Source organism: Kordia periserrulae (assembly GCF_003054265.1).
GTDB classification, from domain to species: domain Bacteria; phylum Bacteroidota; class Bacteroidia; order Flavobacteriales; family Flavobacteriaceae; genus Kordia; species Kordia periserrulae.
In genome coordinates, this window is record NZ_QBKT01000008.1 from 1 (window position 1) to 115,343 (window position 115,343).

A 115,343-nucleotide genomic window follows, 5' to 3' on the forward strand; every position below is an offset into this window, starting at 1 on the left:
CTGATTTTTGCGGGGTGCAAACATACAACCTTTTTTAATTCTTTGAAAAACTTTTATCTGATTTTTTTTAAAGTTTTTTTCTGTCTTGGAACGTATCGCTTAATCGATGATGTGTGTATCACACTTCCCGTTTTAGCGGCTGCAAATATAAAACCCTTTTTTATTATACCTAACCTTTTTTTGCCTTTTTTTATGCCTTTTTTATAACTCACTGATTGGGTGTTTGTTGCTGGGTGTTGGGTGTTGGGTGTTGGGTGTTGGGTGCTGGGTGTTGGGTGTTGGGTGTTGGGTGTTGGGTGTTGGGTGTTGGGTGTTGGGTGTTGGGTGTTGGGTGTTGGGTGTTGGGTGTTGGGTGTTGGTCGATTTGCTCATTGCTATTCGCTGTTCGCTCTTGGCTCAGTGAAATAGGTTTATGAGAAAAAATTCCATACTAATCCGAAACGGATGATGAAGTCTCGGTAGGGTTGATTTGGCAACTTTCACTTGAATAGACAATATTTAATTTTGCAATGAGAGATGCTTTTCGTAATCAAAAAATGAAGGATTTATAGTTGGATTTTGTGCACCTACAGCCATTTTCCACTCTTGAAGCATTTTGAAAAGTCGATTGGTTATTTCTTTGTTTTGAGAACTCAAATTATGGGTTTCTCCCATATCCTGACTCAAATCGTACAACTCTAATTCGTTGGTTTCAAGATTATGAATCAACTTATACTGATTGAAACGTATGGCACTGTGAGGAACCGCTCCTTCTGTGTGATAGTGTGGATAATGCCAAAATAACGGTCGTGATGCCATGTCCTTTTGATTTAGTAATATAGAAGCCAATGAAACGCCGTCTGTTTCTGGTAGATTCTTTTTAGGAATATTTGCTATATCTAATAGTGTGGGTAAAAAATCAACTGAAATTGTAGGTGTATGTTCTATGGAAGGTTTTATTTTTTCTGGATAATACACAATGGTTGGAACGCGAACGCCGCCTTCATACCTATCGCCTTTTCCAGATTTTAAAGGAATGTTGGAAGTCACTTTTTCTTTGAATCTTGGATGATTTCCTATAAGTCCACCATTGTCCGATGTGAAAACTATGATGGTATTCTTTTCTAAATCAAGCTCTTTTAAAGTGGTTAAAATCGTGCCAACGGCTTCATCCATATGTTCTATCATGGCAGCATACGTGGGATTTTTATGATGACTTGTACTATCTTGAAGTTGCTTGTATTTATGAACTTTTTCTGCTGTTGCTTGCAAAGGTGTATGCACAGCATACAGCCAATAATTTAGGAAGAATGGTTGGTTTTTATGCTGCTCAATAAACTGTTTGGCTTCTTGCGCCAATCGATTTGTCAAATACTCTTTTTGAGGTCCATCAGTAAGTCTTGGATTCCCGTAAGGAGCAAAATATCCATTTTTTCCTTTCTTTTTGTTTTTGAAAGGCTGTCCTCTTGACCATCCTGCAATGTTGACATCGAAACCTTGATTTTCCGGCCAATAAATAGAGTCTTTTCCTAAATGCCACTTTCCAATATGCGCTGTTTTATAGCCATTGGATTGAAAGATTTTTACCATGGTAACTTCTGAAGTATCCAAGTATTTTTTCCAGTCAGGAGGTAACAATTTTGTGTTTGGTGCATGTTTCCCTGGAATGAAATCCGTTAATTGGAGTCGAGCAGGATATTTTCCTGTGAGAATACTCGCCCTAGTAGGAGAACACACGGCACTTGCAGCGTACGCATTGGTGAATTTTACGCCTTCACTCGCTAATTTGTCAATATTGGGCGTTTGGTAGTAGTCTGAGCCGTATGAACTCAAATCCGTCCAACCTAAGTCATCTACCAAAATGAAAATCACGTTCGGTTTTTCTTTTTTTGAACTGCAAGAGGTGAAAATAAGCAATAAGAAGACAACAAAATACGCTGCGGATGAAAAGAATATGTTGCTTTTGGAATTAATTTTTCTCAGTTTTTTCAAAATCTGTGCTATTAATCCATCCTGATTTTACTTTTTCGCCTTTCATATAACGTTCATAAAAGTTGACGTTTCTGTCTGGAGCATAGTTATCGAATATATCACCGTTTCCAAACATTCGTGGGTCTTTTTGATTTTTTAATTCAGTTTCTAGAATTTTTTTCAACTCTTGTTTGATGCTTTGATATTCCTCTTTTGTGGCTAAATTGTGCATACAGTGCTCATCTACACTTACTTGAAATAATTCTTCTTCTGGATGCTTTCCAAAATTGAGCTCCCAATATGCTGTATTTTTCCCTTGACGATTTAATTGAAGAATTTCTGTTTTGGTAGGACTTCCATCAGTATTGGTATAACCTGTTTCAGGATTTCCCGCGGGCCAGCGATCGCTTTTATAGTTGATCAAATACATGAATCCGTCTTTTACAATTCCACGCACCGGATATCCAACATCATTCGGTCTTCCTACGTCATGACGCTCTTGTCCTAACAAGACATAATCTTTGTCTGGTGAAATGAAATCTTCCTTTTTAGCATCAAAAAAGGGCACAAAACTTTTTCCCTGAATGGGATTCATTCCTAATTCTTGAGCAGTATATCCTGCAACATCCGCAAAGGTAGCTGCGAAGTCTATAAAGCTAACATAGTCTTGAACAACTCTTCCCGGATTCTTGATGCCGTCTTTCCACATTACTGCCAATGGCAAGTGATTTGAATGTTCGTAACTCAATCCTTTTACCCTTGGAAACGGCATTCCGTTGTCGGAAGTTACTACAATAATGGTATTGTCTAACTCCCCTTTTTCCTCTAGAATTTGTAATATCTTCCCTAATTGCTGATCAAAATATTCCAGTTCAAATGCATAATCTAAGACATCATTTTTTACTACGTCTGACTGAGGCCAATACGGAAAAACGGAATCAAGATCAGAGAGTTTTTTATTTCCCACTCGAACACCTGTACCATACTCGTACTTTCGATGCGGCTCATGTCCACCATACCAAAAATAGAAAGGCGTATCATCGGTTTTGCTCTCTAGAAAGGTTTTGAAATTCGCTGCGTAATCTACCTTGTTGATTCCTTTGGTAGGAGGCGTTGTTTTGATTTTATTGTATTTCTTTACAATCAATTCTCGTTTGCTTCCGTCTTCGTTTAGTGCGGTTCCTGGACTCCATCCTTTTCCTGTATACCCTACATGATATCCTTTTTCTGATAAGGCTTCTGGAAGCGTTTTGAATTTGGTAGGAAAATATGCTAAATGATTGGCAGCTTCCTCTAGTTGCCACGTGTTTCTTCCCGTTAAAACGATGGATCGAGATGGTCCACATTTGGCATTGGGTGTGTACGCATTTTGAAAGAGTAAGCCTTCGTTTGCCACTCGGTCAAAAGCTGGCGTATTGACAAATGTTGATCCGTAAGCACTCATGTGATTCCAAGTGGCATCATCCGCAATGCAAAACAATATGTTTGGTGGTGCTTTTTTTTGATTCTCCTCAGTCGTTGCACAAAATGATAAGAGAATTATCGCACTGATTCCTATAAAGACTTTTTTCATACACGTTCTTTTTTATCGGTATTATTGTACTCCAGAGTATTTTTCTACACCCATTTTTACTTCCCACTTTTTCAATTCTTCCACCAATTGGTTGGCGATTTCTGATTCTTCATTGAAGACATCATTTTCTTCTTTGATATCTTTTTTTATGTTGAAGAGTTTTTGAGTACCGCTTCTGTAGGCTAACAATTTCCAATCGCATTTTCGAACAGAAACATACAAGTCTTCGTAAGCGCGGTAACCGTACACTGGCTCTCGTTCAAGTGTATTATTATTTCGAATGGTGGACAGTAAAGAGATTCCATCAACTTCTTTATAATCAGAAGGATTTCCTCCAGTCAACTCTACCAAAGTGGAAAAAATATCGGTAGATTGCACTACAGAATTGTTCTTTGTATTGGGTTTTGTAACTCCATGCCAATACACAAAGAAAGGAACTCTAGCACCGCCTTCAAAAAGGGTTTCTTTCATTTTTCCGCCTCTAAAGGGCGCATTTTCAAAATAACCTCCTTGATCTGAAACGAATAGAATCAACGTTTCTTTTTCAATTCCTTTGTCTTTTAATGCTTGTAAAACTCGCCCAACAGATTCGTCGGTGGCTGCTACCATGGCTGCGTAATGCGCATATTTATCTTCAAGTCCTTTTTTCTTGAAGTGTGCTACCAAATCTTTTCGCCCTTGATGTGGACTGTGAACAGAGTAGTATGAAAAGGTGAGCATAAACGGATTTTCTTGTTCGTACTTTTCAATAAAATCTACCGCTTCGTTGGTCAATTTATCAGTTAAGTACGTGTTATTTTCATCCGTATAATCACCTTTATAACCAAAGTAAGGTGGATAATACGATTTTGGATGTCCCGCATTGGATGTTCCTATTTGTTGATCAAACCCTTGGTGAATAGGATGATATTTTTCGTGTCCCAAATGCCATTTCCCAACAAACAAGTTGTAATAGCCTGCATCTTTTAGAGCTTCAGCGTATGTGGTGTGCTCCAATGGCAGCCAGTTTCTGGATGGGAATTGCGCAGGATCTCTCTCCAAGGTGTGAAATTCAATCTCCGTTTCGCCTTCTTTATTGAAGCCAAATTTTTTACCTCCCGGAATGTGACGAACCATTTGCAATCGGGCAGGATGTTTTCCGGTGAGCAGTGTTGCTCTACTTGGACTACAGGTGGGACTGGCAATGTAAGCTTGTTCAAAGCTCATCCCAGCTGCCGCTAGTTGATCAATATTGGGCGTTTCAAAAACAGGATTTCTGAATCCTAAATCTGACCATCCTAAATCGTCAACAAAGAATAGCACAATATTGGGTTTTGCCTCTTTTGTTGTTTGCGCTTGTTTTTTAGTTGCTTTTCCGCAATTCACACATACAGCAAGCAGTAGGATACTTAAAATCTTTAGAAGTTGTTTTTTCATTGTATGGAATGGAATCTCTTTTGTTATGTCAAATGACAGATAAGATTATTTTTCAAAGATCAAGTTTGTATTGTTATTTTCGTATAGAATTTCATGTTCTTTCGATTGATCTTTGGAGTTTCTCAAAAACTTGTTTCCTTTAATCACGGTATTTGTTGAAGATTCTACAGACAGTGCTCTTTTATTATAAGAAAAAATATTATTGGTGATTTGAATATTATTCAAGCCTTGCCAATCTGCCGTAGCTACACCATTCCACTTAGTATCAGCATCGGGATTCTTCAATTTGACTACGCGCATTTGAATGGTTGCAAAATCCTTATTTGTCAAATAGGTTTCATCGTAGCCACAATTATTGAAAATATTCTGATTGATGACAATATTATGCGCAATGAAACCTTCTCCCCAATCTACTCCATTGATTAAAGTGATGGCACTTTGAGATAAGTTTTCAAACACATTTTTTTCAATCAAACCATGAGAGGCTTGAATTAAGATTCCATATCGCCGCGCATTGCGAAAGGTGTTGTTTTTTATCACAAAGGATTCATTGGATTCATTGTCCATATAGGCAATATCCGCTTTTTTGGTATCTCCGACTTTTAAGTTTTCTGGGAGCGGTTTGTCTACCGTGATTTGCATTTTTGCATCTCCTAAAAACGTATTGCTTAACACCTTGTAAGTCCCAAGATACTTTCCTTCTCTCGGATTGTATATTCTCAGCACATCTCCTTTGACAACTTTCCACTTCACAATTAATTCCGTTGAAGAAATTTGTTTTAAGATGTACCGCTTGGTGTTTTTCATATTGATAGCGTCATCGCTGTAGCCTTCAAATAAGGAGTTTTCTATCCAAGGTCCAAATTTACCGCCATTTACATGCATACAATCTGCGTTGGCACTATGAAGTCTGCCTTCTTTTAGTTTTACTTCACATCCGATAATGTTCCATTCTTCCATATTTACCGCAGCGTAACTTCCAGCAGGACTGGTATAACTTGTATTGTTTAAATAGGTAATATTTTTACTTGCATTGGATTTGAAAATGGTACTTCCGTTGTTTCGAGCCACGTGTACATACAAATCGCCTACTTCCATAAATTTTAATAATCGAGCTCCTTTCATTTTGATTCGGAAAGTTCCTGGTTTTAGTTCTTCAAAATCTTTGGACGCGTAATAATTGGGCGCGCCATCTTTTAATTTTCCTGGAATTTTTGGATCCATCAACATTCCCCAAACTCGGTTGGCTTTTTGAAACATGTCGTGATTTAGGCTTGGAAAACCTTCCTCTATTTGAAAGTCGAATGTTTTTTTATTTACATCAACAGCGACAATTTTTCCTTGCGTAAAAGGTAACGGATCGTAATCAATTACTAAGTTTTTAACAATGATGTTTTCGCTTTTGAAGATTGAGAAAAAGCCTTTTAGTGGATTATGAACAATGATTTCAGAACCATTTCCGTCAATAATGATGTTGCTGGCGTTTTTGAGTTCAATTAAATGAAATCGGTTTTTCCCTGAAAAAAGATCATAGCGTCCTTTGAAGAATGACAATCGTACGCCTGTTCCTGTTTTCGAAACCTTTTTACAAAAATCCAAAGCTTTTCTAAACGCTGCTCCGTCGTCTTTTCCATCGTTTGGAATGGCACCAAAATCTGTTAATTTTACATCAATAGTTGTGGGAAAGTCAAGTAACGGAAGATTTCTTTGGGTTCTAAAGTGTTCTGGCAAACTAAACTCATATTGCGCATTCAGCTGACTGCAACATATCAGGGCTACGAGTAAGAATCTAACTGTATTTTTCATCTTTTAATTTTTAAAGAATTTGGTAGTTTGATGGTCATTGATCCTTATCAGATACAACCCTGACGAAAGACTAGAAATATCTAATTCTTTCAATCTGACCTTGTTTTTTGAGATTAAAGTCTTACCCAAAAGATTGACGATACGAATGGTATGTACTTCTTTGTCAAAATAAATGGTGTTGGAAGCCATGGTTGGATATACCTTAATTGTATTGTCCGCTGTAGAAAGTTCATCCTTAACAGATAATGTAATTTGTCGATCATTGTAGACACTTTCTATTTGCGATCCACATAATTTATAATCAAAATAACGAATATCACTCGCAACACCCGTATAGTTTGGGAAGAATCTTAGTGCACTACTACCCGTTTTTACAAAAACATCCTCTCCTTGATGATATTCTTCGGAAGCGACGCCATTTTTATACATTTGAGTTGTAAATAAGGTATTATTTTCGGGAATTGTAATGGCAATGTGATTCCATTGTCCAATGTCCAAAGGCAAATCGTCCATTCTGACAAAATTCCCTCTAGTATCCGTAACTCTTACTCTTCTGTTCGACTGCATTTGAATGGCTAATATTTCACCATCTTCAGATCCAGTACCACTAAACATGAATGTTTGAAAAATTTCTTGAGAGGGTTTTACCCAAAAGGAATAGGTTCTTGCAGCTCCTTGAAGAGGTCCCGGGAATGGTGAACTATTACTTGTATTTATAAAACTGATGTCACCATTATTATTTGTATTGATATTAAAACTATACCCTATGTCTCCGTCAACATGTCCTTGCGTAATGGTTCCACCTGAGGTATTGATTTGCAATCCCACATCTTGATTTGTTCCTGAATTCACTATTTGCATGGCGCTCGGTGGTTCATTTAAAATAAATTGAATATTGGCGTCAGGAGTTGCTATTTGAGAAGGAACGTTACTGACATTCGTACTATTTAAGATGACTTCATCTTCGGGCATTTGACCACTTTGTAGTGTAATATCTTCTTCTCTGTGACAAATGAAATTGTTGTCGAGCGTTAATCCTTCGATATTTTTAAGGTACATACCTCTTTTGTTGTACAAAATTGTATTGTCTATGATTCTGATATTGCTATGCGCTCTGTAATTTGTGGTTTCTGTTCCACAGAAGCCTCCATTGGGCGTACAAGGTGTAGCTACTTTTGCAAAGTCTACCGAAATAGCCGCAGAATTTCCTTCTTCTATGTAATTTTTGTCGTAGCCACAATTTTCAAATCTGTTGTTGCGAATTTCTATTTCATGCGCTCTAAACCCTTCCGTCCAGTCAACGCCATTCTCAATGCGTATTCCGGCACCACTTAAATTTTGAAATAGGTTATTTTCAATGAGCGCATACTTACTTTGAATCAAAATTCCGTATCGCCTAGAGTTTCGAACAATATTATTTCTAAAGATAAAAGATTCATTACTTCTACTTTCCAAATACGCTTTGTCTGCCAATTGATCGTCCTCTGGGTTTATGGTGGTTATATTGACAGCTTCAGAAAGTGTCAATCGAAATAGATTTCCGCCTTGTGCAACTACATTTGTGATGGTTGCCGTTCCTATCAATACACCATCTCTAGGGTTGTAGAATTCCATTTTTTCACCCACATTCACTGGACTTTGAACGGTGATTTCGGTAGAACTGTGAATTGTTTTGATGGCTCTTCTGGCATACTTAATGTTCATAAAATCATCCGAAAATCCTTCAAAAGAACAGTTTTCAACCCAAGGTCCAATAAAATTACCGTTGGTATGCATAGCGTCTGCATTGACACTATGTACTCTGCCTTCTTTCAGCTTTATATGACAATTGATGACATTCCATTCTTCACAATTTCTGGAGTTGAATCCTCCTGAAGCACTCGCATAGCCCGTAATATTCATGTAGGTTACATTTTTACCTTCATTGTTTCTAATCAATGTGGATCCGTTATACCGTCCGATGTGAACAAAATAATCTCCTACTGCTGCATTTTGTAATGTATTGGCGTTTTGGGCTCCATATCGGTACGTTCTAGTTCCTATTAATTCAAAAAACTGATTGTGTGGAATTAAATTCTTCGTTCCTTCTTTGATTCCTCCTTTAGAATTTTTAAACATTCCCCATCGTTGTGGAGCGTTCATAAAGGAAGCTGTGGTAGGCACCGGAGAAAAATCATCTAGCTGAAATTCAAAATAACCATCAACAAGGTTAATATTCGTTACGATTCCTTGCGAAAAAGGAAGCGTAGCATGATCTATAGAAAAATCTTGTAAAATGGTATTTTCACAACGTAGCAGCGCTAAAAAACCAACTGTTGGATTGTGTATAAGAAATTCTGCATTTTGTCCGTCCCAAAGCAATCCGTTTACATCTCTAAGTTCTATGGCATGGGTAAATGAACCACTATACATAATATCGTATGTACCGCTTTCAAATACCAAACGAACAGGGTTTTGTGCTGTTGCAATGTTTTTGGCAGCATCTAGCGCATTGTTAATTGCAATAAGATCATCATTACCATCATTGACAACAGCACCATAATCTGAGACATTGATTGTAGAAGTCGTATTTAAACTGACCAATGGCATAGCTCTCTGTGTTCTAAAAAAAGAAGGTACAGGTGCAAATTGAGCATATCCCTCAATGGTTACTAAGAATAGAAAAATAAATATACTCCTTTTCATTGTCTCTTATTTTAAATTATTGTTTGATAAACTTTTCTGTTTTCTTGTTGTCGAAAATGATAAGATACATTCCTCTTGCTAATGAATTCACATCAATCTGTACTTGATTCTCTGATTGGTTTTGTAAAATCATTCTACCATTCAAATCAAATACTTTTACATTTTCTTGCGGCTTGCTGAAAAAGATAGTATTGCTTGCCAAAGTTGGATATGCAATAGGTTTCGAATTTAACTCAAAATCTTCCGTAGATAAAGAACTCGCATTTATTAAAAAACCACTACTATCTAAAGCTATGGCTCCACCAGAACCATCAACCGTGATTTGAGCAAGTTGCGCTGGTGTAAGACCATTATTGTCTGTTCCAAAGCGGAATACTCCTTCTTGGTATCCTGTAATATTTACGGTTCCCGAACCCCAATCGGAAGCTGAGTTATCTGCAAAGGCAAGCGTGGTTACTGTACCAGGTACATCTATATTTAAGACTCCATCTGCCGCACCACCTGCAAACGTAATGGTACCCATCGCATTTTGATTTTTGGTTGGATTGAAAAGAAAAGAGTTTGATCCGTTGATAGAAATATTTCCTTGAAATACATTTTCGCCATTGACTTCAATAGAACCATTACTTCCATTGATTTGTACTTTTCTGTCAACTGGTAAAAAAACACCATTATCTGCTGTATTCACAACCATGGATGCATTTGTTCCTACCCAAACAAAATCTCCACCAAAACTAGAGTTATCAGAAGTACTTCCAAAATTACTGATAGTGTTTGCACTTACACGAAGTGCATTTGTACCTGCCAAGCTTCCGTTGAAATTGTATACATCACCTCCTGAACCTGCTCTTGCTTCTAGTGGTGTGTTTAGAGTTAAAACCGATCCGCTGTCAAAGATGATTCCATTCACATCGTTGGTGTTTCCGTTTTGATTTCTCATTAAGGTATTCTGAATTCCACTAGTGGTGGTATTATTAATGGTCACATTTCCTCTAAAGATGATGTTGATATCATTATCGGAAACATTTTCTATTCCGAATACTGCATTGGCTCCCGCATCAATGGTTAATGTGGCATTTCCTGCAACAGGAGCATCTCCAGAGGTAGCAAACGTAGTTTGAATTTTCTTGACGGTCACATCTACATCCACTAAGGATTCAACCGTAAGTGGTAAGCGAACTTGACCTGTGTTTGTGGTGTTTGGTATAACACTAAGCGACCAATTTGCTGTATTTGACCATAGAAAATCGCCTCCTCCATTGGTAAAGTCGTTGTTCTGAGCCATTGTGAATGTTGCACACAATAGCAATAGCAGTGAGAAGTAATTTTTTTTCATATTATATAAGTATTAAATTAATATCCTTGATTTTGAATTAGGTTTGCGTTTAAGTCTAGTTGTATGGTTGGAATTGGAAACCATACACGTTCGGATCTCCAGTTTGCTTGTAAAACAGGCACCATTCTTTCGTTGTAAAAGCCGTTTGTAGAGAGACTGTTTATGGTTTCGTCGTATTTATTAAATCGCGCTAAGTCGATTCTTCTCCAATTCTCAAAACACAATTCTCTGGAACGTTCTTCTAATAATTCTTGTACAAAATCTCCTCTTTGATAGGCATTGTTTAAATCAGCAACCGTAAATCCGTTTGCTACTGAACGTTCTCTTACCAGCGATAATGTAGTTCTAGCTCCAGGTTCATCTCCTAAGAAAAACTGAGCTTCAGCATGCAGTAAAAGGATGTCAGCATACCTCAACAAAGGCAAATTGATATTCGATGCCCAATTGGGTAAGGTTTTTAAGGAAGGATCAATCATTCGATATTTTCCAATGCATGTAAACCCTACATTTAAGTTGGGAAGATTTCTAGGCACGAAATATTTAATTCCTTCAATAAACTCAAAGTTGTTGACAGAATTTAAATTTCCAGTCACATTGTGATCTCTTCTAAAATCTGCTTCGATGTATTTATTATACAATTCGCTCAAAGGTCTGTACCAACCAAATCCACCTCCTGTAACATTTACATTTCCTTGTGGAATAAAAGCATTCACTACGATGTTCACTACATTGGTTGAAGGATCGTTGCTTCCCTCTACCGCAAATAAATTTTCATCGTATTGTTGTTGTTTTGTGGTTTCTCTAAACAAATAATCATAATTAGGTGTTAATTGATAACCGCTATTGTTGATGATGTCTTGCGTGTATGTAAAGGCTGCTGTGTAATGCTGGTTGCTATCTACCCAATCAAAGCTGTTGATATTTAAGTAACCATTCAATCCGGAGTTTTTTGCGCTTGCCAAATAGGTATGCGCTTTTGCCAGTAACCCTGCAGCTGTCCATTTGTTTACACGGCCTAAGATTACTGCTCTATTGCCTAAAATTTGATATCCATATTCATAATCGGCAATGATGGAAGTATATACTTCTTCAATAGTATTTCTAGCTTTTAAAGGATCTTCACTGGTAGATTCATAAATAGGAATTCCTCCATGCATCATGGATAGCATCATGTGATAAAAACCTCTCAATACGCGAGCTTCTGCAATGATTTCTTCTTTTCGATTGCCATCAAATCCTTCTACGCTTTCAATACGTTCAATGAGTGTATTGGCACGATTTACTCCAGCATACAAAAATGCCCACGATTCGTTTACAAAATTACTTTGAGCGGTAAAGCTTCCGTCTCCCCAATCTACATAATTGGGATTGATATTTACATCTCTCACGACTGCTTCATCCGTAGCTCCATTCAACATCACCATCATGTTTCTGGAAAACGTAGAATTGTTTCCAAAGCCTTGCACCTGATTCGCAGAAAGAATGTTATATACACCGTTGAGTGCAATTTCTATTTGATTTGGTGTCAAATAATACTGATCGGTGGTTAGAAACGAAAGTGGTTCGTTATCTAAAAAATCATCGTTACAAGAAGTAGTCAACGCTACAAATAGACCTAGTAGAATGTATTTTAGTTTTTTCATAATCTTAGAAATTTAGATTTAATCCCATAATAATTGTTCTTGCTCTTGGATAAGAGAATCGCTCAAATCCTCGTATGAGTGGGTTATTAGAGCTTACTTCTGGATCGAAACCAGTATATTTTGTAAAAGTCAGTAGATTGTTCGCAGAGATGAAAAGTCGCAATCCGCTTATCTGACTTCCTTGAAACATTTTTCTTGGAAAGTCGTATGAAAGGTTTACCGTTTTTAATCGTAAAAAGGAAGCGTCTTCTACATAGTAACTAGAAGCCACAGGTTCAATTTGACCAAATGCCGGCGCAACATTCGATTGATTCTCTGGAGTCCACGCATTCTCATAATAATCTCTAGTAATGTTCATAAAAGGCTGGAATCCGTTCGTTCTAAGCAATGCTGCATTGAATACATCGTTCCCATAACTCCATTGCCAGAAGAATGAGAAATTAAAATTCTTATACGTAAAACTATTATTGATTCCTCCTACATGTTTTGGATTTGAATCTCCAATGATAGTACGATCGTTTTCATCATCGATGACTCCGTCTCCGTTCAAGTCTTTGTACTTCATGGTTCCAGGAACAGCTCCTTCTGCATTTCCTTCTTGATGTATGCCTTCAAAAACATATCCGTACATGGTACCAATAGGTTCCCCAACAATTACTCTTCCAGGATTGGTAATCCAACCACTTGGAACCGTTGTTGGAATAAACTGTACGCTACCCAAATCTTTTACGGTGTTTACGTTGGTGCTGATGTTAAAATCTGTAGTCCATCTAAAATCAGGAGTATTAATATTTACTGAACTAACACTGAATTCCAATCCTTTGTTCTCAACAGAACCGATGTTTTGGAACTGTTGGTTGAATCCGGATTGAGCAGCTATTGGAACATTTAATAGCATGTCAGTAGTAAGCTTATTATAATAGTCAAACGTAACATTCAATCGATCATTAAACAATCCTAAATCAAAACCAATATTAAATTGGGTAGTGGTTTCCCACTGCAAATCAGGATTCCCCAAAGATCCTGGAGATGCTCCAAAGTTTAACGCATCGTTACTTGAATAAAAAGTATTGTCCACTCTTGCAAGGTATGTGAACGGTGGAATTCGTTCGTTTCCTGTTTGTCCATAGCTCACGCGGAATTTCAAATCATTAATTTCCTTGATATTTTTTAAAAACTTTTCTCTACTGGCTCTCCAAGCAAAAGCACCTCCTGGGAAATATCCCCATCTGTTATTGGCTCCGAATCTATCAGATCCGTCTGCTCTAAAATTGAACGTGAAGAGATATTTTCCTTTTAAGGTATAGTTGATTCGAGAGAAATAAGACATTCTTTTTGAAATAAGTCTATCAGATCCGTAATCTTTAAAGGTTTGACCGATGCTGATGTCATTGAATCCAAGTTCTTGATTTTCAAATCCAATAATATCATTAAAGAAGCTTTCTCTACTGTATCGATAGAATTCGACTCCTCCTAATACGTTAAACCAGTGTTTTTTATTAAATGTACGTGTGTATCGAATGGTGTTGGTAAAGTTATAAGAGGACGTTTCTGTTTGTCGAATAACGGCTCTTCCGCCCCATCGCCATCCAAATCGGCTATCTGAACTGTGAAATTCTTGCATTTTAGATCCGGTAAAGTTGGCGCCAATCTGAGAGCGTACTCTTAAGTGATTTGACAACTTGTATTCTGTATAAAATGACCCGATGGTTCTAGAAAAACGTACTATTTTTTCTCCTTCTTCAATCAACGATAATGGCGAAAGAAATTCTTGAGCAGCTTCTTCTTCTTGTGTTAAATCGAGAAGTTCCCACGGATTGGCAATTACTAAAAACTGAACCACACCATTAAATTCGTCACCTCCACTTCCACTATTGGCAACTCCGTTGGTTTCTGTAAAAGCTGTATTTAGGTTGAATCCAAATTTTAATCGATCACTTTGATTGTGTGTTGCGTTGATTCTAAAGTTGTATTTGCTGTAATCGTTTTCTATAATCAGTCCTTTTTGCTCCAAAAATCCTGCACTAGCAGAATATTGTGTGTTTTCTGTTCCTCCTGATGCCGAAATAAAATGATTGTGCACAGGAGCTGTTCGTAAGACTTCATCTTGCCAGTTACGACTTGGAATGTTTGAAAAATCTCTAGGAGCTCCGTTTACATTGGTAAATGAGTTTCCTGGGTCTCTCAATTCTCTATAAATAAGATATTCTTCTGGAGTAATTACATCAATGGTATTCGCAGCTTCTTGAAACCCTATAGAGCCTGTATAACTAAATGTCAACTCTCCTTTTTTTCCTCCTTTAGTGGTAATAATGACAACTCCATTCGCTCCGCGAGAACCGTAAATTGCGGTTGCCGAGGCATCCTTTAACACTTCTATAGATTCAATATCTAAAGGATTGATGGTTGCCAAAGGATCTAAGTTTGCTGTAGCTCCAACTCCAGCGTTGGCAACTTCATTCGGTTCTATGTCAATTTGAACTCCATCAATTACAAATAAGGGCGATCCTGAGCCAAAGACTGAATTTGATCCTCTGATATTAAAATTTACGCCCGCTCCTGGTTCTCCAGAAGTAGAAACAATATTTACGCCTGCTATTCTTCCTTGAATAGCATCAAACAGGTTGGGAGTTTTAGAAACTTTAATAAGACTATCTTTAACAGAACTAACGGATCCAGTAACATCTCTCTTTTTTACTGCTCCGTACCCAATGACCACAATTTCATTCAGTCTATTGAGTTCGTCTTCTAAAACTACGTTCAAAACGGTTTGTCCCGTATATAGTATCTCTTTGGTTTTCATTCCCAAATAACTAAAAACCAATACTGCGTCGTTACTAGGGATAGTGATGGCATATTCACCATCAAAGTTGGTTATCTGTCCTGTATCTGTTCCTTTAATTTGCACCGTTACTCCGGGAAGAACATCACCGTTAGAATCTGTCACTTTACCAGATATGCTGTTCTGAGCAATGATTGATTGACTAAATAGGATGATGGCAAAAAATAAAATTTTGAGTTGATTGTTCATTTGGTTGATTGTTTTACATTCAAGATGATTTTACCTTTTTATTTTTTCATAGTTTTAACTTCCTTGAAGTCGTCGCGTTTAGAAACCTCGATTGCCGTAGACTGATTATCTACAGACAGCGTTCCTTTGCTTCCGTCAAGTTTTTTGTAGGTATTTCCTTTGATTACTGCATTTTTACAATTTACAATACGAATGTTGGTTGTATTCGGGAAAATGGGTTTGTAGGTATTGGTTTGAATTACTTCGTTGTTTTCAAATACCAAACCGTCAACAGACATGGCTAGCATGATAGAGCTGTCGAACGTTTTGATGGTATTATTTCTGATGATGATGTTTCTGCTGTACATTCCTTCAAAATTGTCCTTATCGACGTACTGTGGGTCAATTAAAAAGATAGACTGAGGTCCGTTTCCTCCGTACACTGCATCTTCGATGATGTTGTTTTCAATCAACAACCCTTCGTTAGGTCCGGATTCGTTCCAAAGTCCTAAATCACCTGTAAGTCGAAAGCTTGCCATTTGAGAAGACAACCGATTGTTTCTCACCACAACTTTTCTAGGTGTAGAAATTAAGAAGCTACGCGCTCTGTTGTTTCTCACGATGTTGTTCTCCAATACCGCTGAAGCGTGCCAAGAAATATTCTCAACACCGTCATACACTTGTACTTTTCCTTTGATGGGTTTATTGAAGGTGATGTAGGATATTTTTTCGTTGACACGTTCTACCTTTTTAAGAACCAATGGCTCTGTCATAGGTTGTAGATTTTTCTGGTCAATCACTTGCACTTTGTCGCCTTCTTCTCCAAACAAATATCCATTTTGATGCGGATGATAGGTTTCAACCGCTAGTGTGTAATCGTCAATAATTTTGTTCACTCTCACATAAGTTCCGTGGATGTTGGTAGCATCATCAAGCATGTTCTCAAATGTAGAATTTTTGATGGTTACCGTTCCTTTTACATTACAAAAATGTGTAGCATCTGCCGTTGTTGTTACCATTCTTCCTGAACCTTCTCTCAAAACTACATTAAAACTATCTAAGGTAATATCTTCTGAGCGTTCTGCAATCAATCCCATAGCACCTGCATGATGCACATTCACATTTTTAAACTCTAAGTCTTTCGATTTAAACACTCTAAACGCAGGAGACGTTCTATTTTGAAGATATTCTCCTTTGGAAACCATGACTGAACCTAGAGGAGGAAGTTTTTTCATTTGAGTAGAAATTCGAATGAGTCCTTTTTTCAATTCTTCGGCGTGAATTCCTTTTTCTGGCATGTTGTACAATTTTGTATTGTATAGCGGCGCCATGGTTTTTGGATCCCAAAAAATGTTTTGTCCAACTTCCAAATTGTAGTGTTCCCAAAAAGCAAAGCGTTTTCCATACTTTCTTTCGTAAGGAGAGTCTTCTCTTTCTAAAGTTATATATAAATGACCATGCGCTACGACGTACGGTGTTTTTACTTCTATATCAAAAGTTTCTTCTGTAGGATTGTTTGCAACCACCAACCCTTCTATCATAAAGGGCACTTCCCAATCAACACTTAGGTTGGTTACTTTTACATTGGAACTTTCCTCAATAATGAAAGGAATCATTTTACCGTGAAAAATAAAATCAGAGCCACTTCCATCGACTACAAAGTCGTGGAAATCTATCAATGGAAAAGCAGTTCTTTTGAGTCCGTTGTCGTTGTTGGTAATTTCACAATAACGCTCTGGTGCAAACGTGGGATAAAAGTGATAAGTACCTTTTGGAAATAGTAAAGTGCTAGCGCCAATTTCTTTGGCATCTTTTAACGCTTTGACCACTACAGGTGTTACATCTTTTTCGTTTTGGATATCGTAATCTGCTAAATTAATTACTTTTTGTCCATATCCTGTAGACATTATAAGTAAGGTTAAAAGAAGAAAGAGTTTTTTCATTGTTATTTAGAGTGTCATGTTACAAATAATTATTTATCATCTTTTCAAAGCAATTCTTTTAGTTTATTTCGATTACAAACTTGCCATTGCTTCTGCTAGAATCCTTCTCTTGGATTGTCTGAAAAGGTATTTCCGATTATATCATTTCCAATTGAACTCTCATGAACATGTACTGTGAAACTATTCAATGAAAATCTAATACAAAAAATTATAAATAAAAGATATACCTTTTTCATAATGTTGGTTGGTTGATAGTTGAAACGTTTTTCTTTTAATGAAGTTTTTACTTGACGGTCAATACTTCTCAAGTTTTACATTAAAAAATTGCAATACCTTAACATTTCTCCTATTTTGCTATTCATAAAACAAATCTATAAAAAGCATCTACGGCGCATATTCTGTTATGTAACAATGTTTTTTGCTATTGTAACAAGGTGCTTTTTTTCACCTGCTTTTATAGTTTCAGTATTTTTTTATTGCCTATTTTGGTGGTGTTCGAATAAAGTTAATTTGTAAATCATGTATAAGAACGCACTTAGTTTTTGTATTTCTCTAATGGTGGTTTCGCTTCATTGGGGACAGCAAATGCAGTTTAATGCACTGACTGTTGAGGACGGATTGTCTCAGCATGATGTAAGCAGCATTTTGCAAGATTCTGAAGGTTTTATTTGGATAGGAACCTACGATGGCTTGAATCGATTTGATGGTTATGATATTAAAACCTTTATTCATGATAACAACAATCAAGAAAGTTTATCCAGCAACCGAATCCGTAGTTTGTTTGAAGATAACCAAAAAAGAATTTGGATTGGTACTGATGGATATGGACTGAATTATTATTCGTTATACAATGGAAATTTTACCAGAATTGAGACACCAGATAATTATCATATCATTAATGATATTGCCAAAAAATCAGATAGTGTCATTACTGTCGCTACAAGTCAAGGTCTTCTAAAAGTTACGGACACCAACAACAAACCCTTTGTAGAAATTGCACAAACTCCATTAACTGGTCTCAATGTAAAAAAGATCTGTGTATTACACGATAAAAGCGTTTTGTATGCTACTAATAGAGGCATTTGGCAGTATCGAGACAATAAATACAAACTCATTGAAAATTCCGTAGATATTTCCTTTAATTGGATCACGGAAACACAGCATGGCGATATTTGGGTTGGTGGCTCCTCCGGATTGTACGAACTTCTTGGAAAAACGCTCATCGCAAGAGATGATTTGCTAAATGCAACCATATTGTCTATGGTAGAAGCCAATGAAAATGACTTGTGGATTTCAACGTTCGATCAAGGTCTTTTTCATTTGAACCTCAACAATAGAACGATTTCAAAGATTAAAGCTTCCAATGCATTACATCAAAACACTTTAGAATCTAATTCGCTACAATACCTTTTTAAAGATGCTACAAACACACTTTGGGTTTCTAATAAAAAAGGAGTATTGTATTCTAATTTAGACAATAAAAGTTTTAAAAATTTACCTATTGCTAAAAAAGGACACGTTCGAACATTGTTTGCCACAAACGAGCATGTTTATTATGGTCTTCAATCCGATCAGTACTATTTATACTCGCTTAAAGATAAGACCAACAAACCTATTGTATTACCCAACAACGCAAAGTCCTTTCGAGTTGACACACTCAACGGAAATATTCATCTCGCAACCACAAAAGGTTTGTATAAAGAGAAAAAACCGGGTACTGGTACGTTTGAGTTGGTTCCTGTGTTTGGCGATCGAAAAAAAGATGAATCGATTATTTTTACAAGCTTTCGAGCCGATAAATATGGAAATCAATTCTTTGGAACATTCGTAGGATTGATTTACAAAAACCAAAACAATACAGGCTGGATTCACGAAAAATTCAAAAACCTCGAATCGCTAAGAAACATACGAATCTTCTCGCTAAAATCAGACGATCACCTCAACTGTCTTTGGGTAGGAACGATTTCTAAAGGATTGTTTAAAATCAATTTTGATACGTCTGGCAATATCATTTCCGCAGAGAATTATAGTGAACAGATGACAGGAGCCTATAAAATTCCCAACAATTCCATTTGGTGCTTTTTTCAAGATGCTAAAGGGGCACTTTACGTCGGAACGGATACAGGTTTGCTAGTAAGAAAACCCAATGAAAATCAATTTGAATCGATTCTTGTGGAAGATATTCAGAATAAAAAAATCATGGGAATTGTAGAAGATGAATATGGTAACCTGTGGTTGAACAATTCTAGAGGAATTATACGATTCAATCCGCAAAAGAATACAACACAAAAATACAATCATTTTGATGGTTTGGTTGCTAACACCTTCACCGAAGCCATTTCTAAAAACGAGAACCATCAGCTTTTTTTCGGAAGCATTAGCGGAATTAATTATTTGGAATCTGCCAAACTGCAAAACAATCTGTTTTCGTCAAGTGTTGCATTTACCAACTTGCTAGTAGATAATTCTGATATTCAAGTGGGCGAAGCGCTTTTAGGCTCTGTAATTTTAGATAAAACACTCAACAACACTAAAAAAATAAAGCTCAACCACAAACAGAATGATTTTACGATTGAATTTACAAGCACCAATTATTCCAACGTACGAACCAATAAATATAGATATAAGCTAATAGGTTACGAGAAGGATTGGAGAGTGGTTGACAATGACAAGCGTTATGCCAGTTATTCGAATCTTCCATCGGGTACGTATGAATTATTGGTAGCTGCCACAAATCCTGATGGAAAATGGTCTGAAGAATCCAAATCCATCATCATAACAATCAATCCAGCTCCTTGGAATACCTGGTGGGCATATCTCATCTATGTTTTATGCTTTTTAAGCATTTTGGCTGCTTTTATTTATTTCTGGTTTAACAAACAAAAATTACGCAGTCAGATTGAGCTTTCCAATCTCAAAAGTGAACAAGAAAAGGAAATCAACGAATTGAAATTGATCTTTTTTACAGACGTAGCACACGAGTTCAAAACACCCTTGTCGCTTGTCATAGGTCCTTTAAACGATTTGACCAAAGGAGAAGTTTCAAAAGAACATAAAGAATTTTGCTACAATATTATTTCTAGAAATACCAGTAGAATGATGCATCTGGTGAACCAGCTTTTGGATTTCCGAAAAGTGAATTCAGGAGTAAACATTCTAAAAGTATCTAGAAATGATATGATTAGTTTTGTAAAAGAAATTGCCAAGTCTTTTGAATGGCAAGCTAAAAACTCAAATATCAAATTCAACATCATCTCTCCAGAGAGCTATTTCTGTCATTTTGATAAAGACATTGTTGAAAAAGTCATCTATAACTTGCTTTCTAATGCCTTTAAATACACTCCTAAAGGCGGACAGATTGAAATTGAAATCAAACCCACATGGAAGCAAGAATTGGAATACTTTGTAATTCTCATTAAAGATAGCGGCAAAGGAATTTCACAACTAGACAAAAAGAAAATATTCCAGCGACATTTCCATGGAAAAGAACGATCTTCCTCCGGAATTGGTCTGCATCTTGCGGCAACGCTTATTGAAGCGCACAAAGGAGAAATCAATGTACTCAACAGTGCCTTAGGAGGAACTGAGTTCATGATTACCTTGCCTGTATCGTCCAAAGCTTTTGATGAAAATGAGTATTTGACAAAAGAAGACATTCCTAAATATTTACCACATGATTACGTGCCAGGAGAAATCGTTCAAGAAATTGATATTGAAAATGATACAAATAAAGAAAAAATCTTAATTGTTGAAGACGATTACGATTTGAGAAAATACCTGTTCAACACACTCAGCACCGAATACATCGTTCTTGAGGCTGCTAATGGTGCGGAAGGGTTGCAATGTGCAGAAAAAGAAATTCCAGACATCATTGTCTCTGACGTAATGATGCCAGAAATGGACGGAATTGAAATGTGTAAAAAAATTAAGAAAAATAAATCCATCTCTCATATTCCAGTATTGATGCTTACGGCAAAAACAGGAGATGAATTCTATAACAAAGGATTAAAAGTAGGTGCTTGGGATTACATTGCAAAACCCTTTGATAGTTCACATTTGGTTCAAAAAATCAAAAATATCATTGATACTCGAAATAATTTCCGTGATATTTTGGCAAATGGAAGTCCAACCAAAGCAAAAAGCCATTATGTGTCTTACGATCAAAAATTTGTGAAAAATGTACGCGAAATTGTACTCAATCGAATTTCGAATCCTGCTTTCAGTGTTGAAGATTTGTCGGCAGAATTAGGACTCAGTAGAATGCAATTGCATCGAAAATTAAAATCCTTAATCGGACTGAATACAACCGCATTCATCAATACCATAAAAATTGAAAAAGCCATTGAAATGTTTGATAACGGCTGTGATCGGGTTCAAGAAGCCATGGATTCTGTAGGAATTAATAGTTATGCTCATTTCAATTCTTTATTCAAAAAAGAAAAAGGAATCACGCCAAGTAAATACATCGAACAAACCAAAAAACCTGTTTAAAACGCGACAATCAACAATGAAAAATATTTATTCACTCTTCATTATACTCTTCTTGATTTCATGTCAAACGCAAAAGAAGCAAGAAAAAAATCTTGAAAAAAAAGAAAGCAAACCCAATATTGTCATCCTATATTTGGATGATTTGGGTTACGGCGATTTAAGTGCGTATGGAGCTACAGAACTCAACACTCCTAACATTGACAAACTAGCCGAAGGAGGTATCAAATTCACCAATGGATATGCTTCCTCTGCTACCTGTACTCCTAGCCGATATGCCTTATTAACAGGAATGTATCCTTGGAGAAATAAAAAAGCAAAAATTTTACCCGGAACCGCACCACTTTTAATTTCCACAGCGCAAAAAACCTTACCAAAGATTCTGAAAAAACAAGGCTACCAAACGGCTGTGGTCGGAAAATGGCATCTCGGTTTGGGAACTGGCGTTGTGGATTGGAATCAAAAAGTGAGTCCAGGACCTAATGAAGTAGGTTTTGATGAAAGCTATATCATGGCGGCTACTCAAGATAGAGTACCTACCGTTTATATTCAAAATGGCGATGTAGTCGGATTGGACAAAAATGATCCGATTCAAGTGGATTACAAAAATAATTTTGAAGGAGAACCGACCGCAATCACAAACCCTGAAATGTTAACTATGAAATGGCATCACGGTCATAACAGTAGCATCGTGAATGGAATTCCTAGAATTGGCTATATGAAAGGTGGCGAAAACGCTAAGTGGGTAGACACAAACATGGCAGATCATTTTCTTGAAAAAGCGCAAGACTATGTCAAATCTCACAAAAAAAATCCTTTCTTTTTGTACTACGCCATGCAGCAACCGCACGTTCCAAGAACACCACATCCAAGATTTGTGGGTACGTCGGGTATGGGACCAAGAGGCGATGTAATTCTGGAAGCCGATTGGGTAATTGGTGAATTCATAAAAACGCTAGAAGAAGAAGGAATTCTAGAAAATACTTTGATTGTATTCTCAAGCGACAACGGACCTGTGCTGAATGACGGGTATTACGATGATGCGGTTGAAAAAATTGGGAATCACGATCAAAATGGAGGTCTTAGAGGAGGAAAATACAGCATTTTTGAAGCGGGCTCAAGAGTTCCGTTCATTACCTATTGGAAAGGAAAAATCACTCCCAAAGTTTCTGATGCCATTGTATGCCAAATGGATTTATTATCCTCATTAGCCGATTTAACAGGAACATCAGCAACGGACACTGATAGTCAGAATTTGTTGTCTGCCTTTTTAGGCGAATCAGAAAAAGGAAGAGAAAACTTAATCATTGAAGCCACTGGAAAAACAGCATTAAGAAGAGGCGATTGGTTGTACATTCCAGCTTATGAAGGAAAGAACTTTAGAGAAGAAGTAGGCATCGAAGTGGGGAATTTTCCGTTTGAACAATTGTATAATTTGAAAGATGATAAATCTCAAAAAAACAATCTGGCAGATACACATCCTGAAAAATTAGACGAGTTAAAAGCAATTTTTCTAAAGCTCCGAGGAGAAGACTATACCAAAGGAGTGAAAGAAGTTGTATTTCAATAATAAATATAGAAAGCAGCGTGACAAGAACATACAAAAAATCCATTAACTTTTAGTCAAACACTAGTCAACCATGATTCAAATTTTAGCATTTATAGGCTTTACAGCTTTAGTAGCAATTATATCCTACTACAAAACAAGAAATACAAAAGAGTCTACTTCAGATGGATATTTTCTAGGCGGAAGAAGCCTAACCGCTGGGGTAATTGCGGGGTCACTTTTACTTACCAACTTATCTACGGAACAAATTGTGGGATTAAACGGTTCTGCCTATTCAAGTGGTTTATCAGTAATGGTCTGGGAAACATTGGCAGCTATTGCCATGGTCGCTACTGCCCTATTCTTATTACCCAGATATCTCAAAGATGGACTCACCACAGTTCCTGGTTTTTTAGCCAAACGATTTGATGTGACCACAAAAACCTTAACCTCAGGATTGTTCCTAACTGGCTATGTAGTGGTTTTATTGCCTATTATTTTATACTCGGGTTCCTTAGCAATCAGCGGTATGTTTGATGTGCCAAAATTGTTAGGTGTAACACACACGCAATCTATTTGGATTTGCGTTTGGGGTATTGGAATCATTGGTTCAATATACGCTGTTTTTGGTGGATTGAAAGCTGTAGCGGTTTCAGATTCTATCAACGCCATCGGATTGTTGATTGGGGGAATTTTAATTCCAATTTTCGGACTGATGCTCATCGGCGATGGTAGTATCTTGGACGGTCTTTCCACACTTACTTCTGAAAATCCTGAGAAATTCAAATCCATGGGAAGCGAAACGGATCCAGTTCCCTTTCATACCATCTTTACAGGAATGATGCTGGTGCAGCTCTTTTATTGGGGAACCAATCAACAAATCATTCAAAGAGCGTTGGGAGCTAAAAATTTAAAAGAAGGGCAAAAAGGGTTGTTGCTCGCTTCTTTTATAAAGATTTTGGGACCTATCATCGTCGTCTTACCCGGATTGATTGCATTTCATGTATTTCAAGATAATTTAGAAACGGCAGATAGCGCCTATCCGATGCTCGTAAAAAAAGTACTCCCAACTGCATGGGTAGGTTTCTTTGCCGCAGTTTTGTTTGGAGCTATTTTGAGTTCCTTCAACAGTGTGCTGAACAGTTCGGTAACCTTGTTCGGAATTGACATCTACAAACAGCACATCAACAAAAATGCTGACCAAAAAACAGTCGTTAAATATGGGAAACTATTCGGTATTGCGTTGGCAATCGCTTCTATGTTCGTCGCTCCTTTAATCGCGAATGCAGGAAGTTTATTTGACTATCTTCAAGAAATTAATGGAATTTACAGCATTCCCATATTAACCATTATTGTGGTTGGGTATCTTACTAAGAGAGTTCCTGCCATTGCCGCCAAAGTAGGTTTGGTTTCCGGATGTTTGTTGTACATCATTAGCCAGTTTATCATGCAACCGTATTTTATCAATAAAGCCTTAGCTGCTGCCAAAGCTTCAGGAATTACCGATGAAGCTGCGCTGAAATTAGTAAAAGTAGGTGCCTATCCTCATTTTCTAGATGTGATGGCAATTTTATTTGTATTGAATGCTGCCATTATGCTCATCATTGGAAAAATAAAACCCCGAAAAACGGACTATGTGCAGAAGTATACACAACAAGTAGATATTACACCTTGGAAATATGCTGTGCAAGCGGGTGTTATCATTTGTCTTATGGTCATCGGAGTTTACTACTATTTTGCCTAATCATGGATACTGCACTCATTAGCAAACTAAAGAATAGTTTTCAAGTCGAATTTCAATTGGAACCTTTATTGATTTTTTCTCCTGGCAGAATCAATCTCATTGGCGAACATGTAGATTATAACGACGGATTTGTATTTCCTGCCGCTGTGAATAAAGGAATTGTACTCGCCATTCAAAAAACAGACGACCTTTTGTGTACCGCAATTGCTTCTGATTTTGAAGAATCCTTTCAGTTTAATCTTAATGAGCTAGAAGCCATTCACGGTGGCGGCTGGAGAAACTATCTCATTGGAGTCATCAAAGAACTGCAAAAGTTGGGAAAAGACGTTCAACCTTTTCATGTCTTGTTTGGAGGAAATGTTCCTGCAGGAGCTGGAATGTCATCTTCAGCAGCGTTAGAAAATGCCATTGTTTTCGGACTGAATGAACTCTTTCAATTTGAATTGACCAAGAAAGAAATGGCACTCATCTCACAGCAAGCAGAACATAATTACGTAGGCGTAAAATGCGGCATTATGGATCAGTTTGCAAGCATGTTTGGAGAAGCCGATAAGTTTCTATTACTCGATTGCAGAAGCTTAACATACGAGCCCTACAAGATAGATTTGAATGATTACGACTTGGTTTTAATCAACACAAACGTACAGCACAACCTATCGGATAGCACCTATAACAAACGAAGAGCTTTGTGCGAAAGAGCGGCTTTGCATTTCGGAGAAAAAGCGTTACGAGATGTATCTAAAGAACATCTCTATCAAAAACAACACGATTTTACCAAAGAAGAATTCGACATGATTTTATATATCGTCGAAGAAATAGAACGAACCAAAAGTGCCGCAAAAGCCATCAACGAAAATAATATTGAACGTTTAGGACAATTGCTCTATGAATCACATCATGGCTTATCCAAACAATATCAAGTCAGTTGTGACGAACTTGATTTTCTCATAGACTTTGCAAAAGCTTCCAACGTGGTCATTGGAGCTCGAATGATGGGCGGAGGTTTTGGTGGCTGTACACTAAACTTAATTAAAAAAACAGCTGTGAGCAGTTTTATTGAATCTGTTTCAAATGCATACCAAGAGCAATTTGGCTATAACTGCACACCCATCAACATTAAACTATCAAAAGGAACCCATACGATTTAACTCAATTATGAATCTTCAAGAATACTCTCACAAACGATACAACATTTTAACCCAAGAATGGGTGTTGGTTTCTCCGCATCGATCCAAAAGACCTTGGCAAGGGCAGCAAGAAAAAGTAGTTCGAGAAAAAAGACCTACGCACGATTCTAATTGTTATTTATGTGCCGGAAATACCAGAGCAAATGGCGAAAAAAATCCCAATTACAAAGACGTGTTTGTTTTCAACAATGATTTTGCCGCTTTACAAAAAGAATCTCCAGACTTTTCTGAAGAAGACGGACTTCTTGTTGCACAATCTGAAAGAGGAATTTGTCGCGTGATTTGTTTTAGTCCAGATCATTCTAAGAGTTTGGCGGATATGAATCCTGATGACATCACCAAAGTTGTAAAAGCTTGGAAAACAGAATATCAAACTTTAGGAGAACATGACTTCATCAACTATGTTCAAATTTTTGAAAACAAAGGATCAGTTATGGGTTGTAGCAATCCACATCCACACGGACAAATATGGAGTCAATCTACACTACCCAACGAAGTAGCTAAAAAAGATAAATCTCAAAAACAGTACTTCGACAAAAACAAGCGTTCACTCTTACTCGATTACTTGAAGCAAGAGCAAGCTAAAAAGGAGAGAATTATTTTTGAGAATGATACATTTGTTGTATTGGTTCCCTTTTGGGCAGTTTGGCCTTATGAAACCATGATTGTCCCCAAACAGCATTTACAACACATCGGTTTATTAAATGAAACTCAAGAATACTTGTTTGCAGAGGCTATTTCAAAAATTACGAGTGCTTACGACCAAATTTTTGATACTTCATTTCCGTATTCAGCAGGAATTCACCAAGCACCTACCAACGGAAAAGAAAATACCCATTGGCATTTTCACATGAGTTTTTATCCTCCACTATTGCGAAGCGCCACTGTAAAAAAGTTTATGGTTGGCTACGAAATGTTTGGTTCACCACAAAGAGATATCACAGCTGAGCAGGCTGTACAACGAATAAAAGAAGTCATGTCATGAATAAAAAAGTGATTGTTACTGGAGGATGTGGTTATATTGGTTCACATACCGTTGTAGAGCTCATTGAAAATGGATTTGAAACGGTGGTTTTTGACAATCTTTCTAACTCTAAAGAATTCATTTTAGACCGTATTCAACAAATTACAGGAGTCAAACCTCAGTTTGAAAAGGTGGATTTGGCTAATGCAGAAGCATCAGACAAAGCCTATCAAAAACATGCGGATGCCATTGCCATCATTAATTTTGCAGCGTATAAAGCTGTTGGTGAATCGGTTCAAAAACCCATGATGTATTACAAAAACAATCTGTATGCATTGATCAATTCCATAGAAGCGCAGCAAAAATATGGTATATATCATTTCATTTTTTCCTCTTCAGCAACAGTTTATGGCGAACCTGATATATTGCCTATTACGGAAATGAATCAGATTAAAAGGCCCTTTTCACCCTATGGAAATACCAAAAAGATTGCCGAAGAAATTTTAGAAGATTTTAGCAAATCAAATGAAGCCTTTAAAGTAGTATCGCTCCGATATTTCAATCCCATTGGCGCACATAATAGTGGATTAATTGGAGAGCTTCCCAACGGCATTCCTAACAATCTCTTACCTTACATCACGCAATGTGCCGCTGGTGTTTTAAAGGAATTACAAGTGTTTGGTGACGATTACAACACCAAAGACGGAACCGCCATTCGAGATTATATTCATGTAGTTGACCTAGCAAAAGCTCATGTACAATCTTTAGAACGATTGCTTGCCAACAAAGAAGAAGCTAACTTTGAAGTATTCAATTTGGGTACAGGTAACGGATTTACAGTGTTGGATATTATCAAAACATTCGAGAAAGTTGCTAAGGTAAACTTAAACTATAAAATTGTAGACAGAAGAGCTGGAGATGTAGAAGCTTTATATGCCGAAACGCAACAAGCTGCAGAAAAACTAGCATGGAGCGCAACATTGAATTTGGAAGATATGATTCGGTCATCATGGAATTGGGAACAATCCATACGTGATATAACAGATAAAACTTCTGGAGAAGCTAAGAGATAAAAGCGTACAACACACCAGATTTTTATAATTCTTTTTGGATTAAATTCTATTTTTAAGACAAGTGATTTTGTCAGAAGCAAGATAAAAAACAACGTGAGCTTGGGTTTTCTAGTGTTCTCGACTGCGCTCAAACCGACAAAGAGTTATTTATCAGTAAATTACGAGCAACATGATGATTTCTTACGTCGAATTCACGTTAACTATTCACTCTCCTCTGACTAACTTTTATATGTTACATTTCTCAGCACATTTTTGTTAAATACGGGTTAACCGTTTTGAATTGGACAGTAAATAGTCGATTTTTGTTATAACTAAACCAATTTTAAAACCTATGTTTCGATTCTCTCACCTTGTGTTGTGCGCGTTTTTCGTTAGTTTTTTAACTGCAACTGCACAAGAAAACGTTTCCCTTTCCTATTACTTACCAGCCGATGTTACCTACAATAAAGATATTCCAACACCCGAAAGCGTGATTGGTCATGAAGTTGGAGAATGGCATGTAACGCATGATAAGTTAGTCATGTACATGAAAGTTTTAGCCGAAAAATCCAATCGAATTACGATTGAAGATAGAGGAAAAACATTTGAAAATCGTCCTATTTTATTACTCACGGTGACGTCGCCTGATAATCATCAAAATATCGAAACCATTCGCGAAGCACATGTAAACTTGACAACATCGGAAGGAGCCAATGCGCAAATTACGCAAATGCCAATCGTCGTGTATCAAGGATTCTCCATTCATGGAAACGAAGCTAGTGGTAGTAATGCTGCCTTGCTCCTCGCCTATTATTTGGCTGCTGCCGAAGGCGATCAAATTTATAATTTGCTAAATAATACGGTAATTCTTTTGGATCCATCGTTCAATCCTGATGGCTTACAGCGTTTTGCAGGTTGGGTTAACATGCACAAAAGCGAACATTTGATTACTGATCCGCAAGATAGAGAGTTTGACGAATCGTGGCCACGCGGACGTACAAATCATTATTGGTTTGATATGAATCGTGATTGGCTGCCAGTGCAATTACCAGAATCGAGAGCGCGTATCAAAACCTTTCATCATTGGATGCCAAATATTTTGACAGACCATCATGAAATGGGCTCCAATTCCACGTTTTTCTTTCAACCTGGAATTCCGTCACGTACACATCCGTTAACGCCGCAAATGAATCAGGATTTGACCAAAGAAATTGCTACGTATCACGCAAAAGCCTTTGATAAAATTGGTTCTTTATATTATACCGAAGAAAGTTTTGACGATTTTTATTATGGAAAAGGTTCTACATTTCCAGACATTAATGGAAGCATCGGAATTTTGTTTGAGCAAGGAAGTGCCCGCGGACACGTTCAGGAGAGTGAAAATGGTTTAATCACTTTTCCGTTTGCCATTCGAAATCAATTTACAGCGGCATTGTCTACGCTAGAAGCTGGTAAAAATATGCGCACGACTATTCTACGATACCAAAGACAATTTTATGAAAATGCTAGAAAAGAAGCCGCTAGAACGAGTGCAAAAGCTTATGTTTTTGGTGATGAAAAAGACGCCGCAAAAGCGTATCATTTGGCAGAAATCCTAAAACGTCATCAAATTACAGTACACGAAGTACAGAATGATTTTTCTACAAACGGCACAAAATACAAGAAAGGAGCCAGTTATATTGTGCCGAAAAATCAGCGTCAACATCGTTTGATTAATGCCATTTTTGAGAAACGCACGCAGTTTCAAGACAGTTTGTTTTATGATATTTCGGCGTGGACATTTCCGTTAGCGTTCAATGTGTCGTACGATGAATTGTCATCCTTAAACAATGCGGGAAATGAAATTACAGACTTGCAAGCGCCAACAGGAAACCTCAACGGAAACGGCAATTATGCGTTTTTGTTTGAGTGGAATGAATACTATGCGCCAAAAGCTTTGGCTAAAATCAAAGCGAAAGGATTGCGCGCCAAAGTCGCGATGCTACCGTTTACGTTAGAAGGCGTTCGCTATGATTATGGTACAATTATGATTCCTGTGCAAAATCAAACGTTGAATTTGCAGGAAATGCGCACGTTTTTACGAACTATTGCAAAAGAAAGTCATCTCAACATTACTGCTGTTTCTTCGGGCTTAACCGAAGGAATTGACTTGGGAAGCAACAATTTTGAAGCTATCAAACAACCAAAAATTGCGATGCTGATTGGCGACGAAATTACTTCGTACGATGCAGGTGAAATTTGGCATTTGTTTGATCAACGTTACGAAATTCCACTAACAAAGCTAGATACGCGTAATTTCAGCAGAAAAGATTTATCAAGGTATACACACATTATCTTGCCAAATACATATTCGCTTCCGAAAGACATCACGAATAACTTAAAAACGTGGGTAAAAAATGGTGGAACGTTGATTGGCTACCGAAATACGGTTCGTTATTTACACAATAACAACTTCATCAAACTAGATATTAAGAAAACTGGAATTGACGCCAAAAATGTTTCCTTTGCACAACGCAGAGATCACAACGGTGCGCAAGTGATTGGTGGTGCTATTTTTAATACGAAAATCGACCGTTCGCATCCAATTAACTTCGGATATTTAAAAGATGAATTGCCAATGTTTCGCAATACAACTATTTTTATAAATCCAGATGAAAAAAGTTACAACAATCCAATTCAGTACACAAATTCACCTTTGCTCAGTGGTTATATTTCAGAAGAAAATTTAGAACATTTAAAAAACAGTGTACCTTTCCAAACATCGAGAATGGGCAGCGGACGCGTGATTGCTTTTACCGATAATACCAACTTTAGAGCCTTCTGGTACGGAACAAATAAGTTGTTGATGAATGCTATTTTCTTTTCTAGAATGATGTAGTTTTTTTGGGTGTTGGGTTTTAGGTTTTAGGTTTTAGGTTTTAGGTTTTAGGTTTTAGGTTTTAGGTTTTAGGTGAAAATACTTTTAAATTTTACACTTAGAGTTTTACATTTTAAATTTCGTTATTCGTTATTCGTTATTCGTTATTCGTTATTTGTCACTCTTAACTATTCACTGATAACTTATAACTTAATACTAGTTGTTTGTTTCGCTGTTCTTTTTAGATGAACTATTTAGTCAGATTTCCAATGTATGCATTGAAAAATCGCACAATTATGAGTGAACGAAAAATTAAACAATCATCAATCAAAATGTGATTTCTTTGACAGATTTGAATAAATCTCATTAAAAACCTCTTTTTTTTGCGTTATTTACAATTTTTTAAGAGTCATCTGTATTGCAAAAGTGACTGTTTTTTTGTATTTTTGCGCGACTTCAATTTAAAGAACTATGCAAGCAAAACTTGAAAATACACAAGACATTTCCTTCGATCAATTCAAAGAAGAAATCATTCAAGACTATACCACAGCAGTAATCAGTCGTGAATGCAGCCTTCTAGGTCGTAGAGAAGTGTTGACGGGAAAAGCGAAGTTTGGAATTTTTGGAGATGGAAAAGAAGTACCGCAATTAGCCATGGCGAAAGCATTTCAAAATGGTGATTTTCGTTCGGGGTATTATCGCGATCAAACCTTTATGATGGCGATTGGCGAATTGAACATTCAACAGTTTTTTGCTGGATTGTATGCGCACACCGATATTGATGTTGAACCAATGTCTGCTGGAAGACAAATGGGCGGTCACTTTGCCACGCATAGTTTGGATAAAAATGGTGAGTGGAAAAACTTAACCCAACAAAAAAACTCTAGTGCTGATATCTCTCCTACTGCGGGACAAATGCCGCGATTGCTAGGATTGGCACAAGCATCCAAAATATACAGACACGTAGAAGGTATTGATGCTGAAAAATTCTCAAAAAACGGAAATGAAATCGCTTGGGGAACGATTGGAAATGCGAGTACCAGTGAAGGCTTGTTCTTTGAAACAATCAATGCTGCGGGCGTTTTGCAAGTTCCGATGGTAATGAGCGTTTGGGATGATGAATATGGAATTTCCGTGCATGCAAAGCATCAAACTACCAAAGAAAATATTTCTGAAATTTTAAAAGGATTTCAACGTACCGACACTGAAAACGGTTATGAAATTTTTACTGTAAATGGTTGGGATTATCCGTCGTTGGTGGCAACCTATCAAAAAGCTGCTGATATTTCTCGCGAGCAACATGTTCCTGTGTTGATTCACGTTCAACAAGTGACACAACCACAAGGACATTCTACTTCAGGTTCGCACGAGCGTTACAAAAGCAAAGAACGTTTGGCTTGGGAAGCGGAATACGATTGCAATGCGCAAATGCGCAAGTGGATGATTGAAAACGGTATTGAAACCGAAGAAAATTTAGACGCTTTAGAAAAAGACATTAAAAAGCGTGTCCGCGATGGAAAAAAAGCAGCGTGGAGAGATTTTGTTGCGCCAATGAAGCAAGAGCAACAAGAAGTTTTGCAATTGATAGGTAAACTTGCGGAGTCTAGTCCGAATAAAGTTTTTATCAATAAACTCAAAGAGGAATTAGGCGCTATTGCCGAACCAATTCGTAAAGAAATTGCTAGTTATGCTCGTAAAGCTCTGCGTTTGGTTGTTGGTGAGCATTCTTCTGAACGTACTGCATTAAGCAATTGGATTAAAGTTTATTTCGAAAAAATTCAACCGAAATACAGTTCCCATTTATATAGTGAATCTGCCAAAAGTGTCTTGAAAATTGACGCAAAAGCACCTGAGTATGCTACAGAAGCCGAAGAAGTCGATGCACGTATTGTATTGCGTGATAACTTTGATGCGCTTTTCGCGAAATATCCTGAAGTCTTGATTTTTGGAGAAGATGCTGGAGAAATTGGCGATGTCAATCAAGGATTGGAAGGTATGCAAGCCAAATATGGAAAATTGCGCGTTTCTGACACCGGAATTCGTGAAGCAACCATTTTAGGACAAGGCATCGGTATGGCAATGCGCGGATTGCGTCCTATTGCCGAAATTCAATATTTAGACTATTTATTGTACGCATTGCAAATAATGAGTGATGATTTGGCAACTGTGTTATACAGAACCAAAGGAACGCAAAAAGCACCTGTTATCATTCGTACGCGTGGCCATCGTTTGGAAGGAATTTGGCATTCTGGTTCGCCAATGGGCGCTATTATAAACGCGATTAAAGGAATTCATGTGTTGGTACCAAGAAACATGACCAAAGCGGCTGGATTTTACAATACCTTATTAGAAAGTGACGAACCTGCATTGGTGATAGAATGTTTGAATGGTTATCGTTTAAAAGAGCCATTACCAACCAACTTAGGTGAATTTAAAACGAAAATCGGTGTCGTAGAAACCATCAAAGAAGGAACGGATATGACGGTTGTTTCCTATGGTTCAACCTTACGAATTGTAGAGCAAGCGGCAAAAGAATTGCAAGCCGTCGGAATTGACATTGAAATCATTGATTGTCAGTCTTTAATTCCGTTCGACATTAATCACGATACGGTAAAAAGTGTACAAAAAACCAATCGTTTGCTTGTGGTTGATGAAGATGTTCCTGGTGGCGCGTCTGCGTTTATCTTACAACACATCGTTGACGAACAAAACGGATATCAATATTTAGACAGCAAACCGCAAACACTCACGGCAAAAGCACACCGACCAGCATACGGAACGGATGGCGATTATTTTTCGAAACCTTCGGCAGAAGATATTTTTGAAAAAGTATATGCCATGATGCATGAAGCGAATCCTGCCGAATTTCCTCAACTGTATTAAGCATTATTTTTAATAAGCATAAAAAACGCTAAACTTTTCTCAGTTTAGCGTTTTTTAGTTGTTATATTTAGAGAATGAATTTAACGTCACGAATAACTTCCGTTGTCAACGCAACACCTTTAGATACTGTCATTACGGGAATTTCGACGTTTTTTCTTTCCGAATTGAAATACAAACAACTTCCAGAAATTACATTGCCCGTAAATCGCAGATTGGGACATTTGATAGAGAAAGTCGTTTCTGAACTCATCAACGCTTCTGAAAATTACCAGCTTTTGCATGAAAACGTTCAAATTGTACAAAACAAACAAACCATTGGCGAACTTGATTTTATTATCCAACATACTGAAACCAAAGAAATCATTCATTTGGAATTGGCGTATAAGTTTTATCTCTACGATGCTTCCATTTCGGATGATGTTTCCAAAAACTGGATTGGTCCCAACCGACGTGATGCCTTGCATGAAAAAATAGCCAAACTACAGCAAAAGCAATTGCCACTACTCTATCACGAAGCCACAAAGACAGCTTTGCCTTATTTGAAGTTAGACAGCATCATACAAAAAGTATGTGTGTTGTCGTATTTATATCTTCCATACACACAAAAAATAGCTTTGGACGCTGATTATCAAAAGGCTGTTGCTGGTTATTACATGAACTTTGAAACGTTTCAACGTTTAGACAATCCCGCGAAAGCGTATCACATTCCATCAAAAAAAGCTTGGGGAATCCATCCTGCTAGTAATGAGAATTGGTCAAGTTTTGAGGATGTAAAAGAAAAAATCAAACACAACCTTACGGAAAAAAGAGCGTTGCTTTGCTGGCAAAAACATAAAGATACTTTTGAAACTTTTTTTATTGTTTGGTGGTAAATTTAGATGATTAAAATAATTGATATGCTATTTAGTAGAAAACATATAATAGTTTTAAAAAAACCAATAACAATTTTACGAGACGATTTAAAATCGCCAAATGATGTTATTCAGCTATTACAAATTAACGATTCAATATTAGAAGGTTGTATTGATTTTAGATATGGTTATGGAGGCAGTATTATTTCTACTGTAAATTTAGAAGAATTAAATCGTCATGAAACCACTGTGACTATTAAAAATAGAGTTGACATATTGATGTACATCTATATTTTAATATTATGTTCAGTTTTATGGGGTTTTGCTATTTATGAATTAATGAATGGAGCCAAAATCGGAAGTTTTGAAGTACTGATAAAAAGTATATTTCCATTAATCATTATTGTAATGATAAAATTTACACTACACTTTTACGACAAACGCATTATAAAAACTTATAAATCACTCGTAAAAAATAGAACTCCTAATTAAATATTTTATAAATCTTAATGAATAATCACAAGAAACTACGACTCAAATCGTATCATGAGTCTATTTCTGCTCCTAAAAACTAAAAAAGTTTAGTAGTTTTGGTTGTCATCAAAAATAAAGATTGCGCATGTTTCTTTTTCCTAATTTCAACATTCACAGCACGCCATTACTCATTCTCGTATTACAAGCGTTGGTTTTAGTTGGCTTATTGTTGAAGCGCTATGCAGCGAAAAAGAATGCTTCTGACGCAATTTTGGCGATTTTATTATTGACCGTTTCCTACACACAAATATGTTACACGGTTGGTTTTATGGGTTGGTACGATACCTTTCGCAACACAAAAATCAACTACTTTTTAATTCCCGCAGGAACTGCTATTGCGCCATTGATTTATTTATATGTGAAGTCTGTAACAAAATCAAATTTCAAGTTTTTAAAGAAACATTGGTGGCACTTTGCCATTCCGCTGAGTTTGGTGGCGTATCGCTTCTCAATTTTTACATACGACGCACTACAACCTGGTTTTAACGAAACCCAAAATGGTATTTTGAAAATCGAACTTGATGAGCCAATCATTCTACCAATTTTGAGTGTAGTAGGGTTTTCTGTGATGCTGTTGTATTTGGCATTTACGATTCAATTGTATGTAAATTATCGTCAAAAAATAAAGCAGTATTTCTCTAATATTTTTAAGCTGGAGCTGAATTGGATTCGCAACTTTCTTATTGTGTTTACGTTGCTATTCATCTACAGTTCTGTGCAGGATTTTGTGGGAAGTATTCTTGTAGATTTAGGCTATAAAGAACGTTGGTGGCTGAATTTACTAATGGCAGTTTGCGCGCTGTATATAGGTTTGAAAGGATATATTACCGATACCACAAAGTTGAATACATTGGACTTTAGCTTTTCGCCAAAGCAAATTTCGATTCCTGAATTAACGAAAGATGATAAAAAAGAAATTGACAAAGACGCAATTCAAGCAATTTCAGAGTTGATGGCACAGGAAAAACCCTACTTGAATCCTGATTTGAACCTTTCCGAACTCGCCAAACAAGCCAATTTGACGCGCGGACAACTTTCAGAAATCATCAACAGTGGATTTCAAATGAATTTCAATGATTTCGTGAATTCTTATCGCGTTAACGCCTTCAAAGGAATGCTAAAAGAAGGCAAGCACGAACAACTTTCTTTACTCGGAATTGCCTACGAATGTGGTTTCAACAGCAAAGCAACTTTTAACAGAGTTTTTAAAAAACTGACCAACTTCTCTCCTACGCAGTATTTACAATCGCAGTCTGGTTGATGTTTTTTGGTGTTATTAGTTTTTCGTTATTTGTTTTTTGTGTATGCTGAGCCTGTCGAAGCATTCTCTTTTTTGTTTATAAGTTTATAAAGTTTAGTAGTTTATGAATCAATTCAGTATTCAGTATTCAACATTTAAAATTTTAAGTTTCAAATCACTTCTCGATACAAAATTTCTGCGAAATTTCACTCGAAGTGACGCTTGGGTTTTCAAGTTCAATTTCGAGTTCAAATTAAAAAAGTCTTGACTCCTGACTCTCACAATCCTGATTCCCACAAAAAAACCGCTTTACAAGAGTTGCAAAGCGGCTGATTTTATATTGTTTTAATTTTATCTATTCATTCAAAAAGATACTGATAATGTACCAGAAAAGTAACATCAACGAAGCAAACAATCCTAACGATGCTGCTACGTACTGATCTTCTTCGTATCTGTGAATCATGTTTGACGTTTGGTATAAAATAGAACCACCTGCCAATACCACCATTCCTACACTAAACCACAATCCTAAGTGGAATCCGAAAATCATTCCTGCTACGATTAATCCAATCGCTAAGAAACCTCCAATAGTTAGTGCTGAACTTAAAAAAGAAAAGTCTTTTTTTGTCATAAAAACAATCGCAGACAACCCTGTAAATAACGCTAAAGTCATAATCGCAGCCTGTGTTAATACTGCTGTTCCATTAACTTCCGAAAATTGTAATGCAATAAAAATTAACGGTACAAATATGAACGCTTCTGCAACTACATATAAGAATAACGCTGCGTGATGCATGGTTTTGTCCTTACTTCTTAAAGCGAGTCGTTCTGCATAATTAGTTGCTAACATAAATAATCCTAGCACGACTAACCAAGTCCAGCCTTGAATCATTTGTAAGCCAATATTAACGATAAAATCAACTTGTAAAAAGAGATATTCAACAACTACAAATAGCAATACTGAAAATGCTAAATAGGTGTATGTTTTTTTATAAAAGGCAACTTTTTGGTCTTGCTCTAAAGCACTTACGGGCAGTGCTGGTCTGTATTCTTCCATTCTATACGGTTTTAGATATTTTATCAAATGTACTATTTTGTTTTCAACTCTGCAATGATAGCGGATGAAATACTTGTTAATTTGTTGTTAATGATAAAATTATAAAAATAAAGCCCGACAATAATTTATATCGGGCTTTTATAGTCTAGCAATCGTTTGATTTACTGTTTGATAAACTTTTTGGTGAATGTATTGTGTCCGTCAGAAACTTCCAAAATATAAATCCCAGATGCTAATTGATTGACACGTATTTGTTCGTCTGCTTTTCCAGAAGCTACCGTTTGTCCGTACACATTTTTTATGGCGAATGTTTTTGGAGTTCCGTTATCCAATCGGATGTGTAACATCGTTTCTTTAACTGGATTTGGAAAAATGGTCAAGTTATTTTCTGCGAGCGAAACAGTAGTTGCTTCTTCATTTGTTTCTTTGGTGTTTGACGTTTCTTGTCGTGCTGCCAAAGTTGTGTTTAGCGCGATGTTATCAATTGCAACATCTGCTTGCCAAGTGCCGCCTGTAACTCTGTTGAAGCGGAATTGCACGCTTTGTCCTACATATTCAGAAACATCAACCGCAACCGCATTCCACTGATTGCCTTTGTTGCCTGTTTCAGACCAAATAGTAGTCCATGAAGTGGCGTTGTCATTGCTAATATCCAACGAAATTGTTCCCATATCATTCGCACCATACATGTGATAACTAAAGCTAAAAGAAGCATTCGCTTCGCTTGTTAAATCGTAGCAAGGTGAGTTGATGATTGCTTGTTTGTTAGGATAACCTGTTCCATTTCCAGAAGCTTCCACGTAAATATAATAACTACCAGATACAGCACTTGACGGACCTGTACTTCCTGAAGGTGTTCCATTGGCATCTACTGTCCAATCAATATCATCTTGTGACGATTGTGTCCATGCGCCTAAGGTATTTTCATAACTTTCTGTATATGGAAAATTTGTGATTCCGTTGGCACAACCTTCAATTGCAATGACTTCATCAAGGATGCTGATGTTATCAATGGCAACATCTGCTCTCCATGTACTTCCAGTAACTCTATTGAAACGTACTTGCACGGTACTTCCCGCATACGCGGAAATATCAATACTAGCCGATTGCCAAGCATCTCCCTGATTTCCTGCTCTTGACCAAATAGACGTCCAAGTAACACCTTCGTCTTCGCTGATTTCTACATCCAATGTTCCTAAATCGGTTCCAAACATGTGATAGTCAAAACTAAAGGTTGCTTCCGTAAGTTGTGATAAATTGATACACGGAGAAGTCAAAATCGCTTGTTTATTAGGATAGCCTGTTCCGTTTCCAGAAGCTTCAACATATAGATAAAAACTTCCATCGCTAGCACTTGCAGGACCTGTTCCGTTAGAAGGTGTTGTGCCAGAACGAAGTGTCCAATCAATAGCATCTTCGGTAGATTGCGCCCACGCTCCTAGCGAATTTTCAAAACTTTCGCTGTATGGAAACGTTTCGATTCCGTTTACACAACCAATCGTGATTTCTTCCACAATTACTGTACGTGTTACTTCTGCAGCAGCGTTTCCAGCCGCATCATTTACATTATAGCGAATTGTATATGTTCCAGCAACTGCTGTATCAACCGTTCCTGTAATGCTAATATTTGCTGAAATATCACCATCAATATTGTCCGTTGCTGTAGCACCTAACTCAGTATAGCTATCGCCGATATTGAGATTGAGTATATCAGCTCCGTTCAGTGTAATACTTGGTGGCGTTTCATCAAGAGGCACAACAATATTGACCGTTCGCGTGACTTCCACCGCTACGTTTCCTGCCGCGTCTCGTACGTTGTAAAAAATTGTGTATGTTCCAGCAACTGCTGTATCAACCGTTCCTGTAACTTCTATAATGTCAGTAATATCACCATCCACATTGTCTATAGCAGTTGCGCCAGCATCTGTATACGTATCGTTTACAAATAACTGTACAGGATTGTCGCCAAGTAAGGTGATAATTGGTGCTACCGTGTCTTGAGTCGCAGAAACAATCGTTACTGTATAATCTTCTACTTCTCCATAATTGAATGTTTCGCAAGCAGTAGGCAACACATTGTATTTCATAGAAATACGCATTCGTGTCGTTCCGTTTGGTGCAGAAGTTGGTATGGTAATCACGGTACTTACAGGAGATGCTGTAGTACTTGCCTGCGTCCAAACTTGCTCTCCCGCATCGGTAAAATCGCCATCTTGATTGTAATCGATCCATGCGGCATACGCTTCTCCAAACGGCGTTCCTGGCCATGTTGGTGTTACAGTAAGCATATATTGTCCATTTTTGACCAATTCCGTAGATATATTGGTAAAATCTGAATAGACTTGAGCGCCAGAAGCGTTGTTAATATCGCCAAATTGTACGTTGCTGATGTATTCTTCAGTGACATTAGAACTTTGCGAAGTGCAATAATTTAGTGTCACATTATCCAAAGTAGTAATAGTAACTTCATTGCTTTCGGCAGATTCGTTTCCGGCAGAATCTAAAGCGGTTAGCTTGAATGCATAGCTTGTGTTTGGCGTTAAATTTTCGACCACATAGTTGGTTACTTGCGGAATGGTTTCCCGAAGCGTACCATTTTGATAGATATTGTAGCCTACTATATCTACATTATCTGTAGAAGTGGTCCACATTAAATCGGTAGTCGTTTCCGTTGTATTGAAAGCACTTAATCCTGAGGGTGCTGTTGGCGGTTCGGTATCTTGTGAAATATCTGTGACGATAGAAATGGTTTGCGACGAGGAAAAATAACCACAAGTTCCTGCGCTGTAGGTTACTACATAATCACCAGGTGTTGAGTTGGCAGTGTCAATTTCGCCAGTTGACGGATTGATTGCCAATCCCGCTGGAGCGGAAAATATTCCATTAGCAACTCCTGTGACGATTGGTGACGGATTCGGTCCGTTGACAGCATACATGCTTGCTAAATACCCAAAGTTTGCAAAATCATTGTAATGTGTATTGATGAAGTTTAACACCACTGCCGCATAATCTTTGGCAAACGGCACTAAGGTTTGCGGACGCGAATCGTAGACTTGACCGTTGTAGGTTCCTAAATCGCGCACACGACGATTGACTTCCGTCATAATTCCATCAATAGTTCCTGCGCCTCCAACGCCGCCGCTGGTACCATTCCCGGAGCCGTGACGGCGATTGTTGTAATAATCTCCATCAAAATAAGCATTCGTGTAGGGACGTGTATCGTCGCAACTTGTTCCTCCATTATTCGTAGCACTTGGAATTGCTCTGTAACCGCTCGCACTTCCACAACCAGGATGTCCTAAACTCGCATAGAATGTTCCTGCAGCATCTTGAAACATTTCGCCTAAGCTATTATTTCCTCTGATAAGTTCTTCGTGCGAAAGATTGTTTAGATTGTTGTTTACCAAGTTTCTAATGGTAGATTTGTTAATGATGTTGGCTGCGTTTAAATCGCCAATGTTGAGTTCGTTTGCAGTAATATTGTAGCCTGCTTCTATGCGTGGTATGGAATGACTTTGACCGTGCAAGTCAATATACAATCCTTTTCCCCAGTTTGCTTCTACCGAAGCACTTGCTTGGTCTATAAAATTGTGAAAAGCATTCCAATGGTCTGCTGCATTAGCGTTTCCGCAAGTAGCTTCGTTGATTTCCCTATTTGGGTCAAGTTTGGAACGATGCAAATTGTTGATAATAACATGCGCATAACAGCCTGTTAGTTGAAAGATTTCTTTTTGAATTTCTCGCACTAAAATGTCTGTATTGTCGTCTCTTTCATTGGTTCCGCAACTTCTGTCGGGTAAGGAACTGTCATTATCTGGATAAAAAACACCTCCAATCGTTTGTCCTGATTGAAGAATTCCGCCGTGTGGCGCTGAAATAATGATTGGTAAATTTCCTGGAATGTACTCAATGTAGTTTCGCGTATCGCCTGAAGTTTGTTGGTAGTACGTAGATACGCCTGGCGTTTGCGCTTGAACATAGGTCGCAAGCAAGCATAACACCAAAAAGTGTAGCATTTTTTTCATAGTTTTTATAATTAGGTTAAGTTCAATAGATTATTCTTGGGGCAAATAATCTGTTAAAACAGTTTTCGTTTTTTGAAATATACATGTAGGGCAACATGCATATTTCTAGGGCTATTTTTATTGTTTTTTTAAGGTTATGCAGGCATTACAAATAGTGCTTTTCAACAATTAAAAAGTTTACAAATACGTAAACAAGCTTACTTTTTTATCGATAAAATACATTTTTTAACGATGAAAAACATATTTATACGACTAAAGTAAAAAATTAAGAGAGCAACCATCTCGGTTTTACCTTACAAATTATAGGGTTTATGCATATAAAATGATTTCGTGATATTTTATACATAAAAAAAGGCGTTTTTTAAAAAACGCCTTTCATTAGTATATTATGGGTAATTCTTTTTATTGTTTGAGTGCTGTTACGTAAAACATCGGGTTTTCGTTGAACTGTTTCCAGTCATTTTCTAAATCGGCATATAGTGCATCAATAGCTGCTGTTTCTTCTTCAGAAAGCGTTATTTTTTTGTTCTTTTTGAGTTTTAAGATGTAATCCATCAATTTGTAACAGGATGTAAACTGTCCGCAAGCAATCAACGCATCCATGCGGTCTTTTTGGATGTCTTTTTCATCCCACCACAGTGTTGTCGGCATTTCAGAAGCAATCAATCCGATACTTTTTAATAAGGTACTTGGCGCAGGTTTGATGTTTTTATTAAAGCTAAACGATTTGCTGTACGCCGTTTTTTCACCATTTAATTCATATACAGTCGATGTAATGATTCGGTGACGCAAATCTGAATCAGCATATAATAATCGATAGTTTAAACGTCTGATTTGCTTTAGAAAGATATCATTCACCATAATTACCGTAGAAGATATACGCTCTGTAAGCATGCGTTGAATGAGTCCGACACTTAATTTTTTAAAACTCAATACATCATCTACCAACGGCGGCGGTACATTTTTAGTGAAAAGTGATCTTACAGAACGAATTATAGAACCTTTGATGATTCCAGCGACCAAACCGAAAATCGTAAGCAATAATCCAACTCCAGTAACAATTCCGCCAATAATATACAACGCTGGCCATGCTTGTCCTTTGAAAATTTCCATCGAATTTAGCACCATGAGTAAAATACCCAGTATCAAAATAATCAAATACAACGGTTTGATTTTAAAGTAGCTCAATGCATTTGACACCACACTTTTTATACTACTGCTTTCGTCTTTCTTTTTGGATTCAGGCTGCCAAGGAATCATTTTAAAACTTCCTACATCGTTTACGACAATTAAATCCAGTTCTTTTTTGAGTTCGTCATCGCGTTTTCGGGCAAGACTGATATTCACCATACTTCCAATTCCCTGATTGTCTGCAATTCCGCCATCCATAATTCCGACACCTTCGGCAAAACGTTCGAGCGTTTTTACATTTTTGTAGGCTGTAGTATTTTGATTTTTTATGTAATCATCTGGAAAGACCAACGGTTCAAATCCTAATGGAAAACAGGAAGAAGACGCCGTAATATCGCCCAATTGCAATTGTCCTTCAATTTCTGTTAAATGTTTATTGCTTAACGGTTTGTTTCCAAACAAGCCACAGTTTTGGAATCGGAATGCCAATCCGAACGAAAATTCTGTTGAGTTGAAGCAAATATATTTTAGATTGGATAATTTTTCCGCATCTAAAAACATGTCAAAACTACCTTTATATACGTCCATATCCGCGTATGTTAAGGCAAATGCGTTGATGAGCGAGCGTTTTTTATGCGGATTGTCTTTCCAAACTTGATCATCTCCCAATTTTGCAATGGCAGTTTCGAGTAGTTTGTCGTTTTCAGGTGTGAAATTGTTGTAGAATTCGTTGAAAAACGTTTTAAAATTAAAATCTTTTTGCTGAGAAGCTTTCGAGTACGCCACGCCAAACAGCGTTCCGCCACTCACCGTACTAATGGCTTCTACGTGGTCTAGCAACGGTTTCCCTTGATATTGAATTTTATCATAATACGAAACCACGCCCAAGGCAAAAAAAGTAGCGCGATAGCCACCGCCACTGAAACAAAGTCCAATACTGTCAAATGGAATAAAATCTTTTGTCGTCATAGGTGTCAAATGAAGTTAGTGTTGTTGGTTGTTTTTAAAAGCTATTTCAATCTTGGGGAAGTCACTCAAATATAGTGATTTTTCTTTGATGTTGTTTTTTAGACTTTGTTAGATTTGTTAGATACGCCAGCACTTTTAGATTGTTAGACTTTTGGTTTCGCTTTGCTCAATTGAAAGATTGAAAAATTCAATGATTCAATTCTTCAATCTTTTAATCTTTTAATCTTTTAATTATAAAAAAACACTCTTCTCAATTGAAATATGACTTCTATCAAAAGTCCTAAAAATATTAGTATTTTTGCATTCCAAAATACTATACATGTCTATCACATCGAAAATTCAAGAATACCAACAAAAATTACCAAAACATGTCACCTTAGTCGCGGTTTCAAAAACGAAACCTGTTGCTGACTTGCAAGAAGCGTACGATGCAGGACAACGTGTGTTTGGTGAGAATAAAATTCAAGAAATGGTGGAAAAGTGGGAGCAACTTCCCAAAGACATTTCTTGGCACATGATTGGTCATGTACAACGCAATAAAGTCAAGTATATGGCTGAATTTGTCGATTTGATTCACGGTGTAGATAGTTTTAAATTATTGAAAGAAATCAACAAACAAGCAAAAAAATACGAACGTGTGATTGATTGCTTACTGCAAATCAAAATTGCGGAAGAAGATTCTAAATTTGGCATGTCTGTCGCAGACGCTACTTCACTCCTCGCTTCCAAAGACTTGCAACAATTAGAAAACGTCCGTATTGTCGGTTTAATGGGAATGGCAACTTTTACGGACGATATGAACCAAGTTCGACAAGAATTTAAACGTTTGAAAACAACTTTTGACAGACTGCAACCCAATTACCCAAATTTAGAGATTATTTCTATGGGAATGAGTGGCGATTATGAATTGGCAATTGAAGAAGGCAGCACTATGGTTCGAATTGGCAGTAGTATTTTTGGCGAGAGAAATTATGAGTAAATAATAGTTCCTTTTTTTTGACTTTTCAATTTTTTCATGCTTCATCTTCATGCTTTTTTTAAATAGTATCGTGCGTTTTTATTCGTAAGAAAAGTAATAAAGAATCATTTCACTGCATTTCATCCTAAATTTTTAAATATTAAACGTCAATAGATAGGTAACCTGCGTAGGTATTTTTATATTTATGGCGAATTTTAAAAGAGCGCATATCGTTTGTACGCAATAGTAGACATAGAAACCACTGGTGGAAAATATAATGAAGAAGGAATTACTGAGATTGCAATTTATAAATTTGACGGTCATGAAATCGTAGATCAGTTTATAAGTTTGGTAAATCCAGAACGTGAAATTCAGCCATTTGTGGTGAATTTGACCGGAATTAATAATAAAATGCTGCGCGATGCACCAAAATTCTACGAAATTGCCAAACGCGTTGTCGAAATTACGGAAGATTGCATTATTGTAGCGCACAATGCTAGTTTTGATTACCGAATTTTACAAACAGAATTCAAACGTCTCGGTTTTGAATACAAACGCAAATCTTTGTGTACAGTAGAACTTTCTCAAAAACTACTTCCAGAAATGGAATCGTACAAACTTGGAAAGTTGGTCAGAGCCTTGGGCATTCCGATGAGTGACCGACATAGAGCTTCTGGCGATGCATTAGCGACGGTGAAATTGTTTCAATTGTTGTTAGATAGAGATTCTGAAAAAAATATTATTCAACAAGCTGTTAAATCAGAGATCAAAAAGAAAGTCGCGACGCGCTTGTTGGATATGCTTGAAACCTTACCTTCTGAGACTGGTGTGTATTATATTCACAATGCCAAAGGTGATATTATTTATATTGGAAAAAGCAGAAACATCAAAAAACGCGTCAATCAACACTTTACAGGCACAAATAACAAGTCAAAAAAGATTCAAAAACAAGTCGCCGCAGTTACTTTTGAGCGTACAGGAAGTGAACTCGTAGCGTTGTTGAAAGAAAGTGAAGAAATTAAGCGTAAAAAACCCATGTACAATCGCGCACAGCGAGGCAATATTTTTCAATTTGCTATGACTTCGTATGTAGACGATTATGGTTATATCGGATTTCGTATTTGCAAAGCAGATGCTCGAAAAAAATACATTACCACGTTTACCAATATGTCGCAAGCCAAACATGTGATGTTTAAATTGACGGAAGAATTTCAACTCTGTCAAAAAATTAACGAGTTGCATTCTACCAAAAATAACTGTTTTCAATATACCATTAATGAATGTCATGGCGCCTGTATTCAAAAAGAAGCGCCTGAAAGTTATAACGAACGTGCGCAACAAGCGATTGACAAGTACAGTTACACAAACAAAAATATGTTGATTATTGATCGTGGGCGTCATCACGATGAACGCAGCGCTATTTTGATTGAAAATGGCGAATACAAAGGCTTTGGATTTTATAGCTTAAATTATCAAATCACGAACAAAAGTGTGCTGAAAACCATCATTACACCGATGCAAAACAATCGTGATGTGCAACATATTATTCAAAGTTTTCTTCGACGCAAAAACAGGCTAAAAATTATTACACTTTAAATACCTAATTATAGTACTTTTTTATGAAACCGATTACCACTTTAGTTACCATTTTATGTGCCGTTTTTATGTACGGACAAAACCCAATGAGCGTTAAGTTTAACAGAGTTTCTCCAAAGGAACTTTCCATGACAAGCTACGCAAAAGATCTTAAAGCACATGCTGTAGTGCTTGAAGAATACGGTGAGTGCTACTTTGAAGTAATGAATGATCAGTATTTTATTATTAAGCATTACTATGTTAAAATTAAAATTTTAGACAAACAAGGCATTGAAGAAGTTTCCAATATTCAAATTCCGTTTTACAAAGGCAAAAATGCTTTTGAAGTCATCAAAAATATCAAAGCTATCACACACAATCCGGGCGAAACTGATGAGTTGGAAAGTGATCAAATATTTTCCGTAGATATCAATAAATATTACGGCGAAAAGCGATTTACATTTCCAAATGTGAAAGCAGGAAGCGTCCTTGAATATCAATATACGCTTGAATCTCCTTTTTATTTCAATTTTGAAGGATGGGATTTTCAGTCGAATATTCCGAAAATATACAGTGAATTTAGTGCTAAAATTCCAGCCAATTTTAGATACAATCGTACCTTGAAAGGTTTTCAAAAATTAGATGTCAACAGTGCCAAAGTAGAAAAAGGATGTTTCAGAGTTGCTGGAGTTCTTGGTCGTGCCGACTGTGAAGTGCTAAAATATGCCATGAAAGATATTCCTGCGTTTCACGATGAATCGTTTATGCTATCTAGAAATAATTATTTGTCTAAAATTGCCTTTGAATTATCAGAAGAAGTTTTATATAGTGGTGGAAAAAATGTGTACACCAAAACTTGGAAAGCCGTTGATAAGGAAATGCGAAAAGACAAAGATATTGGAGCGCAAGTACGTAAGAATACCTTCTTTAAAAATCAGCTTCCTGATGAAATTTTAGATATTTCTTCTGAATTGGAAAAAGCGCGACGCATTTATGAGTTTATCAAAAATCATTATACGTGGAATGGCGAATACGGATTGTTTGGCGATGCCAACGTGCGACAAGCGTTTCAAGACAAAACTGGAAATGTAGCAGAAGTCAATCTTTCGTTAATCAATAGCTTATTGGCAGCTGATATTAAGACCGAAACCGTCATGTTATCGACACGAGCGAAAGGATTGCCTACACAGAAACATCCTGTGATGTCTGACTTCAACTATTTGATTGCCAAAGTGACGATTGGCAAAGAAACCTTTCTGTTAGACGCTACTGAAAAAATGCTTTCTTTTGGTTTGTTGCCGCTTCGCGCACTCAATTACAACGGTCGTGCGATGGATTTTAAAAATCCGAGTTATTGGTTTACCATCACACCGTATCAACAAAATCGTCAAAATACGACCTTGACAATTACAGTAGATGAAGATGGAGTTGCCAAAGGAAAACTTTCGCAAAACAATACAGGATATCTTGCCTACGAAAAGCGAGCTGAATTGGCGGAGCAAGGTTCCGATGCGTATTTGGATGATTTTGAAAATAGTATGCCATTCTTAGAAGTTACTGATTATGAGGTTAGTGAACGACTTGATGCTGAAAAGCCTATCAAAGAAATGTTTACGTTAGAGTTTGACGAAGAATTTTCAGATGGTGAAACTTTTATAGATCCGTTTTTCTTGAAAAATTTCTCAAAAAATCCATTTCAGCTAGAAGCGCGACAATATCCCGTAGATTTTGCTTTTTCACGTGTGTACACGACTCGTTTTTTACTATCGATTCCATCAAATTTTGAGTTTACAGACATTCCTGAAAACCAGAATTTTACGTTGGCAAACGGAAAAGCGGTTTGTGGTATCAAAACTATTCAGCAAGGTGCACAGTTAAACTTATCTTTTAAACTCATTCTTAATAATTATTATTACGAAGCAGAAGAATATCAAGAATTAAAAGATTTTTTTGCGAAACTTTCCATTCTTCAAAAAAATACGCGAATCGGTATTAAAAAGAAATTGTAGTAATTTTTCAGAGAGATGAAATATTTATTTGTATCTATTTTTTGTTTGATATTCTTACAGACTTTTGGACAAAATCCACTTGAAGACCGATTTCATAAAGTATCCAGCCGTGAGCTAACGATGGAAACCTATTCGAAAGACCTGAATGCTGTTGCGGTTGTGTTGGATGAGCAAGGAAAAAAAACGTTTGAATTTGTACCTGAAGCAAACGATATTTATACAACGCTTCATTATTATTCAAAAATTAAGATTCTAAAAGCGGAAGGTATAGAGTACGCTAATATTGTAATTCCGTATGTAGGGCGAGAAACTATTATCAATATAAAAGCCGTTACGCACAATACTGATGGTACTACTGATTTTGATACGAGTCAAATTATTCATGATGAAATTTCAGATGGTAGTAAAGAGCTGAAAATTTTATTGCCTAATGTAAAAGTGGGAAGTGTTATTGAATATCAATACAGTCTTGTATCGCCGTATGCGTATGCATTTCGTCCTTGGATGTTTCAATCGACGATTCCTAAAGTTCGTTCAGAGTTTAATGCAAAAATTCCATCAAATTATAGATTCTTAAGAACGCTCAAAGGAAATTTGAGTCTGGATGTGAATACTGCTTTTCCGCTAAAAAATTGCTTTACAATTCCTGAATTGAAAGAAGCTGGCACTTGTGAAGTATCGCGCTATGTTATGTTGAACGTACCTGCGTTTGATGAAGAAAATTTTTCATTGTCTTACGAAAACTACATCGCTAGAATAGAATTTAAACTCGTAGAATACAAAAGCTTTCGCATTTTTGGCATTGGAAGTTATGGGTTTATTGATACTTGGGAAAAGTTTGATACCTCTATCATGGCAGATGATTTTAATATAAAGTCCATCCTAAAAAAGAACATGTTTAAAAGTTTCTTACCAAAAGAGTTGTTGACTATCGCACCAAGACTAGAAAAAGCACAAAAAATATATCAATTCATTAGAGATCTTTACACGTGGAACGGTGAACTTGGTGGACTGGAAGACAATAATTTAAGGAAAGCCTTTCGAAACAAAAGTGGAAGTGTTTCAGAAATCAACTTATCGCTGATGAGCGCTTTGCAAGCTGCAAATTTGCATGCAGAAGTCTTATTAGTTGCTACTAGAAATAGAAGCATTCCAACATTAGAATACCCTGAAATATCAGACTTTAATCACATGATAGTGAAAACAATTGTCGATGGAAAAGTTTACTTTTTAGATGCTACGGATAAAAATGCGCCTTTTGGGGTTTTACCAGTAAAAGCTTTAAATTATAAAGGAAGAGCACTTGATTTTGTTGCGGAAAGCTATTGGGAAACCATCACTCCATATCCAATAAATAAGTTTACCACATCAGTCAGTATGAAACTTGAAGAAGACGGCACTATTAAAGGACAATTTCAAAATGCTTCTACAGGACATATTGCACTGAATTATAGAACGCTAAAAGACAGTACAACTACTAAAGACTATTTAAATAGTATTGAAAGTGAGTACGAAAACCTTGAAATTACGGATTACAAATTAGTTGATAAAGAAACAGCAGAACTTCCTCTAAAAGAATCCTTTACCTTTGAAATTGATAAAGAATTTACCAATACAACTTTGTTTTTAGATCCTTTTGTCTATAAAATATTTCCAAAAAATCCGTTTACGCTTCAAAAACGAGAATATCCTGTAGACTTTGCCTATCCAAGATTTTACACTACTCGTTTTATGATATCGCTTCCTGAAAAGTATGAATTTGAAAGCATTCCTAAAAATCAAATACGTGAATTGGACGGAAAAAAAGCCGTTTACCAACTCACAACCTTACAAAAAAACGAAAATCTCACCTTGACTTTTACACTATTAATCAATCATTTTCATTTTGTTACAGAAGAATATGAAGTATTAAAGTCTTTTTTTAGAGATGTTGTTAAAATTCAAAAAAATACGCTTTTAACTATTAAGAAAAAGAATTCCTAAATTAATAGTATTTTAGCAGTATGGCAAAAGATTGGAAATCGAAACTTCACGAAATCATTTACGAAGCAGACACTAAAGAAGGAAAGCTGTTTGACGTCATTTTACTGATTTTAATTTTGGCAAGTATTGGCTTGGTCATGCTGGAAAGTGTAGAAGAGTTTGCGGAAAAACACGGCACTTTTCTGGATATTTCCGAATGGATTATCACCATTTTATTCACCATAGAATATTTTGCGCGTATCATTTCCATCAAAAAACCAACAAAATACATTTTTAGCTTTTACGGTTTGGTCGATTTGTTTTCTACCATTCCAAAATACCTATCCTTATTCATCGTTGGTTCGCAATCGCTCATTGCTTTACGCGCACTGCGATTGATGCGAATTTTTAGAGTCTTAAAACTAGCGCGTTATATCGGCGAATCCAATAATATCATGCGCGCATTGAATGCCAGTAAGATAAAAATTGGCGTGTTTATCATGTTTATTTTGATTTTATGCACCATTTTAGGCTCTGTGATGTATTTGATTGAAAGCGGCGAAGAAAGTGAATTTACCAGCATTCCGCGAAGTATTTATTGGGCAATTGTAACGCTGACGACTGTCGGTTACGGAGATATTGCGCCATTGACTTCTTTGGGACAATTTATTGCCTCCATCATTATGATTTTGGGATATGGAATTATTGCCGTTCCGACGGGAATTGTAACTGCCGAACTCGCAACGATGGACAAAGATGAAATTCATTTAAACACGCAATCGTGTCCGAATTGTGCGTCGTCAGGTCATAAAAACAACGCTGAATTTTGTTATAATTGTGGCGAAGCGTTACATCCAGAAGAAACCGATTAATTTATTTTCATGACGAATTATCTTATTTCTATTGTCGGCGCCACTGCGATTGGAAAAACGGCGTTGAGCATACAACTGGCGCAACATTTCAAAACCGAAATTATTTCTTGCGATTCCAGACAGTTTTTTAAAGAAATGAAAATTGGCACCGCTGTGCCTTCGGAAGAAGAACTAAATGCTGCAACACATCATTTTATTCAACATAAAAGTATTTTTGAGGAATATAATGTCGGACAATTCGAAAAAGATGCCATTACCAAACTAGAAGAATTATTCAAAAAACACAATGTCGTCATTATGGTTGGCGGTAGCGGTTTGTATGTAGATGCTGTGGTTAAAGGCTTGGATGATTTTCCAAAAGTGGATCCTAAAATTCGAGAAAACTTGAATCAGCAATTGGAAACTGAAGGAATTGTTTCGTTACAAAAAATGCTACAACAGCTTGATCCTGTGCATTATGAACGTGTTGCCTTGGAAAATCCGCATCGTTTGATACGTGCGCTGGAAATTTGTATTGGAAGTGGCAAACCGTATTCTAGCTTTTTGAAAGATACGGCTGCGACACGAAATTTCACTACAATCAAGGTTGGTTTAACTGCTGAAAGAGAAACTGTGTACCATCGCATCAATCGTAGAGTGGATTTGATGATGGAAGCAGGTTTGTTGGAAGAAGCCAAAGCTTTGTATCCTCATAAATCGCTAAACGCCTTGCAAACGGTTGGCTATCGGGAACTTTTTGAATATTTTGATGGAAATTTTACGTTGGAATTCGCGATAAGCGAAATTAAAAAAAATACACGCCGTTTTGCCAAGCGACAAGGAACTTGGTTTCGAAGAGATGAAGAAACGTTGTGGTTTGATTATGAAGAAGATGTACAGCGGATTGTTGAGGGCATTGAAAAGAGACTTGTTTGATGTTGAATGTTGAATGTTGAATTTTGAATGTTGAATTTTGAATGTTGAATTTTGAATGTTGAATTTTGAATGTTCAATTGTTGTAAACTACTAAGTATCAAAGGAGTTCTTGATACAATTTTCTTCATTTCATTCCGAAAACCACTCGAACAGACGTTTTGAGTTTCAAATTCAAGTTCAGTTTCAAACCGTCACTTCGAGTGGATTTGTGCAACAATTTTGTATCGAGAAGTAGTTTGGAACTGTAATTTTAAATGTTGAATCGACGCATAAACCTCTAAACTCATAAACCAAAAAGAGCAACGCTTCGACAAGCTCAGCATAAACAAATCGACAAAAAACAACCCAACACCAAAAACCTAACATCAAAAACCTAACACCCAAAAAAGAATGACCAAAGAAATCCAACAACTCGTAAAAAATTTAGAATTACTACCGCATCCCGAAGGCGGATTTTACAAAGAAGTATATCGCAGTGAAAAAATAATTGCAAAAGATGCCTTGCCTGATGATTTTTCAGGGAATCGCAGTTATTGTACGAGTATTTATTTTTTGTTGACTTCTGAGAATTTTTCTGCGTTTCATCGCATCAAACAAGATGAAATTTGGCATTTTTACGGTGGAAGTTCGTTGAGCGTACATGTAATTGACAAACAAGGAAAGTATACCGAACATAAGGTTGGGATGAATTTTAGTAGCGGAGAACAACCGCAATTAGTAGTTCCTGCAGGTTGTTGGTTCGCGTCAAGCGTTCCTCAAAAAGATTCGTATGCGTTTGTAGGTTGTACAGTTGCGCCAGGATTTGATTTTGACGATTTCGAATTGGCAAAACGAGAAGAATTACAAGAAATATACCCGCAACACGCAACTATTATCCATAGACTTACTAGAGCGTAAACTACTTAGGGACGAGCCTACTGAGCATTCAGAGGAAACGATTAGCTAGCATTAGAGTATTCAGACGACTATCCATCAAATGAAAAAGTCGACGTTCGGGTGCCGACTATGTTTTCAATTGTTTTTAGGGGAATAAATGACTTCGCTTCTACTCTGCTTTGTTCTTTATTACCAATCTAAATCCTTCTCCGTGAATGTTTAAGATTTCTACGTCTTCATCTCTTTTTAAATACTTACGTAGTTTGGCAATATATACATCCATTGACCTAGAAGTGAAATAGTTATCATCTCTCCAAATCTTAGTTAAGGCGAGTTCTCTTGGCATTAAATCATTTTCATGCAAGGCTAACAAACGCAATAATTCATTTTCTTTTGGCGATAATTTTATTGGTTCTTCCTCGTCAAAGGTTAAGAAACGTAGTTTTGAGTTTAAGCTGAATCGCCCAATTTCAAACTCGAATTGTTTGCTGTCGGCCACTGAATCGGATGTTTTGCGTTGCATTATTGCTTTAATTTTCATCAATAATACTTCAGAGTCGAAAGGTTTGTTTAAGTAGTCGTCTGCGCCTACTTTGTATCCTTTCATCACATCTTCTTTCAATGCTTTTGCGGTTAAGAAAATGATAGGAACTTCGGTGTTTTTTTCACGAATTTCTTTTGCTAATGTAAAACCATCTTTATACGGCATCATGACGTCAAGAATACAAAGGTCGAAATTGTCTTTTTTGAATTTCTCAAAGCCTTCCATTCCGTTTTTTGCATGAACAACGTCATAATCGTTCATTGATAGATAGTCTTTCAATACAGTTCCAAAATTCGGATCATCTTCTACTAATAAAATTTTTTTGTTTTGAATCTCCATGTTAGTTACGATATTAATGGTAATTTAATAATGAATGTACTTCCTTTTCCTTTTTCACTTTCCACGCTAATTTGACCACCGTGGTCGTCAACGATACGCTTTACGTAAGCCAGTCCAAGTCCGTGCCCCTTTACATTATGTATATCACCTGTATGTTCTCTATAAAATTTTTCAAATATTCTTTTTTGTACAGATTTAGACATTCCCTGTCCTTGGTCTTTTATTTTAATCTGTATGCTATTTTTTACTACTTCCGTAAAAACGTCAATTTTTGGTTCTCCTTCAGTATATTTTATGGCATTGTCTAAAATGTTTACCAATACATTGGTAAAGTGTGTATCATTTGCCATAACCATTGAATGTTTTGCATTTAATTGGGTTTTTACATACCCTTTTCTGTCTTCCACAATCAATTCTATATGTGACAATGCATCTTCAATTAGGTCGTGAACGTCAATAGCATCCTTACTGATATCCAATTGATTTTTTTCTAGTTTGGATATGCGCAATACATTTTCTACCTGTGCATGCATGCGTTTATTTTCTTCACGAATCATTCGCAAGTAGCGCTTTACTTTTTCTTTATCGTCAATAATCTTCGGATTTCGCACTGCATCCAACGCTAAATTAATGGTAGCAATTGGTGTTTTAAACTCATGCGTCATATTGTTGATGAAATCCGTTTTGATTTCTGAGATTTGCTTCTGTTTGATTAACTGGTACAAGGCACTTGAATACGCTATGATGATAATTAATGTAAAAACGATAGACATAATTGCCATTCCCATAATGGACGACAACACGTATTTATTACGTTTTGGAAAACTTACATATAATGTATAGCCGCTTTCTTTGTCTTCATCTTCAAAAAGTGGCACATTGTACATGCCGTCATTTGTAATTTTGAAGCCGTCAGATTTTATTTTTGTTGCCAATTCGTCATCGTACACACCAAATTCAAAATCCATATCCAAATTAAATTCATCCAAATATCCTTGTATTAAATACGATAGTAAATCTGTATTTACGCGTTCATCAATAGGAATTTGTTTGGTTAATTCGTTGATGATTTCTTTGAATTGCGCCATTTTTTTGGATATACTGTTTACCTTTTTAAATTTCTGAACTGGTGTCAGTTTAAAATCGGTATTGTCCAACATATCTTCTCGAAATGTCACACGAGTTTCCACAACTTTAAAGTTTTTGATGGATGTACTGTCGTCTTCGGAAGCACTGTCAATGAACGTTGGGAAAATATTAAAATCTTCTTCTATAATACCACGTGTGTAGATGCTAGTTTCGTTGTTTTTTTCGTCCGAACTTTGAATTAGAAAGACATTTAAAACTTGAGAATCTTTGGGTTCGCCTACACTATCAATCAATTTTTGAAATCGTAAATAGTATTTTCGATCTTGGTATTCGGTAACTTTTTCTGATACGCTCTTTAAAATTTGGTTTGCATTGAGTGAAAATGACTCTTGTTTGTCCTCCACACCCGTAGCAATCCAATATCCTTGAACAAATATAATCCCGATGAGCGATAGGCTCATCAAAATGACTAGAACAATAAATAATCGTTTACTCATTTAATCAAAATTAACGTATAATATCGGTTATAGTAACTTTTTAACCAAACCTTAACAAATATGTTAATTTTACCAGATTTTCTAGGTTGAATGCATAATTTCATCGTGAATTTTAGCGACTTGTGCTCTTGCATTCTCCAAGTCCTCATTGTGAATTACATAATCGGAAAGTGCTATTTTATCGGCATCACTCCATTGCGTATTCATGCGACTTTGAATAGCTGCTCGTGTAGTTTCATCGCGTTGTAACAAACGCTCAAAACGGGTTTCCAATGGCGCTACTACGGTGATTATTTTATCGCATTGTTTATAGGAGCCATTTTCAAAAAGTATGGCAACTTCCTTTATAATGTATTTTTCACTGCTGCGTTCCGCATACCAATCTTTAAAATGCTGACCAACACGCGGATGCACAATGGCATTTATTTTTTTGAGTTCTTCAGGCTGATTGAAGACAATATTTGACAGGTAACTTCGGTTTAGTTTCCCTTTAATATACGTTTTTTTTCCAAAAGTCGCTATTAATTCTTCTTTGATTTCACTAGAAGAATGCATCAACTTTTTAGCTTCAATATCTGCTATGTAGATAGAAACGCCCAATTCGTGAAACATTTTTGCGATGGTTGTTTTTCCACTTCCGATGCCACCTGTAAGTCCGACAATCATTTTTTGATTAAGAAATTTATTTTTTTGTTTTCGATGCGATACATTTTTACCGTTTCAGGATATTTTGCCAATTTAGGAATAAAAAAAGAAGCCTTGTTGTTTTTTATATCATTATAGTCGCAATACACCGTAAAATCGTTTTGTGTAATGGTATTAAAGTCAGAAACATTTGCCGTGTATGTTACCATGACTTCTTTCGGAAACAATTTGATGGAGAATCCTTGCGGAAGATTGCGTACCTGCAACGGAACAGATAGTTTTCCTTCGGTGAATTTATCAACTTTGGCTGTTGCGCTGACAGTTTCTTGCGAATAGCTAAGCCGTTTTAAGGAATCGTTTTTTAGCAATTTCAATTCCAAATCAATATTGTTGCTTATTTTTTCAAGCTGTTTGATTTCTGTGAACACTACTTTGACACCGTCAACAACATCTTCAGGGCCAGAAATTTCAATTTCTTTTGGTTCTATTTGCAAGGAATCATAGAGATTATACCCTTTTTCAAACTCTAACGCCAATTGATGAATGACAGGAACACGCTTTGTTTTGTTCTTTCCAAGGGTAAAAAATAAGGTATCTGGTGATACTTTTAAAATTTCAATATCTTGATAGATATGCTTATTTACGGCAGCATCAGAAAGTACGTAAAAGGTATTATCTGTATTCGTTTTAAACACATTTTCCAAATCGACTTCTATTTCTTTTTGAAAGAGTTTTTGCCGCAACATTCGAAAACCTGTTGTTTTTATTTGGGCTTCCAGTGTGCTTTTTTTACTTCCTAGTAGAATTTTATCTTCTGATAAGTTTGTATATGCTACCGTCATCGTAATGGTGTCTGTGTAGGTGTTGGAAAGTTTTACCAGTGTCCAAACCACGAAGGAAATGATGAAAAAAAGTAGAAAAACATTGAATTTTTTCCTTTTAAACATTTCTGCAAAAAAACTTTGAATTCCTTGAGGCATACTTATTTTTTAAAGAAGAGTTTTGGAAATCGTTCTTCTGGTTTTTGTTTGAAAATTTGTATTGCTATGGTCGATTTTAAAAATCCTACGCCATATCCATAAAATTGAATACACACTGCAATCAACGATAAAAAAGCAATTTTTATACTTTTTGTTGTCCGCAAAGCATCCAATAATATCAATGTAAAATATACAGCATATCCAATTAAAAACCAATGAAAAGCTAAAAATATGCTGAACAGTATCGAAATTATAAAACCTATACAAAATAGTGTTGGAAACCAATAGGTAAGCTTTGCCGTTTCTGGATGCCATAAATTTAAAATAGGACGCACCATGCCAAACTTATTGACCTGAATACGAAATTTTTCCCAAGAAATTCTTCGTTTATGATACACATACGCTTCCGGAATTAAGATTGTTTCGTAACCCGCTTTCCAGATACGAATGGTCAAATCAGGATCTTCTCCTGGATGAATTTGTCCAAAACCTTCTGTAGCTTCAAAAGCAGCTTTGGAAATGCCCATATTAAAGCTTCTTGGTTGAAACTTTTGCACCGCATTTTTTCCGCCTCTAATGCCGCCTGTAGTCAGGAAAGCTGTCATGGCATAACTAATTGCTTTTTGAATAGTAGTAAATGAAGAATGCGCTGCATCTGGCCCGCCAAAACAATCCACATACTTTCTGTTGAGTGCTTTTGACACTTCCGTGAGATATTGTGGTGGCAAAATACAATCAGAATCAAAAATGAGATAGTAATTTCCTTTGGCGCGTTTCATTCCATAATTACGAGAGTCGCCTGGTCCAGAATTTGGTTTGAAATAATACGTAATATCTAAAGCATCTTTGTATGCTTCAATTACATCAGTTGCAGGCATTGTAGAACCATCTTCCACAATCACCACTTCAAAGGCTTCTTGAAACGTTTGTTTCTTAATACTTTCCAGTAATTCTTCAACCTCATCTGGTCGGTTATATACAGGGACAATTATGGAGAATTTGATTTGCATGGCGCAAATATAGGGAAACAAAAAAAGCTGTTCAATGAAGAACAGCTTTTAATGCAATTATATGTTTATAAAATTACTTCACGAATTTAACAACTGAAGTTCTTCCATTTTCTAATGTTACTCTAGCAAAGTAAACGCCGTTTTTAGCAGATCCAAGGTATGCTTCTCCTTCGTCTGCATTTGGTGACACTTTTGCGATGGTTTGCCCCACTAAGTTGTATACTACAATAGATTCAATATTACTTTGTGCATTTACTACAAAACTATTTGTATTGGTATTTACATAGTGAATAAAACCTCTCACTTCTGCAGATTCAACTGACAACGGACCACAGGTAACATTTGCTTCCCATCCTGGTCTTTGAACTGAACCATCTGATGTGAATACAAAAGTTAAACATCCTGAAGGATCAGAAGAAGTAATCATCATTCCTTGTAAATCTCCTGTTCCAATTGCTGGCATGTCATTTCTATCAAAACACCAAATTGTTCCGCCACCAGCAGGGTCAATTGTTGATGCTGTATTGTCTGGACCATCATGGATAGTTAATCCATCATAACATGCAGTAGCTCCGTTATTTTCAGTTGAGAAGAATGTAAATTCAACTGTTACTGCGTCGCCTGCCATATCAGGACAAATAGTGTATGTAATATTTTCGTTATCAGAATAGTTTCCTGAAGCTCCTCCCGAATCTAAGAAGATTCCGTTCGTACAATCTGGCGGCACAGCTACATACGGTGTATTGAATGAAAATGGTCCTGCCCAAGCAGAAACTCCATCTACACCACAATCTGCCTGTACATAGAATTGATAGTTATTATCTCCTACAAGTCCCGTTGCATTATAAGGGTTAGTCATTACTCCAGAAACTGTTGGTGTTCCTGTTGCACTACCTCCTGCAGTTACGTCTACAAGTTCAATATTCCAAGTAGTTGCTGCTCCGTTTTCTGTCCAACCTAAATCTGCAGTCGTTTCCATGATATTGGTAGCTGTCAAAGCAGATGGTGCTGGACACGTTTCTAATGTTGTAAAGCAGAATGGTCCTGCCCATGCAGAGAATGTACCTCCACCGCAATCAGATCTTACATAAAAGCAATAGTCGTTATTTTGTATCAATCCTGTAGCATTGTAAGGATTTGTAGCAACACCTGTCACTGTTGGTGTTCCAGTTGCCATTCCTCCTCCAGTAATGTCTACAATTTCAATGTCCCATACTGTTGCTGTTCCATTTTCCGTCCATCCTAAATCAGCAGTTGTATCCGTTAGGTTTGTAGCACTTAAAGCATTTGGTGCAGCACATGCTGGGAATTCCGTAAATGAAACGTTGTCAATAGAAATATCTCCTTCAAATGTTCCTGCGCTTGTTGCTCTAAATGTTACAGATATTGTTTGTCCTGCAAATGCTGATAAATCAACTACTGCTAATTCCCAAGGAGTTGTTGCAGAAGTCTGCTGTTCTCCACTTAACGACCAAACATTCGTTGTTCCATTAACCAAGACATCTAATGTTCCTATCTGTCCTCCAAACATGTGATAATTAAATGTCAATGCTGGAGCAGTTAATGCTGTTAAATCTACTAATGGAGATATTAAGTCTGTTGTATTACCAGCAGATCCAGCTGATGCTTCAGTATAAAAGTAATTTCCAGTTGTAATAGTTGGGTCTGGTCCAGTTCCTCCTGATCCTACATCCGTTCCTGGTGCAGATTCCCAATAGTAGACTCCTCCTGTTCCTGTCCAACAATTTTCAGTTCCGAAAGCTGAACCGCCCGTTGTAAAAGTTTCAAAATCTTCTGTGTAAGGAGCTAAGGTAGCAGTACACGCTGTTCTGAAAGCAAATGGTCCTACCCAAGCAGAAGTACCGTTAGCACCACAATCAGCTCTTACATAAAATTCATAGGCATTATCGTCTGTTAAACCAGTAGCTGTATACGGATTTGCTACGCCAGTTGCTGTTGGAGTTCCTGTTGCTGTTCCTCCTCCTGTGATATCAACTATTTCAACATCCCATAAGGTTTCTGACCCTCCAGCTGTCCATCCTAAATCTGCAGATGTAGTTAATATATTTGATGCTGTCAAAGCAGTTGGCTCTGGACATGCTACCGTTGTAGAAAATGCAAATGGTCCAACCCATGTTGAGGTTCCATCTACGCCACAATCTGCTTGCACATAAAATTCGTAATTATTGCTTGGTTCTAATCCTGTTGCGCTGTAAGGATTTGTAGTAATACCTGTAGCTGTTGGAGTTCCTGTTGCTGTTCCTCCTCCAGTAATATCTACTAATTCTATATTCCAAGTTGTTGCTGTTCCATTTTCTGTCCATCCTAAATCGGCAGAAAAACCGTCAATATTTGTAGCAGTCAGTGCATTTGGTGCTGTACAAGACGGTAATTCATCAAAGGATACATTATCAATAGAAATATCACCTTCAAAAGTTCCTGCACTTGTTCCTCTAAAAGTAACCGATATCGTTTGACCAGTAAACGCAGATAAATCAACTACAGCCAACTCCCAAGGAGCTGTTTCAGAGGTTTGTTGTTCTCCACTTAAAGACCAAACATTTGTTGTTCCATTTACTAAAACATCTAGTGTTCCCATATTACCTCCAAACATGTGGTAGTTAAATGTCAAGGAAGGTGCCGTAAGTCCTGATAAATCTACCAAAGGAGATATTAAGTCTGTCGTATTTCCTGCAGATCCAGCCGATGCTTCAGTATAAAAATAATTTCCTGTTGTAATTGTTGGTGATGGTCCAGTTCCTCCTGAACCTGTATCCGTTCCTGGCGCAGATTCCCAAAAGTAGGATCCTCCTGTTCCTGTCCAGCAATTTTCAGAAACAAAAGCTGAAGCACTCGTTGTAAATGTTTCAAAATTTTCTGTGTATGGAGCTGCGATTGGAGTACAAGCAGTTCTAAATGTAAATGGTCCTATGAAGGCTGATGTCCCATCTACTCCACAATTAGCTCTAACATAAAAGTCATATTCCGTGTCTTGCATAAGTCCAGTTGCTGTATACGGATTTGTAACTCCTGTAGCCGTTGGTGTTCCTGTTGGTGGAGTTCCTGTTGTTACAATTTCTACATCCCAAGCTGTTGCAGACCCACTTTCTAACCAGGATAAGTCTGCTGTTGAATCCGTAATATTTGCTACTGCTAATGCTGATGGATCTGGGCATGATGGTGGAGTTACAGAAGTAATGGTTGGTGAATCAAAACAGAATCCCCACTCATAACCTGGACCGCCAACTAAATCGTCAAAGTAAATTCTGTATCGAAATCCAGCTAATTGTGTTACTGTAAATCCTGCGATATTGAGTATATCAGTAGTATACATTTCAGTAGTGCCTGAACAGAAATTATTTAATGGTGCTCCTGCAGTATCCGCGTTAAAAGGTGTTCCAATAATATTCCAAGTCATTGCATCTGCATCCCAATATTCAAATTGTAAGATGTCATCATTATTATAATTGTATACAAAGTTACCTGAAATGGTAATCCATGTTTCTCCGGCGGTATATGCGGCAGTTAAATCAATTATTGGTGATTCTGCTGCAATATCGTCATCACTTCCGTTTCCTGCATCATCATCGTCAAAAGCAAAGTTTGAAGAAACCGTAGGATCCGCTTCTAATGCTGCAGGATCAGTATTGTAAGTTCCTGTAAGTGACCATGCAGGGTTAGGCCACATGGCATTTTGATTCAATGTTTGAGCGAGGCCTGCAAATGTGGCTGCGAAAAACATTACAAATAAAATTTTAAATGTAGTTTTTTTCATAAGTTATACTAGTTTAGTTAGTTGATTTTTAAATATATGAAATATTTGTGATTAGAGAGACTTATTATAAAAAAAAGCTGTTCAATGAAGAACAGCTTTTAAAGATTCTTATATATTTATGAAATTACTTCACGAATTTAACAACTGAAGTTCTTCCATTTTCTAAAGTAACTCTTGCGAAGAATACTCCATTTTTAACAGAACCTAAGTTTGCTTCTCCTGCAGCCGCATTTGGCTTAGAAGTTGTAATCATTTGTCCTACTAAGTTGTATACTTCAATAGAAGCAATAGTGCTTTGTGCATTTACTACAAACGCATTGTTTACAGTATCTACATAGTGAACAAAACCTCTTACTTCAGCAGACTCAATTGATAATGGCGCACAAGTAATATTTGCTTCCCATCCTGGTCTTTGAACTGAACCATCTGATGTGAATACGAATGTTAAACATCCTGAAGGATCAGAAGAAACAATTGTCATTCCTTGTAAGTCTCCTGTTCCAACTGCTGGCATGTCATTTCTATCAAAACACCAAATTGTTCCGCCACCAGCAGGGTCAATTGTTGGTGCTGTATTGTCTGGACCATCATGGATAGTTAATCCGTCATAACATGCAGCAGCTCCGTTATTTTCAGTTGAGAAGAATGTAAATTCAACATTTACTGCATCTCCTGCCATATCAGGACAAATAGTGTATGTAATATTTTCGTTATCAGAATAATTTCCAGCAGATCCTCCCGAATCTAAGAAGATTCCGTTCGTACAATCTGGCGGCACAGCTACATACGGTGTATTGAATGAGAATGGTCCTGCCCAAGCAGAAGTTCCATCTACACCACAATCTGCCTGTACATAGAATTGATAACTATTATCTCCTACAAGTCCAGTTGCATTATAAGGATTAGTCATTACTCCAGAAACTGTTGGTGTTCCTGTTGCACTACCTCCTGCAGTTACGTCAACCAATTCAATATTCCAAGTAGTAGCTACTCCATTTTCAGTCCATCCTAAATCTGCAGTCGTTTCCATAATGTTGGTAGCGGTTAACGCAGATGGTGTTGGACATGTTTCCAATGTTGTAAAGCAAAATGGTCCTGCCCAAGCAGATAATGTTCCTCCACCACAATCAGCTCTTACATAAAAACAATAGTCGTTATTTTGTGTCAATCCTGTAGCTGTATAAGGGTTCGTAACTCCTGTCACTGTTGGTGTTCCTGTTGCCATTCCACCTCCAGTAATGTCTACAATCTCTATATCCCAAAGCGTTGCTGTTCCATTTTCCATCCATCCTAAATCAGCAGTTGTATCCGTTACGTTTGTAGCGCTTAAAGCATTTGGTGTAGGACATGCTGGTAATTCCGTAAAAGAAGGATTGTCGATTGCGATATCTCCTTCAAATGTACCTGCTCCAGTTGCTCTAAATGTTACTGTAATTTGTTGTCCTGCGTATGCTGCCAAATCAACTACTGCTAACTCCCAAGGAGTTGTTTCAGTTGCTTGTTGTTGTCCTGATAAAGTCCAAACAGTTGTAGTACCATTTACAACGACATCTAAAGTTCCTATTTGTCCTCCAAACATGTGGTAGTTGAATGTCAATGCTGGATCTGTTAAAGGTGTTAAATCTACTAATGGAGAATTTAACTCTGCAACATCACCAATTGAAGAACCTGAAGCTTCTGTAAAGAAGTAGTTTCCTGTTGTGATTGTTGGTGATGGTCCAGTACCTCCTGAACTTGTATCACTACCTAGAGCTGATTCCCAAAAGTAAGATGCTCCTGTATTTGTAGCACCCCAACAGTTTTCAGATACAAATGCAACTCCTGGAGTTGCTGTAAATGTTTCAAAGTCTTCAACATAAGGTGCATTAATTGGCGCACAATTTGTTGTGAATGTAAGTGGTCCAACCCAGTTAGAAGTTCCTCCTGGTCCACAATCAGCTCTTACATAAAAGTCATAGGCAGTTTCTGCGGTAAGACCTGAAGCTGCATAAGGATTCATAGCTGTTGAGGCCGTTGGTGTTCCTGTTGGTGGAGTTCCGTTAGTTACAATCTCAACATCCCAAACCATCGCTGTTCCACCTTCTGTCCAACCTAAATCAGCCGAAGTATCTGTAACATTCGAAGCTGTTAGCATAGAAGGATCAATACATGATGGTGGTGCAGCTGATGTAATTGTTGGTGATTCGATACACCATCCATATTGCCATCCAGCTTGATCATCATACGAAACACGGTATTGGAATCCAGATAATTGTCCAGCTGTAAATCCAGAAATATCAAGTACTGAAGAAGTATATGCTTCTGAAATTGTACAGTTTTGATAGTCTGCAACCGTAGTCGTGTTTCCTGTAAAAGTTTGGATAGCACTCCAAGTCATTGCATCTGCATCATACACCTCAATAGCCAATACATCACCTCCTAATGGATAGTATGTAAAGTTACCACTTACTGTAATCCAAGTTTCCCCAGCCATACTAGCAGCTGTTAAGTCGATTACAGGCGAAGTCGCGATAATGTTATCCGAAGAACCGTTTCCTGCCGCATCATCATCAAAGATGAAGCTAGCCCCTGTGGTTGTTGGATCTCCAAGCAATCCTCCAGCAGTATAAGTACCAGAAAGTGTCCATGCTGCGTTAGGCCAATTCGCAGGTTGATTCAATGTTTGTGAGACACCTACATAGGTACCTAACAAACACATAATCATAAAAATTTTAAGTGTAATTTTTTTCATAAAAAGTTTGATTTTTGTTAGTTAGTTGAATATCAGCAGAAATAACCACATTTTTTTTGAATGAACCATGTTAATATCGATTAAAAGACTGTTTTTGTCGACAATAAACACGAAAAATGGTTTTTCCTACAGTTTATGTTTGCATTATTTTAACATTATTTTTTTATTAAATACGCCTTTATTTCCTAAAATTTTAATCATATAATATCCTGATGCCAATCCTGTTAAATTGATACTATTTTCTGCTCCTATGTGTCCTTTTTTTATTTCTGTACCTTTAGCATCAAAAATCATGTATGTATATGTTTCATTGGTAGAGATTTGAAACCAAATTTTTCCTGTGGTTGGATTCGGATAAACGAGTACTTCATTTTTTTCTTGAAATTCTTCCGTACTCAACGGACTACTTCCTTCTACGATATGTAATGCTTGATTAGGGGTTACATTGTATAAAATATCTTGTGCGCCACCTAACCATGTAACTTTTACATAATCAATGACTGTATTTGTACCGATTCCGAAAAACTCCGTCTCTGAATTTTGTGATATGTATCCTTCGCCACAAACCGTGTATCTATAATGCGTTTCACCTTGACTTTTAAGTTCTATTGTTGCACCAATACCTTGTTTGTTGCTTGCAACACCTTCTAGACTTACTTTTAACCAATTGTTTGATGAAGTTGTTTGATTTTTCCATAAGAAGATATCATCTCCTCCATTATTACTCACAATGATTTCTGGAAAACCGTCATTATCCGTATCTCCAATAGCATTTGCATAACTTTCACTAGTATCATTTGCAAAACCTGAACTTCCTAACATGCTAAAAGTACCGTTTCCGTTGTTTGAATAGTACGCTGCAGAAAGCAAGCTTGGAACAGCTCCATCCAAGGAGCCGCTTACGTATAAATCCAAATCACCATCGTTTTCTGCATCTAAAAATACAGAACCCCACGCTACACTTTCAAACATGGTTCCTGTACTAGCCGCAATGTTGGAAAATGTTCCGTCACCATTATTACGCAACAAGTAGTTTCCTGGAATTCCATTGGTCACATAAATATCAAACCATGAATCGCCATCTACATCTGCAATCGTGACTGACATTGCATCGATAGCAATATTGGTTTCAGATTCTTCACTAACATCTGTAAAAGTTCCGTCTCCATTGTTTTTGTATAAGATATTTGTGGTATTCGTTTTGTCATTTGCCATGTAAATATCTTGCCAACCATCATTATTATAGTCAAAAAACGCAGAACAGAAGGATAAGTGACTTCCCGAGTCGATTCCCGCGGTAGCGCTGACATTGGTAAATGTTCCGTCACCGTTATTTTTGTAGAGATAATTGGCTTGTGGTGTTGGAATTCCTCTGTTACACAGAAAAACATCCAAAAAACCATCATTATTATAATCGCCCCAAGAAGCACCAAAATTACTTTGCGCTGCCGTTGGCAAACCACTCACAGTAGTGATATCGGTGAGAGAAGTCCCATCATTTTCATACAAGCGACTACCATCAATATCACTAGAAATATATAGGTCTTTGTCACCATCGTTATCAATATCAACCCAAATGACTTGTTTTTGTTGTGAAAGATTGTTGGGATTCAGTGTAGTTTCAAGCGAATAGGTACCGTCGCCGTTGTTTTTATAGATTTTTAACGGATCGCCACTTTGTGTTGCAATGGTAATATCATCCCATCCATCATTATTATAATCACAAAAAGAGATGCCTCCACCTAAATAAATAGTTCCGCTATGATCACCAACACCAACTGCTGTTGCCTGATTTTGAAAATAAGCCTGCGCCTGTAATTGTTGAGAACATAGGAGGTAAAGGGAATACGAAAAGAATAGGTGTAATTGTCTTTTCATTGGCAATACAGTATATTTTATTGAGTTCGAGGTACCTAAAGTATTAAAAACAACTTAAATTTCACAAAAATTTAACAGTTATATTATCATATTTTTTATTTGTAGGATACCACTGCTACTAATATTTAGATTTTATTGCGATTAAAGCCAAAAAAAATGCCTCTAAGATAATTCCTAGAGGCATTTTTAAAGGTGTGTTTTTTATTTATTCTTCTGTAAATCGTTCAATGACTTCTTGACTTACACCTGTGTTGGAGAATCCTCCATCGTTGTACAAGTTTTGCATCGTTACGCGCTTGGTTAAATCAGAGAATAAGGAAACGGTATAATTTGCACAATCTAGCGCCGTTGCATTTCCTAGTGGCGACATTTTTTCCGCATATGAAATGAATCCGTCAAAACCTTTTACGCCCTGTCCAGCCGTTGTTGGCGTTGGCGATTGAGAAATGGTGTTGACACGTACTTTTTTGTCTTTCCCGAAGAAATAGCCAAAACTACGCGCTATAGACTCCAAATACGCTTTGTTGTCTGCCATATCGTTGTAATCTGGAAAGGTTCGTTGTGCTGCCATGTATGTTAAAGCGACAATACTTCCCCACTCGTTCATGGCGTCAGATTTGTATAAGACTTGCATTACTTTATGAAAAGAAACCGCAGAAACATCCCAACCTTTTTCTAGCCAATCGTATTTTAAGTCGGTATAGTGTCTTCCTTTACGAACGTTGACTGACATTCCGATAGAGTGCAATACAAAGTCTATTTTCCCGCCAAGGATTTCCATCGATTTATCAATCAAGTTTTGAATATCGTCTACATCTGTAGCATCTGCAGGAATGATTTCTGAACCTGTTTTTTCTGCCAATTCGTTGATTTTCCCCATACGCATTGCAATTGGTGCGTTGGTTAATACAAACGTTCCACCTTCTTCATGAACGCGCTCTGCAGTTTTCCATGCAATAGAGTTTTCATCTAAAGCACCAAATATGATTCCTTTTTTTCCTTTTAATAAGTTGTATGACATGCTTGTAATATTTAAGTCGTTGTTTGGTAGTTCAAATATATGGTAAAAGATTGAATTGATTGTTTTTCAAGGTTTGGAATCTGTTTTTACGATTGCAATAATTCTTTGGCATTTGCCAATGCAGAGTCCGAAATGGTAGCGCCGCTCAACATTTGCGCAATTTCTTGTATGCGCTCTTCTTGGTTCAATTCCTTGAGTTGTGTAGAAGTTACTTCGTTGATATCTTGTTTGTACACTTTGAAATGCTGTTTTCCTTTTGCTGCAATTTGTGGCAAATGTGTAATAGAGAACACTTGCATGGTTTTGCTCATTTGCTGCATGATATTCGCCATTTTATTCGCGACTTCTCCTGAAACTCCTGTATCGATTTCGTCAAACATAATTGTTTGCAGTTGCATGTATTTGGACAAAATGGCTTTGATACACAACATCACGCGTGACAATTCTCCGCCAGAAGCTGCTTTCTTTAATTCGTTAAAGTTTCCGCCTTTGTTTGCGGAGAACAAGAATTGTAAATCGTCCATTCCGTTGGCATAAAACTCTTTTGACAATTGTACGTTGATATCAAATTGCGCATTAGGCATTCCGAGTGTTGCTAGCATGCTTTCCAATTGTTGTACCAATGTTGGAATTCCCGCTGCGCGTTTGTCGTGAATTGTTTTCGCTAGCTGTTGTAGCTGTTTTTGCTGTGCTTGCAGTTCTTTTTCTTTGGTTTGAATGAGCGTGTCAATATTTTCAGAAACCGATGCTTTTTCAGAAAGTTCATGTTGAATCGACAACAACTCTTCTATGGTAAGTACTTGATGCTTTTTTTGCAAATCGAATATTTTTTGAAGCTTTTCCGAAACTTCGGCAAATAGTTCAGGATCAAACGTGACTTCTTCTTGCAAATTGATGATTTCATTGTAAATATCATCCAATTCAATATAGGAACTCTTGATGCGTTCTGCTAAATTTTTAAATTCAGGCGCGATTCCTGCTAGTTTTCCAGAAGCCGCTTGCAATTCTGACAATAAATTCAACACACCAACTTGCTCGTCAGAAAGAATCTGTTCAGAGCTACTTAAATTCGTTTTAATGTCTTCCGCATTGTTTAAACGCTCGTACTGCGCTTCCAAATCGTCCAACACCAAGCCTTCCAATTTTGCTTCTTCCAATTCTTTTAGTAGAAACATATTGTAATCGTACTCTTTTTCGAGATCGATTTTTTCTTCTTGTATTTTTTTTAGTTCTTTTTGGGTGGAATGATAACTTTTCAGAATGGATTGATACGATTGTACTTCTTCAGAAACATTCGCTAAAATATCAATGACTTGAAACTGAAATTGATTATCCGTCAACTGCAAGGTTTGATGCTGTGAGTGAATGTCAATCAACTGATCGCCCAAAGCATTCAATACATCCAAACGCACAGGCACATCATTTACAAACGCCCGCGATTTCCCCGATGGCAATATTTCACGACGAATAATCGTGTCGTCATCATAATCCAAATCGTTTTCGGTAAAAAATTTAGTCAGTTGGTACTTTTTAATGGAAAATTCGGCTTCAATCACACATTTAAGTTCTTTATCTTTCAGTGATGATAAATCTGCTCGTTTTCCTAATATCAATGCCAATCCGCCGAGAAGAATCGATTTTCCCGCGCCGGTTTCTCCTGTAATAATGGTCAATCCTTTATCAAAATCGACCTGTAAAGCATCAATGAGAGCAAAGTTTTTTATAGAAAGTTTTGTGAGCAATGCAGTAGTGTTTTAACTTTTGTTTTCACTCACAAAAATAACGTATTGCAGTAAATTTTCGTAAAAATCAGAATTTAATTTTTCCCCATTTGGAAGCGTGGAATGGCGCGACTTTGTTTAAGGTTTCTACCAAACGAACGACATTAACTTTCGGTCCACCCGAAAATATTTGCTGAATTTCTTCTGCTTTGGCGTCAAAAAAGGTTTGTAATAAAAAGGAATTTGGTCTGCGATTGTTCAATGCTTTAAAGATTTCCAAACTGGAACTAATCGCCTCTTTTCCAGCACGCGGATCATCTGCCATAACGTCCAATCCTACTCTGTGGTAGTTGTACATTACCGTTCTGTATTCTTTGTGCGTATTGTTGAGCATATTGTCCAGCAATCTCCAACGCGTACGGTTTCCGTCTGCTTCTTTCCATCCTAAAAACGGACTCGATTGTGAAAGATTCACTATTTGTTGTGCTTGTGCGTAATAATCTGAGCCACCGCGAAGTGAAAACGTATCAGCGTCAATTCCTAAAATTACATACACATAATATGCGATTACCGAAACTAAGTTAGATGTAAACTGATTCGGGTTGTACACAATTGGCTGAAATTCTTGATAGATGAATCGGAATTGTCGGTCGTTAAAGTTAAATACGGGCGACTCAAACGACGAGTTGTAAATTGGTCGTGATGATTGCACTTGAATCGTTGCCACAAATTCATCGGAATTCCACTGTGATACTTGAATCAACATGCTACAGTTGATGCGTTCTGAAGTACCAAATTTTTTATTTGTCCATTGCGTTTTGTTGACAAAGTCATTGAGCGTACGCTCTAAGGTTTTGAAAATTTGCTGATTTGTCTGATTGACTTGTTGTGTGTCAACCGTAATTCTACAGTTCAATTCTTGTGCAGTTGAAAAAGAGACTACACTTAAAAGTAAAATGCTTAAAACAAGATTACGCATGGATTCGCTTTATAATTTCATTAAATATATCAATGGCTACGTCGGCTTTCGATTTTAACCCAAAAGCTAAGGTATTCATTTTTTTGTCAATTATCGTGACTTTGTTGGTTGGTTTTCCAAATCCAGCTCCTTTATCGTTGAGCGAATTGAGCACAATCATGTCTAAATTTTTGCGTGTCAATTTGCCTTTGGCGTTTTCCAGTTCGTTATTCGTTTCTAATGCAAAACCCACTAAAAACTGCGATTTTTTGATAGCGCCTAACGAAGCGAGAATGTCTTTGGTTTTGACCAACGTTATTTCTAACGTAGCATCTGCCTTTTTTATTTTCTGATTGGCAATATCTTTTGGTTTGAAATCGGCAACCGCCGCTGAAAGAATGGCAATGTCTGCTGTTGGATAACTTTCATGTGCCGCATTATACATGTCTTCCGCACTAATAACATCAACCACATGTACAGAAGCATGTGATATTTGTTGATTATTCGGTCCCGCAATAAGCGTAACTTCTGCACCTAAGTTTGCTGCGACACGCGCTAGTTCGTAGCCCATTTTTCCAGAGGAATGATTTCCAATAAATCGCACAGGATCAATCGCTTCGTATGTTGGTCCTGCGGTAATCATTACTTTTTTTCCGCGTAATGGAAGTTTGCCTAAAATATCTTTTTCGATGAAGGAAATGATATCTTCTGGCTCAGCCATACGACCTTTGCCTACCAAACCACTTGCCAATTCGCCACTCGTAGAAGGAATCATAATGTTTCCAAATTTTTGTAGCTGTTCAAATGAGTTGGTCGTTGATGGATGTTTGTACATGTCCAAATCCATCGCAGGCGCAAAATACACGGGACATTTTGCAGAAAGATAGGTTGCTAATAATAAGTTATCGCTATTTCCTGATACCATTTTAGACAGCGTATTTGCTGTTGCAGGTGCAATCAGCATAAAATCTGCCCACAAACCCAATTCTACATGATTTGTCCATACGGCATTTTCGTCTTCTTCATTCGTAAACGAAGAATGCACAGGATTTTTAGATAAGGTAGATAGCGTTAACGGTGTAATGAAGTCTTTGGCAGCAGGCGTCATAATCACTTTGACTTCGGCGCCTGCTTTGATGAATAACCGTACTAAAGAAGCTGTTTTATAAGCAGCAATTCCAGCAGTGATGCCGAGTAATACTTTTTTGCCACTTAAAATAGACATGTTTAGGCTTCTTCTTTGGTGTTACGGTAGTAAATTTTGTCTTCCAACCATTCTTGTACCGCAATTGCGTGTGGTTTTGGAAGTTTTTCGTAGAATTTAGATACTTCGATTTGCTCTTTGTTTTCAAAGATTTCTTCTAAGCTATCGTTGTGCGTAGCAAATTCATCTAATTTCTCAATCAATTCTTTTTTGATTTCAGAATTGATTTGAGCGGCTCTTTTCGCAACAACAGAAATCGCTTCATAGATGTTGTTTGTTGGCGCATCAAACTGATTTCGCTCGATAGTTTTGGTGCTGATTGGAGCATCTAAGTTTTTAATATCAACCATAGGTATTATTTTGTAAATTTTGCTAATTCTTCTGTAATGGAAGCCATAATTTTATCGGCTTCTTCTTTGTATTTTGATTCTGGATAAAACTTCATCAACGATTTGTATGCTGAGGCAGCTTCGTTGAAACGTTCTTCCATAAGGGTTTCAAAGCTTCGTATTGCTAAGTTGTACATCGCGTCAAGCTTTAAGTACATGGCGTCTTCTCTGAATTCTGTTCCAGGATAATCTGAAAGGAAATTTTCAGTCGCTTTTATCGCCGCTTTGTAATCTGAAATCGTGTTGTATTGTTTCGCGATTTCGTATGCTTTTTTCTCAATTTTTGTTGTTAATTCATCTACCATTTCGTTGGCATTATCCAAATATTCAGATTCTGGATAGTTGTTGATGAACCCTTGCAATTTATTGATAGCCGTGTACGTGTCTCTTTGGTCAATACTGAAACGAGGCGATTGCATATAGTAACTCTTTGCTTCATAGAAAGACGCTACTTGAATACTGTCACTTTTTGGATACGAGCGTACAAAACGCTCAAATTGGTATCCAGAAACAATATATTGCTCTATTTCAAACAAGGTGCGTGCGTACAAAAACGTAACGCGTTCTCCTTGAGGTTTTCCTCTATATTTAGGTACAATTTGCTCAAAAAGTCGGCTCGATTTTTTGAACTTTTTCTCATTGTACAAACGCTCTGCAAGCTCGTATTTCACTTTAACATCTTCCGATTTTAAAGCTTTTTGGTATTCACTACACGAAGCGAGTGTAGCAATAGCTATAATTACGTATAGAAATTTTGACATATTTTTAAACATCTGGCAAAAATAGGTATTTATTATGTATTATAAAAACATTTTTAAGAACGCTAAAATAACTGTAGAAATCTGTTTTTGGTATTCTTTAGCATGGATTTAACTTTTTGTCAGGTTTTGGATGTTTGGTGTTGGATTTTAGAGAGGTTTTCCTTTTTGATAATTGTGGCTTTTTTGATGCGCTTTGCTCCATTCTAAAATTTAATGATTCAAGGGTTTTTTCTTTTATTTTTTTGTTTGATTCTTTTCAATTTTTCAAACTCGTCATTTGTCAGTATTTCATGTAATTCCAATTCTATCAACTGGTCTTGAATCGGAATCTTTCTTTTATACTTTATCATACCTATACTTTTAACGTAATATGCATCTTGATAAAATTTTTGTCTTGTATAATGGTCGAGAAAATAAAAAATATAATTGTCTCTAAATTTAGCAGCTTCATATTCTTCACCTTTTATTGTAATAGTCTCAAATCCTGATGCTGTTCGTGTTTTTTTAAAGTGTACATGACCATAATCTCTGGTATATGTAACAGCATACGAATATTTATTATCTTCATTCCATTTATAAACATCTTTGTCAACAACTGTTGCTTTAATTTCTTTCCTTTTTCCTGTACTGTCAACTTCAAAGTTAGAATATGCAATTAATTCAGCTCCTTCCTTCTTAATTACTTCCGTAAATGTATTGTATAAATTACATTCAGCATCATAGGAAAATGTTTTTAATGTGTTTGTTTCTGGTATCGAAATAACTTTCCAATACTCTATTTTTGTTGCATCATTCTTATCAATATATTTATAGACTTTCGTATAACCTTCGCTTGAAACTGGATAATAATAATCTTTTAAATTCATTTGCGCATTACAACTACAAATGACAGTGATAATTAAAATTAGTGTATGATATTTTTTCATTTTTATAAGTTCAACCTAAATTCATAAAAGTAATTTTCTAAAAGTCTAATAGCGAAGCACATCTAATAATCTGATAATCTAGAGCAAAGCGAGTCTAAAAACCTACATCTCCCGCGTATCACTTATTTTATGATGATCCAACACCGTATAACCATCTTCATCAAAGTAGAACGCTTTTTCGAAAACTACGTTCATTTTGAGTTCTTCAAACGTGTAGGAATGCAATTTGTACACATCTTGGTTGAAGGCTTCATCATAATAAGAAACCATAATTAAAAATTCGCCGTTGAGTTTTTGCAATTCTTCTGAAGAGAATTTGTCTAGCGGCGAGTTTTTGTCAATTTCATGTACCAATGTCCATGTGGTTGGCAAATAGGTAATATGATCTCTTTCTAGCGAAAGCTGATAAAAATTACGCTTATAGCCTTGCTTTTTGTCAGGTTCCGTAATGGCGAGCGTGACTTTTACACGCGGATTAATCATCACGTCTTTTTTGCTATTCATCAATCGGAACATTAAAGCGCGACCTTCGTTGAATTCGCGACAGATGATGTTATCACTGAATCGAATGGAGGCTTTTGGTTTTGAAAAACGTCCGTACAACAATCCTGTGACGAACGAGAAACTCAATAATCCAATCAATGCCTGAAAACTAGAAACAATTCCCGCAATGACATTTGTTGGCGCCATCGCTCCGTAACCTAAGGTTGTAATGGTTTGCGACGAAAAGAAAAATGCATTTACAAAATCAATCACAAAACCTTGCGGTTCTACTGAGATATATTGAACTCCAATCGCCACATAAATAGCGGCAAAAGTCATGTTCAACATGAAATACATTAAAAACACCAAACAGAAAAAGTGTGTCCAACTCAAATCGACCAAATATGCGTACAACGCAGAAATTCCTTTTTGTCTGTTTAAATGCCTAATGTTAAACGAACCATCTTTGTTGATAATCCGTTTGGCAATGATGATGGAATCTTCTCCTAATCCAGGATCTTTAACTTTTTTTGCCATTAATATGTTACGAATTCAATGCTTCCGTAAAGGTACGCAACTTTTCTTTGAGTGCTGTAGATGCTTCTACCAAAGGCAATCGTACAGTCGCGGTAGATAATCCCAAGATTTCAAAAATCGCTTTGATGCCCGCAGGATTTCCTTCTTCAAAAATATAATCGATGGATGGCATTAACTTGTAGTGCAGTTCGTTAGCTTCGTTGGTTTTTCCCGCCAAGGCAAAACGCACCATTTGTGAGAATTCTTTTGGATATCCTTGTCCAATCACAGAAATCACGCCTGCGCCGCCAACTTGTACCATAGGCAAGGTAATCATATCATCACCCGAAATCACTAAGAAATCTTTGGGCGCGTCTTTAATTAATCGCATGGCTTGAACAATGTCACCAGCTGCTTCTTTAACGCCTATGATATTGTCAAAATCATTTGCCAATCGAATGACTGTTTGTGGCAGTATATTGCTTGCCGTTCTTCCTGGAACGTTATAAACAATAATCGGTTTGGTAGTCGCAGCTGCAACTGCTTTAAAATGCTGGTAAATTCCTTCTTGCGTAGGTTTGTTATAATATGGAGAAACGGATAAAATAGCATCGATGTCCGACAAATCGCGGGTTTGTAATTCTTCAATAACAGCCGCCGTATTATTTCCACCAATTCCCAAAACGATTGGTAAGCGTTTGTTGTTGGCTTTTACAACTGTATCAATCACCAATTGTTTTTCTTCTAGCGACAGTACTGCATTTTCTGCGGTTGTTCCTAAAACGACCAAATACTCAATGCCGCCATCAATTACGTGGTTTACAATAGTTGTCAATGCAACAGTATCTACCGAAGTATCTTTTGTAAAAGGTGTAACCAATGCGACTCCGGTTCCGATGAATTTCTTCATTATGATAGTTTATTTAGTATGTGTAAATATCTGTGTAGTTCTTTTGAAAATGTGGCAATATCTTCTTCTTTGGTTTGAATGATGATATCGTGAATTTCCTGACTACTTCCTTCGATTCCTATTTTTAAATTTGCTTGTTGCAAACCTGATGCCAATTGCAATGCCAAGTGATTGTCACTGTAATAACTAATCAACACATCAAAAGGTTTATTTAAAAATTGTTGCAATGTTTCTGTCTTTGCTTTTCCTTTCCAACCAAAATCTTTTTCATAAAAAACGGGATAGTGTACTTCGCGTGTTTTTGATTCTTTTTTATGAAAACACAACACTTCTACTACAACATCTAATTGCAAAGCATCGATAATTTGTTCAAAATTGACTGTTTTATCAGCATTTACAATCAGTCCGACCGTTTCAATAGGTTTGGCTATTATTTCTTTTGTTGTGGTATTGTGTAGCTTTTTTGTCAGCGCTTTCTTCGCTGATTTGTGTTGTAATCCTTTTAAAAACATGCATGCAATTTGTTCTTTGACAAAAGTACTGTTTTTTCTATAAAAAAAGAGACGTTCCGTATAGTACGCCTCTCTCCTATTGTAAAAAATTATAAATCCTGCTCTTCCTCACGAACGTTCATTATACGGCAATTTACAAGGAGTTTTTGAGTTATAAAAAATTAGTTGATAAGCGTTAAATTTTAACAATGAGCGTTAAATTTTGGCAACTAATCACAAAAAAAGTGTGTGGTTTTACAATTATTTAGTGTGATTCGCCGTGATGATATCTTGTATTTTTTATAATTTGGCGCATATTTTAGTTTTTATGAGAAAAATTGTGCTATTACTCACCGTTTTCTTGGCAATTTCGTGTGCCAAGGAAGAACAGCGTGTTTCTAAAATTGAAGGAAAACGTATCAACATCAACGATTCATTGGCGGTTGATGAAGCGATTGAAGCCTATATTAAACCCTATCGCGAGCGTATTGAAGAAGATATGAATAAAGTGTTGAGTTATGCTCCAAAAGACATGCATAAAAGCGACGGCGAACTCGAAACAACGATTGGAAATTTAATGGCAGATTTGGTAAAATCGCAAAGTGAGCCAGTTTACAAGCAACGCACAGGAAAGTCGATTGATATTTGCTTGTTGAATCACGGGGGAATTCGTGCGCCGATCCCGAAAGGACCTATTAAAACCCAAACAGCTTTTAATGTGATGCCTTTTGAAAATTCGATTGTGGTGGCAGAATTGACTTCTGAAAATGTACATAATATGGTGTCCTATTTGGCAGAAGCAAAACGTGCGCATCCTATTTCAGGATTAACTATTAAGCTAGATGCAAACGAAAAAGTAACCGAAGCTTTGGTGAACGGAAAACCGATTGAAGACGGAAAAACCTATACAGTAGTGACGTCCGATTATTTACAAAATGGTGGCGATCGAATGAATTTCTTGCAAAATCCAGTATCGTTAGAAGTGTTGGATTATAAGATTCGAAATGCCATGATTGATTATTTTAAAAGTGTCGACACCATTCCTGCACGCTTGGATGGCAGATTTATTCAACAATAATTTTAGAAAAATGAAGAGAAGAGATTTTATACAAAATTCGTTGGCGTCTAGTGCTTTTGTAGCGTTGGGCGGATTGTCATTACAGAGTTTTTCAGCGAGTTCAGCAAAGAAGCATATTACCATTTTACATACCAACGACGTACACAGTCATATTGATCCTTTTGGCGCCGATCATCCACGAAATCCAAATCAAGGTGGTGCGGCGCGCAGAGCCAGTTTGATTGCTAATATCCGAAAGGAAAATCCGAATACTTTGTTGTTAGACGCTGGTGATATTTTTCAAGGAACACCGTATTTTAATTATTATGGTGGCGAATTGGAATTTAAGCTCATGAGCATGATGAAATACGATTTGGCAACCATTGGAAATCACGATTTTGATAATGGTATTGACGGATTGTACGCGCAGTTGCCAAACGCTAATTTTGAATTTGTTTCTGCGAATTACGATTTTAAAAATACCGTGTTAGACACGCACGTAAAACCGTATAAGATTTTTGTGAAAGACGGCATTAAGATTGGAATTTTTGGTTTGGGCGTAAAGCTAGAAGGTTTGGTAGACAAACGCATGTACAAAGAAACCGTATACAATGATCCTATTGAAACAGCACAAGAGATGAGTCGTATTTTGAAAGCAGAAGAAAAGTGTGATTTGGTAATTTGTTTATCACATATTGGGTATCATTACAAACGAAATCCAGAGCGTCCGTCAGACTTAAAATTGGCACGTGCTACCAAAGATATTGATTTGATTATTGGCGGACATACACATACATTTTTACCAAAACCTACGATTGAAAAGAATAGTGTTGGAGAATCTGTGTTGGTAAATCAGGTTGGTGCGTATGGAATTTACGTAGGAAGAGTTGATTTTTACTTTGATGATGCTAAGAATGTCATTGCCAACGGGAAGTCGATTGTGGTTTAATTATTGTTTTCACTAAGCTTGTCGAAGTGTTGTTTGTTTTTCGTTATTCGTTATTTGTTGTTTGTTATTTGTTATTTGTTATTTGTTATTTGTAAATTCGGCGATTTTTTACTCTTAACTATTCACTAATAACTTTTAACTTAATTGCTGATTGCTGATTGCTGATTGCTGATTGCTGGTTGCTGATTGCTGATTGCTGATTGCTGATTGCTGATTGCTGATTGCTGATTAAAAGTACTTTTTTATCTGAGGTAAGATTGATATGAAACATTTTAAATTTTACGGTTTAAAATTTCATTATTCGTAATTTATCAACTACTCTTCGTCTTCGTCTTTGTTAGTGTCTTTAAGAATAATATATGTCCACATTTTATAGTGTGAAAATATAAACATCGAATTCGCTATTACAGCATAGATTGGTTTTCGCTCTATAAATAAATAGATACCAAATAAAACACCCATGACGCCTGTGGAAAGTCCCGCCAGCAATAGGTTTTGTGTCACTTTATTTCTATAGCTTATATATACCATCGTTGACATGAAAGCAAAATATCCTATCGCAAACGTATAAAAAATTACTTCACCGAAAATAGCATCTCTTATTTGATCAATAAAAAAATAAAAAGGAAGCAAGTATAAAATTAAAAACGGCACGGTGCTCATCAATAACAGTCGTGTGGAGATGTAGTGCGATTGTTTCAATACAATAATTCCGTAAATAGCAAGCGCAACACTACTACTTATCATACCATTTGTAAGACTTTTTTCAATAAAGAAAAGATAATCTGCAAACATAAACGCGCCTAAGGCCAATAAATACAGATAGTCTTTTACTTCGTATAAAAAATAACAAATGGTAATCGCGGGAATAGTTAAGACAATGGCATATTTTCGTGATACGTAATCAGGAAAGAAAAACCATAAAAAATCTATACTAGCAATACAGATAAGGAAAATAAATAAAAATTTGGCAATCTTTTTCATGTACTGTACAAAGTAACTTATTTCTATATAGAAATCCTATATTTAACATCAGTTCGATAGAAGTTTTGTTCAAACAGAGATATTTTTATGTCGAACTCATATTATACTCATGCCAAAGTTAGCTTGTCAATTTTAAAATGCAATTGCTTCTTTTTCTTGAGAAATTACATGGCGATACATCGCATAGTGCATAAAAAGAAAAGCAAAAACAATACAAACACGAATAGCTATCAATTGATTTTTAAAAAGGTAATACCCAGTAATGATGGTTGAAATGGCAAATACAATTCCCGAAATCAATAACCACAAATTTCCTTTGGTACGCTTATGAACGTAGATCAATACCGAAATAAAGAAGAACAAACCTACGGAGAAAACATATCCTAAAATATAATTGAAAATGTCCATTTTTATAACGTCATAGTAGGAAATTAAAGGAACTAAGTACACAAATAGAAATGGAATTGCTACTTTGAATATAGTTTTTATGGATATTTCAACAGTGCTCTTCAATGTCATCATCACATACAATAAAGTGCCTATTGTGTAAAAGATAAGCGCCATTTTATAATGTGAAACCGTTTTGAAAGCGACAATTCCTGCAAAAGTAGCTATCAAAGCAACTACATACATCCAATTGATTTTTTTCATGGAGGAAAAATACAAAAGCATTAATACTGGAAGCGGTAAATAGGTAATGTATTGTCGCTCTATGATGTTTGGAAATACAATTACCAGAGCATCTAAAACCATTAGAGAGAAGTATAGATAGCTAAGAATTTTTTGTAGGTTCATTAAGCAACAGTTCTAGGGTTGTGAAATATGTGTTTGTTTTAATTAATTTAATCAACGGTGTTATGTAGTGCATTTTCAAAATCTTCCAGCATAAATTTTAATGAGAAATAGAGCATCATGCAATAGCAAAAAAGCGCTGTAATGGTTAAAATTCTTTCAGCAACATATAATTCATTCAGCATGATGACAAGATTCATTAGACCAAGATTACATGACATGATTAACATCCATAAATTAACCTGACTTTTATTTCGCATATAGTAATAGAGTGATAGAATAATATATAACAACGCCAGGATAATAAGTACCGAAAAGTAGATGATATCAGTTTTAATTTCTGGAGAAATCAAGCGCATGACTCTGTCATAGATATATAAAATTGGCAACATTATGAGCACCAATCTATAATATAATATTTTCTCTTTTTGTTTTTTTCTGTTTTTGAGATACATCAATCGCATTAAAAAGATGTAAAAAAACGAAAATAAGATAGATACTTCCGAAACATATTCGCGCAATCCCAACAGCAAAAAAATACCACCAACAATGACAATGACTAAGGAAAGAATGTACAAAAAACTCAACTCGTTTTTTTTCTCTTCTAATAAATAAATTCCTAAAATTGTCAATACTGGAAGCGGATACATATACACCAACGCTGACTTTTCAACGAAAAACGCTGTCACTAATAAACTAATAGCAACTAAGTAATATACCGAATATAAAAGTGTAAGATACTTCATTCGCTTGTTGTATTCAGTACATTATCCTCTTTATCATCATGCAGCATAAATTTTAACAAAAAAAACTGCATACACAAACTACAAATTGCAATAATAACCGTGAATATGGTTTCATACATGTACAACTCATTCAAGCCAATCAAAATGTTCATAAAACCTAAGTTTATAGCAGCAATCAACATCCACAAATTGGTTGGTTTTTTATCTTTTAAGTAATAATACAATGCGGTAATGACATAGCTAAGCATAAAAAACATTAAAACACTAAAATAAATAACTACATGTTTTAACTCAGGAGCTATTACCTGAACTAATAAATAGTAAATATATAGCATTGGAATGGCTAGTATAGTAACATGAAAATACGTTCGCAGTTCTGCTTTCTTTTTTGCATTGCGTACATACATGAGTCGCAGGTATATTATATAAAACAGCGAAAATATTACGCACACTTTTCTCAAATGTTCTCGCATGCCAAGAATTAAAAGAATACCTCCTACTAAAAAAATAATTTGCGCTAGTACGTATAAAATATTAATTGCGCCTTTTCGTTCCGTAAAATATATAATGGAAATCGCAATAACCGTTAATGGCTGTATATAAATTAAACTAAACTTCTCCATAAATATAGCCACAAGAATTGTTAGCGCCGAAGCAATCACAAAGGCTATATGTGTGGGTTTTGTTAGGTTCATTGTATCATACTCAGGAACTCATCTTCAGTTAAAATGGTGATGTTTAATTTTTCTGCCTTTTCTCGCTTGCTAGGTCCCATTTTATCTCCTGCCACCACATAAGAGGTTTTAGAAGAAATTGAAGAAGCGACTTTTCCTCCGTTGTTTTCTATTAGTTTTTTTAATTCGTTTCGCGACACTTTTTCAAATACTCCAGAAACTACAAATGACTGACCTGCGAGTGTGTCTGTCAACCCTTCCAACTGTGCTGCCGAAAACTCTAATTGAACGCCATGTGCTTTTAAACGTTCGATAAGTTGCAAATTAGTGTCTTCTGCGAAAAATTGTGCTACACTTTCGGCGATTTTCACTCCTATTTCGTCGACTGCTACTAAATCATCCGACGAAGCGTTTATTAGCGCCTCGATAGATTTGTAATGTTTTGCTAATTTTTTGGCAACGGTTTCTCCTACATAGCGAATTCCTAATGCATACAAGACACGCTCAAATGGTATATTTTTAGACGCTTCAATACCATTGACCAAGTTTTCTGCACTTTTTTCTGCCATGCGCTCCAGCGGAATGATTTGTTCTTTGGTCAATTCGTATAAATCTGCATAATTTGTAATCAATCCTTCTTTCACTAGCAATGCTACGGTTTCTCCGCCCAAACCATCAATATCCATGGCTTTGCGCGAAATAAAATGCTGAATTCGTCCAACAATTTGTGGCGTACAACCTGTGGCATTTGGACAATAATGCTGCGCTTCTCCTTCCTTTCGTTCCAACGGTGTGTTGCATTCCGGACAATGTGTAGCGTACACGGTTTCGGTAGAATCTGCTGGACGCAAATCGAAATTGACACCGACAATTTTTGGAATGATTTCACCTCCTTTTTCGACAAAAACGGTATCGCGTTCTCGAATATCTAGTTTTGCAATTTGATCGGCATTGTGTAAAGAAGCACGTTTTACCGTAGTTCCTGCAAGTAATACAGGTTCTAAATTTGCTACAGGCGTAATTGCGCCCGTACGTCCAACTTGATACGTAATTTCATTTAAAATGGTAGTGGCTTGTTCGGCTTTAAACTTATACGCCATTGCCCAACGCGGTGCTTTGGACGTGTACCCCAATTCATCTTGGTATTGCAGATTGTTTACCTTAATCACCACTCCATCAATTTCATATTCCAATTCGTGACGGTGATTTTCCCAATGATTGACAAATTCTAGGATTTCATCCACGCTTTTGGCAACTTTGGCTACACTTGGCACTTTAAATCCCCATTCGCGAGCTTTTTGTAAGCTTTCAAACTGTGTAGCAATTGGCAGTTTTTCGCCTTTTAAGCTGTATAATAAACATTCCAACGGACGTTTTGCCACTTCGCTACTGTCTTGTAATTTTAAACTTCCAGAAGCTGTATTTCGCGGATTCATGTACGGTTCTTCACCATTGGCAACACGTTCTTCGTTCATTTTTTTAAATCCGTCAAGCGGAAGAATAATCTCGCCACGAATATCAAACTTTGGCGGATAATCGCCTTTCAATCGCAACGGAACGGTGTTGATGGTTTTGATATTATTGGTAACCTCATCACCTTGAAAACCGTCGCCACGCGTCACTGCACGCACTAACACACCATTTTCATAGGTCAAATTCATAGAAGCGCCGTCATACTTCAACTCGCACGTATATTCTACCGTTTCTACGCCTAGAATCTTATGAATACGCTTTTCCCAATCGAGCAAATCTTCTTTCGAATACGAATTGTCCAACGAATACATGCGATACTCGTGTGTAACCGTGTTAAAATTTTTCGTGATTTGTCCACCAACGCGCAAGGTTGGCGAATTTGGGTCGTAAAATTCGGGATGTTTGGCTTCTAATTCCTGTAATTCTTTGAGTTTCATATCAAACTCATAGTCGGAAATCGTAGCGTTATCTAAAATGTAATAATTGTAATTGTGTTCGCGTAGTTCATCGCGCAAAGCGTTCAATTTCTCTTGAATGTTGCTCATGAAGTATAAGTGTTATAGAGGTCTCATAACAAATATAGCAAACTATACAATGGTTTCAATATGATTTTTGAAATTATCCCGTAACGGTAGCTTTTCGTTTGGTATAACCATAATACATGATGTACGCATAGCATACGATTGGTAGCAAAAACGCAATCTTGAACCCTGAAACATCAATTAAATTTCCAAAAATAAACGGAATCACAGCACCACCCACAATTGCCATACACAACAATCCAGAAGCCTGTGCTTTAAGTTCTCCTAAACCTTCCAAACTCAACGTGAAAATGGTTGGGAACATTATAGAATTGAACAATCCAACAGCTATCATTGACCACATAGAAATTAACCCTACAGTTGAGATTGATATTGCAACCATTGTTATTGCCAAAATAGCAAAGATGCTTAGTACTTTTGCAGGTGAAATGATTTTTGTTAAATATGCACCTACAAAGCGACCAATCATCGCACCGCCCCAATAAAACGTGATAAATATACCGAGTAGTGATTTTGGATCGGAATCGGAAAAAGTCTTATTAAAAATACTTGCAATTGTATTAGCAATACTCATCATCGTATCATTCGCAGCAACAATAGCTCCTAAATTCATACTTTCAAAATAATTTACTAAAAAACTACTTCCAATCGCTACTTCTGCTCCTACATAAACAAAAATACCCAAGGCTCCGAGTAACATTTTTTTATTTTTCAATAAGGAAAAATAACCGCCTTTTGGACTATTTTGTACAACTGTTGGCAATTTAACAAAAGTAAATATCAGTGCGAGTAGTCCGATAAATGCTGCAATAAAGAAAAATGGAATTTGAACAGTTTCAGCTTCTGCCGCATAATAGTTTACTTTTTCTACCTCAGATAATGCTTCAATTTCTTTTGAACTTTTAACTGAATCACTCAATAAAAATAAAGCCCCGACAATTGGTGCAATTGTGGTTCCTAAAGAGTTGAACGCTTGCGATAAATTTAAACGACTTGATGCTCCATCTTCTGAACCTAATAGAGCAACATACGGATTTGCCGCTACTTGCAATACAGTAATTCCACTTGCTAGTGTAAAATATCCAACCATAAACACGACAAAACTTCGATATTCTGATGCTGGATAAAAAAACAAACAACCAATAGCCATAATTACCAAACCTATTACAATTCCTTTTTTGTAACCAACACGTGTTAGTAACCAACCTGCTGGCAACGATACCACAAAAAAGGCAATAAAGAATGCTGATTGCACTAAAATAGTTCGCCCATAAGACATTTCAAATACATCTTTGATTCGAGGTACTAGGCTATCTACTAGAATTGTAATAAATCCCCAAAGGAAAAATAACGTAGTTAAAAATATAAAAGCACTTTTGTATGATTTGTTGGTGGTCATTTTTTTGGTTTTTGTTGTTTGTTATTTTGGTTGCTGGTTGTTGGATCTTGGCTCTTGGCTCTTGGCTCTTGGCTCTTAAAAATATGTTTTTTGTTTTTTGTTTTTCGTCGATTTGTTTACACTGAGCCTGTCGAAGTGTTGTTGGTTGTTGGTTGTTGGGTTTTGGGTTTTGGGTTTTGGTCAAAAGTCCTTTTTTATTTTACATTTCGCGTTTTACCTTTTAAATTTTGTTGTTTCTTATTCGCTGTGTCTTTTTGTTGATTCGTCTATTTGTCACTCTTAACTCTTAACTCATAACTCATAACTTTTTAACTTGGTTGTTAGTGAAAAAATAAATAAGAGAAAAGCTCTATTCCCTAATTCCCTTTCGCATAAAAATCTGACTTATGATTGACATTTTCACCATCTTGATTAGTGGTGTAATTGAACCATTCGTGAATACAATACGCGCCTGTTTCTCCTTTTTTGTTCACGGCAATATACCCGACTTGGAAATCCTTGTAATTTGGACTTTTTTGTATGACGCGTTTTACCGCTTCTTCACAGGCTTCTTGTGGCGATTTTCCTTGTCGCATCAACTCTACTATCAAAAAGCTTCCGACGGTTTTTAACACTTCTTCGCCCATTCCTGTTGCCGTCGCTCCTCCTACTTCATTGTCTACAAACAATCCTGAACCAATAATTGCCGAATCGCCTACTCTGCCTTGCATTTTATAGGACAATCCGCTTGTGGTACACGCGCCTGAAATATCTCCGTTTTTATCAATCGCTAACATGCCTATCGTATCGTGATTTTCTACGTTGATAATCGGTTTGTATTCTGACTTTACCTTCCAGTCTTCCCAAGCCTTTTTAGATGCTTCTGTCAATAGATTTTCAGGTGTAAAACCACTTTCTATCGCAAATTGCTTCGCGCCGTTTCCTGCTAATAGTACATGTGGTGTATCTTCCATCACTTTTCGCGCTACCGAAATTGGATGTTTGATGTTTTCAATACATACCACTGCACCATAATCGCCGTCTTTATTCATAATGCACGCATCTAGCGTTACATTTCCGTCTCTGTCTGGCAAACCACCTTTTCCAACCGATTGATTTTTTTCATCAGCTTCTTCCACCATCACACCTTGCTCTACCGCATCTAAGGCAGATTTCCCTGCTTGCAACACTTCCCAAGCCTTTGCGGTTGCATTTGGCACATTCCACGTTGCAATGACCATAGGCGTACTCGGTTTTACATCTGAGGTAAACTTTGTTGCCGCAGCTTTTTCTTTGTTTTTTTTACCATCCGCACAAGCGGTCAAAGCAGCACCTACTGTAAGTCCTAAGCCTGTTAAAGCAGCATTTTGAATAAACTTTCTTCGTTTCATGTTGTGTATTGTTAACGACTGCTTTTCAAATATTTCAAATTAACTGAATAATCTGAAAAACCGTCAATCGTATTTTTACTTCTTTTGATACTATTTAATTTCAATTTCGTCGTTAAGGTTTTTAAACGTAATTACTCCATTCCAAAAGGCATAGTCATTCCAAGAAATGTATGTCCTATTTTACGGTTTCAAATTAAAATAATAATTTGAAAAAGTTGTTCGTTGTCACGACTTTTATTTTAAAAACTCATTAGCAACGAATGCCTACAAAAAACTATGCAAAAAATTTTCAATATATTTGAGTTCCTATTTATAATTAAAATACAAAATCATGCTTACACCTAGAAAATTAAGCACTATCAACCCTGAAGTTGTTTTAATTTTTGGAGAATTACAACCTGCAATACCTAATTCGTATTATCATATTAAGACGAATGCAATTCATCAACAACACCATCCTGGATATCCAGAAATTACCCTTGCTATTCCAGATACCATCGCCACTCCAGTATTGGCTTCCCAAGATAAAACCGTTCGTGCCAAAGACTTTACAGATAATATTGCTTGTTTAAAAAACAGGGTTTTTGAAGCATACCCATTGCTTCCTGAAGAAGTAATTACAAACGACGGCGTATCATACTTGCAAGAAGCTTTTGAAAATTATGCGGCTGGCACGCTTGTGTATTTCTGTGAGACCAATAGAGCGCATTTATATTTTATTCTAAAAAACCTGTACATTGATGAACAGGAAAATATACAATTACGCAACACAAATACTGTAATCAAAGAAGATTTTTCTAATACAGTCGTGCCCACAAATGTACTTTCTATCGATATAAAAAGTACCGCAATAACGATGGGCAAGGGAATCGCTTCAAGTATGTTAAGTACTCTTGGCGGCGTAGTTGTAGATATTATTATGGATGAATTGTTCCCTGAACAGGTTCCTGATTATTTTGACGAAGTATATGCAAAGATTACTAAAATTGTAAAGCAAGAAATTGAAAAAAGTAAAATCGATTCTATTGAAGGATCTTTAAATAATTTAATCTCTAAAATACGCAACGAATATAAGCCAGCATTGGATGCGCGAAATTTAGATAATGAAAAAGACCGACAGTTTTTATTTGGCCTTTTACAAAAATACGATCAAACATTTCTTTCAGGAACAGGCGGCATGCTTGGTTTTCTCCAATTAAAAGATCACATGCAAGCAGGGTTTACAACCTTTATGCTAGGCGCTTCCATACAATTGAGTCTGATACAAGAAATGGCAAGAGTAGATCCTTTAAATAGGGCTGCTGATGGTTCATGGAACGCTCCTGAAATGTCCAGCTATGGAAAATCAAAAACGGGAACGCTTGCGCGAACAGCAAAAGAATTCATAGCACATGCAAAAAAAGCATACAACGCTGTCCTCAAGGCAAGAAAAGAAGCCATAAAAGCACAAAAATACCAAATCACCAGAAGCTATGTAGTGGGACAAACACTTGCCACCACTACAAACTATTATGTTCGTGTCACTGATGGCGGTGTACCCGCTGGATTATCGAAAGAAATTGGAAAAGATGATAAAAATGGTAAGAATGGAAAGTATGACCATTTTATTGACAATGATTTGGAAAAATTTAGAGAGCAGAAAGTGAATGAATTTATCAAGGAAATCAAACGACCAGAAGAAATCATAGAAAGTTGGGAGAAACTTATGGAAACTCCTGTGAAATCTGCGTGATGTAATTTGATGCTATCCTGAACTACTTGAAAGTATTTTTCAATAAATTCATCTTGATGCTGCTCGATGTGTCGTGTTATTTGATTTCAATTTCGTCCACAAATAGCCACGAGCGACCATCATGTTGATACCCTAAATGCCATTCAGGCAACACGCCGAGTTTTTTAGCGACAATTTTCACATAACGCGCACTGTACCCTTTCATGTCAAATGTTATATTTTTAATATGCGCGCCTTCTTTCGGTTCAGTTGTATCGAATGTTTGTTTCGGTAAGGATTTGTAAAAACGATTTGGATTGTCGCTCACATAACATTCTACTTCGGTTGGCAGGAAAATCCAGCTTTTCTGGTCTTCCAAAAAGTTCACTTGAATCGTGTTGATTGGCTTTACTTTGCCCAAATCGACCGTCGCAATCACGTCCGTGTCAAAATAGCCTTGCCAAGTTCCTGTGCGGAAGTCTTCCGTTCCTAAAATACCGTCAATCAGCGCGTTGTTTCCGCCTGCATTGTATTGATTGGCGTATTCCGTGTCTAGCTTTATTTTTAAATTCGGATTGATTTTAAAGAATTCTGTTGTGATCTTTGGACTTTCATTACCATAACCATCTGTAGCATACACTGTTAATTTACAAGCATCTGATATTTTAATAGACTTCTCAAACATTTTGAATTCTGAATCGTTAATACTGTAAAATATTTCTGCTGGAGTGTTAGGCATTGAAAGCGTTACTTCCGTTTCTCCTTTAAAGGCAATATCGCCTTTCGCAATAAATGGTGGCGGCACAATTTTATGATCTTTAATTTCTGTGACAGGAATATCCGCATCTTTTGTTCCCCAATCGCTTGGAGTATTTGTCATTTCAAAAACCAAACTTCCACCGTTCATAATCGCTTCATGCGTAATGAATGTTTTGGTATAATTTTTTCCGTTCAGTTTCGCCGATTTGATATACATGTTCTCTTTCGAGAGATTTTTCGCTGCAATGGTAAACGTCTTGCCATTTTCCAAATTGATAGTTGCTTTGTCAAACAACGGCGTTCCAATGATGTATTCGTTGCTTCCTGGCGTCACCGAGTAAAATCCTAAACTGCTCAATACATACCACGCGCTCATCTGTCCACAATCTTCATTTCCCGAAACGCCATCAGGTTCGTTTTTGTAAAGTGTGGTTAATATTTGATGTACATATTCCTGTGTTTTTGCAGGTTTGTTGATGAAATTGTACAAATAGGCCATGTGGTGACTCGGCTCATTACCATGCGCATATTGCCCAATCAATCCGGTAATATCTGCCTGATTACGCCCTGAAGTTTCCTGCTTTGCGGTGAATAATTTGTCCAATTGCGCTTCCAACTTGTCTTTCCCACCTAACAAATCTATAAAGCCTGAAACATCTTGCGGCACATAAAAACTATACTGCCACGAATTCGCTTCCGTATAGTTAAAATTCACTTCGTACGGATCAAACGGTGAAAACCATGTGTTGCGAAAACGTCCACGCATGAATTGTGTTTCAGGGTCAAATACGTTTTTATAATACTGTGCGCGTTTGATGTAGGTTTCGTAATCGTCTGTTTTTCCCATCGCTTTTGCCATTTGTGCAATCGTCCAATCGTCGTAGGCATATTCCAAAGTTTTGGAAACCGATTCTGATTCTTTCTCTACCGGAATAAAACCTAAGGCTTTGTAATCTTTCAAACCTAATTTATCACGCGTAGCACTGTGTTTCATCGCTTCAAAGGCTTTTTCCACATCATACTCGCGAATGCCTTTTAAATACGCATCTGCAATCACAGGAACAGCGTGATAGCCAATCATACAACCTGTGTAGTTGGCTGATAAATCCCAAATCGGCATGATGCCACCCGATTCGTATTTTTTGATAAAGGTTTTGATAAAATCGTTCGTGCGTTCTTGCTCAATAATCGTGTACAACGGATGTGCTGCGCGATACGTGTCCCACAAGGAAAAAACCGTGTAATGTGTATGCTCTTTTGATTCGTGAATTTCCAAATCCATATCGCGATAACGTCCGTCCACATCTTGATAGAGATTTGGCGCAATCATTGTGTGGTATAATGCGGTATAAAAATTCGTTTTATAATCTGCATCATCACTTTCAATTACAATCTTTTCTAGCTGTTGTTCCCACGCATCTTGTGCTATCTTTTTAACTTCTTCAAACGACTTCTGCCCTATTTCTTGCTCTAAATTTTTCTTCGCGCCTTCCACATCTACGGCAGAGATACCAATTTTTATATAAACAGGTTCGTTGTTTGGATTATCAATTTCCAATCCTGCAATCGTTTGGGCTTCATTTTGTGTCAGTGTATTGTTTTTTAGCGGATGCGAAAATTTGATATGGTAAAACAACTTCTGATTCGTTGCCCAAGCTTCAGAATGACGATGTCCTGAGATTTCTGTCGCAGAAATAACATTGATTTCACCCGATAATAATTTATCTCGATGTTCCAAATCGAGCATCACGACTTGATTTTCTGCCGAAGGAAATGTGTATTTGTGCATGCCGCTTCGTTCAGAAACCGTCAATTCCACATCAATATTGGTGCTGTCTAAATGTACTTTGTAATAACCCGCTTCCGCAATTTCATTATCATGAGAAAAATGCGCGCGATAGCCTTTTTCCCCATTTGAACCATTATTAAAATTCACTTCATTGGTAGGCATCAATAAAATATCACCATAGTCTGAAACGCCAGTTCCGCTTAAATGCGTATGCGAAAAACCGTAGATATATTCGTCTGAATAATGATAACCCGAACAGCCATCCCAACCGTCTAAACGTGTGTCTGGACTGAGTTGCATCATCCCGAAAGGCATGGTGGCGCCAGGATAGGTATGTCCGTGTCCGCCCGTTCCGATAAACGGATTTATGTAGTTGATAAGTGCCGTATCTTTTTGTGCGATTGGTATTTTTTCATCATTCTTACAGCTAAAAAGTAGCAAAATGACAATAAAAAGGGCGTTGTGTTGAAGTTTCATTAAATAGATTCCTAAATTTATGGCAACTAATATACTAAAATGAGAAGTACTTTTTTTTTCAAAATCATAATTTTCCTTTGTCTAATCAGTTGCTCAAAACCTCAACCACCCGTGAGACCGCATATTATCCCAATTCCGAACGAATTTTCAATGAATGAAGGTGTTTTTGTGTTGGATAACAAGGTTTCGCTTCACGCAGACGAAGATTTGGTCGCTGTGGCGGAATTTTTCAACAAATATCTCAAAGAAAAATTAGGCTACAGCCTGAAACTACGCGACAAATCAAGTACAAAAACAATTAATTTTATACGTGATACACAAATTGAAAACGACGAAGGCTATGAATTGATTATTGATTCGTCTTCCATCACTATCAAAGCGAAAACCAAGAAAGGTGCTTTTTATGCATTTCAGACCTTGCGACAGTTTTTTCCGCCTTCTATGGAGAACAGCATGTTATTGAATTCTGAAATTTCGTTACAGAATGCTGTTATTAAAGATGCGCCTCGTTTTGTGTATCGCGGCATGCACTTGGATGTATCACGCCATTTCTTTTCGGTAGCTTTTATCAAAAAGTATATTGATTTGCTTTCGCAGCTGAAGATGAATACGTTTCATTGGCATTTGACCGACGACCAAGGTTGGCGTATTGAAATCAAGAAATATCCAAAACTACAAGAAGTTGCGGCGTTTCGCGAGGAAACGTTGATTGGGCATTACAACGATTTTCCACAACAATTTGACGGCAAAAAATATGGCGGATTCTATACACAGGAAGAAGTCAAAGATATTGTACAATACGCAGCTGAACGTTATATTACAGTCATTCCCGAAATTGAAATGCCCGGACATGCACAAGCGGCAATTGCGGCGTATCCGGAATTGGGTTGTACCCGCAAAAACATCAATGTTGCCACAAAATGGGGCGTTTTTGAGGACATTTATTGTCCAACCGAAGAAACGTTTACATTTTTAGAAAATGTGTTGGATGAAGTGATGCCATTATTTCCTGGAAAATACATTCATATTGGCGGTGATGAAGCACCGAAAACTCGATGGAAAGCTTGTGAGCATTGTCAAGAACTCATCCAAAAAGAAAATCTTGAAGACGAACATGGTTTGCAGAGTTATTTTATTGCGCGTATGGAGAAATACATCAACAGTAAGGGTAAAGAAATTATAGGTTGGGATGAAATTTTGGAAGGCGGATTGGCGCCCAATGCTACCGTGATGTCGTGGCGCGGCGTTAACGGTGCGGTAGAAGCGGCAAAGTCAGGACATAACGTGATTTTGACACCAACTTCGCATTGCTATTTTGATTATTATCAATCGGATAACGCTAACGAACCTCTGGCGATTGGTGGTTATTTGCCGTTGGAAAAAGTGTATAGTTTCAACCCGATTCCGAAAGAATTAACCAAAGCACAAGAAAAATATGTACTAGGCGCGCAAGGAAATGTGTGGACGGAATATATTACTTCGCCTGAACATGTAGAATATATGGCGTTTCCGAGAGCGATTGCGATGGCAGAAGTCACGTGGTCAAATCCGTTTAAACGAGATTATCAGGATTTTGCGTACCGTTTGTCGCACTTTCACAAGCGTTTGGACGCGCAAAACGTAAATTATGCCAATCATTTGTATGAGATTGAAGGAGAAATTGTGAAAAAAGACCAGCAAATGGTGTTTGATTTGCAAACCATCATTCGCGATAAAACCATTCGTTACACTACTGATGAAACGTCGCCAATAATAAGTTCATCCATCTATACACAACCAATTCCTATTGAAAAATCTACCATTTTAAAAGCTGCAGTGTTTGATGAAAAAGAAAAGTTAGGACGTGATTTTACGTTGACATTTAACAGTCATAAAGCTGTAGGTGCTACGATTTCACTTCAACCAAAACCAAGTAAAGCTTACGCTGGAAGTGGAAAAGAAGGATTAATTAACGGAATTTCGGGAAGTGACACACGCTATGGCGACAAAGAATGGTTGGGCTTTTTGGGAAAAGACGTCACGATTATTATTGAATTTGACAACCCAACAGAAATCAACACGATTTCTACACGTTTTTACAACGCCAATGGACAGTGGATTTATGCACCAAAAGAAATCGGGATTAGCTATGTAAATGCAGAAGATGACAGAACGCTGCATCAAATCAATCAACTTCAACAAAAAGACAGCACATTGATTCCGCATACGTTTCAACTAAACGGCATCACAACAAAATATATTGAAATTTTTATTCCAAACTACGGAACCATTCCCGAAGGCAGACAAGGTGCTGGAAATAAAGCATGGACGTTTTTGGATGAGATTATTGTTCGATAGTTGCTGTGTGTTTGTTTTTTGTTTTTTGTCGATTTATTAATTTGTCAATTCGTCCTGAATCCTGACTCCTGATTCTAGGCTCTTGAATCTTACATTAAATATTGCATTCGGGTTCACAATTGGACATTTGTTTAGTCCATAACGAACTTAAATCCTGCTGAGATAATGTTTGCGGAAAGTCCATCGCTTCGTGTGTAATGATTGTAACGAACATCTAGCGTTTTTAATCCGAAATTAAAGAGTTTTAGTTTTGTAAAAATGTCGTAATATTTGAATCCTAGTCCGTATTGATGACTGTCAAATTTTGACAAATCGTAATCGGAAGTGTAAAATTCCGACGTAGAGAGATGCGTTTCAAAAGGCGCAAAGTAATCGGCTGCTGTTTGCGTGTAGTATCGGTATGTTGGATAAAGTGTAAATTTTCCTGCCGATAATTTTATTGGAATTTCGATACTTGCCGTATGCGCATTGATTCCCCAATCGTCAAAGTAATAACGATAATAAGTTCGCAGTGATACGCTTTCATTTATGTAGTAATTGAATCGTGCACCAAAAGGTATTTTGAAACGTGTGTCAGGCAATTTTTCAACATCGTCCGCTAGTTGGAAGTTTTGCACAAAGAAATCATTCACATCTGCAAAGTAAACGCGTTGATGTGGTGTAGATAACAATCCATCTTGTTGTACCAAATCTAGAAATAATGAAGCTTGTGTATTTTTGCTCAGAATTTGCGAAAAACTAAGCGATAGTGAGTATGTGTTTCTTCCCTCATCTTGAAATTCCGTAAATGAATTTGAATACGTTCCCGTTCCCACAATGTCAGGTCTGGAAAAACCTTCTCGGAATTCTATAGGATATTGCGGATTCCATGTGTCGAGATAGACATTGGCTTTTATGGCTAATTCTGTGTTTTTTTGATTGAAAAGTCGCGTGTAACTTCCTCCAAAACCAAGAGAAAAGTAATCATATTCTGAAGCCACATTGAGATGTCCGCTCCAAATGGTGTTTCGATCATCGGAAGAATGCGCATAGTTGATATTGAGGTTTGCCCAAGTATCACTTTGAGAAGCACCAGAAGACGCTTGAAACGCATCAGCAGGATTGTCACTGTCAAAAGGATCAATATTACTGGAAGACGCGGATGTATAGGCAGAAATTCCAGCATCTACCGTCAAAACATCGTCATCATTTAGCGGCACTGCTACTACAAATGTCGGTGTAATGTCTGTGAGTTCTTCTGTTCCTGTTCCGCCCGTAACTGCAGCATGGGTACCATCTTGCGCATAGTAACTCATGAGAAAGTCTACTTCGGTCGTTTCTAATACTCGTTTTTTGTACGATATGGTGTCGTTTTGTATTTCTTGTGCTTGCGATACTGTAACGCCCAACACTAACCATACGAGATATGCTACTCTATTTTTCATTTGGTTCAATTCGTAGTTGATGTGATTTTTTGAGAAGATGGATTAATTGCATCCACAACCGCCGCCTGTTTTTCCACCATTAGCGCCCGAAGCTGCTTCGCGATATACTTGAAAGTTTGTTTCGAATCGTTCAATTGAGTTTGCCGATAATTTCATATCAGGATCGTTCAGGTTTACTTTTTCGAATTCTTTGACTGCGACACAGGAAGTTAGCGAAGCAATACAGCATCCGAGGAGGATTATGTTTTTATAGTTCATATTGTATTAGTTTTTTACTGTATTTTGAATGGTTATATTTTTTGAATGTGCGATGTTTCCTTTGTCATCTACAATAATGCATTCAATGCCTTTGAGTTGACTTATAAAGTCTAAACCAACATCTTTTCCCATGACAAATATCGAAGTGGCTAACGCGTCTGCCAATTCTGCGCTGGGCGCAAATACACTTACACTGACGATTCCGCTACTGGGATATCCTGTGCGAGGATCAATAATGTGTGAATATCGTTTTCCGTTTAAGAGGATGAATTTTTCATAGTTTCCAGATGTTACGACCGCTTTTTCCGAAATGGGCAGCAATGCAAATACCTTGTTTTTGTTCATCGGATTCGTGATTCCAACTTTCCAATCGTCACCATTGGTTTGAGTTCCCCACGTATTCATATCGCCTGAAGCATTGATGATTCCGGCTTTGACTCCTTTTGCTTTGAGTAATTGCTTTGCTTTGTCTGCCGCATAGCCTTTTCCGATAGCGCCAAAGCCAATTTTCATTCCTTTTAGTTTTAGAAAAACAGTTTGTGCTTCTTTATTTAGTATGATATTTTGATAGCCTACTTTTGCTACAGATGCTTTAATGGCTGCTGCTTCGGGCATTTCGGTTACGCTTCCATCAAATTTCCAAATACGATCCATAGATGCGTAACTGATGTCAAAAGCGCCATCGGTTACTTTTGAGATATGCAGGGCACGTTCTATCAAATCGTAGAGTTCTTTTGCAACTTTTACAGGCTTTATTCCTGCATTTTTGTTGATGTTGGACGTTTGTGAATGTTCATCCCAAGAAGAGATGAGTTTTTCAATCCGAGTGATTTCCGCCACAGCGAGATCAATATACGTTTCTGCTTCCGCTTTATTTTTTGCCACCACCGTAATGTCAAAACGTGAACCCATTAATTTGAGTGTTCGCTTGTGTGTTTCTTGTGCGTTTACCACAACTGCGAATACGGTAAATATGATGGCAAATAAGTGTTTCACTATGTTCTATTTAGTTTTTTTCAAAAGATTGCAACAATTCGATATACGCTTTTGGTGTTGTATTTTTATAGCCTGTTTTTCCTACTACTGTTCCTTTTTCATCTAGCAAAACGACCAAAGGAAAATATCCGTTTGAGTTATACGTAGCTGCCAATTGATTGTTTTGTTCTTGTTGTGCTTGAGATAATTTATTTTTCTTCCTTTTGGGGAAATCTGCACGCACCAATATGTAATTGTCTGCAGCAAATGTTTTAAATGCTTCCGATTGAAAAATCGATTTTTCCAACTTGATACACGGCGCACACCAATCAGAACCTGAAAAAACTAAGAGAATGTTTTTGTGTTCGTTACTTGCTTGCGCTTGGGCTTCTTTAAAGTTGGTGTTCCATTCTTGTGCGTTTACTGTTACGCTAATCGCGAAGAATGCTATTGTAAGTACTAGAATTTTTCTCATATATAAATGTATGCTTATTTACATAGTTAGAACGCAATTGTTTCCTTGAAATTACATTGATATTTATCAACTTTCGCAAGCTACTTTTGATGAGCTACGCTATTAGAAATTTTGAGCAATCCTTGATGATTTTTGATAAAAATATTTCTTCTATGTGTCGTGATTAATTGTTCTTCTTTAAAGTCTTTTAGCATTCGAACAAGCGATTCTTTTGCCGTTCCTACCATGCTTGCCAAATCGTCTCTACTCATGTTTATGGCGGTTTCTTCGACGCCTTCTTCTTTAAATTTACTTTCCAGAATTAATAAGTTCAACGCTGCACGTTCTCTAACCGTATGTTTTGCCAATAGTTTTGTAGCGTTGATAAACACGCCAAATTCGTGACTTAAACTTCGCAACAAACGCTGTGATAATTCGTGAGAGACTTCTATAGCTGCTAAAAAGTCTTCTTTCGGAATGAATTCTAGTTCACAATCTACCAAAGCCATGGCAGCATCTGCGTATAATTCTTCACTCAACAACGCGTGATACCCAAGATATTCCCGTTCTTTACAGAGATAAAAAATATGCTGTGTTCCAAAATTGGTGGTTGTCAGCTTTTTTACCTTTCCTTTTTTTACCCGATAGATTCCTTCGGGCAAGTTTCCTTCCTCAAAAATAAATTCACCTGCTTTAAAGGCTAGTTTTTTTCGCCGAGCATTGATGATAGCCAATACGTTTTCAGGAAGATGACTCAACAATTCTTCGTTATTGAATTTGTAGGTTGTGTATGGAAATAGATTCGGATCCATAATGAGTTTTCTTTTAGAATTATTCGCCCATGAGATTAAAAGCGCCTTTGGTTAAAAACTGAGTTCCTGCATCAAAACGTGCTGCATTTTTGATAATGGTATGCGTACTGTAACGCGCTCCGACGTCTATTTTTTGCTGTGCGAAGTGATATGTATTTCCTTCTTTCTTTAACAATAACAACACATACGCCATATCATCAATCGTTACAATGGCTTCATTGGGCAATGCCAAAGCCGTAAAAGTGTCCGTGATAATGTCTGCTTCCACAAACATGCCTGTTAAAAAATGATATTCAGCTTCGTCTTCAATATGTCCGTGAACTTTAATGGTTCTGTTGGGTTCAATGGAAGTGCCTACCAAATGTACGTTTGCCTGAAATGTTTCCGAAGTTGTTTCCGAGATTGAAAATTCAATCAGTTGCTCCTTTTTTACTTTTAAAATGTCTTTCTCAAATACCGAAAGTTCTAGGTGAATGTGGCTGTTGTCGATGATTTCTACAATAGGATTTGCAGGAGAAATGTAGGCGCCTTTCGTCACGTTTACTTTGGTGATGCTTCCAGAAATGGGCGCATAAATGGGCGCACTTGAAGTAATGATTCCTTTTTCGACCGCACTTGGAGAAATATTCAATATTTTCAATTGCGCGCGCAATCCGTTATAGGTTGCAACCGCCGTTTTGTAATCGCTTTCCGCTTTTAAGAAACTTTTTTGCGAGGTTATATTTTCTCTAAGCATGGTTTGTTGTCGCTCGTATTCTGCTTTCAAAAAAGTGAGTCGCTCATGTATTTCTGAATATGCTTGCTGTAAGCTGACAAATTCAGGATTTTCAATGGTTACTAATAACTGTCCTTTTTTAATGACATCACCTTCCAAATACGGCAACTTTTTTATGTAACCGCCCATCGTGGCATTGACAACCGCTTTGTTTTCTGGCGGAACGTCAATCATTCCACTTACGTGAATTTTGCTGGGGAACGATTGCTCTTGCAGCGAACCTAATTGCATGTTGTTTTGCTCAAATTGTATTTGTGTAATTTGAATCGTTTCTTCTGAATTTTCAGTTGATGGAACGACTGCGTTTTCATTTTCCTTCGTGCCACAGCTGTAAAACGAAAACAAAAGACCTAAAAGTGTGATTTTATATAATATACGTTGCATAACGTGGTGTTTAAAGAGTTAGATAATTAAGCGTAATAACGGTTTCATTGTACTGTGCGAGTTTGTCCAAATAATCCAATTTGACCTCGTAAGCACTTTCCAAACTTTGAATGTATTGGTAAAAGTCAATTTCCCCATTTTTGAAACTTCCGTTGGCAGTTTTGAGAATTTCGTCCGAAAGATTGGCGCCTTCTTGTTCAAAATAGGTCAGACTTTTTTCGAGTTGTGTCAATTGTAATTCCAAGGTTTTGTGTTTTGCTTTTAACTGCGTTTCGTATTCAATCGATTCTTCTTTGGCGATTTCTTCTGCAATACGAGCCGCTTTGATTTTGGCAGATTGTCCGCCAAACAACAAAGGAATTTTTAATCCGAATTGATAGCCGTACAAATTGTCGTTCAATTGTGGATTGGAACCTTGAAAGTACGTCACGGAAATATCTGGTAATAATTTTTGTTTCTCCAATTTTCGTGTGGCTTCTGACAACGAGACTTTTTGTTTGTAATAGGCAATTTCAGCAGTTTCCGTAATTGAAATCGACGTTCGCGGCACTTTTAGCAACGCAATTTTTTTAATGTATACACTGTCGTCTATTTGCACAAATTTCATCACGTTTTCATACGCTTGTTGTGCATTTTTCAAGGCTTCCGCATACGCGAGATGAATTCTTTTTTGCTTGGAAGCTGCTGTAATTTTCTCCAAATATTTGGTTTCGCCCAATTCAAAACGTCTTGCGGCAATTTTAGCAAAATCTGTGTACAGACTATCTAAAGTTTTATACAACGTTGCTTTTTCCTTCGCGATTTGATAACTGTAAAAACTAGCCGTTACATTTCGCGTCAATGCTTTTTCTTCTACTGAAAATTGACTTGATGTCAACGCTTGCTGTGCTTGTTGCACTTTCTTTTCTGAGAAATACACTGTTGGAAATAGAAAATCTTGTTGTACTCCAAACACACGCAACGGTTTGTTATTTGCCGCTAAATTGTTTTGATCTAAGGAATAATACACCAAGGTTTTATCAAATGAAAACGCTGTTTTTACATTGGTTTCTGCCTGTTGGATGGCTAATGAATTTGCTTTCAATCCTGCGTTGTTTTCTTTCGCCAAAAGAATTAAATCATTCAGCGTGACTTCTTTGGTTTCTTGACTAAAAACACTCATTGTACATAACAGTAATACAATACTGATTCCTTTTTTCGAGGTCATTTTTTTAGGTTTTGATTTGGTTGGAGAACGATGAAACATCGCATACAATACAGGCAATACAACCAATGTCAATAAGGTTGCCGTGACCAATCCGCCAATTACGACAGTTGCTAACGGACGTTGTACTTCCGCGCCTGCATTGGTTGAAATTGCCATTGGTAAAAACCCTAAGGCTGCTGCAGAAGCTGTCAATAAAACCGCTCGTAATCGGTCTTTTGTTCCTTGTTTTATCAATGATTCCATCGTGTCAAAGTCTTTATTTTTTAATTCTTTAAAATGTTCTATCAATACAATTCCGTTAAGAACGGCAATTCCGAAGAGCGCAATAAATCCTACTCCTGCCGAAATACTGAATGGCAAATCGCGCAGCCAAAGCAATAACACACCACCAACAGCCGCAAGCGGAATGGCAGAATAAATGAGTAAGGCTTCTTTTACCGATTTGAAAGCGAAATACAGCAGTACAAATATTAAAAGTAAGGCAATTGGAACGGCGATTAATAAGCGTGATTTGGCACTTTGTAAGTTTTCAAATTGTCCGCCATAGGTAATGGAATAGCCCACAGGCAGTTTGATATTGTCATTAATCAATTTTTGAATATCGTCTACCACCGATTGCAAATCGCGATTTCGCACGTTGATTCCCACTACGATTCGTCTGCGCGTATCATCACGAGATATTTTGGCAGCTCCTTTTTGGTAGCTAATTGTTGCCAATTCCCGCAAAGGTACTTTTCCGCCAGTAGGAACATCTATGTATAAGTTTTGAAGATTTTCAATGTCTTGACGTTTGTCTGCATCTAATCGAACGACTAAATCGAAGCGTTTTTCACCTTCAAAAACATTTCCAACCGTTTTTCCAGCAAATCCCATCGAAATCATTTCGTTTAAGTCTTGAACATTGAGTCCGAAACGCGCAATTTGTGCGCGATTGTATTTGACGTTCATTTCAGGCAAACCTGCAATTTTTTCCACAGAAATATCTGCCGCGCCTGGAACGTTTTGAATCAACTTGCCAATTTCATTTCCTTTTTTGGCTAAAATGTCCAAATCTTCCCCAAAAATCTTGATAGCAATATCGGCACGAACGCCTGTAATTAATTCGTTAAAGCGCATTTCAATAGGTTGTGTAAATTCTACTTCCATACCTGAAATTACTGCCAACGCTTCTTTGAATTTATCTGCCAATTCATCTTTAGAATCCGCAGATGTCCATTCACTTTTTGGTTTTAGCACAATGATGACATCGCTTTCCTCCATGGACATTGGATCGGTTGGCACTTCTGCCGCACCAATTCGCGTTACGACTTGTTTTACTTCTGGAAATTGTTTTAATAGGATGTTTTCAATTTTCGTCGTGATTTCAACCGTGTTTTTTAACGTCGTTCCTGTTTTCAGTACTGGTTGAATTACAAAATCTCCTTCATCAAGCGTTGGCACAAATTCGCCGCCCATGATGCTGTATAAATAGCCAGAAATCACCAATAAAATTACAGCGATTGCCAAGATGAGTTTTTTACTTCGCAACGCGAAATTGATGACAGGTTCGTATCGTTTGTGAATCCATTTCATTAAACGAACAGAAATATTTTTGTCTGTAGTTTTGGATGGTTTTAAAAATAAGGAAGCTACCACAGGAACATAGGTAAAACAGAAAATCATCGCGCCAATGAGCGCAAAACTGAACGTTAACGCCATTGGTTTGAACATTTTTCCTTCTACACCACTTAATGACAATATGGGAATAAAAACAATGAGAATGATGAGTTGCCCAAAAATGGCAGAGTTCATCATGGTGGAAGCACCTTTGAATGTGATTTTGTCTTTTAAGTCTTGTTGTGCTGTTTTTGATAAATTCTGAATTTCTTCTCGTTTTTGTGTAATCTGAAACGCAATGAATTCGACAATAATTACCGCGCCATCAATGATAATTCCGAAGTCAATCGCTCCTAAACTCATCAAATTGGCATCGACACCAAATATATACATCAGCGATAACGCAAAGAGCAAACACAGCGGAATGACAGATGCTACGACCAATCCTGAACGCAGATTTCCAAGAAGAAGAACCACGATAAAAATCACGATTAAACAACCTAGTAGCAGGTTTTCCGTAACGGTGAAAGTGGTTTTTGCAATCAGCTCGCTTCGGTCTAAAAACGCATTGATATAGACTCCTTCAGGAAGCGATTTGGCAATGGAAGCCACGCGTTCTTTTACAGCTTCTATTACTTTTTTGGAGTTGGCATCTTTCAGCATCATTACTTGTCCGAGTACCTTCTCGCCTTCGCCATTTCCTGTAATGGCGCCAAAACGCATCGCATTTCCGAAGCCCACATTTGCTACATCTTTTACATAAATTGGAATTCCTTCTTTGTTGGAAACGACCACATTTTTTATATCGTCCAACGTTTCTAGCAAACCCTCGCCACGAATAAAATATGCTTGATTTACTTTTTCGATGTATCCGCCGCCCGCCACACTATTGTTTTTTTCCAACGCGGTAAAAACTTCCTGCGCTGTAATATTCATCGCATTGAGTTTTTCGGTGTTGATAGCAACTTCGTATTGTTTTAAAAATCCGCCCCACGTATTTACCTCAACTACGCCAGGAATTCCTGAAAGTTGTCGTTTTACAATCCAGTCTTGAATGGTTCGTAATTCGCGTGCAGAGTATTTGTCTTTGTATGCCGGTTTTACATCGAGAATGTATTGATAAATTTCTCCCAAACCTGTGGTAATCGGTCCCATTTCGGGCGTTCCGAACCCTTTTGGAATTTTTTCAGAAGCTGATTTTATTTTTTCTGCAATGAGTTGACGTGGCAGATACGTTCCCATATCGTCATCAAAAACAATGGTTACGACTGAAAGTCCAAATTTTGAAACGGAGCGAATTTCTTTCACGCCTGGCAAGTTTGCCATTTCCAACTCCACAGGATAGGTGATAAATTGTTCAATATCTTGTGTAGATAGGTTTCGTGAAGTGGTGATGACTTGCACCTGATTGTTTGTAACATCAGGAACAGCTCCAATAGGTATTTGAGATAATGAATACAATCCAAAACCTATAATAAAGATTGTAAATAGAAGAACAACAAACTTGTTCTTTAAGCTAAAATTGATAATATGTGATAACATGTGTTCATAAAATAATCATAGTGAATATTCTTCAATGATTTTTGAAGAACTAAAAAATTAATAAAACCCTGATTACTTATGAAAGCCGCGGTGGCTGAAGGTGTTTTTGTGAGTGTAAGGAAGAATCACTTTGCAAGTAGTGAAATTGCACATCTCGCAATTCTGAAAAATCAATAGATTTTATCTGAATTTCAACTGATTGTAGTATAAATGCAGTCGCTCCTACTTGTAACGTTTGCTGAAAAGGTAATTTTTCATGCTTTTCACGTTCTTCTTGATGTTCTTGTTCGTGTTCTGTTTTTAAAACACCGTAATGCTTCGAGATAAATTCTAAAAGTGAATCACCATATTGTTCATTGTGATATTGTGCATGTTCAAAAAAATCACCAATCTGTAATACATCTTTCACGCTAAAGCCTACACTTTGCGAGAAGATTAGAAAAGAAAGCGATATGGTAATTATTTTCATCACCTAACAAATGTACATAAAAATACGCACACAAATGTAACTCATGTCACATAGACAATATTTTATACTGTTTCTACATAAGTGCCTTGGTGTTCCTTTTATATTTATTGTAACGTGTTTAGAATTTTTAGCATAAAATGCCTTTTTATGACAAATATCATTTTTTAAGAATTAATTTCTTTAGTGTAACCTAAGTAACTAAAAGAAAATGACTTAAAATTTATCTTTATCACATTCAAAATTAAAATCTAATCGATATGAACGTAGAACAAATTTATACAGGATGTATTGCGCATGCCGCTTATTATATAGAAAGTAATGGTGTTGCCGCAGTTTTTGACCCTTTACGAGAAGTACAACCGTACATTGATCGCGCTACAGAAGATAATGCTACAATTAAGTATGTTTTTGAAACGCATTTTCATGCAGATTTTGTGAGTGGTCATTTAGACTTACAGAAAAAAGCAGGCGCTGAAATTGTTTTTGGTCCTGGAGCCAAACCAGCATATGAAGCGATAACGGCTACGGACGGACAAGTTTTTGAAGTGGGCGATTATAAAGTAAAAGTGATTCACACGCCAGGTCATACTATGGAAAGTACCACGTATTTACTGATTGATGAAAACGGAAAAGAACACGGAATTATTACTGGAGACACCTTATTTATCGGTGATGTTGGTCGCCCAGATTTGGCACAACATGTCATTGCAGATTTGACAGAAGAGAAACTTGCAGGACATTTGTACGATTCGCTTCGAAACAAAATTTTGCCTTTGAGCGACGATTTAATCGTATATCCAAATCATGGAGCAGGTTCTGCTTGTGGTAAAAAGATGAGCAAGGAAACCACAGATACTTTGGGTAATCAAAAGAAAGTGAACTACGCGTTGCAAGACATGACGAAGGATGAATTTATCAAAGTTTTGTTAGACGGATTGACAACGCCTCCTGGCTATTTCCCTCAAAATGTATTGATGAATATCAAAGGCTATGAAAGTCTTGATACTATTATGGACAGAGCAAAACAAGCACTAACACCAAATGAATTTGAAGTCGTAGCCAATGAAACTGGCGCATTGCTGTTAGATACACGTGATGCGAGTGATTTTGCCAAAGGTTTTATTCCAAATAGCATTAATATTGGACTGGAAGGAAATTTTGCGCAATGGGTTGGTGAAATGATTCCAGATGTGAAACAAGAAATTTTACTCATCACTTATCCAGGAAAAGAGGAAGAAGCAATTACACGATTGTCCAGAGTGGGTTATGACTTCACAATTGGGTATTTAAAAGACGGATTTGATTCGTGGAAAAAGAACGGTAAAGAAGTGGATTCTTTACAACGAATTTCAGCTACCGACTTGGAACAGCAATATAAAAACAAAGACGTAAAAATATTTGACGTTCGTAAAAAGAGTGAATTTGATTCCGAGCATGTGATAGATGCGATTAATGTTCCGCTAAATGAAATTAATAAGCATTTGGCAGAATTTCCAAAAGATGAGCCTTTTATCATTCACTGTGCTGGTGGCTATAGAAGCATGATTGCGGCGTCTATTTTAAAACAACGCGGTTGGGATAATTTTGTTGATGTTGTGGGTGGTTTTAAAGAAATTGCCGAAACTTCTGTAGATACTTCCGAGTATGTGTGCCCAACAACCTTGTTGTAATATAACATAGTAAATTCGCTCGAAACTTTAAGATTTCGATAATTAAAAACACTAAAAACCGTTTCAAAATAGATTGATTCGGTTTTTTTATGTTTTCCAATTTACCTATTTCAAAAAAGAGTTAAAAATAGCTAGGAATTCTTGATTTTTATTTCTCCAAATGTAACCAATGTTACTGCCCAACTTCTCGATTCACAATACCTTGCAGGTGTAAAAAATTAGTACGATGAGAACAACTATTATAGTCCAAAATTTACGTTGTGGCGGTTGCGCCAATACGATAACTTCTAAATTGTCTACGATTGAAAATATCTCAGATATTACCGTCGATATTGAAAATGCAACGATTTCATTTACCGCAACAAACACAGAAAGTGCTTTAGAAGTAAAACAAAAATTAAAAGCGCTAGGCTATCCAAGCATTGAAGATGCCAATGGAATGTTATCAAAAGCCAAATCGCTAGTAAGTTGTGCTTCTGGTAAGCTACGATAGTGGCAAAAATTACATCACAAAAAACATCAGACTTAAAAAAGTCAACAAATATAAATCACTGAACATACTTCAAATGAAAAGAATCACACATATCATAACCATTGCTTTTTTAATTCAATTGTTGATGAGTTGTTCCGATACACAAAAACAGTTGTATTCGCATCAAACAACCATTGAAACAAAAATAGTGACATATACCAATGACAATCATCCAGGAAAAAAACTGATGGAAACACTTTGTTATGCATGTCACAATCCTACAGCTTCTCACGATGCAAGAATTGCGCCTCCAATGGTTGCTGTGAAGTCACATTATCTCGATGATAACATGACCAAACAAGAATTTGCTGCATCAATTTGGAATTTTGTCAAAAAACCTTCTAAAGAAAACACAAAAATGCGAGGTGCCGTAAGACGCTTTGGTGTCATGCCATATCAAGAATTTTCTAAAGAAGATATTGAACTTATTTCCAACTATATTTACGATTTTAAAATAGAAGAACCTGCATGGTTTAAAGAGCATATACAAGAAAAAGGACATGGAAAAATGAAGTATCGAAATGATGCGAATCAAGGATAATCAAAATGAAAAAAATAGGGCTTGTACTGCTTATTGGACTCTCAATTTTTACAGCAAAAGCGCAAGAACGAAAACTACATTTTAGCAGTTGGAATACGATTGATATTCATAAGAAACTAACGCAAAATTGGTCTGTTAATGCCGAATTTAACTTTAGACGTACCAATTTTTTAACCGATTGGGAACAATTTATCATCCGACCTTTTGTGCATTATACGTTTGGAAATGATTTGGATGTTGCGATTGGCTACAGTTACATAAAAAATTACAGTTATGCCGATTTTAGTGCGCCAATAGACGCTGTGGAAAACAATATTTTTCAACAACTTACCATCAAACATGCGTTTTCTAAGTTTTCGTTTGCGCACAGATTACGGTTTGAAGAACGTTTTCAACAAAAAATTGTCAAAACTGAAAACGATTCTTATTCCATTGACGGCATTCGCTACAGAAATCGCTTTCGGTATAAATTTCAAATTGCGATTCCTTTATACAAATTCAACACCAATCGTGTCCTAAGTTTGGTAGCGTATGACGAAGCGCATTTGGATTTTGGCAATCGCCTTCGACCTGAAAAATTAGATCAAAACTGGATGTTTTTAGGCGTCAGCTTTCGCGTAAATAACCATATAAAAATCCGAACAGGATATCATGATATTTATGCAAAAAGAACCGATTTCTTTATCAATAATCAAATTTGGGAAACTACCCTAACATACAAAATGTAATATGACAAAAATTAGAATCATGCTATTACTATTTATAGGAATAGCGACGCAATTACATGCACAACATCAGCATGAGGTGACTGAAGAACACAACGATGGACGTGGATTTAGAATCGCAGGAATTATTGGACATACGCTTATCAATACGGAAGGCGTGGACAATGTTTTTGTCCCTTCTTGGGGATTGGACTTTGAGTATTGGTTCAACCACAAGTGGGGAATTGGACTCCATAACGATATCGAAATAGAAACATTCATCATTCGAAATTCAGATAATGAAGAAATTGAACGTATAAATCCGTTGGTATTTACCATTGATGCGTTGTATCATTTTGGAAATGGTTTTGTGGTAACGGTTGGTCCTGGTGTTGAATTGGAAAAGCGAGAATCCTTTTACCTACTTCGCGTCGGAATTGAATATGAAAAAGACATCACACGCTCCATGTATCTTATGCCTAACTTATTTTTAGATCAGCGATTTGATGGTTACAACACCTGGAATATTGGCTTAGGTATTGGCTTTAAACTATAAAATAAACAAAAAAATACCCTGAAAATCAACTCGCATTTTTTGGATAGCGTTTTCCTATGTAACATAAGTTACAGTATTCTCAAAATTAATCTTATACATTTATTGAATTATTAAATAATTAAGAAAAATGGCATCACATTATCAAATTTTAATTATCGGAGGCGGAACTGCAGGAATCATGACCGCAGCGCAACTGGTGAAGAAAAACAAAAATTTAGAAATAGGCATTATAGAACCTTCTGATACTCATTACTATCAACCAGCGTGGACGCTTGTTGGTGGAGGAACGTACGATTACGACAAAACAGCACGCCCCATGTCGAGTCTGATTCCTAAAGGAGTCAAATGGATAAAAGATTATGCCACTTCTTTTGATGCTGATAACAATACTGTAAACACAAAATCTTCAGGTGCTGTTACCTATGACTATTTGGTTGTTGCTCCAGGATTGGTGATGGCACCAGAAATGATTGAGGGATTGCCAGAAGCTTTGGAAAAAGGCATTGTTTGCAGCAATTATACAGACCCAAAACACACATGGGAACAAATTAAAAACTTTAAAGGCGGTAATGCCGTATTTACACAACCTACAACGCCTATAAAATGTGGTGGTGCACCGCAAAAAATCGCATATTTAGCGGCAGATTATTTCAGAAAAAATAAACTTGCTGACAAAACCAACGTCATTTTTGCTACGCCTGGAAGTGTGATTTTTGGTGTAAAACCAATTAAGGAAACATTGATGAAAGTCATTCACAGATACGGAATTCACTTCAAACCGTTTTATGCGCCTTTTAAAATCGATTCGGATAAAAAAATCGTGTATTTTAGAAATACCGCTCCCGAAGAAAACAAATGTGTCATTATGGAAGATAATACGCTGGGAGAAAAATTAACTGGTGATACTGTGATAGAAATGCCTTTTGACATGCTGCATTTAGCACCTCCGCAAGCAGCGCCAAAATTTATCAAAGAATCGAATTTGGTAAACGATGCAGGCTGGTTAGATGTAGACCATCACACACTTCAACACCACAAATATGCAAATATATTTGGCTTAGGAGATGTAGCAGCATTGCCAACAGCCAAAACAGGAGCCGCCATTAGAAAGCAAGTGCCTGTAGTGGTTGATAATATAACCATGTTAATAAACCAACAAAAAATTGGTTCAAAATCGTATAATGGATATTCTTCGTGTCCTTTAGTAACTGGATATGGAAAAATGACCTTGGCGGAATTTGATTATGAAGGAAACTTTACGCCCGATCCTAAACTAAAACAAATGCTCATTTTTGATAGCAGTAAAGAGCATTGGAGATTGTGGATGTTAAAAAAATATGGTCTTCCCTACTTATATTGGAATAAAATGATGAAAGGAAAAGATGTATAACGCATCTTGACAAAACAATAGAAACTGTCGGAAGAAATTCAAAAGACGTCCTTCTAAACTTAATTAAAAATCTTATACAGATGATTCCCCAAAATCCAGTTTAGTTTGACGTTTTTCTTCTAAGACAGTTTCTTTTTTTAAGCACATACACTAATGAAAAAGACAAAAAGCGATTATGTATATGTTGGCGTACAAGTTTTGTTATTTGCGCTGTATATGATTCCTGTATCTGCACTTTCTTTTTCAAATCACATCATTCTTAGTGTCCTTGGAATGCTACTTCTCGTACTAGGAATTGTAATGGGTTTTATAAGCATGCTACAACTCAACACCAACCTCACTCCTTTTCCAACGCCTGTTTCTGGGAGCAAACTCATTGAAGTAGGATTTTACAAATACATCCGACATCCTATCTACACAAGTATTTTAATGGTTTTATTTGGCTATGGCATGCATGAAGCTTCAGGATATAAACTTTTGGTAACCTTAGCACTGTTGCTGCTATTTTTCTTTAAATCAACATACGAAGAACAAAAACTTTCCATCCGCTTTCCGAAATACGTTGACTATAAGAAACGTACAGGGAGATTTTTCCCAAAACTCTTTAGCAATTAACAACTTACACAAATAGTATATCTTCTCAACTGTTAAAAAATATTAAATTTTACAGTGTGTAACACAAGTGACAGTACAGCTTTAAATTATAGTTTAATTTTATACCATAATTTAAAATAATAAATAAAAACTATATTATGACTACTGAAAATGTAATACAAGAACAAGGTACTTCCATGTTACGAATAGGCGATATTGCTCCTGATTTTGAAGCGATAACTACAAAAGGAACGCTAAAAATGTCCGAATTTGCAAAAGACAAATGGATTGTGATGTTTTCGCATCCAGCGGATTTTACGCCTGTTTGTACTACAGAAATGAGCGGATTTGCTACCAGAAAAGCAGAATTTGATGCGCTGAACGCCGAATTATTAGGATTGAGTATCGATAGTATTCACGCGCATTTAGGTTGGGTTCAAAACGTACGAGAAACCACAGGCGTGTATTTTGACTTTCCAATTATTGCCGATATTGATATGAAAGTTTCCAAATTGTATGGAATGTTGCAACCCAACGAAAGTGAAACTGCTGCTGTACGAGCTGTATTTTTTATTGACCCAGCTAAAAAAGTACGCTTGATTATGTATTATCCGTTGAATGTTGGACGAAACATGAACGAAATTTTACGCGTATTAGAAGCATTACAAGTATCTGACAAACATAGCGTTGCGATGCCTTTGGATTGGGAACCTGGCGATAAAGCCATTTGTCCACCACCAAAATCATTAGACGCACTTAATGAGCGACTTGCCGATGATTCTGTGGAAAAAATTACATGGTATTTGGCTAAAAAGGACATTTAATCCTAAGCTACATCACAAAAAAACCATCAAGAAATGACTCTTGATGGTTTTGTGTTTTGAAGTGATTTAAACTTTTTGTTTTGTAGCGAAAATTTAAGATTTTTTGGTCTGATGAAGCCTTTTTTGAGTGGCATAGCCATGGCTAAGGCACGAAAAAAAGTCAAAATTAGGGCAAAATAAGATTAATTTACAGCCAGAAGAAAAAGTTTAAATCACTTCTTTGTATAAAATTTGTTAAAACGCATATTGAACAAATACTGAAAAGTTTCTTCCAGGATCGGTAATGGGCGTTCGTGTAAAATCAGCCTGATTTACAAAAGAAAAATTCAAGTGATTGTTGTAGGTTTCGTCAAAAACATTCAATACCGCGACACCAATATTCAATTTCGGCATTGGTGTTACCCCAAAACGCACATCAAGCGTTTCATAACCATTAGTTGCTTGCTCTCTAAAACTTTGCGCAATCTTATCTTGTCGCGATACGATGGTATAATCTACACTTCCCCAGAATTTCTCCTTTTCAAATCCAACACCAACACGCGTTGTCAATGGTGGCGTGAGCGGTAAAGATTCGTTCAAGTCTTTATTTTTAGCATACACATACGAAAAAGCAGTAGAAGCATTAAAATACTTCGCAAAATCTACTTGAGCGGATGCTTCAAAACCTGTTTTATAAGCTTTGTCAAGATTGATAAAACGCTTTACTTCTTGCGGTTGTGCATTCGGCATAAACTTTCTATCCAACGTTGGGTCAATCACCGGAACAATATAATTGTCATAAAAAGCATAATATCCAGAAATGCTATATTGAAACGCATCTATGCCAGTGGTATACTTTGTACGTCCTTTGAACCCAATTTCAAACTGATTGTTTACTTCCGCATCCAAATTAGGATTTCCGACATATTCAAAAGGATCTTGTCCCACCGTAAAATGATTGATATACCGTTCAATCATATTTGCTGAGCGCACGCCACGACCATAGGCAACTTCCAACGTAGTATTCTCTGAAGTTTTATGTTTTAGCGAAACGGTTGCTGATATGTTATGTTCATCTCGTTGCCCTAAATTGGGATATAATTGTGCAAAATCTGTCGCAGCATCTTGAATGTCAGAAACCACCAAATCATACCGAATTCCGGCAGTAAACATGGTTTTATTAGTAATTGCCAATTTACTTTCTGCAAACAAACCATAATCGTTCACATACGAATCTTGCCATACTTTGTCTTGAAAAACCATTGGTTGTGGTAAAAGATCGCCTGTCATATTTCGCTTTACAAGTCGCGTTCTATCGCCATCACGTGCAATCAGCATCGCGTCAACTCCTCCGTAGAGTGTCCATTTTTCAGTAGGTTTCATCTTAAGTTCGATTTTTCCACCTGCGGTAGAAGCTTCAATAGCAGATACTGCCTCGGTCATCATAAACGACGGTCGTCTTGTGTTTGACATGATATGATCTACATACGAATAATACGCTTTGGCATTCACTTCTTTTAAAAAACCGCTCATCCCTGAAAGTCTATAATCTAAAGACAGAATTGAACTGTTATCTTCATCGGTGTCCATTGGCAATCCTGCATGCAACACATCTCTTCCAAACGATTGTCGCCAATGCGCTTGAATGCTTTGTCTATCATCAATTTGATATCCAACGCGCAAACCGTAATCAATACTTCTAAATGCGGATGGAATTTCAACGTCATCACCATCTTTATAATTGCCAAAATCTCTGTAACCAATGTTTCCAACAATATGATAATTCTCTGTTGCTTGTTGTAGTTTTACGGAAGAAACCAACGAATTTCCGTTAGACTCATACCCAGAATTGACACTGCCGTGAAAACCTGTATCCATAGTACTCGGTTTTTGAGTGACAAGATTTACAATTCCGCCAAAAGTCGCGCCATAACGAACCGTATACGGACCTTTGATAACTTCTATTTTTTCAATTTCTTCTGGAACAACATGAGTGGTAATCGGATCCATTCTATTTGGACACGCGTGTACGGCTTTTGTTCCGCCATCAAATTGAATGTTTAATTGCTCGTATTGCGCCGCTCTGAATGAGGGATCAATGGCATAATTTCCTCGTTTAATTAAAGAAAAGCCATTAAAATCATTGAACAAATCGGCAACATTTTTGGGTTGTACTACTTTCTTGACCAAGTTTGTTTTTACCGTCGTTAATACAGGATCGGTAGCTCCTTCGCCTGTAATAATAACGGTATTCAGCTTGATGGTTTTTCTTTTTGTAGAATCTTTTTTTGTGGTTTCCTGCGCACATAAAGACACAGGAATAAGGGCGCATAAGAGCGCTAATTTTTTTATAGTCATTTTTTTAATTCAAAAATTTAAACACAGTAATTTTGAGAACATCCTAAAAAGGCATTCTCTGTAAAGTCTTTGTATGTGTTTTTAAATTTTTGGAGGATGGAAAATAGAATGAATATGCGCTTCAGAATTACTGGTAGTGTAATAGAAACTAGTCGTAGACTCAATACAAGTAATAGCTTCTTTGTGCATGAAAATTTCTGTTTGACAGTATACTAATTGCTCCCACTCTATGACAGGAATATTTTGACTGTCGTCAGAAGATTGATTTTGACTTAATTTCGTCAAATAGCACTTTCCATTACACTCTAATTCTGGTGTATCTTTATTTTCACACAATTGCTCAATAAAACTATCAATATCCAACACATACCAACCGTATGCAAGAGCGCCTTTGACACTATTGAATAATAAAATGATAGCTAGTATATGTGCGCAAATTAATTTCACAAAGCAAAAGTAAAGACTGCTATTTTTTTAAAAGCTGACAAATATCACACATTTTTTATTTTATTTCAGCCAAAAAAACATACTTTTAGTACAGTTCGAATAACAGTATCAAAAAAGGCAAAAATAAAAGTCCACTCTATAGTTGTAAGTCACTTTTGTTACACAAAAATAAATTTGTTAAAATACGTTTTATGTAACCGATGTTACGCTTTAAAGCAACATATCTTTTTACTTTTGTGATATCTAATTCATCACTATGGAAACAGAAATTCTAGCCAGAATCCAGTTTGCTTTCACTGTTGCTTTTCACTACATCTATCCGCCGTTAAGTATTGGTATTGGTCTTATTATGGTCATCATGGAAGGACTTTACCTGAAAACAGGAAATAAGCATTATGAAGTACTCACCCGTTTTTGGTTAAAAATATTTGCCATCACCTTTGGTATTGGTGTCGCAACGGGAATCATTATGGAGTTTGAATTTGGTACCAATTGGTCGGTATATTCTAGATATGTTGGCGATATTTTTGGAAGTGCCTTAGCGGCAGAAGGTTTGTTTGCTTTCGGATTGGAAAGTGCCTTTTTAGGTGTCCTTATCTTTGGATGGAACCGCGTATCGCCCAAAGTTCACTTTATCTCCGCTGTTGGCGTATTTTTAGGCTCTATGTTTTCTGCAGTTTGGATTGTGGTTGCTAATAGTTGGCAACAAACGCCCGCAGGATATCATATTGTAGGCGAAGGCTTTAACGCACGCGCAGAAGTCACGGATTTTTGGGCAATGGTTTTCAATCCGTCTAGTGTAGATAGAATCATTCACGTGTGGCAAGGTGCTTTTTTAGCAGGAACGTTTCTAGTATTGAGCGTACATGCATATTATCTATTAAAAGGAAGATATATTGAAATTTCAAAAAAAGCTTTTAAAATTGCCTTAACGGTTGCAACGATTTTTTCGCTATTACAATTGGTTTCTGGACATAGTTCTGCAGAAGGTGTTGCGGAAAATCAACCTGCAAAATTAGCGGCAATGGAAGGACATTATGAAACGAACGCTGCTGCAGATTTGTATCTGTTTGGCTGGGTTGATGATGCTTCGCAAGAAGTTACAGGCTTGAAAGTTCCTGGCGGTTTGTCTTTCTTATTACATCAAGATTTTGAAGCGCCCGTTACAGGTCTTAACGCATTTCCAAAGGAAGACCGACCGACACAAGTAAATGCTGTATTTCAATTTTATCACATCATGATAAGCATTGGTATGTTTTTAATTGGATTGACGCTGTATGCTTGTTTTTTATGGTGGAGAGGCAAATTGTTTGATAAAAAATGGTTATTAAGAATCTTTGTGTTTTCTGTGTTATTACCACAAATTGCCAATCAAGCAGGTTGGTTTGCCGCAGAAATGGGAAGACAACCTTGGATTGTATATGGACACCTGCGAACTAGTGAAGGTTTCTCGCAAGAAGTATCTTCCAATCAAATTCTTTTTTCGCTGATATTATTTTTAGTGGTCTATACGTTGTTATTTCTGTTATTTATTTATTCGTTAAATAAAAAGATAAAGCACGGACCGTATGATGAAGCTGAACATGCATTAGACATAATTTAAACAAAAACTACATGGAGACTTTTTTAGGTATCGATTATCCCACATTATGGTATTTAGTTGTCGGACTCTTATTCTCAGGATATGCCATTCTAGAAGGCTTTGATTATGGCGCTGGCTCTTGGCACTTATTTTTCAAAAAAGATTTGAGTCGCCGAATCGCCATTAACGCTATTGGTCCGTTGTGGGATGCCAATCAAGTTTGGTTAATTATTGGTGGCGGTGCGCTATTTGCTGGTTTTCCTGTCATGTATGCAACCATGCTTTCCGCAATGTATATTCCGTTCATGCTATTTTTGATGCTACTCGTATTACGTTCGGCAGCCATCAAATTTAGAAGCGCTGAAGAAATGACTTGGTGGCGAAAAACGTGGGATATTATTTACTTTACGTCCAACACACTCATTTCATTTTTGCTTGGTGTGGTATTGGCAAATGTCTTACAAGGTTTTGAAATTGGCGAAAACTTTAGCTATCAAGGAGGCATTTTCTTCTCGTTTTTAAGTCCGTATGCTATTATGGTCGGTTTTACAACACTATCCATATTTATGACGCAAGGAGCTATCTTTTTATTACTCAAAACAGAAGGTCGCCTGCATGCACGATTGACATTTTTACTAAAAAAAGCAATGATATTTTTCATCCTGAGTTTTGTCATTACTTCATTTTACACGTTAATATACCTTCCTGGAGTAACGGATAAATTCAAAGAAAATCCTGTGTTTTTTATATTGCCAGTACTTGCCTTTTTAGCCGTAGCCAATGTTCCTAGATTGGTTTCTAAAAAAAAGTACGCGCATGCATTGGTATTCTCATCGCTCACCATGGCGTTTTTACTAATGTTGGTGGCGTTTCAATTGTATCCTGTATTATTGCCTTCAACCATCAGTTCTGAATACAGTGTCACAATATACAATGCGGCTTCCTCACAAAAATCGTTAGGCATCATGCTGACGATTGTGGTCATTGGTGCGCCGCTTTTAGCAGGTTATTTCTTGTTCTTATACAAAACATTTCACGGAAAAGTAACACTTGATGACACTAGCTACTAACAAAATTTTTCACTAAAATTCACCACAAAAACTAGTCGTTTTTAAAGTTAGGAGATATTCTTTAAAAAGTCTTTGGTATTTTACAAAACATTCTATCGCTATAAATTGTACAGGTTTTTAGTTCGTCTTATCTTTGTTGGCATAATATTTATTTTTGTATGATAAAAATTACATTGCCTGACGGCTCGGTTAGAGAATTTAATTCTGGCGCAACTC

83 protein-coding genes (1 of these 83 running past the window's edge) are annotated in these 115,343 nt (G+C 36.8%); 34 read left to right on the top strand and 49 right to left on the bottom strand.

Annotated features, from left to right (window positions below; genetic code table 11):
• On the top strand, positions 1–207 hold a 207-nt coding region (locus tag C8N46_RS20825; RefSeq protein ID WP_211314502.1), incomplete at its 5' end, for a hypothetical protein.
• A 291-nt stretch (positions 208–498) separates the two neighbouring features.
• On the opposite strand, the gene C8N46_RS15570 is transcribed toward C8N46_RS20825, so the two are convergent.
• From C8N46_RS15570 to C8N46_RS15610, 9 genes are all read right to left on the bottom strand, one after another.
• On the bottom strand, positions 499–1,851 hold the full coding sequence (locus C8N46_RS15570; protein WP_245896895.1) for a sulfatase: 1,353 nt from the start codon (positions 1,849–1,851) through the stop codon (positions 499–501).
• Between the two features lie 97 nt (positions 1,852–1,948).
• A complete protein-coding gene (locus tag C8N46_RS15575) occupies positions 1,949–3,523 on the bottom strand; it encodes a sulfatase family protein (protein WP_108115853.1) in 1,575 nt (524 codons plus the stop codon).
• Between the two features lie 21 nt (positions 3,524–3,544).
• Positions 3,545–4,939, bottom strand: a complete 1,395-nt coding sequence (locus tag C8N46_RS15580) for a sulfatase (protein ID WP_108115854.1) — start codon at positions 4,937–4,939, stop codon at positions 3,545–3,547.
• A 45-nt stretch (positions 4,940–4,984) separates the two neighbouring features.
• Positions 4,985–6,745 carry a right-handed parallel beta-helix repeat-containing protein gene (locus C8N46_RS15585; protein ID WP_108115855.1) on the bottom strand — a complete coding sequence of 587 codons (1,761 nt, stop codon included), beginning with the start codon at positions 6,743–6,745 and terminating at the stop codon, positions 4,985–4,987.
• Positions 6,746–6,748: 3 nt separating this feature from the next.
• Positions 6,749–9,334 (bottom strand): LamG-like jellyroll fold domain-containing protein, encoded by a 2,586-nt coding sequence (locus C8N46_RS15590; protein WP_158269176.1) that lies wholly within the window; start codon positions 9,332–9,334, stop codon positions 6,749–6,751.
• Between the two features lie 112 nt (positions 9,335–9,446).
• Complete coding sequence (locus C8N46_RS15595; RefSeq protein WP_108115857.1) at positions 9,447–10,766, bottom strand: T9SS type A sorting domain-containing protein; 1,320 nt, start codon at positions 10,764–10,766, stop codon at positions 9,447–9,449.
• A 17-nt stretch (positions 10,767–10,783) separates the two neighbouring features.
• On the bottom strand, positions 10,784–12,409 hold the full coding sequence (locus C8N46_RS15600) for a RagB/SusD family nutrient uptake outer membrane protein (RefSeq protein ID WP_108115858.1): 1,626 nt from the start codon (positions 12,407–12,409) through the stop codon (positions 10,784–10,786).
• Between the two features lie 4 nt (positions 12,410–12,413).
• Positions 12,414–15,440 (bottom strand): SusC/RagA family TonB-linked outer membrane protein, encoded by a 3,027-nt coding sequence (locus C8N46_RS15605; RefSeq protein WP_108115859.1) that lies wholly within the window; start codon positions 15,438–15,440, stop codon positions 12,414–12,416.
• A 38-nt stretch (positions 15,441–15,478) separates the two neighbouring features.
• The gene (locus tag C8N46_RS15610) at positions 15,479–17,362 is read right to left on the bottom strand and encodes an alpha-1,3-galactosidase-related protein (protein WP_146169845.1); all 1,884 of its coding nucleotides are present in this window, start codon (positions 17,360–17,362) and stop codon (positions 15,479–15,481) included.
• 519 nt (positions 17,363–17,881) lie between these two features.
• On the opposite strand from C8N46_RS15610, the gene C8N46_RS15620 reads away from it, so the two are divergent.
• From C8N46_RS15620 to C8N46_RS15670, 11 genes are all read left to right on the top strand, one after another.
• A complete protein-coding gene (locus C8N46_RS15620) occupies positions 17,882–21,853 on the top strand; it encodes a hybrid sensor histidine kinase/response regulator transcription factor (protein WP_108115862.1) in 3,972 nt (1,323 codons plus the stop codon).
• Positions 21,854–21,869: 16 nt separating this feature from the next.
• Complete coding sequence (locus C8N46_RS15625) at positions 21,870–23,420, top strand: sulfatase family protein (protein ID WP_108116035.1); 1,551 nt, start codon at positions 21,870–21,872, stop codon at positions 23,418–23,420.
• Positions 23,421–23,490: 70 nt separating this feature from the next.
• The gene (locus C8N46_RS15630; protein WP_108115863.1) at positions 23,491–25,140 is read left to right on the top strand and encodes a solute:sodium symporter family transporter; all 1,650 of its coding nucleotides are present in this window, start codon (positions 23,491–23,493) and stop codon (positions 25,138–25,140) included.
• A 2-nt stretch (positions 25,141–25,142) separates the two neighbouring features.
• Positions 25,143–26,288 carry a galactokinase gene (galK, locus tag C8N46_RS15635; RefSeq protein WP_108115864.1) on the top strand — a complete coding sequence of 382 codons (1,146 nt, stop codon included), beginning with the start codon at positions 25,143–25,145 and terminating at the stop codon, positions 26,286–26,288.
• Positions 26,289–26,295: 7 nt separating this feature from the next.
• Complete coding sequence (locus C8N46_RS15640) at positions 26,296–27,312, top strand: UDP-glucose--hexose-1-phosphate uridylyltransferase (protein WP_108115865.1); 1,017 nt, start codon at positions 26,296–26,298, stop codon at positions 27,310–27,312.
• Positions 27,309–28,364: a UDP-glucose 4-epimerase GalE gene (galE, locus tag C8N46_RS15645; RefSeq protein ID WP_108115866.1), complete on the top strand. Its 1,056-nt coding sequence runs from the start codon at positions 27,309–27,311 to the stop codon at positions 28,362–28,364. The genes C8N46_RS15640 and galE overlap by 4 nt, the downstream gene beginning before the upstream one ends.
• Positions 28,365–28,695: 331 nt before the next feature.
• Positions 28,696–31,221: a M14 family metallopeptidase gene (locus C8N46_RS15650; RefSeq protein WP_108115867.1), complete on the top strand. Its 2,526-nt coding sequence runs from the start codon at positions 28,696–28,698 to the stop codon at positions 31,219–31,221.
• A gap of 450 nt (positions 31,222–31,671) precedes the next feature.
• Positions 31,672–34,083: an alpha-ketoacid dehydrogenase subunit alpha/beta gene (locus C8N46_RS15655; RefSeq protein WP_108115868.1), complete on the top strand. Its 2,412-nt coding sequence runs from the start codon at positions 31,672–31,674 to the stop codon at positions 34,081–34,083.
• A gap of 74 nt (positions 34,084–34,157) precedes the next feature.
• Entirely contained in the window at positions 34,158–34,955 is a 798-nt protein-coding gene (locus tag C8N46_RS15660; protein ID WP_108115869.1) for a DUF1853 family protein, read from the top strand.
• A gap of 6 nt (positions 34,956–34,961) precedes the next feature.
• On the top strand, positions 34,962–35,426 hold the full coding sequence (locus tag C8N46_RS15665) for a hypothetical protein (RefSeq protein ID WP_108115870.1): 465 nt from the start codon (positions 34,962–34,964) through the stop codon (positions 35,424–35,426).
• 127 nt (positions 35,427–35,553) lie between these two features.
• Complete coding sequence (locus C8N46_RS15670; RefSeq protein WP_245896897.1) at positions 35,554–36,729, top strand: helix-turn-helix domain-containing protein; 1,176 nt, start codon at positions 35,554–35,556, stop codon at positions 36,727–36,729.
• Positions 36,730–37,063: 334 nt separating this feature from the next.
• Here C8N46_RS15670 and C8N46_RS15675 read toward each other — a convergent pair whose 3' ends face one another.
• From C8N46_RS15675 to C8N46_RS15685, 3 genes are all read right to left on the bottom strand, one after another.
• Positions 37,064–37,765, bottom strand: a complete 702-nt coding sequence (locus tag C8N46_RS15675; protein WP_108115871.1) for a Bax inhibitor-1/YccA family protein — start codon at positions 37,763–37,765, stop codon at positions 37,064–37,066.
• A gap of 161 nt (positions 37,766–37,926) precedes the next feature.
• The gene (locus tag C8N46_RS15680) at positions 37,927–41,790 is read right to left on the bottom strand and encodes an immunoglobulin-like domain-containing protein (RefSeq protein WP_108115872.1); all 3,864 of its coding nucleotides are present in this window, start codon (positions 41,788–41,790) and stop codon (positions 37,927–37,929) included.
• Positions 41,791–42,192: 402 nt separating this feature from the next.
• Positions 42,193–43,890 (bottom strand): patatin-like phospholipase family protein, encoded by a 1,698-nt coding sequence (locus tag C8N46_RS15685; RefSeq protein WP_108115873.1) that lies wholly within the window; start codon positions 43,888–43,890, stop codon positions 42,193–42,195.
• Between the two features lie 319 nt (positions 43,891–44,209).
• Between C8N46_RS15685 and C8N46_RS15690 the strand changes: the two genes are divergently transcribed.
• From C8N46_RS15690 to C8N46_RS15720, 7 genes are all read left to right on the top strand, one after another.
• Entirely contained in the window at positions 44,210–44,869 is a 660-nt protein-coding gene (locus C8N46_RS15690) for a YggS family pyridoxal phosphate-dependent enzyme (protein WP_108115874.1), read from the top strand.
• A gap of 213 nt (positions 44,870–45,082) precedes the next feature.
• Complete coding sequence (locus C8N46_RS15695; protein ID WP_108115875.1) at positions 45,083–46,444, top strand: exonuclease domain-containing protein; 1,362 nt, start codon at positions 45,083–45,085, stop codon at positions 46,442–46,444.
• A gap of 23 nt (positions 46,445–46,467) precedes the next feature.
• A complete protein-coding gene (locus C8N46_RS15700; RefSeq protein ID WP_108115876.1) occupies positions 46,468–48,432 on the top strand; it encodes a DUF3857 domain-containing protein in 1,965 nt (654 codons plus the stop codon).
• 15 nt (positions 48,433–48,447) lie between these two features.
• Positions 48,448–50,415: a DUF3857 domain-containing protein gene (locus C8N46_RS15705; protein ID WP_108115877.1), complete on the top strand. Its 1,968-nt coding sequence runs from the start codon at positions 48,448–48,450 to the stop codon at positions 50,413–50,415.
• A 20-nt stretch (positions 50,416–50,435) separates the two neighbouring features.
• A complete protein-coding gene (locus C8N46_RS15710; RefSeq protein ID WP_108115878.1) occupies positions 50,436–51,266 on the top strand; it encodes an ion transporter in 831 nt (276 codons plus the stop codon).
• Positions 51,267–51,275: 9 nt separating this feature from the next.
• Positions 51,276–52,181 (top strand): tRNA (adenosine(37)-N6)-dimethylallyltransferase MiaA, encoded by a 906-nt coding sequence (gene miaA / locus C8N46_RS15715; protein ID WP_108115879.1) that lies wholly within the window; start codon positions 51,276–51,278, stop codon positions 52,179–52,181.
• A gap of 390 nt (positions 52,182–52,571) precedes the next feature.
• A complete protein-coding gene (locus C8N46_RS15720) occupies positions 52,572–53,078 on the top strand; it encodes a cupin domain-containing protein (protein ID WP_108115880.1) in 507 nt (168 codons plus the stop codon).
• A 148-nt stretch (positions 53,079–53,226) separates the two neighbouring features.
• Here C8N46_RS15720 and C8N46_RS15725 read toward each other — a convergent pair whose 3' ends face one another.
• The 18 genes from C8N46_RS15725 to C8N46_RS15810 form a co-directional block, all read right to left on the bottom strand.
• A complete protein-coding gene (locus tag C8N46_RS15725) occupies positions 53,227–53,940 on the bottom strand; it encodes a response regulator transcription factor (protein ID WP_108115881.1) in 714 nt (237 codons plus the stop codon).
• Positions 53,941–53,945: 5 nt separating this feature from the next.
• Positions 53,946–55,526 carry a sensor histidine kinase gene (locus C8N46_RS15730; RefSeq protein ID WP_108115882.1) on the bottom strand — a complete coding sequence of 527 codons (1,581 nt, stop codon included), beginning with the start codon at positions 55,524–55,526 and terminating at the stop codon, positions 53,946–53,948.
• An 81-nt stretch (positions 55,527–55,607) separates the two neighbouring features.
• On the bottom strand, positions 55,608–56,192 hold the full coding sequence (coaE, locus tag C8N46_RS15735; protein WP_108115883.1) for a dephospho-CoA kinase: 585 nt from the start codon (positions 56,190–56,192) through the stop codon (positions 55,608–55,610).
• A complete protein-coding gene (locus C8N46_RS15740; protein ID WP_108115884.1) occupies positions 56,189–57,151 on the bottom strand; it encodes a CdaR family protein in 963 nt (320 codons plus the stop codon). The genes coaE and C8N46_RS15740 overlap by 4 nt, the downstream gene beginning before the upstream one ends.
• Positions 57,152–57,153: 2 nt before the next feature.
• Positions 57,154–58,161 carry a glycosyltransferase gene (locus tag C8N46_RS15745; RefSeq protein ID WP_211314503.1) on the bottom strand — a complete coding sequence of 336 codons (1,008 nt, stop codon included), beginning with the start codon at positions 58,159–58,161 and terminating at the stop codon, positions 57,154–57,156.
• 73 nt (positions 58,162–58,234) lie between these two features.
• Complete coding sequence (locus C8N46_RS15750; protein ID WP_108115885.1) at positions 58,235–61,936, bottom strand: fibronectin type III domain-containing protein; 3,702 nt, start codon at positions 61,934–61,936, stop codon at positions 58,235–58,237.
• A 124-nt stretch (positions 61,937–62,060) separates the two neighbouring features.
• A complete protein-coding gene (locus tag C8N46_RS15755; RefSeq protein WP_108115886.1) occupies positions 62,061–64,667 on the bottom strand; it encodes a T9SS type A sorting domain-containing protein in 2,607 nt (868 codons plus the stop codon).
• Positions 64,668–64,811: 144 nt separating this feature from the next.
• On the bottom strand, positions 64,812–66,545 hold the full coding sequence (locus C8N46_RS15760) for an FG-GAP-like repeat-containing protein (RefSeq protein WP_108115887.1): 1,734 nt from the start codon (positions 66,543–66,545) through the stop codon (positions 64,812–64,814).
• A 205-nt stretch (positions 66,546–66,750) separates the two neighbouring features.
• On the bottom strand, positions 66,751–67,566 hold the full coding sequence (locus C8N46_RS15765) for an enoyl-ACP reductase FabI (protein WP_108115888.1): 816 nt from the start codon (positions 67,564–67,566) through the stop codon (positions 66,751–66,753).
• An 86-nt stretch (positions 67,567–67,652) separates the two neighbouring features.
• Entirely contained in the window at positions 67,653–69,308 is a 1,656-nt protein-coding gene (gene recN, locus C8N46_RS15770) for a DNA repair protein RecN (protein WP_108115889.1), read from the bottom strand.
• A 67-nt stretch (positions 69,309–69,375) separates the two neighbouring features.
• On the bottom strand, positions 69,376–70,266 hold the full coding sequence (gene porD, locus C8N46_RS15775) for a type IX secretion system protein PorD (RefSeq protein WP_108115890.1): 891 nt from the start codon (positions 70,264–70,266) through the stop codon (positions 69,376–69,378).
• Positions 70,259–71,470, bottom strand: a complete 1,212-nt coding sequence (gene coaBC, locus C8N46_RS15780; protein WP_108115891.1) for a bifunctional phosphopantothenoylcysteine decarboxylase/phosphopantothenate--cysteine ligase CoaBC — start codon at positions 71,468–71,470, stop codon at positions 70,259–70,261. Before coaBC ends, porD begins: the two co-directional genes overlap by 8 nt.
• Before the next feature lie 2 nt (positions 71,471–71,472).
• Positions 71,473–71,799: a DNA-directed RNA polymerase subunit omega gene (locus C8N46_RS15785; protein ID WP_108115892.1), complete on the bottom strand. Its 327-nt coding sequence runs from the start codon at positions 71,797–71,799 to the stop codon at positions 71,473–71,475.
• 5 nt (positions 71,800–71,804) lie between these two features.
• The gene (locus tag C8N46_RS15790) at positions 71,805–72,599 is read right to left on the bottom strand and encodes an outer membrane protein assembly factor BamD (protein ID WP_108116041.1); all 795 of its coding nucleotides are present in this window, start codon (positions 72,597–72,599) and stop codon (positions 71,805–71,807) included.
• Between the two features lie 218 nt (positions 72,600–72,817).
• Positions 72,818–73,525 (bottom strand): hypothetical protein, encoded by a 708-nt coding sequence (locus tag C8N46_RS15795; RefSeq protein WP_108115893.1) that lies wholly within the window; start codon positions 73,523–73,525, stop codon positions 72,818–72,820.
• Between the two features lie 102 nt (positions 73,526–73,627).
• The gene (locus tag C8N46_RS15800) at positions 73,628–74,545 is read right to left on the bottom strand and encodes an ion channel (protein WP_108115894.1); all 918 of its coding nucleotides are present in this window, start codon (positions 74,543–74,545) and stop codon (positions 73,628–73,630) included.
• A gap of 7 nt (positions 74,546–74,552) precedes the next feature.
• Entirely contained in the window at positions 74,553–75,434 is an 882-nt protein-coding gene (gene dapA, locus C8N46_RS15805; protein ID WP_108115895.1) for a 4-hydroxy-tetrahydrodipicolinate synthase, read from the bottom strand.
• Entirely contained in the window at positions 75,434–75,946 is a 513-nt protein-coding gene (locus C8N46_RS15810; RefSeq protein WP_108115896.1) for a DUF6913 domain-containing protein, read from the bottom strand. The genes dapA and C8N46_RS15810 overlap by 1 nt, the downstream gene beginning before the upstream one ends.
• 307 nt (positions 75,947–76,253) lie before the next feature.
• Between C8N46_RS15810 and C8N46_RS15815 the strand changes: the two genes are divergently transcribed.
• Together C8N46_RS15815 and C8N46_RS15820 are read left to right on the top strand one after the other, a co-directional pair.
• Positions 76,254–77,003: a 5'-nucleotidase C-terminal domain-containing protein gene (locus C8N46_RS15815; protein ID WP_108115897.1), complete on the top strand. Its 750-nt coding sequence runs from the start codon at positions 76,254–76,256 to the stop codon at positions 77,001–77,003.
• Positions 77,004–77,013: 10 nt separating this feature from the next.
• Positions 77,014–77,931: a bifunctional metallophosphatase/5'-nucleotidase gene (locus C8N46_RS15820; protein ID WP_108116043.1), complete on the top strand. Its 918-nt coding sequence runs from the start codon at positions 77,014–77,016 to the stop codon at positions 77,929–77,931.
• Between the two features lie 118 nt (positions 77,932–78,049).
• Here C8N46_RS15820 and C8N46_RS20770 read toward each other — a convergent pair whose 3' ends face one another.
• From C8N46_RS20770 to C8N46_RS15855, 8 genes are all read right to left on the bottom strand, one after another.
• On the bottom strand, positions 78,050–78,202 hold the full coding sequence (locus C8N46_RS20770; RefSeq protein WP_170110093.1) for a hypothetical protein: 153 nt from the start codon (positions 78,200–78,202) through the stop codon (positions 78,050–78,052).
• A 44-nt stretch (positions 78,203–78,246) separates the two neighbouring features.
• On the bottom strand, positions 78,247–78,915 hold the full coding sequence (locus tag C8N46_RS15825; protein ID WP_108115898.1) for a hypothetical protein: 669 nt from the start codon (positions 78,913–78,915) through the stop codon (positions 78,247–78,249).
• Between the two features lie 132 nt (positions 78,916–79,047).
• Positions 79,048–79,710 carry a hypothetical protein gene (locus C8N46_RS15830; RefSeq protein WP_146169846.1) on the bottom strand — a complete coding sequence of 221 codons (663 nt, stop codon included), beginning with the start codon at positions 79,708–79,710 and terminating at the stop codon, positions 79,048–79,050.
• A 47-nt stretch (positions 79,711–79,757) separates the two neighbouring features.
• Entirely contained in the window at positions 79,758–80,453 is a 696-nt protein-coding gene (locus C8N46_RS15835; protein ID WP_146169847.1) for a hypothetical protein, read from the bottom strand.
• A complete protein-coding gene (locus tag C8N46_RS15840) occupies positions 80,450–81,148 on the bottom strand; it encodes a hypothetical protein (protein ID WP_108115901.1) in 699 nt (232 codons plus the stop codon). The genes C8N46_RS15835 and C8N46_RS15840 overlap by 4 nt, the downstream gene beginning before the upstream one ends.
• Complete coding sequence (gene ligA / locus C8N46_RS15845) at positions 81,145–83,145, bottom strand: NAD-dependent DNA ligase LigA (protein WP_108115902.1); 2,001 nt, start codon at positions 83,143–83,145, stop codon at positions 81,145–81,147. The genes C8N46_RS15840 and ligA overlap by 4 nt, the downstream gene beginning before the upstream one ends.
• A 73-nt stretch (positions 83,146–83,218) precedes the next feature.
• Positions 83,219–84,541, bottom strand: coding sequence for a sugar MFS transporter (locus tag C8N46_RS15850; protein ID WP_108115903.1), 1,323 nt, complete (start codon positions 84,539–84,541; stop codon positions 83,219–83,221).
• 356 nt (positions 84,542–84,897) lie between these two features.
• Positions 84,898–85,911 carry a N(4)-(beta-N-acetylglucosaminyl)-L-asparaginase gene (locus C8N46_RS15855; protein WP_108115904.1) on the bottom strand — a complete coding sequence of 338 codons (1,014 nt, stop codon included), beginning with the start codon at positions 85,909–85,911 and terminating at the stop codon, positions 84,898–84,900.
• 331 nt (positions 85,912–86,242) lie between these two features.
• On the opposite strand from C8N46_RS15855, the gene C8N46_RS15860 reads away from it, so the two are divergent.
• Positions 86,243–87,643 (top strand): hypothetical protein, encoded by a 1,401-nt coding sequence (locus tag C8N46_RS15860; RefSeq protein WP_108115905.1) that lies wholly within the window; start codon positions 86,243–86,245, stop codon positions 87,641–87,643.
• Between the two features lie 76 nt (positions 87,644–87,719).
• On the opposite strand, the gene C8N46_RS15865 is transcribed toward C8N46_RS15860, so the two are convergent.
• Positions 87,720–90,647 (bottom strand): GH92 family glycosyl hydrolase, encoded by a 2,928-nt coding sequence (locus C8N46_RS15865; protein WP_108115906.1) that lies wholly within the window; start codon positions 90,645–90,647, stop codon positions 87,720–87,722.
• A gap of 111 nt (positions 90,648–90,758) precedes the next feature.
• Between C8N46_RS15865 and C8N46_RS15870 the strand changes: the two genes are divergently transcribed.
• A complete protein-coding gene (locus C8N46_RS15870) occupies positions 90,759–92,984 on the top strand; it encodes a beta-N-acetylhexosaminidase (protein WP_245896899.1) in 2,226 nt (741 codons plus the stop codon).
• A 131-nt stretch (positions 92,985–93,115) separates the two neighbouring features.
• Here the strand turns inward: C8N46_RS15870 and C8N46_RS15875 are convergent, their stop codons facing one another.
• The 8 genes from C8N46_RS15875 to C8N46_RS15910 all read right to left on the bottom strand — a co-directional run bounded on the left by C8N46_RS15875 (position 93,116) and on the right by C8N46_RS15910 (position 102,880).
• Positions 93,116–94,408, bottom strand: a complete 1,293-nt coding sequence (locus C8N46_RS15875; RefSeq protein WP_108115908.1) for a DUF3570 domain-containing protein — start codon at positions 94,406–94,408, stop codon at positions 93,116–93,118.
• 42 nt (positions 94,409–94,450) lie between these two features.
• Positions 94,451–94,666: a DUF4266 domain-containing protein gene (locus tag C8N46_RS15880; RefSeq protein ID WP_108115909.1), complete on the bottom strand. Its 216-nt coding sequence runs from the start codon at positions 94,664–94,666 to the stop codon at positions 94,451–94,453.
• A gap of 6 nt (positions 94,667–94,672) precedes the next feature.
• On the bottom strand, positions 94,673–95,662 hold the full coding sequence (locus tag C8N46_RS15885) for an FAD:protein FMN transferase (RefSeq protein ID WP_245896900.1): 990 nt from the start codon (positions 95,660–95,662) through the stop codon (positions 94,673–94,675).
• 10 nt (positions 95,663–95,672) lie between these two features.
• Entirely contained in the window at positions 95,673–96,116 is a 444-nt protein-coding gene (locus tag C8N46_RS15890; protein ID WP_108115910.1) for a thioredoxin family protein, read from the bottom strand.
• 80 nt (positions 96,117–96,196) lie between these two features.
• Positions 96,197–96,907, bottom strand: a complete 711-nt coding sequence (locus tag C8N46_RS15895) for a Crp/Fnr family transcriptional regulator (RefSeq protein ID WP_108115911.1) — start codon at positions 96,905–96,907, stop codon at positions 96,197–96,199.
• Positions 96,908–96,926: 19 nt separating this feature from the next.
• A complete protein-coding gene (locus tag C8N46_RS15900; RefSeq protein ID WP_108115912.1) occupies positions 96,927–98,066 on the bottom strand; it encodes an efflux RND transporter periplasmic adaptor subunit in 1,140 nt (379 codons plus the stop codon).
• A gap of 10 nt (positions 98,067–98,076) precedes the next feature.
• Positions 98,077–102,411 (bottom strand): CusA/CzcA family heavy metal efflux RND transporter, encoded by a 4,335-nt coding sequence (locus C8N46_RS15905; RefSeq protein WP_108115913.1) that lies wholly within the window; start codon positions 102,409–102,411, stop codon positions 98,077–98,079.
• 76 nt (positions 102,412–102,487) lie between these two features.
• On the bottom strand, positions 102,488–102,880 hold the full coding sequence (locus C8N46_RS15910; RefSeq protein ID WP_245896903.1) for a hypothetical protein: 393 nt from the start codon (positions 102,878–102,880) through the stop codon (positions 102,488–102,490).
• Between the two features lie 257 nt (positions 102,881–103,137).
• Between C8N46_RS15910 and C8N46_RS15915 the strand changes: the two genes are divergently transcribed.
• The 8 genes from C8N46_RS15915 (at position 103,138) to C8N46_RS15950 (ending at position 109,691) form a co-directional block, all read left to right on the top strand.
• Entirely contained in the window at positions 103,138–104,550 is a 1,413-nt protein-coding gene (locus C8N46_RS15915; RefSeq protein WP_108115915.1) for an MBL fold metallo-hydrolase, read from the top strand.
• A 226-nt stretch (positions 104,551–104,776) separates the two neighbouring features.
• Positions 104,777–105,043: a heavy-metal-associated domain-containing protein gene (locus C8N46_RS15920; RefSeq protein WP_108115916.1), complete on the top strand. Its 267-nt coding sequence runs from the start codon at positions 104,777–104,779 to the stop codon at positions 105,041–105,043.
• Positions 105,044–105,116: 73 nt separating this feature from the next.
• The gene (locus tag C8N46_RS15925; protein ID WP_108116046.1) at positions 105,117–105,623 is read left to right on the top strand and encodes a c-type cytochrome; all 507 of its coding nucleotides are present in this window, start codon (positions 105,117–105,119) and stop codon (positions 105,621–105,623) included.
• 5 nt (positions 105,624–105,628) lie between these two features.
• Positions 105,629–106,351, top strand: coding sequence for a DUF2490 domain-containing protein (locus C8N46_RS15930; RefSeq protein ID WP_108115917.1), 723 nt, complete (start codon positions 105,629–105,631; stop codon positions 106,349–106,351).
• A 1-nt stretch (position 106,352) separates the two neighbouring features.
• Positions 106,353–106,883, top strand: coding sequence for a hypothetical protein (locus tag C8N46_RS15935; protein WP_108115918.1), 531 nt, complete (start codon positions 106,353–106,355; stop codon positions 106,881–106,883).
• A gap of 127 nt (positions 106,884–107,010) precedes the next feature.
• Positions 107,011–108,273 (top strand): NAD(P)/FAD-dependent oxidoreductase, encoded by a 1,263-nt coding sequence (locus C8N46_RS15940; protein ID WP_108115919.1) that lies wholly within the window; start codon positions 107,011–107,013, stop codon positions 108,271–108,273.
• A gap of 153 nt (positions 108,274–108,426) precedes the next feature.
• Positions 108,427–108,888: a methyltransferase family protein gene (locus C8N46_RS15945; protein WP_108115920.1), complete on the top strand. Its 462-nt coding sequence runs from the start codon at positions 108,427–108,429 to the stop codon at positions 108,886–108,888.
• 137 nt (positions 108,889–109,025) lie between these two features.
• A complete protein-coding gene (locus C8N46_RS15950; RefSeq protein WP_108115921.1) occupies positions 109,026–109,691 on the top strand; it encodes a peroxiredoxin in 666 nt (221 codons plus the stop codon).
• A gap of 234 nt (positions 109,692–109,925) precedes the next feature.
• Here the strand turns inward: C8N46_RS15950 and C8N46_RS15955 are convergent, their stop codons facing one another.
• Together C8N46_RS15955 and C8N46_RS15960 are read right to left on the bottom strand one after the other, a co-directional pair.
• Positions 109,926–112,028, bottom strand: a complete 2,103-nt coding sequence (locus C8N46_RS15955) for a TonB-dependent receptor domain-containing protein (protein WP_108115922.1) — start codon at positions 112,026–112,028, stop codon at positions 109,926–109,928.
• A gap of 81 nt (positions 112,029–112,109) precedes the next feature.
• On the bottom strand, positions 112,110–112,475 hold the full coding sequence (locus C8N46_RS15960; RefSeq protein ID WP_108115923.1) for a hypothetical protein: 366 nt from the start codon (positions 112,473–112,475) through the stop codon (positions 112,110–112,112).
• A 256-nt stretch (positions 112,476–112,731) separates the two neighbouring features.
• Between C8N46_RS15960 and C8N46_RS15965 the strand changes: the two genes are divergently transcribed.
• From C8N46_RS15965 to thrS, 3 genes are all read left to right on the top strand, one after another.
• Positions 112,732–114,078 (top strand): cytochrome ubiquinol oxidase subunit I, encoded by a 1,347-nt coding sequence (locus C8N46_RS15965; protein ID WP_108115924.1) that lies wholly within the window; start codon positions 112,732–112,734, stop codon positions 114,076–114,078.
• An 11-nt stretch (positions 114,079–114,089) separates the two neighbouring features.
• Positions 114,090–115,127, top strand: coding sequence for a cytochrome d ubiquinol oxidase subunit II (gene cydB / locus C8N46_RS15970; protein ID WP_108115925.1), 1,038 nt, complete (start codon positions 114,090–114,092; stop codon positions 115,125–115,127).
• A 158-nt stretch (positions 115,128–115,285) separates the two neighbouring features.
• On the top strand, positions 115,286–115,343 hold the 5' end (the start) of the coding sequence (thrS, locus tag C8N46_RS15975; RefSeq protein WP_108115926.1) for a threonine--tRNA ligase. Its footprint extends 1,886 nt past the window's final position; the window shows 58 of its 1,944 coding nt (coding positions 1–58); its start codon is at positions 115,286–115,288; its stop codon lies off the right edge, out of view.

Coding starts and splice junctions, on each gene's coding strand:
- C8N46_RS15680 (WP_108115872.1), bottom strand. CDS start 41,790: ATGAAAAAAATGCTACACTTTTTGGTGTTATGCTTGCTTGCGACCTAT.
- C8N46_RS15670 (WP_245896897.1), top strand. CDS start 35,554: ATGTTTCTTTTTCCTAATTTCAACATTCACAGCACGCCATTACTCATT.
- porD (WP_108115890.1), bottom strand. CDS start 70,266: ATGCGTAATCTTGTTTTAAGCATTTTACTTTTAAGTGTAGTCTCTTTT.
- C8N46_RS15930 (WP_108115917.1), top strand. CDS start 105,629: ATGAAAAAAATAGGGCTTGTACTGCTTATTGGACTCTCAATTTTTACA.
- C8N46_RS15610 (WP_146169845.1), bottom strand. CDS start 17,362: ATGAAAAAACTCTTTCTTCTTTTAACCTTACTTATAATGTCTACAGGA.
- C8N46_RS15840 (WP_108115901.1), bottom strand. CDS start 81,148: ATGAACCTAACAAAACCCACACATATAGCCTTTGTGATTGCTTCGGCG.
- C8N46_RS15655 (WP_108115868.1), top strand. CDS start 31,672: ATGCAAGCAAAACTTGAAAATACACAAGACATTTCCTTCGATCAATTC.
- C8N46_RS15575 (WP_108115853.1), bottom strand. CDS start 3,523: ATGAAAAAAGTCTTTATAGGAATCAGTGCGATAATTCTCTTATCATTT.
- C8N46_RS15700 (WP_108115876.1), top strand. CDS start 46,468: ATGAAACCGATTACCACTTTAGTTACCATTTTATGTGCCGTTTTTATG.
- C8N46_RS15810 (WP_108115896.1), bottom strand. CDS start 75,946: ATGTTTTTAAAAGGATTACAACACAAATCAGCGAAGAAAGCGCTGACA.
- C8N46_RS15800 (WP_108115894.1), bottom strand. CDS start 74,545: ATGGCAAAAAAAGTTAAAGATCCTGGATTAGGAGAAGATTCCATCATC.
- C8N46_RS15660 (WP_108115869.1), top strand. CDS start 34,158: ATGAATTTAACGTCACGAATAACTTCCGTTGTCAACGCAACACCTTTA.
- C8N46_RS15730 (WP_108115882.1), bottom strand. CDS start 55,526: ATGAGTAAACGATTATTTATTGTTCTAGTCATTTTGATGAGCCTATCG.
- C8N46_RS15605 (WP_108115859.1), bottom strand. CDS start 15,440: ATGAACAATCAACTCAAAATTTTATTTTTTGCCATCATCCTATTTAGT.
- C8N46_RS15720 (WP_108115880.1), top strand. CDS start 52,572: ATGACCAAAGAAATCCAACAACTCGTAAAAAATTTAGAATTACTACCG.
- C8N46_RS15895 (WP_108115911.1), bottom strand. CDS start 96,907: ATGGATCCGAATCTATTTCCATACACAACCTACAAATTCAATAACGAA.
- C8N46_RS15945 (WP_108115920.1), top strand. CDS start 108,427: ATGAAAAAGACAAAAAGCGATTATGTATATGTTGGCGTACAAGTTTTG.
- C8N46_RS15620 (WP_108115862.1), top strand. CDS start 17,882: ATGTATAAGAACGCACTTAGTTTTTGTATTTCTCTAATGGTGGTTTCG.
- C8N46_RS15630 (WP_108115863.1), top strand. CDS start 23,491: ATGATTCAAATTTTAGCATTTATAGGCTTTACAGCTTTAGTAGCAATT.
- C8N46_RS15755 (WP_108115886.1), bottom strand. CDS start 64,667: ATGAAAAAAATTACACTTAAAATTTTTATGATTATGTGTTTGTTAGGT.
- galE (WP_108115866.1), top strand. CDS start 27,309: ATGAATAAAAAAGTGATTGTTACTGGAGGATGTGGTTATATTGGTTCA.
- C8N46_RS15760 (WP_108115887.1), bottom strand. CDS start 66,545: ATGAAAAGACAATTACACCTATTCTTTTCGTATTCCCTTTACCTCCTA.
- C8N46_RS15585 (WP_108115855.1), bottom strand. CDS start 6,745: ATGAAAAATACAGTTAGATTCTTACTCGTAGCCCTGATATGTTGCAGT.
- C8N46_RS15855 (WP_108115904.1), bottom strand. CDS start 85,911: ATGAAACGAAGAAAGTTTATTCAAAATGCTGCTTTAACAGGCTTAGGA.
- coaE (WP_108115883.1), bottom strand. CDS start 56,192: ATGATTGTCGGACTTACAGGTGGCATCGGAAGTGGAAAAACAACCATC.
- C8N46_RS15875 (WP_108115908.1), bottom strand. CDS start 94,408: ATGAAAAATAGAGTAGCATATCTCGTATGGTTAGTGTTGGGCGTTACA.
- C8N46_RS15865 (WP_108115906.1), bottom strand. CDS start 90,647: ATGAAACTTCAACACAACGCCCTTTTTATTGTCATTTTGCTACTTTTT.
- C8N46_RS15785 (WP_108115892.1), bottom strand. CDS start 71,799: ATGGTTGATATTAAAAACTTAGATGCTCCAATCAGCACCAAAACTATC.
- C8N46_RS15905 (WP_108115913.1), bottom strand. CDS start 102,411: ATGTTATCACATATTATCAATTTTAGCTTAAAGAACAAGTTTGTTGTT.
- C8N46_RS15965 (WP_108115924.1), top strand. CDS start 112,732: ATGGAAACAGAAATTCTAGCCAGAATCCAGTTTGCTTTCACTGTTGCT.
- C8N46_RS15765 (WP_108115888.1), bottom strand. CDS start 67,566: ATGTCATACAACTTATTAAAAGGAAAAAAAGGAATCATATTTGGTGCT.
- C8N46_RS15890 (WP_108115910.1), bottom strand. CDS start 96,116: ATGAGAAAAATTCTAGTACTTACAATAGCATTCTTCGCGATTAGCGTA.
- C8N46_RS15685 (WP_108115873.1), bottom strand. CDS start 43,890: ATGACGACAAAAGATTTTATTCCATTTGACAGTATTGGACTTTGTTTC.
- C8N46_RS15600 (WP_108115858.1), bottom strand. CDS start 12,409: ATGAAAAAACTAAAATACATTCTACTAGGTCTATTTGTAGCGTTGACT.
- C8N46_RS15625 (WP_108116035.1), top strand. CDS start 21,870: ATGAAAAATATTTATTCACTCTTCATTATACTCTTCTTGATTTCATGT.
- C8N46_RS15705 (WP_108115877.1), top strand. CDS start 48,448: ATGAAATATTTATTTGTATCTATTTTTTGTTTGATATTCTTACAGACT.
- C8N46_RS15920 (WP_108115916.1), top strand. CDS start 104,777: ATGAGAACAACTATTATAGTCCAAAATTTACGTTGTGGCGGTTGCGCC.
- miaA (WP_108115879.1), top strand. CDS start 51,276: ATGACGAATTATCTTATTTCTATTGTCGGCGCCACTGCGATTGGAAAA.
- C8N46_RS15835 (WP_146169847.1), bottom strand. CDS start 80,453: ATGAAGTATCTTACACTTTTATATTCGGTATATTACTTAGTTGCTATT.
- cydB (WP_108115925.1), top strand. CDS start 114,090: ATGGAGACTTTTTTAGGTATCGATTATCCCACATTATGGTATTTAGTT.
- C8N46_RS15795 (WP_108115893.1), bottom strand. CDS start 73,525: ATGAAAAAATATCATACACTAATTTTAATTATCACTGTCATTTGTAGT.
- C8N46_RS15595 (WP_108115857.1), bottom strand. CDS start 10,766: ATGAAAAAAAATTACTTCTCACTGCTATTGCTATTGTGTGCAACATTC.
- C8N46_RS15880 (WP_108115909.1), bottom strand. CDS start 94,666: ATGAACTATAAAAACATAATCCTCCTCGGATGCTGTATTGCTTCGCTA.
- C8N46_RS15830 (WP_146169846.1), bottom strand. CDS start 79,710: ATGAACCTACAAAAAATTCTTAGCTATCTATACTTCTCTCTAATGGTT.
- C8N46_RS15580 (WP_108115854.1), bottom strand. CDS start 4,939: ATGAAAAAACAACTTCTAAAGATTTTAAGTATCCTACTGCTTGCTGTA.
- C8N46_RS20770 (WP_170110093.1), bottom strand. CDS start 78,202: ATGTTTCATATCAATCTTACCTCAGATAAAAAAGTACTTTTAATCAGC.
- C8N46_RS15725 (WP_108115881.1), bottom strand. CDS start 53,940: ATGGAGATTCAAAACAAAAAAATTTTATTAGTAGAAGATGATCCGAAT.
- C8N46_RS15915 (WP_108115915.1), top strand. CDS start 103,138: ATGAACGTAGAACAAATTTATACAGGATGTATTGCGCATGCCGCTTAT.
- C8N46_RS15925 (WP_108116046.1), top strand. CDS start 105,117: ATGAAAAGAATCACACATATCATAACCATTGCTTTTTTAATTCAATTG.
- coaBC (WP_108115891.1), bottom strand. CDS start 71,470: ATGTCTATTTTAAGTGGCAAAAAAGTATTACTCGGCATCACTGCTGGA.
- ligA (WP_108115902.1), bottom strand. CDS start 83,145: ATGAGCAACATTCAAGAGAAATTGAACGCTTTGCGCGATGAACTACGC.
- C8N46_RS15820 (WP_108116043.1), top strand. CDS start 77,014: ATGAAGAGAAGAGATTTTATACAAAATTCGTTGGCGTCTAGTGCTTTT.
- C8N46_RS15950 (WP_108115921.1), top strand. CDS start 109,026: ATGACTACTGAAAATGTAATACAAGAACAAGGTACTTCCATGTTACGA.
- C8N46_RS15790 (WP_108116041.1), bottom strand. CDS start 72,599: ATGTCAAAATTTCTATACGTAATTATAGCTATTGCTACACTCGCTTCG.
- C8N46_RS15745 (WP_211314503.1), bottom strand. CDS start 58,161: ATGCAAATCAAATTCTCCATAATTGTCCCTGTATATAACCGACCAGAT.
- C8N46_RS15935 (WP_108115918.1), top strand. CDS start 106,353: ATGACAAAAATTAGAATCATGCTATTACTATTTATAGGAATAGCGACG.
- C8N46_RS15675 (WP_108115871.1), bottom strand. CDS start 37,765: ATGGAAGAATACAGACCAGCACTGCCCGTAAGTGCTTTAGAGCAAGAC.
- galK (WP_108115864.1), top strand. CDS start 25,143: ATGGATACTGCACTCATTAGCAAACTAAAGAATAGTTTTCAAGTCGAA.
- C8N46_RS15750 (WP_108115885.1), bottom strand. CDS start 61,936: ATGAAAAAAACTACATTTAAAATTTTATTTGTAATGTTTTTCGCAGCC.
- C8N46_RS15740 (WP_108115884.1), bottom strand. CDS start 57,151: ATGCCTCAAGGAATTCAAAGTTTTTTTGCAGAAATGTTTAAAAGGAAA.
- dapA (WP_108115895.1), bottom strand. CDS start 75,434: ATGAAGAAATTCATCGGAACCGGAGTCGCATTGGTTACACCTTTTACA.
- C8N46_RS15590 (WP_158269176.1), bottom strand. CDS start 9,334: ATGCCATTGGTCAGTTTAAATACGACTTCTACAATCAATGTCTCAGAT.
- C8N46_RS15640 (WP_108115865.1), top strand. CDS start 26,296: ATGAATCTTCAAGAATACTCTCACAAACGATACAACATTTTAACCCAA.
- C8N46_RS15650 (WP_108115867.1), top strand. CDS start 28,696: ATGTTTCGATTCTCTCACCTTGTGTTGTGCGCGTTTTTCGTTAGTTTT.
- C8N46_RS15900 (WP_108115912.1), bottom strand. CDS start 98,066: ATGCAACGTATATTATATAAAATCACACTTTTAGGTCTTTTGTTTTCG.
- C8N46_RS15690 (WP_108115874.1), top strand. CDS start 44,210: ATGTCTATCACATCGAAAATTCAAGAATACCAACAAAAATTACCAAAA.
- C8N46_RS15910 (WP_245896903.1), bottom strand. CDS start 102,880: ATGAAAATAATTACCATATCGCTTTCTTTTCTAATCTTCTCGCAAAGT.
- C8N46_RS15665 (WP_108115870.1), top strand. CDS start 34,962: ATGATTAAAATAATTGATATGCTATTTAGTAGAAAACATATAATAGTT.
- C8N46_RS15825 (WP_108115898.1), bottom strand. CDS start 78,915: ATGAAAAAGATTGCCAAATTTTTATTTATTTTCCTTATCTGTATTGCT.
- C8N46_RS15710 (WP_108115878.1), top strand. CDS start 50,436: ATGGCAAAAGATTGGAAATCGAAACTTCACGAAATCATTTACGAAGCA.
- C8N46_RS15850 (WP_108115903.1), bottom strand. CDS start 84,541: ATGACCACCAACAAATCATACAAAAGTGCTTTTATATTTTTAACTACG.
- C8N46_RS15955 (WP_108115922.1), bottom strand. CDS start 112,028: ATGACTATAAAAAAATTAGCGCTCTTATGCGCCCTTATTCCTGTGTCT.
- C8N46_RS15815 (WP_108115897.1), top strand. CDS start 76,254: ATGAGAAAAATTGTGCTATTACTCACCGTTTTCTTGGCAATTTCGTGT.
- C8N46_RS15860 (WP_108115905.1), top strand. CDS start 86,243: ATGCTTACACCTAGAAAATTAAGCACTATCAACCCTGAAGTTGTTTTA.
- C8N46_RS15940 (WP_108115919.1), top strand. CDS start 107,011: ATGGCATCACATTATCAAATTTTAATTATCGGAGGCGGAACTGCAGGA.